Source organism: Kribbella sp. NPDC003505, assembly GCF_040610875.1.
GTDB lineage: Bacteria > Actinomycetota > Actinomycetes > Propionibacteriales > Kribbellaceae > Kribbella.
Window position 1 is genome coordinate 1 of record NZ_JBEXNA010000020.1, and the last position, 113587, is coordinate 113587.

Annotated in this window: 109 protein-coding genes, 1 tRNA gene and 1 other RNA gene (1 of these 111 cut by a window edge); 60 read left to right on the top strand and 51 right to left on the bottom strand. The window is 70.0% G+C overall.

Annotated features, from left to right (window positions below; all coding sequences use genetic code 11):
- Window positions 1-129 precede the first annotated feature (129 nt).
- Window positions 130-945, bottom strand: coding sequence for a TIGR03620 family F420-dependent LLM class oxidoreductase (locus ABZX12_RS41455; RefSeq protein ID WP_355700974.1), 816 nt, complete (start codon window positions 943-945; stop codon window positions 130-132).
- A gap of 176 nt (window positions 946-1121) precedes the next feature.
- Here ABZX12_RS41455 and ffs point away from each other — a divergent pair.
- Both ffs and nadE read left to right on the top strand, forming a co-directional pair.
- An RNA gene (ffs, locus tag ABZX12_RS41460) (signal recognition particle sRNA small type) lies at window positions 1122-1218 on the top strand.
- A gap of 72 nt (window positions 1219-1290) precedes the next feature.
- On the top strand, window positions 1291-2109 hold the full coding sequence (gene nadE, locus ABZX12_RS41465; protein ID WP_355700975.1) for an ammonia-dependent NAD(+) synthetase: 819 nt from the start codon (window positions 1291-1293) through the stop codon (window positions 2107-2109).
- Between the two features lie 32 nt (window positions 2110-2141).
- Here nadE and ABZX12_RS41470 read toward each other — a convergent pair whose 3' ends face one another.
- On the bottom strand, window positions 2142-2546 hold the full coding sequence (locus tag ABZX12_RS41470; RefSeq protein ID WP_355700976.1) for an SRPBCC family protein: 405 nt from the start codon (window positions 2544-2546) through the stop codon (window positions 2142-2144).
- Between the two features lie 2 nt (window positions 2547-2548).
- Complete coding sequence (locus ABZX12_RS41475; protein ID WP_355700977.1) at window positions 2549-3025, bottom strand: MarR family transcriptional regulator; 477 nt, start codon at window positions 3023-3025, stop codon at window positions 2549-2551.
- Between the two features lie 162 nt (window positions 3026-3187).
- Here ABZX12_RS41475 and ABZX12_RS41480 point away from each other — a divergent pair, with 162 nt between their 5' ends.
- Complete coding sequence (locus tag ABZX12_RS41480) at window positions 3188-4813, top strand: long-chain fatty acid--CoA ligase (protein WP_355700978.1); 1626 nt, start codon at window positions 3188-3190, stop codon at window positions 4811-4813.
- A gap of 49 nt (window positions 4814-4862) precedes the next feature.
- Here ABZX12_RS41480 and ABZX12_RS41485 read toward each other — a convergent pair whose 3' ends face one another.
- Window positions 4863-5678 carry a nucleotidyltransferase domain-containing protein gene (locus tag ABZX12_RS41485; protein ID WP_355700979.1) on the bottom strand — a complete coding sequence of 272 codons (816 nt, stop codon included), beginning with the start codon at window positions 5676-5678 and terminating at the stop codon, window positions 4863-4865.
- 71 nt (window positions 5679-5749) lie between these two features.
- On the opposite strand from ABZX12_RS41485, the gene ABZX12_RS41490 reads away from it, so the two are divergent.
- The 6 genes from ABZX12_RS41490 to ABZX12_RS41515 all read left to right on the top strand — a co-directional run bounded on the left by ABZX12_RS41490 (window position 5750) and on the right by ABZX12_RS41515 (window position 13471).
- Window positions 5750-8911, top strand: a complete 3162-nt coding sequence (locus ABZX12_RS41490) for a DNA polymerase III subunit gamma and tau (protein WP_355700980.1) — start codon at window positions 5750-5752, stop codon at window positions 8909-8911.
- A gap of 227 nt (window positions 8912-9138) precedes the next feature.
- Window positions 9139-9720, top strand: coding sequence for a YbaB/EbfC family nucleoid-associated protein (locus ABZX12_RS41495; RefSeq protein ID WP_355700981.1), 582 nt, complete (start codon window positions 9139-9141; stop codon window positions 9718-9720).
- A 1-nt stretch (window position 9721) separates the two neighbouring features.
- Window positions 9722-10321 carry a recombination mediator RecR gene (gene recR, locus ABZX12_RS41500; RefSeq protein WP_355700982.1) on the top strand — a complete coding sequence of 200 codons (600 nt, stop codon included), beginning with the start codon at window positions 9722-9724 and terminating at the stop codon, window positions 10319-10321.
- Entirely contained in the window at window positions 10314-10958 is a 645-nt protein-coding gene (locus ABZX12_RS41505; RefSeq protein WP_355700983.1) for a DUF5063 domain-containing protein, read from the top strand. Before recR ends, ABZX12_RS41505 begins: the two co-directional genes overlap by 8 nt.
- An 80-nt stretch (window positions 10959-11038) precedes the next feature.
- A complete protein-coding gene (locus tag ABZX12_RS41510) occupies window positions 11039-11692 on the top strand; it encodes a hypothetical protein (protein WP_355700984.1) in 654 nt (217 codons plus the stop codon).
- 21 nt (window positions 11693-11713) lie between these two features.
- Window positions 11714-13471 carry a protein kinase gene (locus ABZX12_RS41515; protein ID WP_355700985.1) on the top strand — a complete coding sequence of 586 codons (1758 nt, stop codon included), beginning with the start codon at window positions 11714-11716 and terminating at the stop codon, window positions 13469-13471.
- A gap of 65 nt (window positions 13472-13536) precedes the next feature.
- Here the strand turns inward: ABZX12_RS41515 and dinB are convergent, their stop codons facing one another.
- Window positions 13537-14733 carry a DNA polymerase IV gene (gene dinB, locus ABZX12_RS41520; RefSeq protein WP_355700986.1) on the bottom strand — a complete coding sequence of 399 codons (1197 nt, stop codon included), beginning with the start codon at window positions 14731-14733 and terminating at the stop codon, window positions 13537-13539.
- A gap of 87 nt (window positions 14734-14820) precedes the next feature.
- Here dinB and ABZX12_RS41525 point away from each other — a divergent pair, with 87 nt between their 5' ends.
- A complete protein-coding gene (locus tag ABZX12_RS41525) occupies window positions 14821-16032 on the top strand; it encodes an MFS transporter (RefSeq protein WP_355700987.1) in 1212 nt (403 codons plus the stop codon).
- On the opposite strand, the gene ABZX12_RS41530 is transcribed toward ABZX12_RS41525, so the two are convergent.
- Both ABZX12_RS41530 and ABZX12_RS41535 read right to left on the bottom strand, forming a co-directional pair.
- Entirely contained in the window at window positions 15915-16475 is a 561-nt protein-coding gene (locus ABZX12_RS41530) for a dihydrofolate reductase family protein (RefSeq protein ID WP_355700988.1), read from the bottom strand. The genes ABZX12_RS41525 and ABZX12_RS41530 overlap by 118 nt on opposite strands.
- Window positions 16476-16533: 58 nt before the next feature.
- Window positions 16534-16854, bottom strand: a complete 321-nt coding sequence (locus ABZX12_RS41535) for a metalloregulator ArsR/SmtB family transcription factor (RefSeq protein ID WP_355700989.1) — start codon at window positions 16852-16854, stop codon at window positions 16534-16536.
- Between the two features lie 242 nt (window positions 16855-17096).
- Here ABZX12_RS41535 and ABZX12_RS41540 point away from each other — a divergent pair, with 242 nt between their 5' ends.
- Window positions 17097-18365 (top strand): aspartate kinase, encoded by a 1269-nt coding sequence (locus tag ABZX12_RS41540; RefSeq protein ID WP_355700990.1) that lies wholly within the window; start codon window positions 17097-17099, stop codon window positions 18363-18365.
- Window positions 18366-18370: 5 nt separating this feature from the next.
- Entirely contained in the window at window positions 18371-19468 is a 1098-nt protein-coding gene (locus ABZX12_RS41545) for an aspartate-semialdehyde dehydrogenase (RefSeq protein ID WP_355700991.1), read from the top strand.
- A 137-nt stretch (window positions 19469-19605) separates the two neighbouring features.
- Here the strand turns inward: ABZX12_RS41545 and ABZX12_RS41550 are convergent, their stop codons facing one another.
- Entirely contained in the window at window positions 19606-20595 is a 990-nt protein-coding gene (locus ABZX12_RS41550) for a helix-turn-helix domain-containing protein (protein WP_355700992.1), read from the bottom strand.
- Window positions 20596-21788: 1193 nt separating this feature from the next.
- Here ABZX12_RS41550 and ABZX12_RS41555 point away from each other — a divergent pair.
- The 14 genes from ABZX12_RS41555 to ABZX12_RS41620 are packed head-to-tail and all read left to right on the top strand — an operon-like array spanning window position 21789 to window position 37872.
- A complete protein-coding gene (locus ABZX12_RS41555) occupies window positions 21789-22655 on the top strand; it encodes an ABC transporter permease (protein ID WP_355700993.1) in 867 nt (288 codons plus the stop codon).
- A 16-nt stretch (window positions 22656-22671) separates the two neighbouring features.
- Window positions 22672-23460 (top strand): ABC transporter ATP-binding protein, encoded by a 789-nt coding sequence (locus tag ABZX12_RS41560; RefSeq protein ID WP_355700994.1) that lies wholly within the window; start codon window positions 22672-22674, stop codon window positions 23458-23460.
- A 3-nt stretch (window positions 23461-23463) separates the two neighbouring features.
- The gene (locus ABZX12_RS41565; RefSeq protein WP_355700995.1) at window positions 23464-24558 is read left to right on the top strand and encodes a glycosyltransferase; all 1095 of its coding nucleotides are present in this window, start codon (window positions 23464-23466) and stop codon (window positions 24556-24558) included.
- Complete coding sequence (locus tag ABZX12_RS41570; RefSeq protein WP_355700996.1) at window positions 24555-25877, top strand: glycosyltransferase; 1323 nt, start codon at window positions 24555-24557, stop codon at window positions 25875-25877. Before ABZX12_RS41565 ends, ABZX12_RS41570 begins: the two co-directional genes overlap by 4 nt.
- Window positions 25874-26590 carry a hypothetical protein gene (locus ABZX12_RS41575; RefSeq protein ID WP_355700997.1) on the top strand — a complete coding sequence of 239 codons (717 nt, stop codon included), beginning with the start codon at window positions 25874-25876 and terminating at the stop codon, window positions 26588-26590. Before ABZX12_RS41570 ends, ABZX12_RS41575 begins: the two co-directional genes overlap by 4 nt.
- Before the next feature lie 11 nt (window positions 26591-26601).
- On the top strand, window positions 26602-27789 hold the full coding sequence (locus tag ABZX12_RS41580) for a hypothetical protein (protein WP_355700998.1): 1188 nt from the start codon (window positions 26602-26604) through the stop codon (window positions 27787-27789).
- On the top strand, window positions 27762-28397 hold the full coding sequence (locus ABZX12_RS41585) for an acyltransferase (protein WP_355700999.1): 636 nt from the start codon (window positions 27762-27764) through the stop codon (window positions 28395-28397). Before ABZX12_RS41580 ends, ABZX12_RS41585 begins: the two co-directional genes overlap by 28 nt.
- Entirely contained in the window at window positions 28394-29485 is a 1092-nt protein-coding gene (locus ABZX12_RS41590; RefSeq protein WP_355701085.1) for a DegT/DnrJ/EryC1/StrS family aminotransferase, read from the top strand. Before ABZX12_RS41585 ends, ABZX12_RS41590 begins: the two co-directional genes overlap by 4 nt.
- 2 nt (window positions 29486-29487) lie before the next feature.
- Complete coding sequence (locus ABZX12_RS41595) at window positions 29488-30489, top strand: Gfo/Idh/MocA family oxidoreductase (RefSeq protein WP_131292813.1); 1002 nt, start codon at window positions 29488-29490, stop codon at window positions 30487-30489.
- Between the two features lie 2 nt (window positions 30490-30491).
- Entirely contained in the window at window positions 30492-31544 is a 1053-nt protein-coding gene (wecB, locus tag ABZX12_RS41600; RefSeq protein WP_355701000.1) for a UDP-N-acetylglucosamine 2-epimerase (non-hydrolyzing), read from the top strand.
- 4 nt (window positions 31545-31548) lie between these two features.
- Window positions 31549-32757, top strand: coding sequence for an acyltransferase (locus ABZX12_RS41605; protein WP_355701001.1), 1209 nt, complete (start codon window positions 31549-31551; stop codon window positions 32755-32757).
- A 25-nt stretch (window positions 32758-32782) separates the two neighbouring features.
- Complete coding sequence (locus ABZX12_RS41610) at window positions 32783-34084, top strand: nucleotide sugar dehydrogenase (protein WP_355701002.1); 1302 nt, start codon at window positions 32783-32785, stop codon at window positions 34082-34084.
- Window positions 34081-36714, top strand: coding sequence for a glycosyltransferase (locus tag ABZX12_RS41615; protein WP_355701003.1), 2634 nt, complete (start codon window positions 34081-34083; stop codon window positions 36712-36714). Before ABZX12_RS41610 ends, ABZX12_RS41615 begins: the two co-directional genes overlap by 4 nt.
- Entirely contained in the window at window positions 36715-37872 is a 1158-nt protein-coding gene (locus ABZX12_RS41620; protein ID WP_355701004.1) for a glycosyltransferase, read from the top strand.
- A 126-nt stretch (window positions 37873-37998) separates the two neighbouring features.
- Here ABZX12_RS41620 and ABZX12_RS41625 read toward each other — a convergent pair whose 3' ends face one another.
- A complete protein-coding gene (locus ABZX12_RS41625; RefSeq protein WP_355701005.1) occupies window positions 37999-39891 on the bottom strand; it encodes a CocE/NonD family hydrolase in 1893 nt (630 codons plus the stop codon).
- Window positions 39892-40041: 150 nt separating this feature from the next.
- Here ABZX12_RS41625 and ABZX12_RS41630 point away from each other — a divergent pair, with 150 nt between their 5' ends.
- On the top strand, window positions 40042-41013 hold the full coding sequence (locus ABZX12_RS41630; RefSeq protein WP_355701006.1) for a hypothetical protein: 972 nt from the start codon (window positions 40042-40044) through the stop codon (window positions 41011-41013).
- 16 nt (window positions 41014-41029) lie between these two features.
- On the opposite strand, the gene ABZX12_RS41635 is transcribed toward ABZX12_RS41630, so the two are convergent.
- Window positions 41030-41836: a helix-turn-helix transcriptional regulator gene (locus ABZX12_RS41635; RefSeq protein WP_355701007.1), complete on the bottom strand. Its 807-nt coding sequence runs from the start codon at window positions 41834-41836 to the stop codon at window positions 41030-41032.
- Window positions 41837-41930: 94 nt separating this feature from the next.
- Between ABZX12_RS41635 and ABZX12_RS41640 the strand changes: the two genes are divergently transcribed.
- Window positions 41931-42677, top strand: coding sequence for an SDR family oxidoreductase (locus tag ABZX12_RS41640; RefSeq protein ID WP_355701008.1), 747 nt, complete (start codon window positions 41931-41933; stop codon window positions 42675-42677).
- 7 nt (window positions 42678-42684) lie between these two features.
- Here the strand turns inward: ABZX12_RS41640 and ABZX12_RS41645 are convergent, their stop codons facing one another.
- Window positions 42685-43560: a hypothetical protein gene (locus tag ABZX12_RS41645; protein WP_355701009.1), complete on the bottom strand. Its 876-nt coding sequence runs from the start codon at window positions 43558-43560 to the stop codon at window positions 42685-42687.
- A complete protein-coding gene (locus ABZX12_RS41650) occupies window positions 43557-44549 on the bottom strand; it encodes an SPFH domain-containing protein (protein WP_355701010.1) in 993 nt (330 codons plus the stop codon). Before ABZX12_RS41650 ends, ABZX12_RS41645 begins: the two co-directional genes overlap by 4 nt.
- A gap of 75 nt (window positions 44550-44624) precedes the next feature.
- Between ABZX12_RS41650 and ABZX12_RS41655 the strand changes: the two genes are divergently transcribed.
- Genes ABZX12_RS41655 through ABZX12_RS41665 form a run of 3 tightly spaced genes read left to right on the top strand, consistent with a single transcriptional unit; the run spans window position 44625 to window position 45882 of the window.
- Window positions 44625-45308 (top strand): NUDIX domain-containing protein, encoded by a 684-nt coding sequence (locus tag ABZX12_RS41655; RefSeq protein ID WP_355701011.1) that lies wholly within the window; start codon window positions 44625-44627, stop codon window positions 45306-45308.
- Window positions 45309-45365: 57 nt separating this feature from the next.
- Complete coding sequence (locus tag ABZX12_RS41660; protein ID WP_355701012.1) at window positions 45366-45680, top strand: hypothetical protein; 315 nt, start codon at window positions 45366-45368, stop codon at window positions 45678-45680.
- The gene (locus ABZX12_RS41665) at window positions 45667-45882 is read left to right on the top strand and encodes a hypothetical protein (RefSeq protein WP_355701013.1); all 216 of its coding nucleotides are present in this window, start codon (window positions 45667-45669) and stop codon (window positions 45880-45882) included. Before ABZX12_RS41660 ends, ABZX12_RS41665 begins: the two co-directional genes overlap by 14 nt.
- 114 nt (window positions 45883-45996) lie before the next feature.
- Here the strand turns inward: ABZX12_RS41665 and ABZX12_RS41670 are convergent, their stop codons facing one another.
- A complete protein-coding gene (locus tag ABZX12_RS41670; RefSeq protein WP_355701014.1) occupies window positions 45997-46899 on the bottom strand; it encodes a carbohydrate kinase family protein in 903 nt (300 codons plus the stop codon).
- Window positions 46900-46974: 75 nt separating this feature from the next.
- On the opposite strand from ABZX12_RS41670, the gene ABZX12_RS41675 reads away from it, so the two are divergent.
- Window positions 46975-48201, top strand: a complete 1227-nt coding sequence (locus ABZX12_RS41675; RefSeq protein ID WP_355701015.1) for a hypothetical protein — start codon at window positions 46975-46977, stop codon at window positions 48199-48201.
- Here the strand turns inward: ABZX12_RS41675 and ABZX12_RS41680 are convergent.
- The 10 genes from ABZX12_RS41680 to ABZX12_RS41725 all read right to left on the bottom strand — a co-directional run bounded on the left by ABZX12_RS41680 (window position 48191) and on the right by ABZX12_RS41725 (window position 55013).
- Window positions 48191-48820 carry a CoA transferase subunit B gene (locus ABZX12_RS41680; RefSeq protein WP_355701016.1) on the bottom strand — a complete coding sequence of 210 codons (630 nt, stop codon included), beginning with the start codon at window positions 48818-48820 and terminating at the stop codon, window positions 48191-48193. The genes ABZX12_RS41675 and ABZX12_RS41680 overlap by 11 nt on opposite strands.
- A 1-nt stretch (window position 48821) precedes the next feature.
- Window positions 48822-49610, bottom strand: a complete 789-nt coding sequence (locus ABZX12_RS41685; RefSeq protein WP_355701017.1) for a CoA transferase subunit A — start codon at window positions 49608-49610, stop codon at window positions 48822-48824.
- A gap of 122 nt (window positions 49611-49732) precedes the next feature.
- On the bottom strand, window positions 49733-50656 hold the full coding sequence (locus tag ABZX12_RS41690) for a tetratricopeptide repeat protein (protein WP_355701018.1): 924 nt from the start codon (window positions 50654-50656) through the stop codon (window positions 49733-49735).
- Between the two features lie 53 nt (window positions 50657-50709).
- A complete protein-coding gene (locus ABZX12_RS41695; protein WP_355701019.1) occupies window positions 50710-51408 on the bottom strand; it encodes a carbohydrate-binding family 9-like protein in 699 nt (232 codons plus the stop codon).
- The gene (locus ABZX12_RS41700; protein WP_355701020.1) at window positions 51401-51637 is read right to left on the bottom strand and encodes a hypothetical protein; all 237 of its coding nucleotides are present in this window, start codon (window positions 51635-51637) and stop codon (window positions 51401-51403) included. The genes ABZX12_RS41695 and ABZX12_RS41700 overlap by 8 nt, the downstream gene beginning before the upstream one ends.
- A 69-nt stretch (window positions 51638-51706) precedes the next feature.
- Window positions 51707-51892, bottom strand: a complete 186-nt coding sequence (locus tag ABZX12_RS41705) for a hypothetical protein (protein WP_355701021.1) — start codon at window positions 51890-51892, stop codon at window positions 51707-51709.
- A 9-nt stretch (window positions 51893-51901) separates the two neighbouring features.
- On the bottom strand, window positions 51902-52531 hold the full coding sequence (gene lipB, locus ABZX12_RS41710) for a lipoyl(octanoyl) transferase LipB (RefSeq protein ID WP_355701022.1): 630 nt from the start codon (window positions 52529-52531) through the stop codon (window positions 51902-51904).
- A gap of 4 nt (window positions 52532-52535) precedes the next feature.
- Window positions 52536-53909, bottom strand: a complete 1374-nt coding sequence (locus ABZX12_RS41715) for a J domain-containing protein (protein ID WP_355701023.1) — start codon at window positions 53907-53909, stop codon at window positions 52536-52538.
- A 67-nt stretch (window positions 53910-53976) separates the two neighbouring features.
- A tRNA-Pro gene (locus ABZX12_RS41720) sits at window positions 53977-54053 on the bottom strand.
- A gap of 24 nt (window positions 54054-54077) precedes the next feature.
- Window positions 54078-55013: a metallophosphoesterase gene (locus tag ABZX12_RS41725; RefSeq protein WP_355701024.1), complete on the bottom strand. Its 936-nt coding sequence runs from the start codon at window positions 55011-55013 to the stop codon at window positions 54078-54080.
- Between the two features lie 26 nt (window positions 55014-55039).
- Between ABZX12_RS41725 and ABZX12_RS41730 the strand changes: the two genes are divergently transcribed.
- On the top strand, window positions 55040-55507 hold the full coding sequence (locus ABZX12_RS41730) for a GatB/YqeY domain-containing protein (RefSeq protein WP_355701025.1): 468 nt from the start codon (window positions 55040-55042) through the stop codon (window positions 55505-55507).
- Window positions 55508-55557: 50 nt separating this feature from the next.
- Here the strand turns inward: ABZX12_RS41730 and ABZX12_RS41735 are convergent, their stop codons facing one another.
- The 4 genes from ABZX12_RS41735 to ABZX12_RS41750 all read right to left on the bottom strand — a co-directional run bounded on the left by ABZX12_RS41735 (window position 55558) and on the right by ABZX12_RS41750 (window position 62602).
- Complete coding sequence (locus tag ABZX12_RS41735; RefSeq protein WP_355701026.1) at window positions 55558-57954, bottom strand: transglycosylase domain-containing protein; 2397 nt, start codon at window positions 57952-57954, stop codon at window positions 55558-55560.
- Window positions 57955-58085: 131 nt separating this feature from the next.
- Window positions 58086-60437 carry an endopeptidase La gene (gene lon, locus ABZX12_RS41740; RefSeq protein WP_355701027.1) on the bottom strand — a complete coding sequence of 784 codons (2352 nt, stop codon included), beginning with the start codon at window positions 60435-60437 and terminating at the stop codon, window positions 58086-58088.
- A gap of 96 nt (window positions 60438-60533) precedes the next feature.
- Window positions 60534-61655 carry an ArsA family ATPase gene (locus tag ABZX12_RS41745; RefSeq protein ID WP_355701028.1) on the bottom strand — a complete coding sequence of 374 codons (1122 nt, stop codon included), beginning with the start codon at window positions 61653-61655 and terminating at the stop codon, window positions 60534-60536.
- A complete protein-coding gene (locus ABZX12_RS41750) occupies window positions 61652-62602 on the bottom strand; it encodes an ArsA-related P-loop ATPase (protein ID WP_355701029.1) in 951 nt (316 codons plus the stop codon). The genes ABZX12_RS41745 and ABZX12_RS41750 overlap by 4 nt, the downstream gene beginning before the upstream one ends.
- An 84-nt stretch (window positions 62603-62686) precedes the next feature.
- Here ABZX12_RS41750 and ABZX12_RS41755 point away from each other — a divergent pair, with 84 nt between their 5' ends.
- From ABZX12_RS41755 to ABZX12_RS41775, 5 genes are all read left to right on the top strand, one after another.
- Window positions 62687-62848 (top strand): hypothetical protein, encoded by a 162-nt coding sequence (locus tag ABZX12_RS41755; RefSeq protein WP_166679940.1) that lies wholly within the window; start codon window positions 62687-62689, stop codon window positions 62846-62848.
- Complete coding sequence (locus tag ABZX12_RS41760) at window positions 62845-63306, top strand: RidA family protein (protein ID WP_355701030.1); 462 nt, start codon at window positions 62845-62847, stop codon at window positions 63304-63306. The genes ABZX12_RS41755 and ABZX12_RS41760 overlap by 4 nt, the downstream gene beginning before the upstream one ends.
- Before the next feature lie 118 nt (window positions 63307-63424).
- The gene (locus ABZX12_RS41765; protein WP_355701031.1) at window positions 63425-64255 is read left to right on the top strand and encodes an NUDIX hydrolase; all 831 of its coding nucleotides are present in this window, start codon (window positions 63425-63427) and stop codon (window positions 64253-64255) included.
- On the top strand, window positions 64252-65022 hold the full coding sequence (locus tag ABZX12_RS41770; RefSeq protein WP_355701032.1) for an MBL fold metallo-hydrolase: 771 nt from the start codon (window positions 64252-64254) through the stop codon (window positions 65020-65022). The genes ABZX12_RS41765 and ABZX12_RS41770 overlap by 4 nt, the downstream gene beginning before the upstream one ends.
- A 182-nt stretch (window positions 65023-65204) precedes the next feature.
- Window positions 65205-66155 carry a type IV toxin-antitoxin system AbiEi family antitoxin domain-containing protein gene (locus ABZX12_RS41775; protein WP_355701033.1) on the top strand — a complete coding sequence of 317 codons (951 nt, stop codon included), beginning with the start codon at window positions 65205-65207 and terminating at the stop codon, window positions 66153-66155.
- Window positions 66156-66263: 108 nt separating this feature from the next.
- Here the strand turns inward: ABZX12_RS41775 and ABZX12_RS41780 are convergent, their stop codons facing one another.
- A complete protein-coding gene (locus tag ABZX12_RS41780) occupies window positions 66264-66941 on the bottom strand; it encodes a Crp/Fnr family transcriptional regulator (RefSeq protein WP_167203704.1) in 678 nt (225 codons plus the stop codon).
- A gap of 211 nt (window positions 66942-67152) precedes the next feature.
- Between ABZX12_RS41780 and nth the strand changes: the two genes are divergently transcribed.
- The 6 genes from nth to ABZX12_RS41810 are packed head-to-tail and all read left to right on the top strand — an operon-like array spanning window position 67153 to window position 71671.
- A complete protein-coding gene (gene nth, locus ABZX12_RS41785; protein WP_355701034.1) occupies window positions 67153-67932 on the top strand; it encodes an endonuclease III in 780 nt (259 codons plus the stop codon).
- Complete coding sequence (locus ABZX12_RS41790; RefSeq protein ID WP_355701035.1) at window positions 67929-68540, top strand: TlpA disulfide reductase family protein; 612 nt, start codon at window positions 67929-67931, stop codon at window positions 68538-68540. Before nth ends, ABZX12_RS41790 begins: the two co-directional genes overlap by 4 nt.
- Complete coding sequence (locus tag ABZX12_RS41795; RefSeq protein ID WP_355701036.1) at window positions 68537-69307, top strand: CoA pyrophosphatase; 771 nt, start codon at window positions 68537-68539, stop codon at window positions 69305-69307. Before ABZX12_RS41790 ends, ABZX12_RS41795 begins: the two co-directional genes overlap by 4 nt.
- Complete coding sequence (locus ABZX12_RS41800) at window positions 69304-70482, top strand: MarP family serine protease (protein ID WP_355701037.1); 1179 nt, start codon at window positions 69304-69306, stop codon at window positions 70480-70482. The genes ABZX12_RS41795 and ABZX12_RS41800 overlap by 4 nt, the downstream gene beginning before the upstream one ends.
- 42 nt (window positions 70483-70524) lie before the next feature.
- Window positions 70525-71010, top strand: a complete 486-nt coding sequence (locus tag ABZX12_RS41805) for a SigE family RNA polymerase sigma factor (RefSeq protein ID WP_355701038.1) — start codon at window positions 70525-70527, stop codon at window positions 71008-71010.
- A 1-nt stretch (window position 71011) separates the two neighbouring features.
- The gene (locus ABZX12_RS41810; protein WP_355701039.1) at window positions 71012-71671 is read left to right on the top strand and encodes a hypothetical protein; all 660 of its coding nucleotides are present in this window, start codon (window positions 71012-71014) and stop codon (window positions 71669-71671) included.
- On the opposite strand, the gene ABZX12_RS41815 is transcribed toward ABZX12_RS41810, so the two are convergent.
- From ABZX12_RS41815 to ABZX12_RS41830, 4 genes are all read right to left on the bottom strand, one after another.
- On the bottom strand, window positions 71634-72446 hold the full coding sequence (locus ABZX12_RS41815) for an alpha/beta hydrolase (RefSeq protein WP_355701040.1): 813 nt from the start codon (window positions 72444-72446) through the stop codon (window positions 71634-71636). The genes ABZX12_RS41810 and ABZX12_RS41815 overlap by 38 nt on opposite strands.
- Window positions 72447-72562: 116 nt before the next feature.
- Window positions 72563-73006, bottom strand: coding sequence for a phage holin family protein (locus tag ABZX12_RS41820; RefSeq protein ID WP_355701041.1), 444 nt, complete (start codon window positions 73004-73006; stop codon window positions 72563-72565).
- Window positions 73007-73058: 52 nt separating this feature from the next.
- Window positions 73059-74273: a Na+/H+ antiporter NhaA gene (nhaA, locus tag ABZX12_RS41825; protein WP_355701042.1), complete on the bottom strand. Its 1215-nt coding sequence runs from the start codon at window positions 74271-74273 to the stop codon at window positions 73059-73061.
- Between the two features lie 69 nt (window positions 74274-74342).
- The gene (locus ABZX12_RS41830) at window positions 74343-75005 is read right to left on the bottom strand and encodes a haloacid dehalogenase type II (protein ID WP_355701043.1); all 663 of its coding nucleotides are present in this window, start codon (window positions 75003-75005) and stop codon (window positions 74343-74345) included.
- 50 nt (window positions 75006-75055) lie between these two features.
- Here ABZX12_RS41830 and ABZX12_RS41835 point away from each other — a divergent pair, with 50 nt between their 5' ends.
- The gene (locus ABZX12_RS41835; protein ID WP_355701044.1) at window positions 75056-75637 is read left to right on the top strand and encodes a TetR/AcrR family transcriptional regulator; all 582 of its coding nucleotides are present in this window, start codon (window positions 75056-75058) and stop codon (window positions 75635-75637) included.
- Here the strand turns inward: ABZX12_RS41835 and ABZX12_RS41840 are convergent, their stop codons facing one another.
- Window positions 75638-76585: a glutathione S-transferase C-terminal domain-containing protein gene (locus ABZX12_RS41840; RefSeq protein ID WP_355701045.1), complete on the bottom strand. Its 948-nt coding sequence runs from the start codon at window positions 76583-76585 to the stop codon at window positions 75638-75640.
- Between the two features lie 199 nt (window positions 76586-76784).
- On the opposite strand from ABZX12_RS41840, the gene ABZX12_RS41845 reads away from it, so the two are divergent.
- Window positions 76785-77543, top strand: a complete 759-nt coding sequence (locus tag ABZX12_RS41845) for a GntR family transcriptional regulator (protein ID WP_355701046.1) — start codon at window positions 76785-76787, stop codon at window positions 77541-77543.
- A 70-nt stretch (window positions 77544-77613) separates the two neighbouring features.
- Here ABZX12_RS41845 and ABZX12_RS41850 read toward each other — a convergent pair whose 3' ends face one another.
- Together ABZX12_RS41850 and ABZX12_RS41855 are read right to left on the bottom strand one after the other, a co-directional pair.
- Window positions 77614-78288, bottom strand: coding sequence for an SIS domain-containing protein (locus ABZX12_RS41850; protein WP_355701047.1), 675 nt, complete (start codon window positions 78286-78288; stop codon window positions 77614-77616).
- 169 nt (window positions 78289-78457) lie between these two features.
- A complete protein-coding gene (locus tag ABZX12_RS41855) occupies window positions 78458-79060 on the bottom strand; it encodes an NAD(P)H-binding protein (RefSeq protein ID WP_355701048.1) in 603 nt (200 codons plus the stop codon).
- 71 nt (window positions 79061-79131) lie between these two features.
- Between ABZX12_RS41855 and ABZX12_RS41860 the strand changes: the two genes are divergently transcribed.
- On the top strand, window positions 79132-79476 hold the full coding sequence (locus ABZX12_RS41860; protein WP_355701049.1) for a helix-turn-helix domain-containing protein: 345 nt from the start codon (window positions 79132-79134) through the stop codon (window positions 79474-79476).
- 47 nt (window positions 79477-79523) lie between these two features.
- Complete coding sequence (locus tag ABZX12_RS41865; RefSeq protein ID WP_355701050.1) at window positions 79524-79964, top strand: MarR family transcriptional regulator; 441 nt, start codon at window positions 79524-79526, stop codon at window positions 79962-79964.
- On the opposite strand, the gene ABZX12_RS41870 is transcribed toward ABZX12_RS41865, so the two are convergent.
- Window positions 79961-80104: a hypothetical protein gene (locus ABZX12_RS41870; protein ID WP_355701051.1), complete on the bottom strand. Its 144-nt coding sequence runs from the start codon at window positions 80102-80104 to the stop codon at window positions 79961-79963. The genes ABZX12_RS41865 and ABZX12_RS41870 overlap by 4 nt on opposite strands.
- 252 nt (window positions 80105-80356) lie before the next feature.
- Here ABZX12_RS41870 and acs point away from each other — a divergent pair, with 252 nt between their 5' ends.
- Window positions 80357-82291 (top strand): acetate--CoA ligase, encoded by a 1935-nt coding sequence (gene acs, locus ABZX12_RS41875; protein ID WP_355701086.1) that lies wholly within the window; start codon window positions 80357-80359, stop codon window positions 82289-82291.
- A 50-nt stretch (window positions 82292-82341) separates the two neighbouring features.
- On the opposite strand, the gene ABZX12_RS41880 is transcribed toward acs, so the two are convergent.
- Entirely contained in the window at window positions 82342-82833 is a 492-nt protein-coding gene (locus tag ABZX12_RS41880; RefSeq protein WP_355701052.1) for a DUF402 domain-containing protein, read from the bottom strand.
- The gene (locus ABZX12_RS41885; protein ID WP_355701053.1) at window positions 82830-83546 is read right to left on the bottom strand and encodes a class I SAM-dependent methyltransferase; all 717 of its coding nucleotides are present in this window, start codon (window positions 83544-83546) and stop codon (window positions 82830-82832) included. Before ABZX12_RS41885 ends, ABZX12_RS41880 begins: the two co-directional genes overlap by 4 nt.
- 49 nt (window positions 83547-83595) lie before the next feature.
- Here ABZX12_RS41885 and ABZX12_RS41890 point away from each other — a divergent pair, with 49 nt between their 5' ends.
- From ABZX12_RS41890 to ABZX12_RS41905, 4 genes are all read left to right on the top strand, one after another.
- Window positions 83596-84036 (top strand): hypothetical protein, encoded by a 441-nt coding sequence (locus ABZX12_RS41890; RefSeq protein WP_355701054.1) that lies wholly within the window; start codon window positions 83596-83598, stop codon window positions 84034-84036.
- 56 nt (window positions 84037-84092) lie between these two features.
- Entirely contained in the window at window positions 84093-85328 is a 1236-nt protein-coding gene (locus ABZX12_RS41895; RefSeq protein WP_355701055.1) for an MFS transporter, read from the top strand.
- A 142-nt stretch (window positions 85329-85470) separates the two neighbouring features.
- Window positions 85471-86790 (top strand): GGDEF domain-containing protein, encoded by a 1320-nt coding sequence (locus tag ABZX12_RS41900; protein WP_355701056.1) that lies wholly within the window; start codon window positions 85471-85473, stop codon window positions 86788-86790.
- 88 nt (window positions 86791-86878) lie between these two features.
- A complete protein-coding gene (locus ABZX12_RS41905; RefSeq protein ID WP_355701057.1) occupies window positions 86879-87295 on the top strand; it encodes a MarR family transcriptional regulator in 417 nt (138 codons plus the stop codon).
- Here the strand turns inward: ABZX12_RS41905 and ABZX12_RS41910 are convergent.
- A complete protein-coding gene (locus ABZX12_RS41910; RefSeq protein ID WP_355701058.1) occupies window positions 87292-88209 on the bottom strand; it encodes a superoxide dismutase in 918 nt (305 codons plus the stop codon). The two genes, ABZX12_RS41905 and ABZX12_RS41910, sit on opposite strands and share 4 nt — an antisense overlap.
- A 98-nt stretch (window positions 88210-88307) precedes the next feature.
- Between ABZX12_RS41910 and ABZX12_RS41915 the strand changes: the two genes are divergently transcribed.
- The gene (locus ABZX12_RS41915) at window positions 88308-89309 is read left to right on the top strand and encodes a winged helix-turn-helix domain-containing protein (protein ID WP_355701059.1); all 1002 of its coding nucleotides are present in this window, start codon (window positions 88308-88310) and stop codon (window positions 89307-89309) included.
- Between the two features lie 96 nt (window positions 89310-89405).
- On the opposite strand, the gene ABZX12_RS41920 is transcribed toward ABZX12_RS41915, so the two are convergent.
- The 10 genes from ABZX12_RS41920 to pseB all read right to left on the bottom strand — a co-directional run bounded on the left by ABZX12_RS41920 (window position 89406) and on the right by pseB (window position 102072).
- A complete protein-coding gene (locus ABZX12_RS41920) occupies window positions 89406-89918 on the bottom strand; it encodes a hypothetical protein (RefSeq protein ID WP_355701060.1) in 513 nt (170 codons plus the stop codon).
- Between the two features lie 174 nt (window positions 89919-90092).
- Window positions 90093-93671 carry a discoidin domain-containing protein gene (locus tag ABZX12_RS41925; protein ID WP_355701061.1) on the bottom strand — a complete coding sequence of 1193 codons (3579 nt, stop codon included), beginning with the start codon at window positions 93669-93671 and terminating at the stop codon, window positions 90093-90095.
- Window positions 93672-93860: 189 nt separating this feature from the next.
- Window positions 93861-95513 carry a cation acetate symporter gene (locus ABZX12_RS41930; RefSeq protein ID WP_355701062.1) on the bottom strand — a complete coding sequence of 551 codons (1653 nt, stop codon included), beginning with the start codon at window positions 95511-95513 and terminating at the stop codon, window positions 93861-93863.
- The gene (locus ABZX12_RS41935) at window positions 95510-95854 is read right to left on the bottom strand and encodes a DUF485 domain-containing protein (RefSeq protein WP_355701063.1); all 345 of its coding nucleotides are present in this window, start codon (window positions 95852-95854) and stop codon (window positions 95510-95512) included. Before ABZX12_RS41935 ends, ABZX12_RS41930 begins: the two co-directional genes overlap by 4 nt.
- Before the next feature lie 246 nt (window positions 95855-96100).
- Window positions 96101-96952, bottom strand: a complete 852-nt coding sequence (locus tag ABZX12_RS41940; RefSeq protein WP_355701064.1) for a methyltransferase domain-containing protein — start codon at window positions 96950-96952, stop codon at window positions 96101-96103.
- A gap of 38 nt (window positions 96953-96990) precedes the next feature.
- Window positions 96991-97740, bottom strand: a complete 750-nt coding sequence (locus ABZX12_RS41945; RefSeq protein WP_355701065.1) for a glycosyltransferase family protein — start codon at window positions 97738-97740, stop codon at window positions 96991-96993.
- Window positions 97728-98543: a hypothetical protein gene (locus ABZX12_RS41950; protein ID WP_355701066.1), complete on the bottom strand. Its 816-nt coding sequence runs from the start codon at window positions 98541-98543 to the stop codon at window positions 97728-97730. The genes ABZX12_RS41945 and ABZX12_RS41950 overlap by 13 nt, the downstream gene beginning before the upstream one ends.
- Window positions 98543-99952 (bottom strand): hypothetical protein, encoded by a 1410-nt coding sequence (locus ABZX12_RS41955; RefSeq protein ID WP_355701067.1) that lies wholly within the window; start codon window positions 99950-99952, stop codon window positions 98543-98545. The genes ABZX12_RS41950 and ABZX12_RS41955 overlap by 1 nt, the downstream gene beginning before the upstream one ends.
- Window positions 99953-99962: 10 nt before the next feature.
- Window positions 99963-101087, bottom strand: coding sequence for a UDP-4-amino-4,6-dideoxy-N-acetyl-beta-L-altrosamine transaminase (pseC, locus tag ABZX12_RS41960; RefSeq protein ID WP_355701068.1), 1125 nt, complete (start codon window positions 101085-101087; stop codon window positions 99963-99965).
- Window position 101088: 1 nt separating this feature from the next.
- Entirely contained in the window at window positions 101089-102072 is a 984-nt protein-coding gene (pseB, locus tag ABZX12_RS41965) for a UDP-N-acetylglucosamine 4,6-dehydratase (inverting) (protein ID WP_355701069.1), read from the bottom strand.
- 134 nt (window positions 102073-102206) lie between these two features.
- On the opposite strand from pseB, the gene ABZX12_RS41970 reads away from it, so the two are divergent.
- Window positions 102207-103226 (top strand): spore coat protein, encoded by a 1020-nt coding sequence (locus ABZX12_RS41970; protein WP_355701070.1) that lies wholly within the window; start codon window positions 102207-102209, stop codon window positions 103224-103226.
- On the opposite strand, the gene ABZX12_RS41975 is transcribed toward ABZX12_RS41970, so the two are convergent.
- Window positions 103219-105447 (bottom strand): hypothetical protein, encoded by a 2229-nt coding sequence (locus ABZX12_RS41975; protein ID WP_355701071.1) that lies wholly within the window; start codon window positions 105445-105447, stop codon window positions 103219-103221. The two genes, ABZX12_RS41970 and ABZX12_RS41975, sit on opposite strands and share 8 nt — an antisense overlap.
- A gap of 95 nt (window positions 105448-105542) precedes the next feature.
- On the opposite strand from ABZX12_RS41975, the gene ABZX12_RS41980 reads away from it, so the two are divergent.
- The 5 genes from ABZX12_RS41980 to ABZX12_RS42000 are packed head-to-tail and all read left to right on the top strand — an operon-like array spanning window position 105543 to window position 113253.
- Window positions 105543-106295 (top strand): N-acetyltransferase, encoded by a 753-nt coding sequence (locus tag ABZX12_RS41980; protein WP_355701072.1) that lies wholly within the window; start codon window positions 105543-105545, stop codon window positions 106293-106295.
- A 35-nt stretch (window positions 106296-106330) separates the two neighbouring features.
- Complete coding sequence (locus tag ABZX12_RS41985) at window positions 106331-108613, top strand: glycosyltransferase (protein ID WP_355701073.1); 2283 nt, start codon at window positions 106331-106333, stop codon at window positions 108611-108613.
- A complete protein-coding gene (locus tag ABZX12_RS41990; RefSeq protein WP_355701074.1) occupies window positions 108613-109452 on the top strand; it encodes a hypothetical protein in 840 nt (279 codons plus the stop codon). Before ABZX12_RS41985 ends, ABZX12_RS41990 begins: the two co-directional genes overlap by 1 nt.
- Window positions 109445-111109, top strand: a complete 1665-nt coding sequence (locus ABZX12_RS41995; protein ID WP_355701075.1) for a hypothetical protein — start codon at window positions 109445-109447, stop codon at window positions 111107-111109. The genes ABZX12_RS41990 and ABZX12_RS41995 overlap by 8 nt, the downstream gene beginning before the upstream one ends.
- Complete coding sequence (locus ABZX12_RS42000) at window positions 111106-113253, top strand: glycosyltransferase (RefSeq protein ID WP_355701076.1); 2148 nt, start codon at window positions 111106-111108, stop codon at window positions 113251-113253. Before ABZX12_RS41995 ends, ABZX12_RS42000 begins: the two co-directional genes overlap by 4 nt.
- A gap of 125 nt (window positions 113254-113378) precedes the next feature.
- Here the strand turns inward: ABZX12_RS42000 and ABZX12_RS42005 are convergent, their stop codons facing one another.
- Window positions 113379-113587, bottom strand: partial view of a class I SAM-dependent methyltransferase gene (locus ABZX12_RS42005; RefSeq protein ID WP_355701077.1) — the 3' end only. It continues 1276 nt past the right edge of the window; the window shows 209 of its 1485 coding nt (coding positions 1277-1485); its start codon lies off the right edge, out of view — the gene reads right to left on this strand; the stop codon is at window positions 113379-113381.

The following is a 113587-nucleotide window of genomic DNA, read 5'->3' on the forward strand; positions in this document are numbered from 1 at the left end:
GCTACATCGCCCGCCAGATCTACCGCGACATCATTACCTCCAGACGATCGCCTTCAACAGCCGCCACAGCCGCTTGACATCCATAGGGGCATCAAGCTGGAGTCGAGCGCTCGCCTGTACGAGAAGCAGCTACCCGAGCAGGGCAGGGGCTAACGCCCGCCACTGCTCGATCGGCTGCGGACCCGTGACCCCGGTGATGACGTTGACGGCGACGTGGTCGGCACCGGCATCAAGGTGCTCGGTGAGCTTGGCCCTGATGTCCGCTGGACTGCCCCAAGCTGCGAGGGCATCGACCATATGGTCGGGGAGTGTGGATAGATCGCTCTCGCTGAACCCCTGTCGCTTCAGCGAGTTGGCGTAGCCAGGGATCGTCGTGAAGAAACTGATGGTGTCCCGCGCGATCGCCCTGGCCCGCTCCGCGTCACTCTCCAGTACGACGAGGTGGCTGACAGCCAGGAGTTTGTCAGGGCCGAGCACCTTCCGCGCCTCGGCGGAGTACGCCGCACTGGTCAGGAACGGGTACGCGCCGGACGACCGCTCCGCGGCCAGCTTCAGCATCCTCGGACCGAGCGCCGCGAGCACCCGATGCTCCACCGGCACGTCAAGCTGGTCTAGGTACGCGTTGAGCGTGGCGATCGGCTTGGCGCCGTGCGCTCCCCCCAGACCGACGGTGAACCGTCCCGGCGCGGACGCCTCCAGCGCGGCGTACGTCGTACTCACGTCGACAGCGCTGTACTTCACGACCGCCAGGATCCCGCTGACGAACTTGATCGCCGTCGTCGCGTCCACCAGGTCGGTGATGGTCTGCAGCCCGGGCAGCGGCCCGCCGGACAGCCAGATCGCTGGATAGCCGAGCTCCTCGGCCACCCGCGCCGCCGCGATGGACTCCGCGCTGCTGTCGAGCCCGGTCGTGATCCCGAACGCTCCAAAACGATGATCCGTCACCAAACCAGTCTCGCCCCTGGCCGGCGTCAACGGCCACCCTTGTTCGCTCACAGCGTTCGCAGTGGAGCGCTCTTGATCCGCCCGGACGGCGCCCGCTGGAGGCGGAGCGCGCCGTCCCGCGGATGCGCGAGCTCGGGTGGATTTCGGGCATGCTCTCCCGATCCCGTACACTCATGGCTGGTTCCCCGCGTGGCGGTATCTCGCCCAATCCCCCCAGGGCCGGAAGGCAGCAAGGGTAAGTGAGCTCTTCCGGGTGCGCGGGGAATCCTTATGTCTGGGCCCTGTCTGGTGAGCCAGGACCTAGGCTTGGTCCTCCGAGACGTCGTCCCGAGACCGAGGAGACCGATGAACCCCGAGAGCCGCTACCTGCAGGAACTGATCATCGCGGAGCTCGGCGTGCCCGCGGCGTTCGACGTTGCCAACGAGGCCGAGCAGCGGGTCGAGTTCCTGGCCGACCGGCTCCGGCGGACCGGCGCGACGGCGTACGTGCTCGGGATCAGCGGCGGCGTCGACTCCTCCACGGCGGGCCGGCTGTGCCAGCTCGCGGTGGAGCGGGTGCGGTCGGAGGGTGGTCAGGCGACGTTCGTCGCGATGCGGCTGCCGTACGGCGTGCAGGCCGACGAGGACGACGCCCAGCGCTCACTCGAGTTCATCAGGCCGGACGAGACCCTCGAGGTGGACGTGAAGCCGGCCACCGACGCGATGGTCGAGTCGGTGCGGCATTCCGGGCTCGGTGACCGCGAGGACTTCCACGTCGGCAACATCAAGGCCCGCCAGCGGATGGTCGCGCAGTATCTCGTGGCCGGCGCGCGCGGCGGGCTGGTGGTCGGCACGGACCACGCGGCGGAGGCGGTGATGGGCTTCTTCACCAAGTACGGCGACGGCGCCTGCGACCTGACGCCGCTGTCGGGCCTGACCAAGCGCCGCGTCCGCGCGGTCGGCGAGTGGCTCGGCGCGTCACCGGAGATCACCGGCAAGATCCCGACCGCCGACCTGGAGACGAACAACCCGGGCGTGCCGGACGAGTCGGTGCTGGGCGTGACGTACGACGAGATCGACGACTTCCTCGAGGGCCGCGACGTCGACGAGTCGGCTGCCGCCAAGATCATCGCCACGCACCGCCGCACCGCTCACAAGCGCGCCGTACCGCTCGCCTTCAGCTGACGAACTCGGTCACCAGCGGTGGCGCGCTCGGCTCAGGCCGTGTGGGCCAGTTGGACCTGGCGGATGCGGTTGGCGAGGCGGGCCAGGCGGATGGTGGCAATGTTTCGGTAGGCCGGGCGGAGGACGGTCGCCAGCGGTCCGGACTGCTCGAACGTGTGAGTGACCCGGCCTTCCGCTCCGATCGTCCACGTGCCGACCTCGCGGAAACCAGGGACCTGCCAGACGATCTCGACGCGGTCCGCCTCGACCACTGTGTACTGCAGCTCGCCGGAGAAGCCCGGACGGACGCGGAGCGCGTAACGGGTCCCCGGGTTGGTCTCGCGGGGGCCGTCGATGGCGAGGAACGCCTCGTTCCACTCCGGCAGGCCGAGGGCGTCCAGCAGCACCTGCCGGATCGCTGCCTGGCCGGCGTGGATGGTCTCGGTGGCCTGTTCCATGACTAGTTCTCCTGATGGGCGAGTTCGGGACCCCGGCGGCGGGCCAGGGCGGCCCCGGTCGGGAAGGCGTCGGCGAGCGAGCGAAGGGTGCTGATCGTCTCGTCGAGCGCCTGGCCGGCGAGACGGTCGTCCATGGTGCGATGCAGCCGGTTCTCCGCGGTGATGATGCGGCGGTGCAGTGCGCGGCCTTGTGGCGTCAGGCTCAGCGTGAGGTAACGCCGGTCCACCTTGTCGATGCCGCGTTTCACCAGGCCCTGCGCGACGAGCCGGTCGACCAGCCTGCTCGGGCTGTTGCCGGTCTCGCAGACGAGCAGCCCGCCGAGGGCGTTGAGCGTCATCGGGCCGTGGTCGCGCAGCACGCGCAGAACCTCTGCCTGTGAAGGCGTGATGCCGAGCGGCCGCAGCTCCGCGGCGAGCAGGCGATTGCCCTCGCGCTGGATCGCCAGCACCAGATAGCGAAGCTCCTCGACAACCTTCATGGCAGATATATTACACGACATATATGTCGTGTCATCTATTTGCGGTGACTATTTCGTGGCTGTTGCCGGAGGCGACGATTCCGGCAGGGTTCCGGAAGAGTGCCGGAGAAAGTCCGGTTGAGGTCATGGTCAAGGTGACACCGCGGCTGGCACAGTGTCTTCATGAAGGGTCTGATGCAGAGTTACCAGCTGTCGCTCGACACGATCTTCCGTCGGGCCGAGCAGTTCTACCCGGACAAGACCGTCTACACCGGCGGCCCGGCGCCGACGAAGCTGACATACGGTGAGTGGGCCGACCGCACAAGACGCCTGGGCGGGGTCCTCGACACTCTAGGGATCAGCCCGGACGGCCGCGTCGCGACCTTCGCGTGGAACTCGGGCCGGCACCTCGAGCTGTACTTCGCTGCGCCCTGCACCGGCCGCGTGCTGCACACGCTGAACATCAGACTCTTCCCGGACCAGGTCGTCTACATCGCGAACCACGCCGAGGACGAGGTCGTGTTCGTCGACCGGTCGCTGCTGGGCCTGTTCCTGCCGCTGCTGGAGCGCTTGCCGCAGCTCCGCCACATCGTCGTGATGGACGATCTCCCGGCCGGTGCCCCGGCGGCGGAGATCCCGGACGATCCGAGGTTCCACGACTACGAGGAGTTGCTCGCCGCCGCTCAGCCGGTGGAGTTCCACGTCGAGGACGAGAACCAGGCCGCGGCGATGTGCTACACGAGCGGCACGACGGGGCACCCGAAGGGAGTCGTCTACTCCCACCGCTCGACCTGGCTGCACTCGATCGGTGTCCTGACCAACGCCGGGATCGGACTCGCCGAGACCGACACCGTGATGCCCGTCGTGCCGATGTTCCACGCCAACGCGTGGGGTCTGGCGCACGCGGCGCCGATGGCCGGGGCGTCACTCGTGTTCCCCGGGCCGGACATGAGCCCGCAGGGGATCCTGAAGCTGCTCCAGGAGCAGGAGGTGACGCTGTCTGCCGGCGTGCCGACGATCTGGCAGGGGCTGCTACCGCTGCTGGACGGCGTGGAGTTGCCGAAGCTGCGGCGCATCCCCTGCGGCGGATCCGCGGTGCCGGAGGCGCTGTCGGAGGCGTTCCGCGCCAAGCTCGGCCGGCCCATCCTCCAGGCGTGGGGCATGACGGAGACGAGCCCAGTCGCGACCGCGGCCCACGTCCCTTCACGAAACACGGACCTCCCCGAGGAGGAGCAGGCACACCTGCGGGCGCGGGCCGGCCTGCCGCTGCCCGGTGTCGAGGTGCGGATCGTCGAGCCCGGTTCGATCACCCCGCTGCCCTGGGACGACGAGGTGACCGGCGAGCTGCAGGTGCGCGGCCCGTGGATCGCAGCTGAGTACTACCGGCCCGACGACGGTGCGCAGCTGAACACCGAGGACGGGTGGATGAAGACGGGAGACGTCGCCGCGATCGACCGGTTCGGGTCGGTGCGGATCGTCGACCGGACCAAGGACCTGGTGAAGTCCGGCGGCGAGTGGATCAGCTCGGTGGAGTTGGAGAACCTGCTGATGGCGCATCCGGCGGTGAAGGAGGCCGCGGTGATCGGCGTGCCGCATCCGAAGTGGGACGAGCGACCGCTCGCCTGCGTCGTCCTGCAGGAGGGTACGAGCGCCACCAGCGAGGAGATCCTCGAGTACCTCCAGCCGCTGGTCGCGAAGTGGTGGCTGCCGGACGCCGTCGAGTTCATCGACGAGGTGCCGAAGACCTCGGTCGGCAAGTTCTCGAAGAAGGACCTCCGCACCCGCTTCGCCAACTACCACCTGGAGTAGGCAGTTGTTGCCGTGGGCATGAAGATTTCGCGCCCACGGAGACGGGTGGTCAGTCGAAGCTGCAGCCGAAGTGGTTCTGGAGGTGCTCGAGGGTCGCGTCGACGAAGGCGGTGGGCCAGACGTTGCCGGTGAGCTTGGCCAGCGCCGTGCCGCGGGCGATGAACTGACGGCAGATGTACTGGTTGGCCGCGATGATGTCGGCCGGGTCGGTGCCGGCGGCGGGGACGGATTCCAGGGCGATGCGTTGTTCGTCGGACAGGAGCGCGTTCAAGCGCTTGGCTCCGCTGGTCCGGTGTACGCCGCGCTCGGCGAGCATCAGCGCGATGAGCTGGTCGCGGACGGCGCCAACGCCCTGGTTGGCGACGATCCGCTCGTTCCGCCCGAGAACAGTGACCAGGTTGCCGAGGAAGTAGAAGAACAGGTTGACGGTGCGGTCCGGCCAGTACGGTTCGCCGGGTCGGCCGCCTTGAGGTGCGATGTCGCCCTCCGGGAACAGCCTGCCCTCCCGGTCGAACAGCACCCGCACCCCGTCGTACTGGAACCGGTCGAACGACGCCAGCGGGTGCACGATCAGATCCACGTGCAGCCAGTCCGGCGTGATGCCGAGCCCGCCGATCAGGCCCGGCAACCGATCCGCCAGCACCGTCGGCCCGGCGAGCTCCCGTAGTACGTCGGCCCAGTGCTCCTCGAACCACTCGGTGCTCTCGTCGGTCACCACGAGATGTACGTCGACGTCGCTGAACCGGTCGGCGGCGCCTGTCCCGTAGCTCCCGATCAGGTACACCCCAAGCACCCGCTCGTCGGCACGCAAGACCTCGGCCGCGCGGGCGATCACCGCCTGCTGCTGCTCGTCCCCAGTCGTCACCCGCACCACCGTAGTCGCGCGCCGGGCCCCGTGGGCGGGGAATTGTCCGCGGGCGGCGCTAGGGTTGCCGCGTGGAAGCGCCCCTTGCCTTGTATCGCCGGTACCGCCCGGAGACGTTCGCGGAGGTGATCGGGCAGGACCATGTCACGGCACCGCTACGGAACGCGTTGAGCAACAACCGGGTCAATCACGCCTACCTGTTCTCCGGGCCGCGCGGGTGTGGGAAGACCACCAGCGCGCGGATCCTCGCCCGGGCGATCAACTGTGAGAAGGGCCCGATCGCCGAGCCGTGCGGGGTGTGCAAGTCGTGCACCGACCTGGCGCGCGGCGGCCCGGGCAGCATCGACGTCATCGAGATCGACGCGGCCTCGCACGGTGGTGTGGACGACGCGCGTGACCTGCGCGAGCGGGCGTTCTTCGCGCCGGTCGAGAGCCGCTACAAGATCTACATCATCGACGAGGCGCACATGGTGACCACGCAGGGCTTCAACGCCCTGCTGAAGCTGGTCGAGGAGCCGCCGCCGCACCTCAAGTTCATCTTCGCCACCACCGAGCCCGACAAGGTGATCGGGACGATCCGGTCGCGGACGCACCACTATCCCTTCCGCCTGGTCCCGCCGAAGGTGCTCGCCGACTACATGGCGACCCTGTGCCAGTCCGAGGGCGTGGCGATCGAGCCGGCCGCGTTGCCGCTCGTGGTGCGGGCCGGCGCCGGCTCGGTGCGTGACTCGCTGAGCGTGCTCGACCAGCTGATCGGAGGGGCGGGCCCGGCCGGCGTGACGTATGAGCTGGCGGTCGCGCTGCTCGGGTTCACGCCCGACTCGCTGCTCGACGCGTGTGTTGACGGGTTCGCGGCGCATGACAGCGCGGCAGTGTTCGAGACGGTTGAGAAGGTCATCGAGACCGGCCAGGACCCGAAGCGGTTCGCCGAAGACCTGCTGCGGCGGCTGCGAGACCTCGTAGTGCTGTCCGCCATGCCGACTGCTGTGACCTCAGGTCTGATCGAGGCCGCCGAGGACCAGGCCGAGCGGCTGCAGACCCAGGCCGCCGGGATCGGTCCGGCGGAGCTGACCCGGGCCGCGGACATCGTCGCGGCCGGTCTGCTGGAGATGCGCGGCGCGACCGCGCCGCGCCTGCAACTCGAGCTCATCTGCGCGAAGGTCCTCCTCCCTGGCGCCGACGACTCCACGAACGGTATCCAGGCCCGCCTCGACCGCATGGAACGCCGTCTGGCCATCCCCAGCGGCACGCCGGACTCCGCGACGGGCGCTGTCCAGGGCACTGTCCAGGGCACTGGTACGCCGGGGCCTGGTCAGACGGGCGGCATGTCTGCTTCTGCTCACGCGGGCGGCGCGTCCGGTCTTGCTCAGGCGGGCGGTGTGCCCGGTCCTGGTCAGGCGTCTGGTGGCGTCGCTGGGACGGACTCGTACGGCGACGGGGGCGCGCCTGCTGCGGCCGCGACGAGCAGAGCGGCAGCTCGGGCCGCCGCAGGCGCAGGCAACCGCCCCGCCTCCAGTCCCGACGACACAGCATCTGCTGCCCCCACTGCGGGCTCAAGCGCTCCGGAGGCCTCAGTCGAGACCGCCGGCCCTGCGAGCCCAGCCGCGTCCGCTGGTCCGGGTAGGACTGCGGCTGGGACGGGCGATAGAGCCGGCCAGAGCAGGGACTCAGCTGCGGGCGGACCGGTTGGCGCGTCCGCCGGCGCGCGCACTGGTGCCTGGGGTGATGAACCGGCCGGCGGACCGGAGCAGCCGGGCCAGAGCGCGCAGCCAAGCGAGTCCACGCAGTCGGGTCCGGCAGGCCAGGGTGCTTCGGTGCCCGGTCAGGCGGGTGTGGCAGCCGGTGGGGGTGTCGGGCTGGCTGACATTCGGCGGTTGTGGCCCGAGGTTTTGGAGGCCGTCAAGGCGCAGCGACGGTTCGCCTGGATCATGCTTAGTCAGAACGCTCAGGTCATCGCGATCGACGACCAGACGCTGACACTCGGTCTGGTGAACGCCGGTGCTCGGGAGAGCTTCGCGCGGTCCGGCAGCGACGAGATTCTTCGCCAGGCGATGATCGACTCGATCGGCGTCAATCGTCGAGTCGAGGCGGTTGTCGACCCGTCGGCCGACCCGGGCGCAGGAGGAGGCGGCTCTGCCGGTCGCCCGGGTCCGCAGTCGGGCGGCCCTGGTCAAGCCGGCGGTCCGCAGTCCGGCGGTCGGCAGTCCGGCGGGGCCGTGGGCCTCGGCGGATCCGGCGGCCCAGGTTCGGCGGACGGTTCCGGGAGCGGTGGGGTTTCGGCGGGTGGTTCCGGGGGTGTCGGTGGGCCAGGTGCGAGCGGACCTGGCGGTCCGAGCGCAGGTGGCCCGGCGGCCGCCGCGAGCGCATCGGGCGCAGGAGATCCCGGGACGGGTGCCGGCGGGGCCGGTGGCGCTGGGGCAGATGCCGGCAGATCCGATGCGGCTGGGATGGCTGCCGGAGCGGGCGGTCACGATGGTGCGCCCGATGCCGGCGGCTCAGGTGCGGCTAGCGGGGTAGGCGGAGCGGCGGACCACGCTGCCGGCAGTGCAGCGGGCGCGGCTGGGCCCAGTGCGGGAGGTGGCGACGCAGCGGACGCGCCTGGAGCAGGTGCGCGCAGCGGTGGTGCGGCGGGATCGGCCGGAGCAGGTGCCGGCGGTGGCGCTGCAGCGGGACCGGCTGGGCGTGCTGCGGGCGGCGGCAGTGCAGCGGGCGCGGCGGGGCATGGCGCGGGCGGCGGTGCGGCGGGGCCGGCTGGGCGTGCTGCGGGCGGTGGCGGTGCGGCGGCCTCGCGTGGACGTGGTGCGGCTGGAGCGGGGGCCGCGGGCTCGGGAGCTCCGGGTGTTGGTGGGCGGACTGGGGCCTGGGATGACGGGCCCGGGGCGGCGATTGCCTTGCAGGAGCCGCCGGACGAGTACGACATACCTCCGGAAGACCCGTGGGAAGACGGGCCGATCGCGCGCCAGCAGCCTGCCGCGCAGCAAGCCGCGCCGGCCGCGCCGGCGGGACGTCAGCAGGCGGGCAGCAAGCGCCGGGCAGCGGAGGCTGCCGTCGCGGCTGAGCAGGCGCGGCAGGCGTCGGCGGCTGCGGCCGCTCCCGACGTACCGCTGACGCCTGAGGAGGAGGCCGACTCGATCGGCGAGGACGACATGGTCCTGGAAGAAGACTCGCGCTCCCATACCGACCTGCTCCGCGAAACCCTCGGCGCACAGATCATCACCGAAGAACCCAACTAGGCCCTTCAACGGTCATCCACAGCCACGCGGGCCGTGGTGGAGGTGGGGTCCACAGGATTCACAGGGGTGTGGAAAAGTATGGGGAGACTGGTCGGTTTCTAGGTGTGCGGTGGGTTGTCCGGAGGACCGGCTAGTGTTGAGGCTCCGGTGGTTGGCGGTGGGTTTCGCCGACCGGCCGGGCAGGCAGGCTCGGGGCTCGGGAGAGCGGTTCGGACGAGGAGATCGCGGTGTTCGACGGTGGCGGTGCTGGGGGCTTCGACATGTCCAACCTGCTCGCGCAGGCGCAGGCGATGCAGAACCAGCTGATGGAAGCGCAGGCCGACCTGGAAGGTCAGGAGATCGAGGGATCGGCCGGTGGCGGTCTGGTGACCGCCCTGGTGTCCGGCACGGGCGAGCTGCTCAGCCTGAACATCAAGAAGGAAGCCGTCGACCCGGATGACACCGAGACGCTGGCCGACCTGGTGGTCGCCGCGGTCCGGGACGCCTCGGAGAACGCGAAGCAGGCCGCTGCTGCCGCGATGGGACCGCTGGCCGGTGGGCTGGGCGGCGCGTTCGGTGGCGAGGGCGGCTTCCCCGGGTTCGGCGGCGGTGAGTCGTCGGCTCCCGCCGGCTTCGCTCTGCCTGAGTCGCAGACGCCGCAGATCGGTCGGACCGACGAGGACGAGAGCGCTCCGAAGACCCAAGACCCGGATGAACCAGCCGGGCCGGGCGGGGCAGCGCGGGCGAGCGGTGAGCAGGGCAGTTCGGGTGGCGTCGGGTTCGTGAACCCGGGGAGCGCGGCCGGCGAGCCCGGCCAGAACCCGGCCTGACGTGTACGAGGGGGCCGTTCAGGATCTCATCGACGAGCTGGGGCGGCTGCCCGGTGTGGGGCCGAAGTCCGCGCAGCGGATCGCGTTCCACCTGCTCGCCGCTGACGAGACCGATGTACGGCGGCTCGCGCACGTGCTCGTGCAGGTGAAGGAGAAGGTCAAGTTCTGCGAGATCTGCGGCAATGTCGCGGAGGACGTGCAGTGCCGGATCTGCCGCGACCCGCGCCGCGACCTGAGTCTGATCTGTGTGGTCGAAGAGGCCAAGGACGTGGTCGCGATCGAGCGCACCCGCGAGTTCCGCGGCCGGTACCACGTGCTCGGCGGAGCGATTTCGCCGATCGAGGGCATCGGCCCGGACGAGCTCCGGATCAAGGAGCTCATGCAGCGGCTGGCCAGCGGCGAGGTGACCGAGATCATTCTGGCCACCGACCCGAACCTCGAAGGCGAGGCGACCGCGACCTACCTGAGCCGCCTGCTGCGGCCCATGGGGTTGCGCGTCACCCGATTGGCTAGTGGACTTCCAGTAGGCGGTGACCTCGAGTACGCCGACGAGGTCACTCTCGGACGGGCATTTGAAGGGCGACGATCGATCGATGACTGAACCAACAGATATTGCGGAACGCGCTTTGGGCACCGACAGTGAGGACCTGACCGAGTTCGCCGAGCAGATCGCCGACCAGGTCCGGAGCTTCCTGATCTCGGTGCGCGACATCGCCGCGCAGCCGGACGAGGACGGGGTCGACGAGGGCCTCGCCTCGCTGCCGTACCTGCTGCTCGAGGTGAGCCAGCTGCTGCTCGCCGGCGGCCGGCTGGGCGCGTTCGAGGACTTCGTGCCGGAGGAGCGTTTCGAGAGCGACGCCGGCCCGGACCCGGACCTGGACGCGATGCGGGACCGGCTCGCGGTGCTCTTCGAGGGCCTGGACGAGTACGCCGAGGTCTTCGATCCGTACGCCGCGCCACCGGAGATCACCGTCAACCGGCTCTCCGACGACCTCACCGCGATCGCGACCGACCTGGTGCACGGCCTCGCGCACTACGAGGACGGCCGGATCGTCGAGGCGCTGTGGTGGTGGCAGTTCTCGTACGTGTCGACCTGGGGCGCCGCCGCGAGCGCAGTACTGCGGGCCATCCAGTCGCTGATCGCGCACGACCGGCTCGAGCCGGCACACGACGCGGAGACGGAGGCCACCGACCGCGAGCTGGTCGAGGTCGCCGAAGAGGTCGTGCAGCGCCGCTGACCCGATGTCGCGGGGCTGGTTGTCCACAGCTGTCCCGCAGGCCGTTGGGCGCGACCGGGTAGATCAGGTTGAATGCTGCGGTGTCGGTTTTCGAGGTGATTCGGCGGCTTCCGGAGATCGGTGCGGTCCGGCGGGTGAGCCGGGCGCTCGCGGTGCTCGACCTGGTGCTGAACGATGACCAGGACATCCTCAACTTCTACTCCTTCGACGCGCGGTGGTCGCCGACGGAGGAGGCCGCGTTGATGCGGGACGGGTCGGGGAACGGGTACTCGATCGTGTTCTCGCCGGACGGGGCGTTCGCATACGGGTTCGACCACGAGTCGCCGATGTCGCCGTGGAGCACGGGAAGGCTCTGGCCGGGCTTGGTGGACGGTGTGCCGGAGGTCTTCCACTCGGCGCGGGACGACAAGGCGTTCGCCGAACCGAACGGAGTGCCGCAGGCAACAGTGTGTTTCTGGCGTACGACGGAGGACTTGGCCTGGCGATGCGGCCCGGTGCAGAACGTGGAGTCCGACGGCGCGGACTGGTTGTTCGAGCTCGTCGCGGACGGCCGGCCCGAGGCGTACCTGACCTTCGCCGAGGACTACTACGAGCGCGCGCTGGACCTCGAGGCCGTCCGGCACGTGTATGCCCTGATGCCGCTGACGGAGTACGTCGTCACGTCGCTCAACCGTGAGCGGCGATTGACCGATCTCAAGGAAGGGATCGCCGAGATCGGTTACCCGCGGTCCTGACCCGCGTTAGCGTGACGCCCGATGACAACGCCTGCGCAGGATCCGGCCGCGGTCGGGCCGTTCGCGATCCAGGGCCGACTCGGCCGTGGGGCGATGGGTGCGGTGTACCTCGCGCGTTCGCCCGGCGGGCGGCTGGTCGCGGTGAAGGTGGTGCGCGACGAACTCGCCGACGACGCGGGGTTCCGGGCGCGGTTCGCGCGTGAGATCGACGCGGCGCGGCGGGTCAGCGGTGCGTTCACGGCGGCGGTCGTCGACGCGGATCCGGCGGCGGCGCGGCCCTGGCTGGCGACCGAGTACCTCCCGGGACCCACGCTGCAGAAGGCGATCGAGGACTCCGGGCCGTTGCCGCCGGACGCGGTGCGGTCGCTGGCGAGCGGACTGGCCGAGGCGCTGGCGGCGATCCACGCGAGCGGTCTCGTGCATCGCGATCTCAAACCGTCGAACATCGTACTGAGCGGCAACGGGCCGCGGGTGATCGACTTCGGGATCGCGCGGGCGCTGGAGGAGGCGAGCCTGACCGCGACCGGGATGGTGATCGGCACCCCCGGGTACCTGTCGCCGGAGCAGATCACCGGCGCCGGGGTCGGGCCGGCGAGTGACGTTTTCGCGCTCGGCGCGGTGCTGGTGTTCGCTGCGTCGGGCCGAGGCCCGTTCGCGACCGGAAGTCCGGCGTCGCTGCTCCACCGGATCGTCAACGAGCAACCGCACATCCCACCGCTCCCCGCCCCGCTGCACGACGTCGTACGCCGCTGCCTCACCCGCACCCCCGCCGAACGCCCGACCCCGGCCGACGTCCTACGCACCCTCGGCCCCGCCTCCCCGCCCACCACCCCGCCGCCGCCGACGCTCCCTCTGACGGCCGTCCTCCCGCCGCCGACCAAGCTCCTGCCCCCGACGGGGGCCGCTCCCTCGCCACCCGCCCGAACTCCGTCCGTCCCGCAGTCGTTTGCGCCAACGCCGCCCGCCTCGGAGCCGTTTGCGCCGATGCCGCCCGCTCCGGAGTCGCCCGCTCCGGCGCCATCCGCCCGGCGGCCGTCCGCCTCGGTGCCTTCCGCCCCGGCACCCGCCTCGGAGTCACCCGCCTCGGAGCCGTTTGCGCCGATGCCGTCCGCTCCGATGCCCTCCGCGCCGGCGCCGTCCGCGCCAACGCCGTTTGCGCCGATGCCGTCCGCGCCAACGCCGTTCGCACCGGCGCCGATCGGTCCGGCGCCGATCGGTCCGGCGCCGTTCGGTCCCGCTTCCTTCGCGCCGACGGCGTCCGCTTCGTCGGCGGCTCAGCCGGCGGGTGCGACCTTCGCGACGAGCCGGATGCGGCCGGGTGTCTTCGCCGCACTCGCCACCATCGGCTGGCTCGTGTTCATCCCCGCCGACCCGCAGGTGAAAGCCATCCACCCGGTCCTCTCGACGCTGTCCGCCCTGATCTCCCTCACCTTCCTGTACGTCGCCGTACGGCACTGGATCCTCGTGCTCCGGCCGAAGGTCGTGCTGCGCCTGTCACCGGACGGCCTGTCGGTCACCCGCCGGCGTCGGCACGCCACCGTCCCGTGGTCCGGCATCACCCGGCTGCGCGTCGGCGGTGACATGAAGCGCCCGTGGCTGGACGCCTGGCTCGAGCTGCCGTACCAGCGCCAGCTCCCAGTCGATCGTCGTCACAACGGCGGTCTGCGCATCTACCCGATCGCCCACGGCGCGTCCCAGAACAGCCGCCGAACGCAGGTCAACGAACTCCGCGCCGCCCTCAACTGGTACGCCGCCCGCATCCACGACACGTCCTACTAGGCCCGTCCGGTCATCCATCGCCTACTGCGCGGCACTCGGCACCACCTCACTACGGCGCTGGATCACTAGTCGGGCAGCATCGGCATCTCGAGGCCCTGGGACTTGCCGAGCAGGATGCCGCGGGTGATGGCGTTGGTGCCGAACTTGTCCTTGACCTGATCGAGCGCGTTGTCGAGCTCGTTGTTGGCGGCCTTGTCGAACGGGAGGGCCAGTTGCAGGGCGGCCTCGTTCTCCAGGTTGCCGACCGAGATGCCGATCATGGTGAGGCCCTGCGCCGTGATCAGCGGCTGTGCCGTGCGCAGCAGCGCGCGGGCGGTGACCAGGATCGCCCGCGTCTGATCTGTTGCTTGAGGCAACGTATGTGACCGGGTGGCGCGGGTGAAGTCGTCGAATCGCAGCCGCAACGTCACCGTCCGGCCGGAGCGCCCGGCGGATCGCATCCGCCGGGTGACGCGGTCGACGAGACCCGCGAGCACGGCGTCCAGCGTCGCGGGTGACTTCGGGGAACGGCCCAGCGCCCGTTGGGACCCGATCGAGCGCCGCCGGCGGCCGACCTCGATCGGCCGCGGGTCCCGGTTGTGCGCGAGCGCGTGCAGGTGCCGCCCGGACGCCCGGCCGAGCATCGCGATCAGCGCCGCCTCGGGCAGCATCGCGACGTCGCCGACCTTGGTCAGCCCGCGGTTCCGCAGCTTCTCCGCCGTCACCTCGCCGACACCCCACAGCCGCGAAACGTCCAGCGGATGCAGGAAGTCCAGCTCGCGGTCCGGTGCGACCTCGAGCAGGCCGTTCGGCTTGGCGACGCCGCTCGCGACCTTCGCCAGGAATTTCGTGCGCGCCACGCCGACGGTGATCGGCAGCCCGACCCGCGACAGCACCTCGGCGCGCAACCTCGCCGCGATCTCCACCGGCGTGCCGCGGATCTTGCGCAATCCTCCGACGTCGAGGAACGCCTCGTCGATCGACAGCCCCTCGACCAGCGGCGTGGTGTCCTCGAAGACCTTGAACACGGCCTTGCTGGCCTCGGAGTACGCCGACATCCTCGGCTCGACCACGATCGCGCCCGGGCAGCGGCGCAGGGCCTGCCCGCCGTTCATCGCGGTCCGGACGCCGAAGGCCTTGGCCTCGTAGCTGCAGGCGAGCACGACGCCGGCGCCGACGATCACCGGGCGGCCGCGCAGGCGCGGGTCGTCGCGCTGCTCGACCGACGCGTAGAACGCGTCCAGGTCGGCATGCAGGATGGTGGCCCCGCCGGACGACGACACGAACACATGTTCGCATAGACCGCGGACAAAACAGATAGGGAGAATTCCCGACGCGGCAGACATCGATGTCAGGAAAGAATGAGCCCCATGGACCTGACCGCGTACCGCGACCTCTGGAAGACCCAGGGCGTGATGGCGTTGCTCGCCTCCGCCTTGATCGCGCGGTTGCCGGTGCTGGCGACGATGGTCCCGCTCGCCTTCCTGGCCAAGGACGCCGCCGGCAACTTCGGCTGGGCCGGCGTGGTGGCAGGCGCCTACTCGATCGGTACCGCGGTCGCGAGCGTCGTCTGGTCCCGGATGGCGGACCGCAAGGGCGCGCGCAAGGTCGTGATCGGCACCGGGATGGCCTGGGGCGCGTCGATGGCCGTCGTCGCGTTACTGCCGTACAGCTGGTACCGGCTGCTGCCGGTCGCCGCGGTCGTCGCGGGCGTCTGCGTGGCGCCGGTCACCTCGGCGCTGCGGGCCAACTGGCCGCGGATCGTGCACGGCTCGCGGCTCCGGGCGGTCTACTCGCTGGACGCGACCGCGCAGGAGTTGCTGTTCGTCATCGGCCCGATGTCCGGCGCGGTGATCGTCAGCTTCGCCAGTCCCCGCGCGGGCCTGCTGGCCTGTGCCGTCACAGCGGCCGCGAGTATCTGGTGGTTCGGGCTGAACCAGCGCCCGGGCGTCCACCACGACGAGAACGCCGAGCCGCGGCCGACCGCGCGGCAACTCCTGTTCCACCAGCACCGTACGGCGTTGCTGGTCGCCTGGGCGTGCCTCGTGATGGGGTTCGCCGCGATGTCGCTCGGCATGGTCGCGGTCGCCGACCAGCACGGGAACCGCCTGATCGCGGGCGTCCTCGAGATGGTCGCCGCGATCGGCAGCGTGACCGGCGGCATCGTCAACGGCGCCCTGCCCGGCGGCCGGGAGTCGTACGTCTGGCGGCGGATGCTGTCCCTCACGGTCCTCGTCACGGCCTGTGTCTTCGTGACGTCGTCCGTGGTCGCGCTGGCGATCATGATGTTCGCGGCCGGCTGCCTGATCGCGCCGACGATCGCGGCCGTGTACGAGCGCATCGGTGAGTTGACGCCGAACTCCGCGCACACCGAGATCTTCGGCTGGGCGCAGAGCGGCGGCATGGTCGGCTCCGCGGTCGGCTCGGCCGTCGCGGGGGCCGTGGTGGAGGCGTTCGGCGTGCGCTACGCGTGGGTCCTGGCGGCCGGTCTCGGTGTGCTCGCGACCTTGTCCTTGCTCCGCGTTCCGCCCCACCGGCCGGTGGACACCAGTGCCGTCGAGGGTGCGGCGGTCGCGGCGTAACGCATGCGGTAGTTCACCTCGAGGACGCCGCCGTCGCGGGCGCACATCGAGATCAGGTGCAGGTGCCGCCGGTCGAGGATCATGCCCCGGCCCGCGGCGACCGGGTGGATCAGCAGGGAGATCTCGTCGATCAGGCGCCACCGCAGCAGCGAGCGCACCAGCATCAGGCTGCCGATCAACTGCAGGTCCTCGCCCGGAACGGACTTCAGTGCGGTCAGCACCCGGCGCGTGTCGCCCTGCAGCATCTCGGTGTCCGCGCGGGCGACGACGGGGTGTGATCCGATCACGAGGTTCCGGGTGTGCTCGAGACCGCCGAGCGTACCGGCGTACCGCTCGAAGGTACGGCGGCCGAACAGCAGCGTCCCGCCTGACGGCAACAGCTGTCCCAGGGCCGGTTGTGCCAGCCACTGCTCCGGCCGCTCGACGACGCCGTCCTCGGACATGCACAACCTGGCCACGATGTTTCGCATACCAGGTCAGATGCAGCCGGTGCCGCGAAGGTTATGTCCGGCGGCCGCGCTGCAGCTCGGTCTCGAGCGCGTCGAGCCGGTTGGTCCAGAACCCGCGGTACCGGTCGAGCCAGCTGTCGATCTCGCGCAGCGGCTCGGGGTCCACGGCGTACAGCCTGCGGGTCCCGTCGACGGTCACGGTGGCGAAGCCGTTGTCGCGCAGCACCCGCAGATGCTGTGAGACGGCCGGCTGGCTGATGCCGAACTCGGCGCCGATCGTCCCGGCGATGCTGCCCGCCGGGAGCTCGCCGTCGGCCAGCAGCTCCAGGATCCGGCGCCGGACCGGATCGCCGAGGATGTCGAACGCGTGCACCGGGCAAGTATTTCAGTGATGACTTATATGAACAAGTGGCCGGACGGTTTCCGGCCTTGGCCGACCCCGGCCGGGGAACCTTCCGGCCGGGGTCGCGATCGGCCGGACGGCCGGCCCGGGTGCTGGTCAGGTGCTGGTCAGGCGGTAGGCAACGGTCAGGTCACGGCTAGAATGAGGCGATCGACTACGCCTGGTGCAACGCCGCACGGCGTACCGCAACCAGTGGTTTGAGGAGAAACACTGTGGGACGCGTCGTACACAAGTACGGCGGTTCTTCGGTCGCCGACGCCGATTGCATCAAGCGCGTGGCCCAACGGATCGTCGCGACGAAGAAGGCCGGGAACGACGTGGTGGTCGTCATCTCAGCGATGGGAGACACCACCGACGAACTGATGGACCTGGCCCAGCAGGTCTCTCCGCTGCCGCCGCCGCGCGAGCTCGACATGCTGCTCACCTCGGGTGAGCGGATCTCGGCCGCGCTGCTGGCGATGGCGATCGCGAACCTCGGCTACGAGGCACGCAGCTTCACCGGCTCGCAGGCCGGCGTGATCACCACGTCCGCGCACGGCAACGCGCGGATCATCGACATCACGCCGGGCCGGATCGAGGAGGCGCTCGGCGAGGGCCACATCGCGATCGTGGCCGGGTTCCAGGGCGTCGCGCAGGACACCAAGGACATCACCACGATGGGCCGTGGCGCCTCCGACACCACCGCGGTCGCGCTGGCCGCCGCGTTGCAGGCCGACTACTGCGAGATCTACACCGACGTGGACGGCATCTTCACCGCGGACCCGCGGATCGTGCCGGCCGCCAAGCAGATCTCGAGGATCTCCTACGAGGAGATGCTCGAGATGGCCGCCTGCGGCGCCAAGGTGCTGCACCTGCGCTGCGTCGAGTACGCGCGCCGTTACAACGTCCCCGTCCACGTGCGTTCCTCCTTCTCGCAGAAGGAAGGCACCTGGGTCGTCGATGCGAAGGAACTGGATCAGATGGAACAGGCGATCATCTCCGGCGTGGCCCACGACCGCGGCGAGGCCAAGATCACGGTGGTCGGCGTGCCCGACAAGCCGGGTGAGGCGGCCCGGATCTTCGAGACGGTCGCCGGTGCCGACACGAACATCGACATGATCGTGCAGAACGTGTCGGCGGTCGCCACCAACCGGACCGACATCTCGTTCACGCTGCCGCGCGCCGACGGCGCCCGGGCGATGTCCGCGCTGGCGCGGATGAAGGACGAGGTGGGCTACGAGCAGTTGCTGTACGACGACCAGATCGGAAAGGTCTCCGTCGTCGGAGTCGGAATGCGCTCGCACCCGGGCGTTTCCGCGAAGTTCTTCTCCGCGCTCGCCGACGCCGGCGTGAACATCGAGATGATCTCCACCTCGGAGATCCGGATCTCGGTGGTCGTGGACGAGAACCTGGTGGACGCCGCCGTGACCGCGGCGCACACCGCATTCGATCTGGACGACGAGCACACCCAGGCTGTCGTGTACGGAGGAACTGGACGGTGACCCCTGTGAGCGCTGTGGAGAACACGATCGAGGACCGGAAGGGCCTGCCTTCCCTGGCGGTGGTCGGTGCGACCGGGGCCGTCGGGACGGTGATGCTGACCCTGCTCTCGACCAGGCAGAACGTCTGGGGAGAGATCCGGCTGATCGCCTCCGAGCGCTCCGCGGGCAAGCTGTTGCAGGTCCGCGGCGAGGAGGTCGAGGTGATCGCGCTCAGCGAGGACGCCTTCGACGGGATCGACGTCGCGATGTTCGACGTACCGGACGAGGTGTCGGCGCACTGGGCGCCGATCGCGGCCGCCAAGGGCGCTGTCGTGGTGGACAACTCGGGCGCGTTCCGGATGGACCCGGACGTGCCGCTGGTGGTCCCGGAGGTGAACGCCGAGGCGGCCCGGAACCGGCCGAAGGGCATCATCTCCAACCCGAACTGCACGACGCTGTCGATGATCGTCGCGATGGGCGCGCTGCACCACCGCTACGAGCTCGAACAGCTCGTGGTGGCGTCGTACCAGGCCGCGTCCGGTGCCGGGCAGTCCGGGATCGACGCGCTCTACGACCAGCTCACCAAGGTCGCCGGGAATCGCGAGCTGGGCAGCACGCCTGGTGACGTGCGGCGGCTGGTCGGCAACGACCTCGGTCCGTTCCCGGCTCCGCTGGCGCTGAACGTCGTACCGTGGGCCGGATCGCTCAAGGACGACGGCTGGTCGTCGGAGGAGCTGAAGGTCCGCAACGAGTCCCGCAAGATCCTCGGCCTGCCGGACCTGAAGGTGTCCGCGACCTGTGTGCGGGTCCCGGTCGTCACGACGCACTCGCTGTCGGTGCACGCCCGGTTCGTCCAGGAGGTCGACGCCGACGGCGCCCGTGAGGTCCTGCGGGATGCCCCCGGCGTGCTGCTCTTCGACAACCCGGCCGAGGGCGAGTTCCCGACGCCGGCCGATGTCGTCGGCACCGACCCGACCTGGGTCGGGCGGGTCCGCAAGTCGCTCGACGACCCGAACGCGCTGGAGCTGTTCGTGTGCGGCGACAACCTGCGTAAGGGCGCGGCGCTGAACACCGCCCAGATCGCCGAGGTCGTCGCCAAGGAGTTCATCCCGGCCGAGGCCTGACCGCGCCCGGCCCCTCACGCCTGACGACGTCTCAGGGGTCAACCCCGTAGTTGGTGGGTTCGGCCGCCGGAAACCCGGGGGTCAACCCACGCGCTGCGGGGTTGACCCCTGAGACGGGAACAGCTGCGGGGCTGGGGTTACAGCCAGTTTTCGCGGGCGGCGTGGAGGGCCAGTTGGAAGCGGGTGCTGGCGCCGGTGCGGTTCATGAGGCGCTCCAGGTACCGGAAGAAGGTGCGGCGGCTGATGCCCAGCGTGCGGGCGATCGTGTCGTCCGCGGCGCCGGTGGCCAGCAGGGCGAGCAGGCGGCGCTCGATCGGCTCCAGGCGGTCGTCCTCCGCGCCGACCGACGCGTGCAGCGGCAGCGCGTTGCGCCAGCACAGCTCGAACATGCCGATCAGGGCGGTCAGCAGGCTGCTCGGCCGGATGATCAGCAGCGACCGGTTCACGTCGGTGTCGCGCGCCGACATCGACACGAACGCGATCGAGCCGTCGATGATCGTCAGCTTCGCCGGTACGTCGGGCAGTACCCGCGCCTGCTCACCCGCCTCCACGCACGGGAGGATGTTCTCGGTCAGGTAGCCGGGCACCTCGACCGACTCCGGCGAGTACACGACCCGGTACGAGACGCCCCGCTTGAGCTGGTCGATCTCCTCCTGGTTCGGGCCGCCGATGTAGTACGGCGGGGAGTCGATCGCCAGGATCTCGCGCTGGACGCCGCCCTTGATCTGGTGGATCCGCTCGACGATCGCGCTGCCGGTGACCACCTCGATCAGGTGCGTCGTCGACTCGTTGTGCACGGTCCGGCGGAACTCGTCGTACGCGTTCAGGACCTCGATCCGGGCCTGCTTGAGCTCGGACTCGCGGCGCAGCGTCATCGCCTCCAGACCCGCGTCCGGCGGGACCGGCAGGTACCGGGAGTGGTCCGAGCCGGACCGACGGGCCAGGCCGGCCTGCACGAGTCCGCCGAGGGCGGAGTCGATCGAACGCTCCCGGTCGGGAACCGCGTCGTCCAGCTCGGTGATCGACGACGGGCCGGTCCGCAGCAGATGCTGGTAGACCCTGATCTCGTCGTCGTTGAGCCCGAGCACCCTCAGATGACCGACACGCTCCGTGTCCGCTGCGCTCACAACGCCGCCCTCCCTTCCGACTGCTGTCACCGTCCGCAACCGCCCCTCCAGCGTAGACGGGGCGTTCCAGCGCCGTCGGCACGGTCCGTGTCGACGCGTAAACACGCAGCGATATTTGTTGTCCTGTCAGCATTCTTGTGCCGTGTCACCATCTGGCCACCATTTCCGCGCAGTCGTGAGCGAGAATTGAGGTCCAGCAGCCCGGCGACGGACCACCTGAGCGCCGCCGGGCTGCTGTTCCAATTCTGGCCCGAGTTGGCTGTCCCGTCAGCGGAGCCTGTTTCGGTTGGGTCTCGATCCCGGCGCATCGGTGCCCTCGCACTTCCGTGCCATCACCCGCTGTGCCGGAGGGTGTACAAACTGTGGCATCTCCAATCGTGAGGCCGATGAGGAGGAGTGCCCGATGCGACCGGTTCCGCCGTGTACCGCCGCCCCTCGCGTCGTGGCTGCCGTCCCCAGCGCCCGGGTTTCCCGGCGTGCGCTGTCCTTCTCCGGTCTCCGGTCCGCCCCCACACCTGCTGCGCGCACCTGCCGGCGTACGCAGCAGCTCTGGGGACGGACTGAAGGGCTTCCCTCCCGGCAAGGCCTAGGTGCGATGACCGCCGCCCTGGTCATCGTGCCGATCGATCCGGACGTGTCCGCATCCGCCCACCGCGGGCACCGGACCGGATCGACGGTGGAACCCCGGGAGGTGCCGACGGGAACTCCGTGGATGGTGAGGCTGTCCATGGGGAGGGCGGACGTGCTGTTGCGTGACACGTCCGCCGCCGGAGGGCACTTCCTGGGGTCTCATCGGTGACCTTTCTGTCCTGGTGGGACAGGTCACGCCAACCTGGCGCGGGTGGCTGGCGTCGTACATCGTGAATTGACGGCGATCTGACCAAAGAGGGTCCCGCCGAGACCTCTTGCCTGGAAGGCGTTTTGGTCGTCGCTGGCTGTCAAATGTATATTCCGGATAACGATCGGCGAAGGACGACGCAGGTGTTGTGGACGCAGCGGGGTACGACGTTTGGTAGCCGTCCGTACGTCGTTGCTCACTAAGGAGGACCGCTGTGTCGTCGGCGTCCGTGCCGATCCGCTACTCTGCTTCCCGGTCCGCGTGGCACGTCGCCGTACCCCGGGCGGCAACCGCCGAAACCCAGGTGATCGGCCAGTGTGGATCCAACTTTCCGGCAGAGAGAGGCATCGCCTGAATGAACGCGACTAGCGTCGACGAGGAGTTCAACCCGTCGGTGCACGTGTACGAACCACACAAGGTCGGACTGCCGGCACTGCGCCCGTACTTCAAGGCGCTGTGGCAGCGGCGGGAGTTCGCGGCGGAGATGTCCCGGACGAACATCCGGGCGGCCAACACGAACACCTTCTTCGGACAGGTGTGGCTGGTCCTGAACCCGCTGCTGCTGGCCGCGGTGTACTACCTGCTGGTCGACATCATCGCCGGCGGCAGTGCCAAGGTGGACGCGGCCGAGCGGTTCGCGCACATGTGCGGCGGTCTCTTCGCTTTCTATTACTTCTCCGGTGCGATGACGGCCGGTGCGGCGAGCGTGGTCGGCGGCGGCAAGCTGCTGATGAACATGTCGTTCCCGCGGATGCTGCTGCCGCTGTCGGCGGTCAGGACGGCGTTCTTCCGCTTCCTGCCGACCCTCGCGGTGTACCTGATCATCCACGTCGCGATGCGGCAGCCGCTGAAGTGGCAGATGCTGCTGGCCCCGGCGTTCCTGATCATGCTGACGGTGTTCGCCGCCGGCATGGGCATGATCTTCGCGGCCCTGCAGGTCTACTTCCGCGACACCACCAGCTTCCTGCCGTACTTCGTGCGGATCTGGCTGTACCTGTCGCCGGTGCTGTGGTTCGCCGAGCAGGCCCCGGCGAAGTTCAAGGGCTTCATCCAGTACAACCCGCTCTACTCGCTGATCGGCGGCTGGACCGACCTGCTGGTCCGCGGCGACATCCCGAAGTGGCAGATGTGGGCCGGTGCCGGGTTCTGGGCGCTGCTGGCCTTCGTGGTCGGCTCGTTGTTCTTCATGTCGAGGGAGCGTGAGTTCGTTGTCCGTCTCTGAGACCGAGAAGAAGCCCATGCAGAAGACCCCGACGGGCATTCCGGCCGTCAAGGTGCAGGACGTCTCGATCACCTACCGGACCACGTTCGAGCGGGTGCCGACGTTCAAGAGCGCGATCGTGCGGCTCGGCCGCGGCGAGCGCGCGGTGCGCGAGGTCAAGGCCGTCCAGAACGTGTCCTTCGACGTCGACCACGGCACCACGATCGGCATCATCGGCGCGAACGGCGCCGGCAAGTCGACGCTGATGCGGTCGATCGCCGGCATCCTGCCGCCGACGTCGGGCCGGATCGAGGTGCACGGCCGGGTGTCCACGCTGCTGGCCCTGGGCGTCGGCTTCAACGCCGCACTGTCCGGCCGGGAGAACGTCGTGCTCGGCGGTCTCGCGTCCGGTCTGAGCCGCAAGGAGATCGAGGCGAAGTACGAGGAGATCGCCGACTTCGCCGAGCTCGGCGACTTCATGGAGATGCCGATGCGGACGTACTCGTCCGGCATGTTCAGCCGGCTGGCGTTCTCCGTCGCGGTGCACATGGACCCCGACATCCTGCTGATCGACGAGGCGCTGTCCGCCGGCGACGCGTCGTTCAAGACCAAGGCCGCGGCGAAGATGACCGAGCTGGTCACCAACAGCCGGACCATGTTCCTGGTCAGCCACGCGATGAGCAGCGTCCGCGAGCTGTGCAACGACTGCATCTGGCTGCACAAGGGCAAGCTGATGATGCGCGGCGAGCCCAACGAGGTCATCCAGGCCTACACGAAGTTCCTGCAGGTCGGCGAAGCAGAAGCTGTCTCACTCGAGGACCTCTGACCAATGTCACGCAGCACCGCGCCGGACGTGGGGATCATCACGACCGGCCACGACGTGGCCGATGCGCGCCTGCACAAGATCACCGCGGCCCTGCAGCACCGCGACCTCACGGTCGAGCTGTGGGGCCTCGGTGATGCCGAGGGCGGACCGGCCGGCGCGGTCGTGCACGCCGGGCCGCGCGGCAACATGGTGCAGCGGCTGGCGCGGACCGCCGTACTGCCCTGGCGGACCAAGGCCAAGGTGGTGATGACGGTCGACCCGGACATGATCCCGGTCACCCGCCTGGTCACCACGATGCGGCGGCGCAAGTTCGTCGTCGACGTGCACGAGGACTACGAGCGGCTGCTCGCCGATCGCGCCTGGGCGCAGGGCCCGGCCGGGCTGCCGGCCCGGCTGATCGTCCGCGCCGGGTCGAAGCTCGCCGCGGGCGCCGATCTCACGGTGGTCGCCGACTCGCACCTCGCGCCGCACCAGGCGAAGCACCGCCTGGTGGTGCAGAACCTCCCGGACCACGGCTTCCTGGCCCCGTCCCCGCCGATCGGCACGCCGCGCGCAGTGTACGTCGGGGACCTGCGCGCCAGCCGGGGTCTGTTCGACATGGTCGAGACCGTCGCCGCGGCGCCGGAGTGGTCTCTCGACCTGGTCGGCCCGGTCGCGCAGGCGGACCGGGACCGGCTCGAGGCCCGGATCACGCAGCCCGACCTGGACGGCCGGGTCCGGCTGCACGGGCGCCAGCCGCCCGCCGATGCCTGGCGGATCGCGCACGGCGCCTGGACGGGCCTGGCGATGCTGCAACCGACTCCGGCGTTCGTGGAAGCGATGCCGTCCAAGATCTACGAGTACCTCGCCAGCGGCCTTCCCGTGCTGTCCACCCGGCTGCCCCGGCAGTCGAAGGTGATCGAGGAGTCCGGTGGCGGAGTACTGGTGGACTCGGTGGCGGAGGCGTCCGAGACCCTGCGGCGCTGGTCCGCGGATCCCGGGGAGCTGGAGAAGCTGCGCGACCACGCGCTGCAATGGGCGGCCGACCATCTGCCCACGAACACGCCCTATGACGACCTGGCCGACGCGATTCTCAATCTCTTAAGAGGAACTGCATGACCGACCGCCCACACCTGTTGTACGTCGCCTGGGGCTTCCCGCCCTGCCGTGGCGGCGGTGTCTACCGGGCCCTGGCCACGGCCAACCGGTTCGCCGCGCTCGGCTGGAAGGTGACCGTGCTGACGGCCGACCGCGACACGTTCTTCCGCTTCACCGGCGCGGACCTGACCCTCGAGGAGCGGGTCGACCCGTCCGTCGAGGTCGTCCGGGTCCCGTTCGAATGGCCGATCCTCGAGGCCGACCTGCGCAAGTGGTCCAAGCGCCGGGCGCAGAACCCGAAGCTGTGGAGCAAGTGGCGCACCAAGCAGGACCAGATCCCGTTCCCGGAGAGCGGGTACGGGCCCTGGCGCTCGGTGATCGAGAAGGCCGCCGAGCAGATCCACAAGGCGCACAAGGTCGACCTCACGGTCGCCACCGCGAACCCGCACGTCGCGTTCACCGCGGCGTACCACCTGCACAAGAAGTTCCAGGTGCCGTACGTCATGGACTACCGCGACGCCTGGCTGCTGGACGTCTTCACCGGCGACCGGCTGCACGAGCCGAACAGTCGTGCGGCCAAGTGGGAGAAGAAGCTCGTCGAGTCCGCTCGCGAGGTCTGGTTCGTCAACGACCCGATCAAGGACTGGCACGAGAAGCTCTACCCGGCGCACGCCGGCAAGATGCACACCGTCGCCAACGGCTTCGACCCGGACCTAGTGCCGGACACCCAGGACCGCGGCGCGGTCACCGACCGGCCGCTCGTCTTCGGGTACGTCGGCACGGTGTCGCCGAAGGTGCCGCTCACGGAGTTCGTGCAGGGCTGGCAGCTCGCCAAGGAGCAGTCCGAGGAGCTCGCCGGCGCCAAGGCGAAGATCCACGGCTACCTCGGGTACTACGCGCAGCCGCGGGCCGACATGCTCGCGACGATCAACGGCGCCGCCGACGCCGGTGTCAGCTACGAGGGCCCGGTCGGCAAGGCCGAGATCGCCAAGGCGTACGACGAGTTCGACGTGCAGTTGCTGATGCTGGGCAAGGGGCGGTACGTGACCAGCGGCAAGGTGTTCGAGTACCTCGCGACCGGGCTGCCGGTGGTGTCGGTGCACGACCCGGAGAACGCCGCCTCCGACGTCCTGCGGGGGCACCCGCTGTGGTTCCCGGTCGCGGACGTGACGCCGGAGGCGATCGCGGCGGCGCTGATCGAGGCGGCGCACGCGGCGCGGACCGCGGACGAGGGGATCCGGGCGAAGGCGCGCGAGTTCGGTGCGTCGTACCGGCGGGACCTGCAGCTGGATCCGCGGATCGAGTCGCTCGCCGCGAGTGTGAAGGGAGCAGTCGCATGAGCAACGTCGTCCTGCTGTCGACGCGGCGGCTGCCGCCGACGTACTTCGACCAGGTCCGCGAGGACCTCGGCGACCAGAACATCACCATCGACGTCGTCGGCTGGGTCGCGCCGTCGGCGTGGGTGGCCGACAAGGTCAACACGTTCACGCTGATCGGCCCCGGCCGGATGCCGGCCCAGCCGGCCCCCGAGCCCGAGCCGGCCGCGGAGCCGACCGACGCCGCCCCGGACGCCGTCATCGCGCCGGAAGCAGTCGCAGCCCCCGAGGCCGTCGTCGCCGACGAGGCCGAGGTCGCCCCGGCCGCCGCCGAGGTCGCCGCCGCCGGCGCGGCGTCCACCACGCCTCCGCCTGCTGCGGCGAAGCCGCGGCCGACCGGGGCCAAGCGGGTGGTGAAGGCTGTCGAGTGGCGGGCCCGGAGGGCGCGCAAGGTGGCGGGCCGGATGTTGCCGAAGGCAATCAAGACCTCCGCGCCGGTGAAGTTCCTGAGCGGGAACCGCGCCAACAAGGATCTCGGCAAGACCTACTGGGAGCGGGTGCTCAGCCGTCGCGACGTGCTGGCGACCATCGACCAGGCCGACGTCGTGATCGCACTGGACGCCGGCGCGATCTGGGCCGGCTGGAACCTCGGCCAGCGCAAGGCCAGCACCCCGGTGGTGCTGGGTCTGCCGGCCGCCCGCCGCGAGCTCGACATGATGAAGGCCCCGACTACGTAATGGGTGACACAGTGACGGTGACGCGTGCGATCCGCGAGCACCTGCCGGCGCCGTTGGCCCGGACCGCGGGAGCGGTCCGGCGGCGCCTGCGCGGCTTGCGGTACTCGTACGCGCAGCTGCCGGCGTTCCCGCCGGTGGCCACGACGCCGGTGCGGATGCTGGTCGGACCGACCAACTCCGCCGGTCAGGGGCACGCCTGGTCCCAGGCCGCGAGGACTCTGCCGGACGTCGACGCCGTCTCGTTCGCCCTGCACCGCAAGGGCCAGTTCGCGTTCAAGAGCGACTACGGCGTCCCGCTGGCGTGGTTCGGCCAGCCGCGCTGGCAGCGCGCCCAGCAGAAGTACGTCGTCGAGAACTACACGCATGTGATGGTCGAGTCGCTGCGTCCGCTGTTCGGCGCCCGCGGCTACTCGGACGCGTCCGCCGACATCGAGGCGATGGTCGCGCGCGGCATCAACGTTTCACTGCTGTTCCACGGCTCCGACATCCGGCTGCCGAGCCGGCACGCGAAGCGCGAGCGCTGGTCGCCGTTCACACCTGGCGACGAGCTGACCGAGCGCCTCGAGCCGCAGGCCCGCCGGCACGCCGAGCTGGTCGCGTCGCTGCAACTCCCGGTCTTCGTGTCCACGGTCGACCTGCTGGACGACGTACCTGATGCCACCTGGCTGCCGGTCGCGATCGACCCGGCGCCCTGGCAGCAGGCCGCGCAGCCGCTGTTCGCGGGCGCGAAGCCGGTCGTCGCGCACGTCCCGTCGAACGCGAAACTCAAAGGCACGCAGGAGATCGACGCCGTACTCACCCGGCTGCACGAGAGTGGGCAGATCGAGTACCGGCGGATCACCGGCGTACCGCACGAGCGGATGCCGAGCGTGATCGGCGACGCCGACATCGTGGTCGACCAGCTTCGGATCGGCCTGTACGGCGTGGCGGCCGCGGAGGCCCTGGCCGCCGGGCGCATCGTGGTTTCGTACGTCGGTGACGCCGTGCGCCACCGGGTGCGTAGTCTGGCCGGGCGAGAGGTGCCGATCGTGGAGGCGGATCCCGACACCCTGGGTGACGTCGTCAGCGGTCTGATCGCGGATCGTGACGCCGCCGCCGAGCGGGCGGCCGCCGGCCCGGAGTTCGTGGCGGAGTTGCACGACGGACGCCGCTCGGCCGAAGTACTGAGTAGTTGGCTCACCAAGAAGGAGACCCTGTGACGGCCCGCATCGCGCCATCCGCCGACGTCGACGACAGCGCCCAGATCGGCGACGGTTCGTCGGTGTGGCACCTGGCCCAGATCCGCGAGAACGCGGTCCTCGGCGAGAACTGCATCGTCGGCCGCGGCGCCTACGTCGGGACCGGGGTCCGAATGGGCGACAACTGCAAGATCCAGAACTACGCGCTGGTGTACGAGCCCGCGTCCCTCGAGGACGGCGTGTTCATCGGCCCGGCGGTGGTGCTCACCAACGACTACTTCCCGCGCGCGGTGAACCCGGACGGGTCGCCGAAGAGCGGGCACGACTGGGAACCGGTCGGGGTGACGATGAAGGAAGGCTGCTCGCTCGGAGCGCGCAGCGTGTGCGTGGCGCCGGTCACCATCGGCCGCTGGGCCACGGTCGCCGCGGGTGCGGTGGTGACCAAGGACGTGCCAGACTTCGCGCTGGTCGCCGGGGTCCCGGCGCGCCGGCTCAAGTGGGTCGGCAAGGCCGGGGTGCCGCTGCTCGACGTCGGGAACGGCGAGTGGAAGTGCCCGAACACGGGCGAGATGTACATCGAAACCGACGGACGGCTCCGGCCGGCCGGAGAAAACCAGGAGGAGAACTGATGGTGCAGCCGATTCCGGCCGCGAAGCCGATCATCGGGAAGGAGGAGCGCGAAGCCGTCGACCGGGTCATGCAGTCCGGGATGCTGGCGCAGGGCCCCGAGGTTGCGGCGTTCGAGCAGGAGTTCGGCGCAGCGCTGGTCTCCGGCCGGGCGTGCGTCGCGACCAACTCGGGCACCTCGGGTCTGCACCTGGGCCTGCTGGCCGCGGGTGTCGGTCCGGGCGACGAGGTCATCGTCCCGTCCTTCACCTTCGCCGCGACCGCGAACAGCGTCGCGCTGACCGGCGCCACCCCGGTGTTCGCCGACATCGAGCCGACGTACTTCTGCTTGGACCCGAAGGCCGTCGAGGCCGCGATCACCGAGAAGACCAAGGCCGTCATGCCGGTGCACCTGTTCGGTCACCCGGCGAACATGACCGCCCTGCAGGAGATCGCCGACAAGCACGGCATCCAGATCTACGAGGACGCCGCGCAGGCCCACGGCGCCACCTGGAACGGCGCGCCGGTCGGTACCTTCGGTGAGTTCGCGATGTTCAGCCTGTACCCGACGAAGAACATGACGTCCGGTGAGGGCGGTATGAACTCGGTCGCGAACGCCGACCTCGAGCGCCGGATGCGGCTGTTCCGCAACCAGGGCATGCTCAAGCAGTACGAGAACGAGGTCGTCGGCCTGAACAACCGGATGACCGACCTGCACGCCGCGATCGGCCGCGTGCAGCTCACCAAGGTCGGCGGCTGGACCAAGCAGCGGCAGGAGAACGCGGCCTTCCTGGACGCGAACCTGCAGGGCGTCGGTGTCCCGGCGGTGGCGGCCGAGGCCAGCCACGTGTACCACCAGTACACGATCCGCGTGACCGAGGACCGCGACGGCTTCGCGAACGCGCTGCGGACCGAGTACGGCGTCGGCTGCGGCGTCTACTACCCGATCCCGAACCACCGGCTCCCCTCGTTCCAGCGTGAGCTGGACCTGCCGGAGACCGAGAAGGCCGCGGCCGAGGTGCTCTCGCTGCCGGTCCACCCCTCGCTGTCCGAGGAAGACCTGAACCGGATCGTGGCCGCGGTGAACACCGTGGCGAAGGCGGGTGCGTGAGCATGGCGAACCTGCGTGCGGGCCTGATCGGCCTGGGCATGATGGGGCGGCACCACGCCCGGGTGCTGGCGTCCCTCGAGGGCGTCGACCTGGTCGCGGTCGCCGACCCGGGCGGTGACAAGTTCGGCGTCGCCGGCGGTCGTCCGGTGCACGAGAACATCGAGCAGTTGATCGCCGAGAAGATCGACTACTGCATGGTCGCGGTGCCGACGCAGTACCACGCCGAGATCGCGAAGGCGCTGGCCGAGGCCGGCGTGCACGCGATGATCGAGAAGCCGCTGGCCGGGTCCTCGGCCGAGGCGACCGAGATCGCGAAGGCGTTCGAGGCGGCCGGCCTGGTCGGCGCCGTCGGCCACATCGAGCGGTACAACCCGGCGCTGCAGGCGCTGCGGGTGCGGCTGGAGGCGGGCGAGCTGGGCGACATCTACCAGATCACCACCCGCCGCCAGGGCCCGTTCCCGGCCCGGATCGCCGACGTCGGCGTGGTGCTCGACCTGGCCACCCACGACATCGACCTGACCGCGTGGGTGACGCAGTCTCCGTTCGTGACGGTGGCCGCGCAGAGCGCCCACAAGTCCGGCCGGCAGTATGAGGACCTGATCGCGGTGACCGGCAAGCTGGCCAACGGCACCGTCACCAGCCACCTGGTCAACTGGCTGTCCCCGATGAAGGAGCGGCTCACCGTCGTGACCGGTGAGAAGGGCGCGTTCATCGCCGACACCCTGACCGCCGACCTGACGTTCCACGCCAACGGCACCGTGCAGACCGCGTGGGACGACGTCGCGCACTTCCGCGGCGTCAGCGAGGGCGACATGGTCCGGTACGCGATCAGCAAGCCCGAGCCGCTGAAGACCGAGCACGAGCAGTTCCGCGACGCGGTGCTCGGCAAGGAGGCCGACATCGTCACGCTGCAGCAGGGTCTGACCACCGTTCGGGTGGCCGAGGCCGTTCTGCAGTCGGCGACCGAGGACCGGACTGTCGCTGTCGCCGGGGAGACCCTGTAGTCATGAAGGTTCTGAGCGTTGTCGGTGCCCGCCCGCAGTTCGTGAAGCTGGCGCCGGTCGCGGAGGCGTTTGCCACTACCGACCACCAGCACGTGATCGTGCACACCGGGCAGCACTACGACAAGAACATGTCCGACGTGTTCTTCGCCGACCTGCGGATCCCGGACCCGGACGTCCACCTGGGCGTCGGGTCCGGCAGCCACGGTGTCCAGACCGGCGCGATGCTGGCCGCGATGGACGCCGTCCTGGACGAGCACAAGCCCGACTGGGTGCTGGTGTACGGCGACACCAACTCGACGCTCGCCGGCGCGCTGTCCGCGGTGAAGATGCACCTGCCGGTCGCGCACCTGGAGGCCGGGCTGCGCTCGTTCAACCGGCTGATGCCTGAGGAGCACAACCGGGTGCTCACCGACCACGCCGCGGACCTGCTGCTGGCCCCGACCCAGGTGGCGATGGACCATCTGGCCACCGAAGGTCTGGCGGGCAAGTCGCGGCTGGTCGGCGACGTCATGACGGACGTGTGCTTCCGGGTCCGCGACGCGGTCAAGGACAACGAGCTCGGCGGGCCGTTCAAGCGCGGTGAGTACGTCGTCTCGACGATCCACCGGGCCGAGAACACCGACGACCCGGAGCGGCTGGCCGCGATCGTCGACGGTCTCGCCGCGACCGGTACGCCGGTGCTGCTGCTCGCCCACCCGCGCCTGGTCGCGAAGTGCGCCGAGCACGGCATCAAGCTCGAGCGCCCCGACGGTTCGCTGCACGTCCGCGAGCCGCTGGCCTACCCCGAGATGGTCCAGGCCGTGCTCGGTTCGGCGGGTGTGGTGACCGACTCCGGAGGCCTGCAGAAGGAGGCCTTCCTGCTCGGCCGGGTGTGCACCACGCTGCGCACCGAGACCGAGTGGGTCGAGACGCTGGACGACGGATGGAACGTGTTGACATCCGACGTGAGTAAGCTGCCCCAGTTGGCCGCCCGGCCGGCGCCCACGGGGGACCGCCCGATGCCGTACGGCGACGGGCACGCTGCGGAGCGTGTCGTCGCCACTCTCGCGGAGTAACCACATGACAAAGGCCGCCGAAGAGAACCAGACACCGCCGACCCAGGACGCCCCTGGGTCGGCCGATGTCGGGACCCCACCTCCCGGCGCGCCGGTCAGTGCCTTCCCGGGGGAGGCCGGCGCACCGCCGAGCGACCCCCGCGGAAGGCTGCCACGAGTCGAGTCGCTCACCGGTTTGCGCTGGTGGGCGGCCTTCTTCGTGTTCTGCCACCACATGACCCAGTTGGCGCCGCTGCCGGTCTGGAAATTCCTGAAGTACGGTACGTCCGGCGTCACGTTCTTCTTCGTGCTGTCCGGGTTCGTGCTCACCTGGTCGTCACGGCCGGGCACGAAGATCAGCACGTTCTACCGGCGCCGCTTCGCGCGGATCTTCCCGCTGTACTTCGTCACACTGGTCGCGGCGATCTTCGTCTTCTACCGCTTCGAGCCGCCGGCCGGGATGTCCTGGATCAAGCCGGTCTCGATGACCGTGCTGGTGCTGTCGGCGTTCCTGCTGCAGGGCTGGTCGAACAACCCGACGATCCTGTACGGCGGCAACCCGGCAGGCTGGACGCTGTCGGTGGAGGCGTTCTTCTACGCGTACTTCCCGTTCGTCTGGCGGGCCACGCAGAAGCTGAAGACCGTCGGCGGCCTGCTGTTGTGCGTCACCGTGGTCGTCGCGGGCGGTGCGTACCGGCTGGCGCTGTTCCACTACAAGGACGCCGTACCGGTGCTGCCGCAGCCGGTCCTGCACTCGGTGGCGTTCCTGTTCGGCATCGGCCTGGCGATCGCGCTGCGCTCCGGCTGGAAGCCGCGGATCCCGGTGTGGTTCGCGTTCCTGGTCACCGGCGGCGGCCTGTACCTGCTCTATTACTCCGGCTTGCACCCGGCAAAGGTCCCGGGCGCGATCACCATGGGGCTGTGCCAGAAGGAGTTCCTCACCCTGCTGTACGGCTTCCTGATCCTCGCAGTCGCCGCCCGCGACATGCGCGGCGGCCGGTCGCTGCTGCGCAGCAAGCCGCTCGTCAAGCTCGGCCAGTGGTCGTACGCGTTCTACCTGGTGCACGCCACGATCATGTATGCGATCAAGGAGTACCACGGGATCGCCGGCCCGGTCGGCTGGTCCAACCTGACCTGGTACGCCGGTGTCTGCGCCCTCTCGATCGTCGCCTCGGCGCTGCTCTACGAGTTCGTCGAGCACCCGCTGGAACGGAAGCTCCGAGGCCCCCGATGAAGAATCACTACCTAGTGGAGTTGCTGTGCGTGTCAGTGTAGTTGCCTTAGGCAAGATCGGACTGCCGCTGGCGGTCCAGTTCGCGGCCAAGGGCCATCAGGTCGTCGGCGTCGACATCAACGAGAAGTTCGTCGAGCTGGTGAACGCCGGCCAGGAGCCGTTCCCGGGTGAGGCCCACCTGCAGGAGCTGCTCTCCGAGACCGTGGCCGACGGCCGCCTGCGGGCGACCACGGACTACGCGGACGCGATCCCGAACAGCGACGCGGTCGTCGTGGTCGTGCCGCTGTTCGTGGACGAGCAGACCGGTCAGCCCGAGTTCGGCTGGATGGAGAACGCGACCCGTTCGCTGGCCGAGCACCTCACTCCGGGGACCCTGGTCAGCTACGAGACCACCCTTCCGGTCGGCACCACCCGCGGCCGCTGGAAGCCGATGATCGAGGAGATCTCCGGCCTGACCGAGGGCACCGACTTCCACCTGGTGTTCTCGCCGGAGCGGGTGCTCACCGGCCGGGTCTTCGCGGACCTGCGCAAGTACCCGAAGCTGGTCGGCGGCCTGTCCGAGGAGGGCGCCAAGCGCGCCACTGCGTTCTACGAGGCCGTGCTGGACTTCGACGAGCGCCCGGACCTGGAGCGCGCGAACGGCGTCTGGGACCTGGGCTCGGCCGAGGCGGCCGAGCTGGCGAAGCTGGCCGAGACCACCTACCGCGACGTGAACATCGGCCTGGCGAACCAGTTCGCCCGGTTCGCCGGCCAGAACGGCATCGACGTGCACGCCGTCATCGAGGCGTCGAACTCGCAGCCGTACAGCCACATCCACCGGCCGGGTATCGCAGTCGGCGGGCACTGCATCCCGGTCTACCCGCGGCTGTACCTGTACACCGACCCCGACGCGACCGTCGTCCGGGCCGCCCGCGAGGCCAACGCCGGCATGCCCGACTACACGATCGGTCTGCTCGAAGGCGCGTTCGGCGACCTCAAGGGCGCGAAGGTCGTCGTGCTCGGCGCGTCGTACCGTGGTGGTGTCAAGGAGACGGCGTTCTCCGGGGTCTTCCCGGCCGTGGAGGCGCTGAAGGCGCGCGGCGCGGAGGTGTCCGTGCACGACCCGATGTACACCGACGACGAGCTCAAGGGTCTCGGCTTCACGCCGTACACCCTGGGTGCGCCGGTGGACGCGGCAGTGCTGCAGGCGGACCACGCGGAGTACGCGCAGCTGGGCCCGGCGGACCTGCCGGGTGTCAAGGTGCTCGTCGACGGCCGGGACCGCACCGACGCGGCCAAGTGGGCGGGCGTGCGGAGGATTGTGATCGGAAGGTCGGTCAGCCAGTGACAGATGCCGGCCTGCGGGTCGTGATGATGGTCGCCAACGACGTCACCAACGACAGCCGGGTCCGCAAGGAGGCCGCAGCACTGGCCGAGACCGGAGCAGAGGTGACTGTGCTCGGGGTCTCGGCCAGCGGCCTCCCGTCGAGGGAGATGCTCGACGGTGCGCTGATCGTCCGGGTGGCGGTGCCTTTCGCACTGCGTGAGGAACGGAAACGAAGCCGTACGGCGCGCCGCAACTGGCGGCCGCCGCTGGTGGGGTACCGGTACCGCACGTCCTACGTGGCGCGCAGCCAGCGGATCGCGGCCGAGCTCAAGGAGCTCAAGGCCGACTCCGGGCACGCGATCGCGCGGGCCAAGGCGGGCCAGGGGAATCCGCTCAAGTTCAAGGCCGGCGTCGCCACCCGGCTCGTCCGCCGCGCCCGCTGGAAGGCCGCCGAGCGGGCGACCTGGGTGCGCAAGGGCGTCGGCAACAAGGCCGACATCCCGTTCAAGTTCAGTTGGCGGGCGTACGACGGGGTGCTGCACCGGCTGCCGTGGCCGGCGCCGTGGCGCAAGCTGCACCCGGAGGCGCTCGACCTGGAGATCGCCTTCGGTGACCTGATCGACCGCCTGGAGCCGGACGTCGTGCACGCGCACGACATGCACGTGATCGGCGTCGCGACCCGCGCCGCCGGCCGGGCCAAGCTCCGCGGCCGCTCCCTGAAGGTCGTGTACGACGCGCACGAGTACGTCGCCGGCCTCTCGCAGTACGGCGCCCGCACCCGGCGGTCGATCGCGGCCTGGGCCAACCACGAGCGGGAGTACATCGGTCAGGCGGACCGGGTGATCACCGTCAGCCCGGCGATCGCGACCCGCTTGCAGCGCGAGCACAAGCTGCGCGACGAGCCGACCGTGGTGATGAACACGCCGAACCCTGCCGACGTGTCGGTCGAGGTGTCCGACATTCGCAGCCAGATCGGCCTCGCCTCCGACGTACCGCTTCTCGTCTACAGCGGCGGCGTCACGCGGGCGCGCGGCATCCACACCGCCGTCCAGGCGCTCGTGGACCTGCCGGACGCGCATCTGGCCGTCGTGTGCGTGCCTGGTGTGGCGACGGACGCTGTTCGTGAGCTGCAGGCGCAGGCCGTGCAGCTGGAGGTGCAGGACCGTCTGCACTGCCTGGACCCGGTGAAGCCGGACGAGGTGGTCGCGTTCCTGCGCACCGCGGACGTCGGGCTGATCCCGATCCTGCGCTACCCGAGCCACGAGATGGCGCTGCCGAACAAGCTGTTCGAGTACGCCTTCGCCGGGCTGCCGGTGGTGGTCAGCGACATGCCGAGCATGAAGGAGTTCGTCGATCGCACCCGGATCGGCGAGGTTTTCACCGCGGCCGACGCGCACGACCTGGCGTCGAAGGTCCGGACGGTGCTCGGCGACCTGGATGCCTACCGCGAGCGGGTCGCCGATCCGGCGTACCAGCAGGAGGTGTCCTGGGCCGGGCAGGCGGCCAAGCTGCGCGCGCTGTACGGCGAGCTGACCGGGCGGCAGCTCGAGATCACCCGGCCGGGCGGCAAGATCACGAAGACCGGGCGGCACCTGCTGCTCGGACCGGTCAACAGTGCCGGCCAGGCGTGGTTGTGGGCGACCGCGCTGGAGCGCGAGGTTCCGGACATCAAGGCGGAGTCGCTCACCACGGGCAGCGGGGCGTTCGACTTCCGCGTGCACCGCACGGGCACCTACCGCCAGTACCGGTCGGATCTGCGCTGGCAGCTGGAGCTCACGGCGTACGCGTTGCGCGAGGTCACCCACGTGCTGTTCGAGGCCGGCAGGCCGATGTTCGGTCAGCAGCGCGGGCAGATGTGGACGACCGACGTCCCGATGCTCGATCAGGCCGGCATCAAGCACGGCCTGGTGTTCCACGGGTCGGAGATCCGCGATCCCGCCCAGCACCGCGAGCAGTACCGCTACTCGCCGTTCCGCAACCCGGACGACGAGCTGACGGTGCGTCTGCAGGCCGCGAACAACCTGATGCGGCACCACCTCGAGGGCTACCAGGGGCCGGTCTTCGTCACCACCCCGGACCTGCTCGAGTTCGTCGACAACGGCATCTGGTTGCCGCTGGCCGTCGACGTCGAGGGCTTCGTGTCGACCCAGCCGGTGCTCGAGCGTGAGGTCCCGGTGGTGCTGCACGCGCCGTCGGCGTCCGCGCTGAAGGGCTCGGCGTACGTCGACCCGGTGCTCACCGACCTGGATGCGCGCGGGCTGATCAAGTACAACCGCGTCCAGGGTGTGCCGCATGCGGAGCTCGCCGAGATGGTGAAGAGCGCCGACATCGTGGTCGACCAGTTGCTGCTCGGTTCGTACGGCGTGTTCGCGTGCGAGGCGATGGCGGCCGGCCGGGTCACTGTCGGGCACATCGCGGACCCGGTCCGGGACCTGCTGCCGACCGACCTGCCGATCGCCGAGGCGACGCCGGACGACCTGACGGAGGTGATCGAGCGGCTGGTCGCCGAGCGCGACACCGCCCGCAAGATCGCCGACGCGGGGCCGTCGTTCGTCCGCGACCTGCACGACGGGCGGAAGTCGGTCGAGGTGCTGCTGCCGTTCCTGAACAACGAGCTCACCCTCGACAACGCCGAGCACGAGAGCGAGTAAGTGCGGATTCTGATGATCGCGCAGTCCCCGATCGCCGGGGACTCGCGGATCCTGCGGGAGGCGACGGCGCTCGCCGCGGCCGGTCACACGCTGCACGTGATCGGCCGCGACGTTCCGGAAGGCTTCGAGGTAGGCCCCGGGATCACGGTGGCGTCGGTCTCCCGCTCGTCCGGTCTCCGGACCGGGAACGGCGGGCTGACGGTCGGGCACGGGCACACCGGTCCGAAGGTGCTGGCGAAGCGGTTCGGGCGCTGGTTGCTGCTGCCCGAGCACCGCAACCGCACCGAGAAGCAGTGGCGGACCGCCGCGGCGCCCTTGGTCGCTGCGGCCGGTCCGGTCGACGTGGTGCACGCGCACGACTTCAACACGCTGGAGCTCGCCGCGGAGTATGCCTCGCGATGGTCTGCGGCGCTGGTGTACGACAGCCACGAGCTGTGGTTCGACCGGGCACTACCGGGTCGGCCGACGCCGTTGTGGCGTGCGCGTGGGCGGCGATACGAGGTTGCCTTGGCGTCGCGCGCACGAGTCGTGCTCACCGTGTCGGACGGGATCGCGGCACGGCTGCGGTCGCGGGGCCTGACGGACGTGCGCGTCGTACGGAACACGTTCCCGCGCGCGGACGACGTACCGGCTGCTCCCGCGCAGCCTGAAGGCCTGCTGTACGCCGGACGCGTCGGCGCCGGGCGGGACCTGCCGACCGTTGTCGCGGCCGCCCGCGAGCTGGCGCCCTTCCGCACGGTGCTGATGGGGTCCGTCGATCCCAACTACCGCTTGGACCTGGGCCCTGTCGAGACCGTGCCGGAGCGCTCGATCGACGAGGTCGACGACACGCTGCGCTCGTACGGCATCTCGCTGGTGACGTTGACCAACACCTGCGAGAACCACCGCCTGGCCCTGCCCAACAAACTCTTCCACGCCGTCCGCGCCGGCGTCCCGGTCGTCGCCGCAGACCTCCCCGAGCTCCGCGCCGTCGTCACCCAGTACAAACTCGGCGGCCTCTACGAGCCCGGAAACCCGCAGTCCCTGGCCACCGCCGTCCGCTCGGTCATCGACAACTACACCACCTACACCGACGGCGTCCGCTCGGCCGCCGCAGAACTCAACTGGGAACACGACGCCGCCACCCTGGTCGCCGCCTACACCGACCTCGCCGGCTGACGCCGCCCGCACCCGCACCGTCCACCGTCCGTCTCAGGGGTCAACCCCCAAGATGGACGGTTGCCTCCCGAGAATCTCAGTGGGCAACCGGCCAACTCAGGGGTCAACCCCGCAAACGACCGGTGGCTAGCGGGAGGCTTCGACCATCTGGCGCATCAGGTCCACCGGGTCCTTCTCCGGTTCCGGCTGGGCCAGGCGGGTGGAGGGGACCCGGGCTTGCTCGGCGGTTTGGAGGGACGAGGTGTAGCTCGTCAGCGGGAGGGTGAGCGACGAACGCGACGGGTCGAGGGTGATCGTCGCGCCGGTGAACGGTACGGACGGGTTGTCCGGCTCGACGGTCAGCACCAGGCCGAGGCGGTGCCCGGCCGCGAACACCACGTCGTCGGCGTTCAGTTCGAACGACAGGTCGTACCAACGGTCCGACCGCAGCGATTCCTTGGTGTACAGGGATTTGTAGTGCCCGACATCGGCCAGCGTCCGGACGACGACGGACGTGTCGGAGACCGCGGTGTTGACCTGCGTGTCCGCGTAGCACCCGGTGTCGAGCGCATTCCCGTCACCCCAGCAGACGCGCGTGTCCGGGACGTTCGTGACGTTCACGTACCGGTTCGCGGTACCGTAGTCGACCAGCCGCGCTTTGATGCCTGCGGCAACCTTGTTGACCTTGACCCGCACCGACACCTTCCCGGTGCCGCTGACCCGGACGGCCTTGGTCAGCTCGTCACTGAGGAACACCGCCCGATCGGTCCGCGCGGCCGTCGGGTCGAGGACGACGGTGTCGGCCGACTCCTTGTCCGTCCCGGTGAAGCTGACCGGGCCGCTCGTACCGGACAGCTTGCTGAGCTGCAACGTCGTCGGGCGAGCGCCGACCGCCGGCCAGCGGGCCTCGTCCACGAACGAGCCGTCCTCACGCTGGATCGTGGCCTGCGGCGTGTCCATCACGCCGTTCTTCAGGCCCTGTAGCCAGTAGTCGAACCACGGGTGCAGCTTGTTCACCCACTCGTCGCGGAAGCTGAACCCGTCCAGGTGCACGCCCTGGTGCAGGAAGATCTTCCGCGGCACGTTCCGCTGCGCGAGCTCGTCCCACCACTCGCCGAACTGCCGGGTCTTCACGTTCTCGTCGCCGAGCCCGTGGACGACGTACACGCTCGCCCGGACGTTGGACGCGTCGAGCCGGTAGTTCCGCGGGTCCCACCAGCTGCTGTACGACCCGGTGCGGGTGTCGGAGTCCTGCTCGATCTCGTTGGTCAGCTCGACGCACCGCGGCGACGCGTCGTTGCTGACGTAGTCGTGCAGGAAGCCCATGTACTCGTCGTAGAACGGCACACCGAAGCCGCGCGTGTAGTCGTACCAGCTGGAGATCGCCGCGATCGGCACGATCGTCTCCAACCCGCGAACGCCGGTAGCGGCGACCGAGTTCGCGATCGTCCCGTTCCAGGACACGCCGATCATGCCGGCCTTGCCGGTCGACCAGTCGGCCTTGGCGGCGTTGCCCTCCGGCGTGTGTCCGGTGGTGCGGTTGTTCAGCCAGTCGATGACCGCCTTGGTGCCGAGCACCTCGAGGTCGGCACCGACGTCGCTGCACCCGGTGGACCGGAAGGTGCCGGGCATGTCGACGAACGCGACGGCGTACCCGCGCGGCACGAAGTAGTTGTCCAGCCAGCTCCCGAACACCTGCCGGGTGCCGGTGGCGTCGAAGTAGCTCGCCGGATCGCCGGCGTAGTACGGCGAAGCCTGGACGATCACCGGTACGTCGATGCCGGCCTGGGCCGCCTCGCCCGGCCGGATGATGTCGACGGTGATCTGGTCGGTGACACCGTTCGCGTCCCCGTCGAGCTTGGGTACGTCGACCTGCACGCGCTCGTGGATGGCGTTGTCGTAGTCGTACGCGGGCACCGTCGCGGTGCCCTGGACGAAGGGTTTGGCTGTGGGTTCTGCGGCGGCGGTCAGCGAGGCAGCCGGAGCCACCACCGCTGCGACGACCAGGGCCAGCCCGGCACGTAACCGAGTTCTGCGCATGGGTGGATCTCCCCCTATGGGCGGTAGGTGAGGATCTATTCTGTGCACAGAACTCACTCGCGCGCTCACCATTCGTGAACAAGCACGGGTAATACTTCACCCGCAACTTTCTGTGTCTGCCTCGTATCAAGAGTTCTGAGAGGGGGCGACATGAATCCACGACTGACTGCCCTTGCAGGGAGCGCTGTACTCGCGCTGACCGCCTTGGTGCCGGCTGCCGCGCACGCACAGGGAACGGCCAAGCCCGACCCGACCAAGCCCGGCGCCAAGGTGCCGGGCACGAGCAGGACGATCACCGCCGCGCAGGCCCAGGCCTGTTTCGTCTGGCAGGGTGGCGTCACCGCCGACGGTTCGCACCACTTCAAGGACCCGACCGCCACCGTTCCGCCGCAGGTGCCGAACGACTGGCAGACGCCCAAGGTGTACAAACCCGGTCAGGTTCGGTTGAGCGCCCGGCAGACGATCGAGCCGAACATCTCCGGCACCGACCGCTACGGGTACCTCGTGATCGGCGACGCGCTCTACTTCAGCGGCTACACGGGCTACGAGGACGGGACCACCGACGGTCCGGTCTCGCTGACGCGGGTCGGCGGCGGCTGGAGTACGTTCAGGTTCCTGGAGGCCGCCGAGTACCTGAGCCCGGACAACAAGATCTACCGCAACGCTGCGTACGGGCTGAAGGGCGACGTCCTGTACCGCTGGACCGTCAGCGACAAGGGCGTCTGGCGGTCGACCGGGTCGTTCGCGGGTCTGTCCGCGGTCAAGACGATGACGCTGATCGCGAAGACCCCGACGTACGACACCTTCCTGGCCAATACCCGGGGCGGGGCGCTGTACACGATCCGGCTCACGGTCGGCTCGTCGAAGCCGATCGTCAAGCCTGTCCGCACCCGTAGCTGGCAGGGCTTCGAGACCCTGTCGGCGATGGGCTGCGGTCAGTACGGCACGCTGCTGCTCGGCATCGACAAGGACACCAAGAAGGGCTACCTGTACGCCGTCGGGCACGCGAACGGCCTGTCCACGGTGATCCAGTCGCGCGGCGAGGTCCCCGGAACGTTCGACGACCCGGTCGACTTCCGCTGGGTCCCGATCCCCGTGTACGACGTCGCGAACGGCGACTGACGGCGACGACGTCCCGTCAGCTGTTGGTGTGCTGGGTCAGCCAGGTTGCGGTGGTCTGGTCGGCGGGGGTGTACGTGAGGACGTACTGGTCGTCGTCGCCGGCGAGTTCGAGGGACTCCAGGGTGAAGGTCAGCCGGCCGGCCTCGGGGTGGTTGAGGGTTTTGGGGCAGTGGGAGCGGTTCTGGACGTCCTGTGAGGTCCAGAACCGCTCGAAGTCGGCGTCCGCCGTCCGCAGCTCGTCGACCAGTGCGGCCAGCTCGGTGTCGTCGGCGTATGCGGCGGACGCCCGCCGGAGCAGGGCCACCGCATCCTGGGCGACGGTCTCCCAGTCGGCGTAGTACTGCCGCGACGCGGGATCCAGGAAGTACAGCCGGGCAAGGTTCGGGTCCGCGGAGTCCTCGAAGTCCGCGACCACCTCGCACGCCGCCGCGTTCCACGCGAGGACGTTGCTCAGCCGGTCGACGACGAGCGCCGGCACGCCCTGCATCGCGTCGAGCATCGCCTTCAACTGCGGCCGGACGGCAGCCTTCGGCGGTACGGCGGGTGGCGCGGCGCAGGCGAGCAGCCGCAAGTGGTCGCGCTCAGCCTCGTCCATCCGCAGGGCGTCCGCCACCGCGGTCAGTACGGCCGTCGACGGGTTCCCGGCGCGCCCCTGCTCGAGCCGTACGTAGTAGTCGACGCTCACGTTGGCGAGCAGCGCGACCTCCTCACGGCGCAACCCGGACACCCGCCGGTCGCGGCCGGGGCGCAGCCCCACGTCCTGAGGCTGTACCCGGGCCCGCCGGCTCTGCAGGAACTCTCCCAGCTGCGGTCGCGCGCTCACCCGATCAGTATCCCTGGGTGCGCTGTGTGGTACTGCCGGACCTAGGGTCGAAGCGGATCTCCTGAGCCCGCGCCGGGCGGACGAAGGTGGAGCCATGACAACCTCACGCATCGCACTCGTCACCGGCGCCGCCAGCGGAATCGGCGCCGCCGTCGCCACTCGCCTCGCCGCCGACGGAGCGTCCGTAGCACTGCTCGCGCGGCGCCGTGACCGGCTGGAGAAGGTGGCCGCGGAGATCGCCGAGGCCGGCGGTACGGCGCTCGTCGTACCGGCCGACGTCACCTCCGAGCAGTCCGTCGCCGACGCCGCGGCGTTGGTGCAGGACCGGCTGGGCGACGTCGACCTGCTGGTCAACAACGCGGGGGTGATGGACGTGATCCCGTTCGCGGACGGGCCGGTCGACGCGTGGCGGCGTACGGTCGACGTCAACCTCACCGGCGTCATCAACGTCACCCACGCATTCCTGCCGGCACTGCGCCGGTCCGCTTCGACGCGCACGACCGACCTGATCAACGTGTCGTCGCTGGCCGGCGAGCGGATCAACCCCGGCATGGCGGTGTACGGAGCCTCGAAGGCAGCCGTCAGCCACCTGACCCGGACTCTGCGCGCCGAACTGGCCGGCGACGGCATCCGCGTCACCGATCTCGAACCCGGCATGATCGACGGCACCGAACTCGCCGACAGCTTCCCGCCCGAGCTCCAGTCGATGGTCAACGACCTCCGATCCGCCCTGCCCGCCGTCCCACCCACCGAGGTTGCCGACCTGATCGCCTACGTCACCGGCCGCCCCCGCGAGGTCAACCTCCCGCACCTCGTCATCCAGCCGGCGAGGGAGGTCTAGGCGCGTCTCAGACCACCAGGTGCAGCTTCACCGGGGCGACGCCGACCTCGATCCGCTGACCCCAGCCGATGCTCAAGGTGTCGGACTCCATGCCGTCGCCGAACACGACCAGGTCCGACTCGGCCGTGATCGTCAGCGAATCCGGCGCCTTCAGTAGCCCTTCGGTGTTGGCGGTGCCGGTCGCCGGCGACGGCCAGGCTTCGCGCACGAACCAGCACAGCACCGGATCGGTCGGCGTCGGCAGCGCCAGCGGACTGCGGCGCTCCTGCCAGGCCGATCGGCACCAGCCGGTCGATCCGGTCCCGGTGCCGATCAGGATCCCGGACGACGACTGCCGCTCGGGCAGCGCGTCGGGGGCGCCCAGCCGGTAGCGCGCGGACTGGTGCGTGCGGTGGCCGACGTACACCTCGTTCAACGCGACCAGGTGCTGCCCGTCATCGGTGCTCGCGGCAACCATCGTCCGCTCGGTGACCTGCCGGGACACCAGCAGATCGGTGATCGCCTCGGGTTCGTGCGGGACGAGTACGCCGGGGTTGCGGGCCGGTTCGGGGTTGATCCCGATCACCGGCTGGCCGTCCAGGTACTTCGCCACGTTCGCGACCAGGCCGTCCTGCCCGACGGCGATCACGACGTCCTCCGGCCCGAATCCGAACCGGTCGAGATCGTCGCGCTCGGCGACCGCACGCCGCCAGTCCAGCGGGATCGCCGCCGACACGGTCGCCAGCGCGTCCTGCTGCGCCTGGTGCCGCGCGTCCAGCTCTTCCAGATCCCGTCCGCGCCCGGCCAGGAAGAACCCGGCCTGCTGGCGCGTCCCGTGCCGGGCGACCAGCTCGGTGAGCTCGGTCGCCCGGTGCACGATCACCGCCCTCGGAGGAAGTGTCATCGCTGTTCGGCCAGCTTGCTGAGGATCGGGGTCAGCAGGTCCGGAGTCAGGTTCAGCGTGCCGATCTCCGGCAGGGCGCCCTGCTTGATCGCCATCGCCAGGATCGTCCCCTGGTCCAGCTCGGCGTACGCCGCCAGCATCGCCTGCTCGGCCGCAGCCTCCGCCGCGCCGATCACCCGCTTGGCGTCCGCCTCCGCCTCGGCCAGGGCCCGCTGACGACCGGCCGCCGCGTGCGTCTCGATCTGACCGGCGGCCGCCGCCTCGGTCGCCCGGAGACGCTCGTTCTGACCGCGCTGGTTGACCAGTTGCTCCTCGCGCCGGGCGAGCTCGATCTGGTTCTGCAGTTCGTTCTCGGCGATCGAGCGCTCCCGTTCGACGGCGAGCGCGCGCCGTTCGTACGTCGCCTTGTCCGCGGCCTGCTGCACCATCTCGCGGGTCGGCGTCTGCAGCGCCTTCTCCACGTCCCGCTCGGCCCGCACCGCGACGACGCGGACGTCCTCGACGCCGATCCCGAGACCGGTCAGCCGCTGGTCCTCCCGCAGGCCGGTGCCGACCGCCCGACGCAGCGCGGTCATGCCCTCGGAGAGCGCCTCGGTCAGTGTCATCCTGGCCAGCAGGTCGAGTGCGGTCTGCTGAGCCAGCTCGGTCAGCAGCCCGCCGAGCTGCTCGAGCGGCGTGGACCGCCACAGCCCGGTGCCCGGGTCGATGCCGAAGTCCAGCCGGCCGGCGGCCAGCGCCGGATCCGTCACCCGATAGGTGACGGTGGCCTGCACCGCGACGTCCTGGAAGTCCTGCGTGCGGCCGTGGAACAGCAACGGCTGCTCGCGGTCGTCGATCGGGATCTCGCTCAGCGACGAGTTCAACGCCCGGAACCAGAACGCCTGACCGGCGCCGTCGTGCGCCACCTTGCCGTTGCGCAGGTGCCGCACGTGGGTGGTCGGGTTGGCCCGCAGGTGGCTGATGAAGCGGAACCGGGTGATGTCTGCCATCTCTTACTCCTTGTCGTCACTATGACGATAAGGGGTGAGATGACTTTTCGTCAAGATGACGATTAGAGTGGGGTGATGGACTTCGAGCCGCTCGGCCTGGCCACCGACCTGGTCATCCTGACCGTCCGTGACGGCCGCCTCCAGGTGCTGCTGATCCGCCGTGGCATCCCGCCGTACCAGGGCCGCTGGGCGCTGCCCGGCGGGTTCGTCCGGCCGGCCGAGGACCTCGAGACGACCGCGCGCCGCGAGCTCGCGGAGGAGACCGGGCTGTCCGCGGAGCGGATCCACCTCGAGCAGGTCGCGACGTACGGCGCTCCGGACCGGGACCCGCGCGGCCGGGTGGTCAGCGTCGCGTACCTGGCGCTCGTGCCGGACCTGCCCGCGCCGGTCGCCGGTTCGGACGCGGCGTCGGCGAGTTGGGTCGACGCGACCGACGTCCTGGACGATGCCGGCCGGCTGGCGTTCGACCACCACCGGATCCTGGCCGACGGCGTGGAGCGGGCGCGCGCGAAGCTCGAGTACTCACCGCTGGCCACCGCGTTCTGCCCGCCGGAGTTCACGATCTCCGAACTCCGCGGCGTCTACGAGGCGGTCTGGGGCATCCCGCTCGACCCGCGGAACTTCCACCGCAAAGTCACCAAGACCCCCGACTTCGTCGCCCCCGTGGGCACCACCACGACACGCGACGGCGGCCGCCCGGCCCAACTCTTCCACCGCGGCACCGCCACCACCCTGCACCCGCCGATGACGCGTGGTTGACCTCCAGCCGACTTTCGTGACTTTGCGCTGCCGGAGCACACACTTAGAGTTCACGCCATGCCGGAGCATGTGTTCGTCGACGAGAGCAAGACCAAAGGTCTTCTCATGGCGGCAACTCTGTGCCCTGCAAAGGAAGTGAACGGGCATCGGCGAACGATGGCGAGTCTGCTGATGCCTCGTGAGCGGCGGATTCACTTCACCAAAGAGTCGCCGGCGAGGCGGCGGAAGATTCTTGCGGTGATCGCCGAGTTGGGTCTTGTGGCCCGCTTGTATCAGGCGGACAGGAACGACATCGCAGCTCGGGCGGGCCTGTCTGGCGGCCATGGTCCAGGACATCGCAAGCTCGGCGGAGCGGCTCGTGGTCGAGCGTGATGAGTCCACTGCGACCGTCGACAAGCAGGTGTTGTTCCACGCCGCGCGTCGGCACGAGTGCTCCGACAGTTTGCGGTACGAACTGCTCGCGGCGCACGCGGATCCGATGCTGTGGACGCCCGACGCCGTGGCGTGGTCGTGGGTGAAGGGCGGCGAATGGCGTGAACTCGTCGCGCCCTACTCGACGGTGATCCAGGTCTAGACGCGCGAAACCCGGCTCGCCAACCGTCCGGATGACTGCCGGGTTCACTTCCCGAGGGCTACTGCCCTGAGCTGCAGACAACTATACAGGTCCGGACGTTCACACGGAGATCTGTCACAGCGTTCTGCTGCGAACGGCGAGTTCTTCGGCGGTGATCAGGTTGGTGTGGGTGCCGGGGGAGCCGCAGGCCCAGCTGGCGGCGACGGTGCCGGCGGTGGCGGCGTCCTCCCAGGGGGCTCCGTCGAGGTAGCGGGCCAGGAAGGCGGCCACGTAGGCGTCGCCGGCGCCGTTGGTGTCGACGATCGGGCGGTCGGGGAACGTGATCGCGGGGAAGTGCCGCACCGGCTCACCGCGGACGTGCAGGTAGCTGCCGTCCGCGCCGGCCATCGCGACCACCACGTCGGCGCGGCCGTTGGCGAGGATCCAGTCGACGCCGTCGGCCGGCAGCGCGGCGGCCGAGACGAAGACGATGTCGGAGGCGGTGGCGAAGTCCTTGTGGTGGTCGTTGCGGCCGTCCCAGTCGTGCAGGTCGGTGGAGATCGACCGGTCGGCGGCGATCGCGTCACCGAGGGCGTCGCGGGCGAAGTCCATGATCGAGACGTGGACGTGCTGCGCGCGGCGCAGCACCGGGCGCCACAGGTTCGGGTCGACGCGCAGACCGCGCGGGTGGCGGCCGTCGTACATCGACAACCGGCGGCCGTCCGGGGCGACCAGATTGACCGACCGGCGGGTGCCGCTCGGGTGCAGCACGACGCGCAGCGGGATGCCGAGCTCGTCGTACGCACGGCGGATCCGCGCACCCTCGGGGTCGTCGCCGATCACGTCCACCACTCCGGCCTGCAGCCCGAGCAGGTGGCAGCCGAGCGCGACGCCGTGACCGGTGTGCGCCAGGTACGACTCGATCGGTTCGACCGGGACCGTGTCCACGTCCGCCAACGGCAGGCCGGGCACCCGCACGATCGTGTCGATGCCTACTCCGCCGATCACCAGCACATCCAGCTCCACCTGTCCCGTCATACCCGACTTTCGCCAGGGATCACAGGTGTCTTTCGCAAGCTGAACGGATAGTTGGTGTCCGGGCACAGTCGGGCCATGCTCAATCGCCGAACTCTCATCGCCTCGGCCCTGCTGGCTCCACTCGGCAGCTTCGCCACGCCGGCCCTGATCGCTTCCGCGCATCGTGAGGTGAGTCGTGGGGCGCCGGTGCCGATCCGGCTGCCGCGACCCACTGGCGCCTTTCCCGTCGGCACCACCGAGCTGCACCTCGTCGACCGCGGTCGCGACGATCCGTACGTTCCCGGCCGGCCGCGTGAGCTGATGGTCAGCATCTGGTATCCGGCGCGCCGCCCGGCCGCGCCCGCGCCGTACCTGCCGCCGTTGACCGCGCAGGTGTTCGGCGAAGGGGCGGCGATCGCGCTCCAGCAGCCCGTCGGCACGATCGATTGGATCGGCGCCACGAGTCACGGCGGCCTGCTCGCACCGGTCCTGCCCGGGAAGCGGCCGGTCGTGCTGTTCTCGCCGGGGTTCGGCGTGCCGCGCGGGCTCGCGTCGATCAGCGTCGCGGAGCTCGCCAGTCGCGGGTACGTCGTGGTCACCGTCGACCACACGTACGAGGTCGCGGGCGTCGAGTTCCCGGGGAACCGGATCGAGGTGCAGGCGCTCCCGCCGGCGCCGTACGCGCTGCTCGCCCGCACCGCGCGCTTCGACGATCTGCGCTTCGTCCTCGACGCCCTCGGCCGGCTCGCCCGCGGCGACAACCCGGATGCGGAGCACCGCCGCCTCCCGGCCGGACTCGGCGCCGTCCTCGACCTCGACCGGATCGGGGCGTACGGCCACTCGGCCGGCGGCCTCACCTCGGTCGACCTGCTGGTCGCCGACCCGCGGATCCGCGCCGCGATCGACCTGGACGGCGCACTCGGGTACGGGTACGACGACCCGGCCGACTGCCCGACCGTCGCGCAGGGGACGACGCGCCCGTTCCTGCTGATGGGCTCGGGTGCGATCGGTCCGGGGCCGCACGACCACCGGACCGACCCGTCCTGGGGACTGTTCTGGGATCACTCGTCAGGCTGGAAGCGCGACCTGAACCTGCCGAACGGCCGGCACTACAGCTTCGTCGACTACCAGGCGCTGATCCCGTGGTTCCAGCGGTTCTTCCCGGTCCCGCCGGAACTGATCGCGAACACCGTCGGTACGGCGGACGCGGGCAGCGTGTTGCGCGCGCTGCGCACCTACGTCCCGGCGTTCTTCGACCAGCACCTCCGGCAGCGCCCCTCCGACTGGAGCCACGCGCTGCCGGAGACGAAGTTCATTGCTTGATCGGCGCGCCTGTCTTGGACTGGAGCTCGTCGAAGGTGACGCCTTCGGCGAGCTCGACCAGCCGCAGGCCGTCGTCGGTGACGTCCAGGACGGCCAGGTCGGTGATGATCCGGTTCACGACGCCGCGGCCGGTGTACGGCAAATCGCACTCCTCGAGGATCTTGTGCGAGCCGTCCTTGGCGACGTGCTCCATCAGCACGATCACCTTCTTGGCGCCGTGCACCAGGTCCATCGCGCCACCCATCCCCTTGACCATCTTGCCGGGGATCATCCAGTTCGACAGGTCGCCCTTGGCCGAGACCTGCATGGCGCCGAGAATGGCCGCGTCGATCGCGCCGCCGCGGATCATCCCGAACGACAGCGAGGAGTCGAAGAACGACGCCCCGGGCATCGTCGTGACGGTCTCCTTGCCGGCGTTGATCAGGTCCGGGTCCTCCTCGCCCTCGACCGGGTACGGCCCGACGCCGAGGATGCCGTTCTCCGACTGCAGGACGACGGTGACGCCGTCCGGGATGTAGTTCGGGACCAGCGTCGGCAGGCCGATGCCGAGGTTCACGTACGAGCCGTCCTCGAGCTCGGCGGCGGCCCGGGCGGCCATCTGCTCACGGGTGAGTGGCATCTCAGGCCTCCAGCTTCTCGCGCTGAGCCTCGAAGGACTCCCGTGGTTGCACCGTGCGTTTCTCGATCCGCTTCTCGATGTCCTTGCCGACCGCAACGACACGCTGGACGTAGACGCCCGGCAGGTGGATCGAGTCCGGGTCCAGTTCACCAGGCTGGACGAGCTCCTCGACCTGCGCGATCGTCACCCGGCCGGCCATCGCCGCGAGCGGGTTGAAGTTCCGCGCGCTGCGATCGAAGACCAAGTTGCCGTGTGTGTCGCCCTTCAAAGCATGAACCAGCCCGAAGTCGGTGGTGATCGACTCCTCCAGGACGTACGTCGTCCCGTTGATCTCCCGGGTCTCCTTCGGCTCCGACGCCTTTGCGACCGTGCCGTCGGCGTTGTACTTCTGCGGCAGCCCGCCGTCGGCGACCTGGGTGCCGACGCCGGCCAGTGTGTAGAACGCGGCGATCCCGCAGCCGCCGGCCCGGAGCTTCTCGGCCAGCGTCCCCTGCGGCGTCAGCTCGACCTCCAGCTCACCGGACAGGAACTGCCGGGCGAACTCCTTGTTCTCCCCGACGTACGACGAGGTCATCTTCGCGATCCGCTTGTCCGCGAGCAGGATCCCGAGGCCCCAGTCGTCGACGCCGCAGTTGTTCGACACGACGCTGAGCCCGGACACCCCCTTGTCGTGCAGAGCACTGATCAGCTGCATCGGGTTGCCGCACAACCCGAAGCCGCCGACGGCGAGACTGGCGCCGTCCCCGATGTCCGCCACCGCTTCCTGCGGCGACCCGTACGTCTTGTCCATCAGCTGCTCCGTTGCAGTATGTCGAGGCCGATTCGCTCCGACTCTAACCAGCTGAACGATGTCTCGCGATGTGGGCGGTGCCACAGATGTGGCGGCGTACCACCCGGCTGTGTGGTCGGGTCCTACGCCGATGCCTCGGAGGCGTTCAGCGCGGTGAGTTCGAGGATCGCCTCGTGGTGGGCGACGTCCAGGTCGGGGAGCGCGAGCACGGCGGACAGGTGCGCGCGAGCCGCCGGGAGGTTGCCGGTGCCGCGCGCCGCACGGCTCAGGCCGATCCGCGCCGCGGCGACGCTCTCCGGGAGGTCGGCGTGCTCACCGATCGACAGTGCGTGACTGTAGTCCTCGTGCGCGTCCTCGAGCTTCCCCTGCCGCCGGTAGAGGTCGGCGCGCTCGCACAGCAGCAAGGCGGTCTCCTCGGCGAGGCACAGGTGCTCGGCCAGCCGGATCGCCTCCGTGATGACGTCCAGCGGCTCGTCGACGACCTGCCGGAGCCCGTTCAGCGCCAGGAACATGCCCCAGCGGTCCTCCAGCATCCGGAACCGGCCCAGCGCCGTACGCAACGCCTGTACGGCGTCACCCGGCGCAGCCGTGGTCAGACCCGGGTAACCGCGGCACAGCTCGACGGCTGCGCGCGTCCACGCGTCACCGCCCTCGTTCCGCTCCAGGACGTCCTCGATCACGGCCGCCGGCTCGAACGGCCCGAACACGAGTGACCAGAGCAGCACCGTCACGGAGTACCGGAACGGGCCGGTCGTGGTCAGCACGATCTGCTGGGCCAGCTCCACCTGCTCCTGCTCGGCCGTCGCGGCTCCGTGGACGACCGCCAGCAGGTACTCCTCGTCGAGCCCGACCGGGACGGTCCGGCCGAGCATGCTGAGCACCCGCTCCGCCGCGGCCGCGGCCTCGTCCTGAAGCCCGTTCGACCACCAGTACGCCGAGTAGCGCGCGACCAGCCGCAAGGCCGTCCGCAGATCGCTCTCGCAGGCACGCTCGATCGCGCTGACGACCTGGTCGCCGTCGAGATCGCCGCTGCCCCCCAAGCTCACGTACCTCATTGTCTCTCGGCCGTGTTAACGCCGTGTCACAGGGGTCACGGGGATCAGAAACGGAGCACACCCCAGGTAGCCGGCCGGTGCATGTCCTCGATGCCCTGCGGCGACCACACCCAGAACTCGATCTCCTCGCCCTTCACGTACGCCCCGTCGACGACTTCGTGCGGCCACTCGCAGCGCATCAGGTTCATCCGCCACTCGTCGCCCGGGTTCGGCGGCGTCGCGCGGCCCTGGTTGTACGCAGCCAGGTCGGCCCACGGTACGGCGAGTTCGACCGACCAGCCGGTGTCGGTGTCGGACGGGTCGTTGACCGTGCCGTCCACGTGGACCGCGGTCCGCAGACCGGGCAGATTCGTCGGGTCGATCGGGACGCCGCCGTCGACGTACGGCTTGGGCAGCGTGAGCTCCCAGATCGTGCCGAGCGGGTTGATCTCGAACTCGTAGTAGTTCAGCCCGTCGCCGTCCGGGTCGAGGAACAGCTCGAAGTTGTTCTCGTGGAACAGCTTGCTGTTGTGCTCGGTCATCGTCGACCAGACGTGCGGCTCCTCGAGCAGACCGCCGACGTACAGGTACCGGTCGTCGTACATCAGCTTCGCCCGGGTCCGGAACCGCGGCGCGGGGCCGTCGTGGATCGGGACGAAGTCCGTGGTCCAGGGCGCGGCGTCCCAGGCGGGGTCGGTCAGGGTGCCGTCGAGATTCGGCGTGGTGGCGGTCCGCGGGCACTCGTAGACGGGCAGGTCAGGCATCGGCACGCTCCAGCAGTCGGGCGACGAGATCGGCGAGCAGGAAGGTGATGGCGGTCAGCGCCGGTACGACGGCGAGGATCCACGGCGAGTCCAGGTGGCCGGTCAGGAACGCGACGACCAGCGCGACCATGAACGCGACGCCGAGGAACGGGATCAGCTTCGGGTGCGGCATCGCCAGCCGGCTGAGCGCCAGGCCGCCGAGCACCATCGTGGCCACGACGATCAGCACCAGCAACGGCAGCCCGAGGGCGCCGCAGTTCGTGGTGTCGCGGAACCGCTCGCAACTGCGCTCACTCAGCTACACCAGCGCGATGGTCGCGAAGCCGCACAGCAGCCCGACCACCCCGAGGATCAGCGCGGGCGGCAGCGGCGGAGCGTCGTACCGCCCCCGCTCGGCCTTCTCGGCCTCGTCTGCCTCGTCGGCGGCCTCCAGGACGGCTTCCAGATCTTCCGGCATCCGGTCGCCGTCGTCCTCCTGACCCATTGCCGCAGGTTATCGGGCTCCCAGGCTGCGCGCGACGGCATCGCGCACGTCGGCGTCGGTCGGCACGGCCAGGCCCTGCTCGGCGGCCAGCTCCGCGAGCGACACCATCGTGACGTCGTGCAGCCCGCAACTCGTGAAGGTGTGAAAAACGGTCATGTCCGGGTCCACGTTGATCGAGAACCCGTGGCTGGTCACGCCCCGCCGGATCCGCATCCCGATCGAGCACAGCTTCCGGCCGTCCGCGGTCCAGACCCCGACCAGGCTGCTCGCACCCTTCGGCGTGTCCCGTCGCACCAGCGGGAACCCGAGCGACCCGAGCGCGTCGATCAGCCCGTTCTCCACCCACCGCACGACGTCGACCGGCCCGCGCTGGTGCAGATCGATCACCAGATACCCGACCAGCTGACCCGGCCCGTGGTACGTCGCGAACCCACCCCGATCAACCTCCACCGCCGGAATCCCGGCCGTCTCCGCCGGCAGATCGTCGAGCACAGTCCGCGGCCCGTACGTGATCACCGGCGGATGACTCAGCAAGAACAGCCGATCCCCGGCCTTGCCTTCAACCCGCTCCTCGACCCACTCCCGCATGTCCTTCGCGGCAACGCCGTACTCCACCTCACCGAGATCAACCCGCTGCATACGTTCAGATTAGGCCGTACGGCGCGCGGTGCAGGACGTCGTAGAGGAGGCGGCGGTCGAGGAAGTTGCCTTCCGGTCGGAGCCAGGTGAGGAGTTCGTCGGCGGCGGACCGGGCGGGGAGGCAGGTGACGGCGGTGTCGGTGGTGGGGCGGGTGGTGATGCGGCCGTCGGCGGACGGGTGGACGATCAGGAAGCCGCGGACCTCGGCCGTGCGGAGGCGGCCGCGCCAGGAGGTGACGGCGGCTTCCAGCGCGGCGGCGGGGCTGTCGAGCGGCTGGCCGTTGAGGGCGAGGGATCCGTAGGCGTCGAGGGAGTACACGCCAGGCGGTCCGACCAGCGAGACGATCAGCGCGACGCGGTGGCCGTTGAGCAGCATGTGGTCGACGGCGACCGCGCCGAGTTGCGCGCCATGGACGAGCTTCGCCGCGGGCAGGGCGGTGATCACCGGATCGAGCAGGTTGGCCGTCCGCCGCTGCAGCAGGACGTCGTACGGCGTGATCGGCGCGGCCAGGGCGTCGTCGACGAGAGGCTCGCCGGGACGGCCCCACAGGTTGAACTCGTACGCCGCCGTGCGGTCGATGGCCCGGTCGAGAGCGTGCGCCTTCGACCAACGGCCGGTGAGGACCCGCGTGACCACGAGGCCCGCGAGCAGCGTGCCGACCAGAATCCGGTCCAGTGTCGTCAGGCTGTCCTTCGCGAGGAGCAGCATCGCCAGGTAGAGGACAGCTGTGAGGATGCCGAGTCCCTTGAGCAGGGCGCCGATCGGAACCCGCCTGCTCCAGTGCGGCGGAAGCGCGACGACGATCATGCCGACCAGGCCGACGCCGAGGGCGAAGTCCCAGAATCCGTGGTACTCGGTGGTGACCGCGAACCACACGATCAGTGCGGTGAGGCCCGTCAGCGCCACGAGGGCGGGAACCCGCCAGCGGCCGAAGGCCGGGCGGACCTGAACCACCCCCGCATCGACCGGTCGAGCCGAGTCGCCGGACAAGGGCTGCTCACTCGACCACGGCTGCTCGTCCGCCTGCTCCGTCGTCCACGGCTGGTCGGTCGACCAGGTCCACGTCGGCTCGGGTTCAGGCTCCGGATCAGGGTCGCGGCCAGGCCCACGGTCGTGCCAGGCGCCGGGATCGTGCCGGGAGTCGGGTCCGGGCGAGCGCAGTGGTTCGGCGGGGCGGTCGAGGCCGCGGTCGTACGCGGCGCGCTTGGCCGGGTCGGACAAGGTGTTCCAGGCGTCCTGGACGAGGCGGAAGAGCGCCGCGTTGCCGCCCTGGTCCGGATGCACCTGCCGGACGAGTTTCCGGTACGCGGACTTGATCTCGGCGGTGCTGGCCGTGCGCTCGACGTTGAGCACCTCGTAGTGATCGGCCCCGCCCACCCAAGCACCTCCGCGACACGTCCTAACGCACTGAGGGCCAGTCACCGCAGTGACTGACCCTCAATGGTGGTCGGGCTGACAGGATTTGAACCTGCGACCTCTTCGTCCCGAACGAAGCGCGCTACCAAGCTGCGCCACAGCCCGAAGTCGCGAGTAGCTTACATGGGCTCAGCGTCCGGACGAAATCGGGTTATTCCGAGGGACGAGAGTCAGCAGTGTCGCCTCCGGCCGGCAGGCGAATCTGACCGGCGCGTACGGCGACGTACCGAGGCCCGCGGACACGTGCAGCGCCGCCTGGCGACCGCCGTACCCCCAGGTGGTCAGGCCCTTCACACGGGACGTGTCGAGGTCGCAGTTCGTCACCAGGGCGCCGTAGAACGGGACGGCGAGCTGGCCGCCGTGCGTGTGGCCGGCGAGCACCAGCGGATAGCCGTCGCCGACGAAACCGTTCAGGACCCGCTGGTACGGCGCGTGCGTGACGCCGATCGACAGGTCCGCGGCCGGGTCGATCTCACCCGCGACGTCGTCGTACCGGTCGCGCTTGATGTGCGGGTCGTCGGTGCCGGCGAAGTCGAGGCGCAGGCCGTTCACCTTGAGGGTGGCCTTGGCGTTGTTCAGGTCCGTCCAGCCGGCGCCGGTGAACGCGCGGCGCATCTCCTCGTACGGCAGGTCGGGGCCGTGCGGCTTGTGCCGCTGCTTGTTCGCGGGCAGCAGGTACTTGCCCGGGTTCTTGAAATGCGGCTTCCAGTAGTCGTTGGAGCCGAACACGAACACCCCGGGCAGGTCGAGCAGGTCGCCGTACGCGCGGAGCAGCGGAGGTACCGAGTGCTCGCTCGCGAGGTTGTCGCCGGTGTTGACGATCAGGTCGGGCTCGAGCGCCGCCAGGTCGTTGACCCAGCGGATCTTCTTCTCCTGCGTGGGCATCAGGTGCAGGTCGGACAGGTGCAGCACCCGCAGCGGGGTCGACCCCTCGGGCAGCACCGGCACGGTGACTTTGCGCAGTGTGAACCAGCGCACCTCGATCCCGGCCGCGTACCCGACACACGCGGCGCCGACAGCCGTGACCGCCGCGGCGGTCTTCAGGGCGGTCCTCGCGATACTCATTTCACCAGCCTGCCACAATCTCAGGTATGTCCAACTCCGGAATGAAGCAGCGCCTGCACGACGACATGACCGCCGCCCTCAAGGCGCGCGACGAGATCCGCAAGTCGACGCTGCGGATGGCGCTCACCGCGATCACCAAGGCGGAGGTGGCCGGCAAGGAGGCCCGCGAACTCAGCGACACCGAGATCGTCGACGTGCTGAGTTCGGAGGCGAAGAAGCGCCGCGAGTCCGTCGTCGCGTACCGCGAGGCCGGCCGCGCCGAGCTCGCCGACAAGGAACAGGCCGAGGCGGACATCCTCGCCGAGTACCTGCCCGAGCAGCTCACCGAGGACGAGATCAAGGCTCTGGTGACCGAGACCATCGCCGCCACCGGCGCCGCCGAGCTCGGCCCGCGCGGCATCGGCAAGGTCATGGGAGCCCTGCAGCCCAAGGTCAAGGGCAAGGCCGACGGCGCCGTCGTCTCCGCCGAGGTCAAGCGCCAGCTCGGCGCCTGATCACACAAGACTGAGGGCCTCGTCCGTGGTGGACGAGGCCCTCAGTGCTGTCAGCCGTGGCCGCGGCCGCCGCAGTTCGGGTACTTCGGGTTCCAGGGCGGGCAGTTCGGGTTGATCGTTGTCGGCGGTGGTTTCGGGGTGTTGGTGGTCGTCCCCGGCTTCGGCTGGTTCTTCTGGCTGCCGTTGGAGACGTAGATCGTCACCAGCGAGCCGGCGGGGGCGCCGTCACGCTGTCGCGGGTCGGTGTACGCGACGGTGCCGGCGGTCTCCTCGGAGTTCACCGTGCCGGAGGCGATCGCGACCTCAAAGCCCGCCTGGCGCAGCTTGTTCGCGGCGTCCTCCGGGTTCATGCCGTTCACGAACGGCAGGTCCTTCACGTTGCCGCGCTCGATCAGGCTGGACGGCGCGACGAACTTCGTCGTCGGGTAGCCCTGCAGGGCCGCCTTCATCGCGGCCTCCCAGATCGGTCCCGCGGTCCCCGAACCGGACGCGTCGTGGATCGGCTTGCCGTTGAGGGTCTGGCCCTGCAGTTCGGTGTACGGCGGGGAGGCGTCGGCCACGGTGGCGGCAGCTGCGAGCTTGCTCGAGTAACCGGCGTACCAGACGGCCTTGGCCTCGTTGATGGTTCCGGTCTTGCCGGCCAGGTCGCTCTTGCCGAACTTCAGCTTGCTGCCCGTACCGCCGGTCTCCATGACCTGGTGGAGTACGGCATTGACGCCGTCGGCGACCTCCTGCGAGATGGCCTGCTTGCATTGCGCGCCGGGGATGCTCACCGACTTGCCCGCCGAGTCCTTCACCGAGGTGATCAGCCACGGCTGGCAGTACATGCCGCGGGCGGCGAAGGCGGCGTACGCGTTGGCCAGCTGCAGCGGCGAGATCTGGTCGATGCCGAGCGTCATCGAGGGAACCTGCCGGAGCGGTTCGCCGGACTGGGCCTGGTACATCCCCAGGGCGCCGGCGATCTTGGCGATCGAGCACAGACCCGTTCGCTGCGAGAGCTGCAGGAAGTAGGTGTTGGTCGACTTCTGCGCCGCCTCGATCATGGTCGGGATCGGCACGTTGGTCGTCGAGTTCTTCGGGTCGTAGGCCTCGAGAATCTTGTACGGGCCGCTGCAGGTGCTGAACGTCTGGCCGCCGAGGTGGATCGGGCTCGGCGAGTTGATCTTGTAGTTGAGCGGGATGCCCTTCTGGATCGCCGCCGCGATCGTGAACGCCTTCATCGTCGAGCCGTTCTGCCAACCGCCGAACCCGCCCGGGTAGGTCTTCGGGACGTTGTAGTTGTACGACGTCTGGCCGCGCTTGCTGCCGTAACCACGGCTCTGCGCCATCGCCTTCACCAGACCCGTGCCCGGCTCGACGATCGTGATCGCCGCGACCGCTCGGTCGGTGGTCTGGGAGTGCGTGTCGATCGAGCGCTGCGCGTCGGCCTGGATCTTCGGGTCGAGCGACGTCCTGATGGTCAGGCCCGCGGTCTTGATGTAGTTCGCGCGGTCCGCCGTCGTCTTGCCGAAGGCCGGGTTGTCCTCGAGCAGCGAGACGACGTACTCGCAGTAGAACGGGTACGCGCCGTTCGCGCAGCCCAGCTTGTTCGGGCGGACCTTGGCCGGGTCGATGACCGGGGTCTTCAGGGCCGAGTTGGCCTGGGCGACCGAGATGACGTGCAGCTCGAGCATCCGGCGGATCACCACGTCGCGGCGGTCCTTGGCGCGCTTGGCGTTGTTGGTCGGGTCGTAGCCGGTCGGGTTCTTCACCAGACCGGCCAGCATCGCGGCCTGCGGCAGGGTCAGCTGGGACGCGTTCACCGAGAAGTAGTGCTGGGCGGCGGCCTGGATGCCCCAGGCGCCGTCGCCGAAGTTGGCGAGGTTGAGGTACTTCTCCAGGATCTCGTTCTTCGAGTACTGCTTCTCGACCGCGATCGCGTACCGCAGCTCGGCGACCTTGCGCTGGTAGGTGTCGGCGGTCGCGGCGGCCACCTCGGCCGGCGTCTTCGCCTTCTCGACCAGGCTGATCTTCACGTACTGCTGGGTGATGCTCGAACCGCCCTGCTGCACCGAGCCCGACGACTGGTTCTGCAGCAGCGCGCGCAACGTGCCCTTCGCGTCCAGGGCGCCGTGCTCGTAGAACCGGTCGTCCTCGATCGCGACGATCGCCTTCTGCATGATCGGCGCGACGTCCTTGAGCTTGACCGGGACCCGGTTCTGCTCGGCGAGGGTGGCGATGACCGACCCGTCGGCGGCCAGGATGGTGCTCTTCTGCTTCAGCGGCACCTCGTCGAACTGCTGCGGCAGGTCCTGCAATGTGTCGGAAGTCTTCTCCGTGGTGAACCCGGCCAGCCCGGCCAGGGGGATCGCGAGACCGGCGGCCAAGGCCCCCGACAGCACGCTCACCCCGAGGAACAGAACCACAGATTGGACGACTCCCCGGTCGCCCTTCTCCCTGACGCGCATGGTTGTAAAGACTACGGGATCAGCTTTTCGGGTTACCGCTGCGCGTGTGATTTCGGTCACGCACGCTGGACAAAGTTCATCCGAAAGGACGAGGGCCCGGGCAGCTGCCCGGGCCCTCGTTCGGTACGGCGTTACGCGGCGTACTGGTGGCTCTGCACCTCGGCCGGCTCCAGCGCCAGATCCAGCACCTCGCGGACGTCGCTCACCGGGTGCACGGTCAGCTCCGCGAGCACGGACGCCGGCACATCCTCCAGGTCCGGCTCGTTCCGCTTCGGGATCAGGATCGTGGTCAGCCCGGCCCGGTGCGCGGCGAGCAGCTTCTGCTTCACGCCGCCGATCGGGAGCACCCGTCCGGTCAGCGACACCTCACCGGTCATCGCGACCTCCGAGCGGACCGGCCGCCCGGACAGCAGCGACGCCAGCGCCGTCGTCATCGTCACACCCGCCGACGGTCCGTCCTTCGGGACCGCACCGGCCGGCACGTGGATGTGGGCGTTCCGCTCGGCCAGGTCGCCGACCGGCAGCCCCAGCTCCGCGCCGTGCGAGCGCAGGTACGACAGGGCGATCTGCGCCGACTCCTTCATCACGTCACCGAGCTGTCCGGTCAGCGTGACCCCGGTCGGGCCGGTCTCCTTGTCGGCCAGCGACGCCTCGACGAAGAGCACGTCACCACCCGCACCGGTCACCGCCAGCCCGGTCGCCACGCCCGGAAGCGCCGTCCGCTCGGCCGACTCCGGGGTGAACTTCGGCGAACCCAAGTACTCCTTCAGGTCGGTCGAACCGATCGTCAGTCTGCCCAGATCCTCGCCCAGGGCGAGCTTGGCCGTCACCTTCCGCAGCACCCGCGAGATCGAGCGCTCGAGCTGCCGTACGCCGGCCTCCCGGGTGTACTCACCCGCGAGCACCCGCAGCGCCGAGTCCTCGATCGTCACTTCGTCCGCCGTCAGGCCCGCCCGCTCCAGCTGACGCGGGAGCAGGTGGTCACGGGCGATCGTGACCTTCTCGTCCTCGGTGTACCCGTCCAGCTGCACCAGCTCCATCCGGTCCAGCAGCGGCGCCGGGATGGAGTCCAGCACGTTCGCCGTGGCCAGGAACACCACGTCGGACAGGTCCAGCTCGACCTCCAGGTAGTGGTCCCGGAAGGTGTGGTTCTGCGCCGGGTCCAGGACCTCCAGCAGCGCGGCCGTCGGGTCTCCCCGGTAGTCCGCACCGACCTTGTCGATCTCGTCCAGCAGCACGACGGGGTTCATCGAACCCGCCTCGGTGATCGCGCGCACGATCCGGCCCGGCAGCGCACCGACGTACGTCCGCCGGTGACCGCGGATCTCGGCCTCGTCGCGGACACCGCCCAGCGCGACCCGGACGAACTTCCGCCCCATCGCCCGCGCCACGGACTCACCCAGCGAGGTCTTGCCCACGCCAGGCGGACCGACGAGTGCCAGGACGGCGCCACTGCGGCGGCCGCCGACGACACCGAGACCACGGTCCGCACGACGACGCCGTACGGCCAGGTACTCCGTGATGCGCTGCTTCACGTCGTCCAGACCGGCGTGGTCCGCGTCCAGCACGGCCCGCGCCTCGCGGATGTCGTAGCTGTCCTCGGTCCGCTCGTTCCACGGCAGCTCGAGGACGGTGTCCAGCCAGGTCCGGATCCAGCCGACCTCGGGGGACTGCTCCGCGGTCCGCTCCAGCTTGTCGACCTCGGCGAGCGCCGCCTTCTTGACGTGCTCGGGCAGGTCGGCAGCCTCGACGCGGGCCCGGTAGTCCTCTTCCTCGGACTCGGCCTTGCCGTCCAGCTCGGCCAGCTCCTTGCGGATCGCGGCCATCTGCTGGCGCAGCAGGAACTCCCGCTGCTGCTTCTCCATACCCTCCTGGACGTCCTTCTGGATCGTCTCGGAGACCTCGAGCTCGGCGAGGTGGTCCTTCACCCAGCCGATCAGCTTCTCCAGCCGCTCGGAGACGTTCGCGTTCTCCACCAGCCAGGACTTCTGCTCGGTGCTCAGGTACGACGCGTAGCCGGCCAGGTCGGACAACTCCGCCGGGTCGTCGACGCCCTTGATGGAGTCGATGACCTGGTAGGCGCCGCGACGCTGCAGCACCGAGGTGGTCAGGGTCTTGTACTCGCGGGCCAGCTCGGCGGAGCGGTCGTCGGTGATCTCGTGCATCACCGTCGCGCCCACCCAGAGCGCGGCACCCGGACCGGTGGTCCCGGCGCCGATCCGGACCCGCTGGGCCCCACGGATCACGGCCGCCTGGGCACCGCCCGGCAGCCGGCCGATCTGCTCGATCTCACCGAGCGTCCCGGCCTTGGCATATTTCCCGTCCAGCCGCGGCACCAGCAGCACCTGGTCCTGCCCAGCGGCCTGCGCGGCATCGATCGCCGCCCGGGCCTCGCTGTCGGCGAGTCGGACCGGCACGACCATCCCCGGTAGGACCACCACGTCGTCCAGCGGCAGAACAGGAAGATTCAACGTATCGGTCACGCTGTCACACCCTTTTCAAGATTGAGTCTGACAGGCTCAACCACAGGTGTAAGCAAGTAATTCCCGGGATCCTGCGCGTTCGCTGTGAGTGAAAATTCAAGCAGTCAGCAGGTCGCCGATCTGGCGTAGGCCGGTGAGGTCGTGGACGTCGTCGGCGAGAGCGGGGACCTCGACGGTGCGGATCGCGCGGTGGCCGCGGCGGAAGCGGTCGGCGCGCTTGTGGTCGCCGACGACCTGCTGCATCTTGTCCGCGTGCAGCCGCAGGACGGCGGCCGTCAGCGGCGACTTGTCCGCTTCTTCCAGCTTCTCGGCTGCGGCGAGTGACCGCTCGGTCGACAGTTCCGGCGCCTGCGTGTTCGTCACCCGGTTCAGCACGACGCCGGCCAGCGGCATTCCCTCGGCGCGCAGCCGCTCGGCGAAGTACGACGCCTCGCGCAGCGCGTCGTTCTGCGGTGAGGCCACGACCAGGAACGCCGTGTGCGGCTCCCGGAGCAGCGCGACCGTCTGCTCGGCCCGCTGCCGGAACCCGCCGAACAACGTGTCGAAGGCGGCCACGAACGTCTGTACGTCGGTCAGCACCTGGGCGCCGAGCACTTTGTTCAGCACCGACATCGCCATGTTCACCCCGGCCGACATCAGCCGGAACGGACCTTTCGCCGGCGCCAGCAGCAGCCGGAGGAATCGGCCCTCCAGGAGTGACGCCAACCGCTCCGGCGCGTCCAGGAAGTCCAGCGCCGACCGCGACGGGGGAGTGTCCACGACGATCAGGTCCCAGTCGCCGGTCCGCTCGGCCTGCTTGTGCAGCTGCCCGAGCTTCTCCATCGCCATGTACTCCTGGGTGCCCGCGAACGACGAGGAAAGCGCTTGGTAGAAGGGATTCGCGAGGATCTGCTCGGCCTTCTCCGGCGTCGCGTGCTGCAGCACGACGTCGTCGAACGTCCGCTTCATGTCCAGCATCATCGCGTCCAGCCGGCCGCCGTTCGCGGCGTCGACCTCGGCCACCGCCCGCGGGGTGTTGTCGAGCTCGGTCAGCCCGAGCGACTGCGCCAGTCGGCGCGCCGGGTCGATCGTCAGCACGACGACTTTCCGCCCGCGTTCCGCGGCCCGCAGCCCGAGCGCGGCCGCCGTGGTCGTCTTCCCGACCCCGCCGGCGCCGCAGGTGACGACTATCCGGGTCGTGGGGTCGTCGATCAACGCGTCCAGGTCGAGCTCGGTCATGCCCGGAACTCCTCTGCCAGATCGAGCAGCGTGCCCTGGTCGATGCCCTCCGGCTGCAGCATCAGCTCCGTCACTTTCTTGCCCAGGGCATCGACCCGGTCCCGGTTCTCGCGTTCGAGCCCGACCCGGATGGCATGGTCGTGGGCCTCCGCGGCCAGCGTCCGCACCAGGTCGGCGCCGATCGTGATCCCGGCCGCCTTCAGGCCCCGGGTGAGTTCGGCGGTGGGCAGCTTCTCCTTCACCGCCAGGGCGAGCGCGTCGTCGTCGAGCGGGCTGTGCCGGACCATGTTCACCACGACCGACCCGATCCGCAGGCCCAGCGCCTCCAGTTGCTCGAACGCGTCGAGGGTCTCCTGGACCGGCATCTCCTCGAGCAGCGTGACCAGGTGGATCCGGGTCACGTCCGAGCGCAGCATGCCCATGATCGCGTCCGCCTGATTGCGGATCGGCCCCACCTTGGCGAGTCCGGCGACCTCGGTGTTCACGTTCAGGAACGGAGCGATCCGCCCGGTCGGCGGCGCGTCCAGCACCACGGCGTCGTACGCGAGCCGCCCGTGCACCTTGCGGCGGGTCGCCTCGTAGACCTTGCCGGTCAGCAGGACGTCGCGGAGCCCGGGCGCGATCGTGGTGACGAAGTCGATCGCGCCGACCTTCTCCAGTGCCTTCCCGGCGCGGCCGAGGTGGTAGTACATGTCGAGGTACTCCAGCAGCGCGGCCTCGGCGTCCACGGCCAGCGCGAACACCTCTCCACCGCCGGGCCCCTGCGCGATCCGGCGCTCGACGTACGGCAGGGGCGGTACGTCGAAGAGCTGCGCGAGGCCCTGGCGCCCCTCGACCTCGACGAGCAGGACGCGCTTGCCTTCCTCGGCCAGCGCGAGTGCCATGGCGGCCGCGACCGTGGTCTTCCCGGTGCCGCCCTTGCCGGTCACCACGTGCAGTCGCGCCATACGTCCCAGGGTAGGGCGTGGTGCAGGACACACCGTTCCTGACCGGGGCGATGGGGCGGGGAAGGTCTCGGTACAGTCCCCTTCATGAAGAAGTTCGAGTACTTCACCGCGCCGCTGCTGGTCCACTCGACCAAGGAGATCCTGGACAACTTCGGCCAGGACGGCTGGGAGCTGGTCCAGGTGATCCCGGGCCTCAACCCGGAGAACCTGGTCGCGTACTTCAAGCGGGAGATCGAGGACAAATGAGCCACCCCGAGGAGAAGCTCGCCGAGCTCGGCCTGAAGCTGCCCGAGGTGGCCAAGCCGGTCGCGGCGTACGTCCCGGCGGTCCGGACCGGTGACCTGGTCTACACGTCCGGCCAGCTGCCGCTGCGCGAGGGCACGCTGATCGCCACCGGCAAGGTCGGCGACGCCGTCACGCCCGAGGTGGCCAGCGAGTGCGCCCAGCAGTGCGCGCTGAACGCGCTGGCCGCGGTCAAGGCGGAGATCGGCGACCTGGGAGGAGTGAAGCGGATCGTGAAGGCGGTCGCGTTCATCGCCTCCACGCCCGACTTCACCGGCCAGCCGCAGGTCGCGAACGGCGCGTCCGAGCTGTTCGGCCAGGTCTTCGGCGAGGCCGGCCAGCACGCCCGCAGCGCCGTCGGCGTCCCGGTCCTGCCACTCGACGCCCCGGTCGAGGTCGAGCTGATCGTCGAGGTCAACTGATCCACCGCCACACACGCAAGGCGAGGCGACCGGCCCGAGCCGGTCGCCTCCGCAGCCTGCCGTCCGAGCGCTCAGCCAAGCCGTGCGACGCCCTCCGCGTGCCGTTCCGGGAGCCGCGGTGCGTGATCTGAAGTCGCAGCTGATGACCGGCCGGATGGCCGAGGTGGCGCTCGACTACGCCCGCGGCGACCGAACACCGGTAGCACCCCGCCCCGCCTCCACCGTCATCCTCCTCCGCGACGCGCTCAGCGGTGGGCCGGAGGTCTATCTGCTGCGGCGGCAGCGGACGATGGCTTTTGCCGCCGGGATGACGGTGTTTCCCGGCGGGCGGGTCGACGCGACCGACTCCACCGTGGCGGACTCGTGGTCCGGCCCCTCGCCTGCCTGGTTCGCGGAGCGGCTCGGGTGTTCGGCGGAGACCGCGGCGGCGTACGTCGCGGCGGCGGTGCGGGAGACGTTCGAGGAGTCCGGCGTACTGCTGGCCGGCCCTTCGGCGGACTCGGTCGTCGGCGACACCACCGGCGCCGGCTGGGAGGCCGACCGGGTCGCGCTGGAGTCCCGGGAGCTGGGATTCTCGGAGTTCCTGCACCGGCGCGGTCTCGTGCTTCGGGCAGACCTGCTCGGCCCGTGGGCGCACTGGATCACGCCGGAGTTCGAGCCGAAGCGGTACGACACTGCGTTCTTCGTCGCCGCCCTCCCGTCCGGGCAGGTCACGCGGGACGTGACGAGCGAGTCCGACCAGGTCACCTGGATCCGCCCGGCGGACGCGGTCGCGGCCGTCGATGCGGGCGAGGTCCTGATGCTGCCCCCGACGTACGTCTGCTGCCACGAACTCTCGCAGTACGACGACGTGGCCGCGATCCTGGACGCGGCCGGCGAGCGGGCGATCCGGGCGATCATGCCCACCGTTCGTGTCGACGGCGACCAGGCCTATCTGGAGACCACATGAACGTCACCGAGTACGCCAGCCTGGTGCGGGCCGACAACCCCGGCCCGATGACGCTGGACGGCACCAACACCTGGATCCTGCGCGCCCCGGACGGGGAGCGCTCGGTGGTGGTCGACCCCGGCCCGCTGCTCGAGGACCACCTGCGCGCGGTCCTGGACGAGTCCGGCCAGGTCGCCGTCGTCCTGCTGACGCACAAGCACCCGGACCACTCCGAGGGCGCCGCGTGGTTCGCCAACCAGGCCAGCTGCGGCGTCCGCGCGGTCGACCCGGCGTTCCGCATCCCGACCGACCACGCGCACGGCCTGGCCGAGGGCGACGTGATCACGGTCGACGGCCTCCGCGTCGAGGTGCTCCCGACGCCGGGCCACACCCTGGACTCGGTGTGCTTCTGGCTCCCGCAGGACGGCTCGCTGCTCACCGGCGACACGGTCCTCGGCCGCGGTACGTCGGTGGTCGCGCACCCGGACGGTGCCCTGGGCCCGTACCTCGACTCCCTCGAACGCCTCCGGGCCTTCGCCAACACCCCGGCCGGCGTCCTGCGCCTGCTCCCCGGCCACGGCCCCGTCGTGGACGACCCCACCGGCGTCCTCACCTATTACCTGGACCACCGCCGGGAACGCCTCGACCAGGTCCGCACCGCGATCGCCGAGGGCCACACCACCCCCGAGTCCATCGTCGAACACGTCTACGCCGACGTGGACAAAACCCTCTGGCCCGCCGCCGAACGCTCGGTGCGGGCCCAGCTGGACTACCTCACCCAACCCTGACCCCAAACTGCCATTTGGCTGGCAGACCCATCAATTTCGCTGGCTGACCCAGGAGCTTTGGGGTTCTGCACCCTGATTGCGGGTGGAGAACCCCCAACCTCGCTGGCCAACCACTCAAATCGGTTATCCACAGGACGGCTGAGGGGAGCCCGCGCGGGGGCGACAGCGGCGATGCTGGGAGGGTGAAGTCAACGCTCCAGTCCGTTGCGGCCCGGCAGGGCGGCGTGTTCAGTCGGCGGCAAGCCCTCGATGCCGGCTGGACGCCTGAGCAGATCCACGAGCGGCTCCGCACCGGTCATTGGGAACGAGTCCGCCACGGACAGTACGCCGAGCGGACCGATCTTCTGCACCTGCAGCCATGGGACCGTCACATCTACCTGCACCGGCGTCTGGTCCACGCAGCCATGAATTCGATGCGTCCAGGGACAGCGGTGGTCAGTCATCACTCCGCGCTCGTCATGCACGGCCTGCCGGTCTGGGGCGCCGACCTCGCCGAGGTGCAGCTGACCAGATCGGCCGGCTGGCGGAGCGGGCGGATGGCAGGAGTCAGGCACCACCGCGGGCAGTTGACCGGTGCGGATCTCGACGAGGTCGACGGCTTGGCCGTCACCGCGGTCGCGCGGGCCTTGGCCGAGACCGCCGGTACGTCGTCGTTCGAGGCGGCTGTGGTGAGTGCGGACGCCGTACTGCGCAGCGGGCGCGTTTCCCCCGACGACCTGCATCGCGTGCGCGAGTTCACCGAGTTCTGGCCGGGCGGGCCGAACATCCGGTCCGCGCTGGCGTTCGCCGATCCGCTGGCCGAATCGGTCGCCGAGTCTCGGCTGCGGGTGTTGATGCACCTCGAAGGGCTGCCCGAACCGGTCCTCCAAGCCGTGTTCCATGACGCCGCCGGCTTCGTCGGTCGGGTCGACTTCTATTTTCCCGAGTTTCGGACGGTCGTCGAGTTCGACGGCCTGACGAAGTACACGGACCGCGACGTGCTGATCGACGAGAAACGCCGCGAGGACCGGTTGCGGGCTCTAGGGCTCCAGGTGATCCGGCTGACGTGGGCCGACCTGGAGCAGCCGGCCCGCACCGCGGCAACTATCCGCGAGGCGTTCGCTCGAGCACGCCGTACGTCGCTCGCTGGTTGACCACCCAAGTAACGGGTTCTCCACCCTGAACCCGGGTGCAGAACCCACCAGCTCGCTGGTTAGCCAGCCAAATGCGGTGGTTAGCCAGCCAAATGCGGGCGGGGTCGGTCAGCGGGCGCGGCGCTGGAGGCGGTCGACGTCGAGGAGGACGACGGAGCGGGGCTCCAGGCGGACCCAGCCGCGGGAGGCGAAGTCGGCGAGGGCCTTGTTGACGGTCTCGCGGGAGGCGCCGACCAGTTGGGCGAGCTCCTCCTGGGTGAGGTCGTGGTGGACGTGGACGCCGTCGTCGGCGGTGCGGCCGAAGCGGCTGGCGAGGTCCAGGAGGGCCTTCGCGACCCGGCCCGGTACGTCGGAGAAGACCAGGTCGGCGACCACGTCGGAGACCTTGCGGAGCCGGGAGGCCAGCTGCAGGAGCAGGCCGCGGGCGACCGCCGGGCGGCCGTCGAGCCAGCGGAGCAGCTCGTCGTGGGTCAGCGACATCAGCGAGGCGTCGGTGACGGCGGTGACGGTCGCGGACCGCGGTCCCGGGTCGAACAGCGACAGCTCACCGAACATCTGTCCCGGCCCGAGCACGGCGATCAGGTTCTCCCGGCCGTCGGCGGAGGTGCGGCCCAGCTTGACCTTGCCCTCGACCACGATGAACAGCCGGTCACCGGAATCACCCTCGTGGAACAGCACCTGGCCGCGGCGCAGCCGGCTCTCGGTCATCGAGGCTGCCAGCGCGTCGGCCGCCTCGTCGTCGAGCTGACTGAACAGCGGTGCCTGTCGGAGCACTGCGGCATCCACTTCTGGGCCTCCTAGGACCTTCGACCACGACTCCGGACGTGGGATCGGCCACGTCCGTCGACCGATATGTGTACACCCGGTCGCCACAAAACCGTAGCCCCTCGGGTGTCGGCACCGCCACGTAGGCCCGTCCGGACTCGCCGGAGCACTCTCCAGGACGCCTCCCGGATCCGCCCGGCGCCTGTCGGTGGCCGGACGTAGGCTGGCCTCCATGCCGACCCAGCGTGTCGAGGCTCCCGCCTCTGCCGAATCAGCCGTCCTGGTCCCGCTGAAACTCCCCCGCAAGGCCCCGGTGTTCGTCGAGGAGACCCACACCCAACTGGTCCGCCGGGCGCGGAAGATGCACAAGGTGCTGACCGAGACCTACCCGGACGCGCACTGCGAGCTGGACTTCACCACCCCGCTCGAGCTGCTGGTGGCCACCATCCTGTCCGCCCAGACCACCGACGTCACGGTGAACAAGGTGACCCCGGCCCTGTTCGCCAAGTACCCGACCGCCCAGGCGTACGCCGAGGCGGACCGGGACGAGATGGAGGCGATCCTCAAGCCGACCGGCTTCTTCCGGGCGAAGACCAACAGTGTGATCAAGCTCGGCCAGGCCCTGGTCGACGACTACGACGGCGTCGTGCCGAACAAGCTGGACGAGCTGGTGAAGCTCCCCGGCACCGGCCGGAAGACCGCCAACGTCGTCCTCGGCAACGCGTTCGGTGTCCCTGGGATCACCGTCGACACCCACTTCGGCCGCCTGGTCCGCCGGTTCGGCTGGACCGCAGAGGAGGACCCGGTCAAGGTCGAGCACATCGTCGGCGACCTGTTCCCGAAGAAGGACTGGACGATGCTGTCGCACCGGCTGATCTTCCACGGCCGCCGCCGCTGCCACGCCAAGAAGCCGGCCTGCGGCGCCTGCCCGATCGCCCAGTGGTGCCCGTCGTACGGCGCCGGCCCCACCGACCCCGAGACCGCCGCGAAGCTGGTGAAGACCCCAGCATGAGATCCGGTACGCCGCTCCGCAGCCCGCGGCCGTCCCTCGTCGGGGCGGTCGCGTTGGTGCTGTCGGTGACACTGGCGGCGTGTGGATCGGAGCGAGCCGATGACAGCGGTACGCCGTCGTCCGGGCGGACCGCGGTGGCGGGTGCGGACAAGCTCGAGGCGTGCCCGGCCGCGCCCTCGAAGCCGCCGGTCGGCAACGGACTGCCGGACGTCAGCCTGCCGTGCCTCGGTTCCGGTCCCGATGTCCGGCTCGCCGACCTACGGGGGCCGCTGGTGATCAACGTATGGGCGCAGTGGTGCGGACCGTGCCGCGACGAGGCGCCGTACCTGGCCGCGCTCGCGAAGTCGGGCAAGGTGTCGATGCTCGGGATCGACTACGACGACCCGCGGCCGGAGCTCGCGGTCACGTTCGCGAGCGAGGAAGGCCTGGCGTACCCGCACGTGGTCGACCGGGACAAGGCGATCCAGCGCGCGCTGAAGGTCGGCGGTCCGCCGTTGACGGTCTTCGTCGACGGCGACGGCGCGGTCGCGTACGTGCACCGCGGCGTACTCACCTCCCAGCAGCAGCTCGACCAGCTCGTCGAAGACAAGCTGGAAGTGACCCCATGATCTTCTCCGACGTGGGGATCCCGGACTGGCTGCGGCCGTTGGCCAAGGCGTCCGAGGATGTGGATCCGAACGTGCTGTCCCGGTTCCTGCCGCCGGACGACCCGTCGGTGCGCAAGTCCGCCGTGCTGATTCTGCTTGCCGAGGGCAACGACGGTCCGGAGGTGCTGCTCACCGAGCGGGCCTGGACGCTGCGCAAGCACGCCGGGCAGATGGCGTTCCCGGGCGGCGGCGCGGACCCGGAGGACGGCACCGGCGACAGCGGTCTGGTCCGGACGGCGTTGCGGGAGGCCGAGGAGGAGACCGGCCTCGACCCGGACGGTGTGGTGCCGTTCGGGATCTGGCCGGCGCTGTGGGTTCCGGTGAGCAACTTCGGTGTATCGCCGGTGCTGGCCTGGTGGCGGGAGCCGTCGCCGGTCGCGGTCGTGGACCCGGCCGAGGTCGCGTCCGTGCACGAGGTGCCGATCAGCGCGCTCGCCGACCCGGCGAATCGGATCAGTTGCCTGCACCCGAGCGGCTTCACCGGCCCGGCGTTCACGATCGGCAACCTCTACATCTGGGGCTTCACGGCCGGTCTGCTCGACAAATTGCTGCAGCTCGGCGGTTGGTACCGCGACTGGGACCCCTCGCACGTCGTACCGTTGCCCGACCGGCTGGTCGAGGCGGCCTGGCGGAGCGAGGGGCGACGGCCGGCGGACGTTCGCCGGATGACAGCGATCGAGCACGACCTCGGCCATACGCAGGGTCCCGAGCCGGAAGGTGTGGAGTGAGCAAGCTCGACTGGGCGTTGCTGATCGTCACAGCGCTGGTGGCGATCTCGGGATACGTCGAGGGATTCGTACTGGGCGCCTGCGCCACGATCGGCCTGCTCGGCGGCGCCGCGCTCGGCGTCTGGGGCGTGCCGAAGGTCCTGGACAACTTCTCCCCGAGCGTGACGGTCTCGTTCGTGGCGCTGGTGCTCGTCGTCCTGCTCGCCTCGATCGGGCGAACACTCGGGGCCCTGGTCGGCTCCCGGGTCCGGAACAAGCTGTCCTGGAAGCCGATCCGGTTCCTGGACGCGCTCGGCGGCGCCGCGCTGGCGGCCGCGTCGGTGCTGATCGTCGCCTGGGTGCTCGGTGTCGCGGTGAGCGGCGCGCGGATCCCGAGCGTGACGTCGGCGGTCCGCGGTTCGCAGGTGCTGGCCAAGACCGACGAAGTCCTGCCGGACAGCGCCGACCGCGCACTGCAGTCGTTCAACGACGTGGTGAACACGGACCTGTTCCCCCGGTTCCTGGACCCGTTCGTCCCGGAGCGGATCCGGGAGACGCAGCCACCGGACAGCGCGATCGCGCGGCAGCAGTCCGTCCGGGACGCGTACAGCCGGATCGCCAAGGTCACCGGCGTCGCCAGCTGCTCGCGTGGACTCGAGGGCAGCGGTTTCGTGTACGCGCCCAAGCGCGTGATGACGAACGCGCACGTGGTCGCCGGGGTCAGCTCGCCGCGGGTCGAGGTGGGCGGCAAGAAGTACGACGCCAAGGTCGTGGTGTTCGACCCCGAGACCGACATCGCCGTGCTGTATGTGAAGGACCTGAGCGAGTCGGTGAAGCCGCTGGCGTTCGACCTCACCGGCAAGGCCGACGACCCGGCGGTCGTGCTCGGCTACCCGGAGAACGGTCCGTTCGACTCCGAGCCGGCCAGGATCCGCTCGGAGGAACGGCTCCGCGGCCCGGACATCTACGGTGACAAGACGGTCACCCGCGAGGCGTTCTCGATCTGGGCCTCGGTCCGGCCGGGCAATTCCGGCGGCCCGCTGCTGTCCGCCAAGGGCGTCGTGTACGGCGTGGTGTTCGCGGCCTCGGTCGAGGACAACCGCACCGGCTACGTCCTCACCGCGCAACAGGTCGCGGCCGACGCCCGCGCCGGAGCCGGGGCCACGCAAGAGGTCTCCACCCAATCCTGCACGTGATGCAGCACCTTCCGCCGGTCGCCGCATTGAAGAGGTGTGACGGTGACTTCGCTGGACGACGTGGTGCGCTCGACGGAGCATCGGCTGCTGCGCCTGGCGCTGATGTTGTCCGGGAGCAGACACAACGCTGAGGACCTGGTCCAGAGTGTGCTGGCCCGGGCCCACCGGCAGTGGGAGCGGATCGGCGGCCTCGAGCGTCCCGAGGCGTACCTGCGGACCATGGTGGTCAACGAGTACCTCGGGTGGCGGCGGCTGCTGAAGAACCGCGAAGTGCCGCTCGCCGAGCCGATCGAGCGTCCGGCGGACTTCGACCTCGGCGCCCGGCAGGCGCAACGCGACGCCACCTGGCGGCTGCTCACCCGGTTGCCGCGCAAGCAGCGCGCGGTCCTGGTCCTGCGGTACTACGAGGACCTTGCGGACTCCGACATCGCCGAGATCCTCGGCGTGAGCCCCGCCACCGTCCGCTCGAACGCCGCCCGCGCCCTGGCGACCCTGCGCGACCACCTGTCCGCCGAGGAGGCGAACTGACATGCCCAAGCTGACCGACGACGAACTCGGCGACCTGCTCCGCGAAACCTTCGCCGACCACGAGCACCTCGCCGACTACCTGCCCGAGGTAGCGGAGCCGCCGCGACACCGTGGTCCGCTCCCGGTCCTGCTGGCCGCGGCCGCCGTACTGGCGATCCTCGTCGGGGCCCTCTACGGCGTCAGCCGGGTCGGGGCCGTCGACTCAGCGCCACCGGCAGCAACCCCGGCGCCGACGCGGACCGCCTATGACGACTCGCTGATCTGGAGCGCCTCTCTCGAGACCTTGCTGCGCAGCGTGAAGCCGAATCCCGGCGCCTGGCAGTCGGTGATCCTGCTGGACGGGGCCGAGGTCGGGACGGCGCGCGCCCGCAAGGGACCGCCGATCTCCGCGGACCAACGGGAGATGATCACCTCCTCGCTGCGCAAGATCGCACCGCTCCGGTTCGGCGGGGACATGCAGCCGGCGCCACCGACGTGCCGGGACAACCGGGTCGGAGTGGTGGAGATCGCCGATGTGGTCGACAAGGGAGACCACGTCGAGGCCTGGGTGAGTCTGAACCACGACTGCAACCACTGGAAGGCCGCGACGTACCGCGTGGAGCACCGGGGCCCAAGCTGGGTGGTCACTGCGACTGTGTCGTCGACTTCGGCGAGCTGGTAGCGCGCAGCCAGTCGAGCAACACGCGGTTGAAGGTGTCGGGCGTCTCTTCGTGCGGGAAATGGCCGGCGGTGGTGATGAGTTCGTGGCGGAGCGGTGCGCTGACCAGGTCCGGGGGTGTGGTCGCGGTCGGGGACACCGCGGCGTCCTGAGCGCCTTGGAGTTGCAGGACGGGTACGGCGACCGGTGTGCGCATCTTCGCGGAGTACTTCCGCCCGTCCGGCCGCAAGCGGGACCGGGCGAACCAGCGGTGGTACTCGAGCGCGCAGTGCGGCGCCGGCCAGACCTGCAGCGCGGCCCGGTAGCGGCGCGACGCTTCCGCGTCGGGGAACGTCCCGCCCGGTGCGGCCCAGGCGCGGAGCAGGCGCTCGATGTGGATCCCGTCGTGCGCGAGCAGCCGGCGCTCGGGAAGGATCGGCAGCTGGAACCACGCGCTCCGCGTCAACGCCTTCGTCTGCCCGGACCGGGTCAGCAGCAAGGGGTGCGGCGCCGACACGGCGGCCAGTCCACGGACCTGTCGCGGCGTCAGGACGGCGGCCGACCACCCGATGAACCCGCCCCATCCGTGCCCGACCAGCACGGCATCCGTCGCGCCGAGCGAGCGGATCACCCCGGACACGTCCGCCGCCGCGGTGTACGGGTCGTAGCCGCGCGGCGTCTTGTCGCTGGCGCCGTATCCCCGCAGGTCCATCGCCACCGCGCGGAACCCGGCTGCCGCGACGACGGGCAGCTGATGCCGCCAGGCCCACCAGAATTCGGGGAAGCCGTGCAGGAACACGACGAGCGGATCGTCCGCCGCACCACATTCCGCGACGTGGAACCGGGCCCCGTTGGCCGCGACCAGCGAGTGCGACCAGGGGCCGTCGACCAGCAGGTCGACGACTCCAGCCGGGCTCAGCGCCGTACGCCTGGCTCGGGCAGGGCCGGGTGCTCCTCGGTGCCCTTGCCGATCGCCTTCAGGACCTCGACCGACTCCTTCGCGCTGTCGATCGTGCGCTGCGGACCCTTCGCGCTCTTCAGCGCGCGCATCCCGACCAGCACCAGGATCACGCCGATCAGCAGGTACGCGCCGGCCACGATCAGGAACGCGATGGCCGGGTGCAAGCCGGCCGCGGTGAGCCCGTACGCCGCGGCGATGCTCAGCAGGATGATCGCGAGCAGCGCGAGGAACCCGGCCGCCGCGAACATCCCGGCTCCGGTCCCGGCCGCTGCCGCAGTCTTCTTCAGCTCGGTCTTCGCCAGCTCCACTTCGCTGCGAACCAGGCTGGACAGATCCTTGCTGACGTTCGCGACCAGCTGACCGACCGTGGGCTCGTCCCCGTTCTGTCCCATCGACATCGCAACTCCTTCCCGCACGTCCGTGCCCCGACACTACAGTCCGTGCCGCCGGTCAATCGGCGTACGCGCGGTTTCGGCGAGCCAGCAACAGCGACGCGATCAGTGCGGCGGCCACCGAGGCGATCAGGACGGCGGCCTTCGCGCGCTCGACCTGGCCAGCGTCCGACCCGAACGCGAGCTGCGCGATCAGCAGCGCGACCGTGAAGCCGATACCGGCCAGCACCGACACCGCGCCGACGTCGCGCCAGGCCAGATCGGAGTTCAGCTCGGCCCGGGTGAAGCGGGCGGTCAGCCACGATCCGCCGAACACCCCGATCGACTTCCCGGCCAGCAGCCCGGCGGCCACGCCGATCGCGACCGGGTCGGTCAGCAGCTGCCGTACGGCGCTGCCGCTCAAGGTCACCCCGGCGGCGAACAGCGCGAACAGCGGTACGGCGACGCCCGCGGACCACGGCCGCAGCCGGTGCTCGATCCGCTCGGCCGGCGCGTGCTCCTCACCGGGATCGGCGACCACGCGGGTGACCAGGCCGAGCGCGACGCCGGCGATCGTGGCGTGGATGCCCGACTCGTGCATGAACCACCAGGCCGCGACCGCGATCGGCACGTACAGGAACGGCGTCCGGACGCGGCGGCGCTGGAGCAGGTACCAGAGGGCGATCAGGGCGATCGCGGCGAGCAGCGGGAGCAGGTGGAATCCGTGCGAGAAGAACACGGCGATCACCAGGATCGCGCCGAAGTCGTCGACCACCGCCAGCGTCAGCAGGAACGCCCGCAGCGCGCTCGGCAGCGACGAGCCGACGATCGCCAGGACGGCGAGCGCGAAAGCGATGTCTGTCGCCGTCGGCACTGCCCAGCCCTGCGGTCTGCCGTCGTCCGCGACCAGGTTGACGGCCAGGTAGATGATTGCCGGAAGCACCATTCCGGCGATCGCCGCGACCACCGGCACGACCGCCTCGTTGAGCTTCGACAGCGTGCCGACCACCAGTTCGCGCTTGAGCTCGACGCCGGCCAGGTAGAAGAACAGCGTCAGTGCTCCGTCGGACGCCCACGCCTCGACGCTCAGCGGGCCGAGCTCGGCGTCGCTCAGGTGGTGGTACGCGTCCTGCCAGGGGGAGTTCGCCCAGACCAGCGCGACCACCGTGGCCGCGAGCAACAACAGGCCGCCGGTCGTCTCGGCGCGCAACGTCTCGGCGAGGAACGCCCGCTCGCGCCCGAGGATGCGGGGAAAGGCGCGCTTCTTCTGCCGGATCCGAGGGTGCTGGCTCATCTCGGCCCTTCGTTTCGGGGTCGGTCGGACGGACGCCGACCAGACTTCCCGGCACACCTGCCGAGGATTTTACCCGGTGATCCGCGCGGCCAGCGCCTCGAAATCCGGAACGACGTGATCCGGCGTGCTGAACACCGTCGGGTACGGCGTTTTCCGCCGGTCGACGTAGAAGCCCTGGAGGCCGGCCCGCTGAGCGCCGTCGATGTCCCACGGGTGGACCGCGGCGAGGCCCATGCGGTCGACGGGTACGCCGCAGACCTCGGCGGCGTGTCGGTAGGCGTCCGGGTGCGGTTTCCATCGCTGCGGCGCCGACACGTCGAGCCGGTGCTCGAGGAACGGCAGGATTCCGCCGTTTCTGAACACGTTTTCCGACATCGCCGCCGCGCCGTTGGTGAGCGTGACGATCCGGACGCCCGCGTCGTGGATCCGCCGCAGCCCCGGTGCGACGTCCGCATGCAGCGGCAGCCGGGTGAACCCGGACAGCACGTTCTGGACCGTTTCCGCGCTCGGTTCGATCCCCGCGGCGACGAGTTGGTCCGTCAGCAGGTCGGCGGCCACGTCGCGGAAAGCGGCGTAGGCGTCGACCGCGGTCAGCGCGAACCCGTCCCGCAGGGTCGCCGCGAACCACGCATCGAGGCCGTGCCGCGGCAGCCCGGCCGCCGCGAACCCGTCCCGCAGCGGCTCCATGTCGGTCAGGGTCTCGTTGACGTCGAGCACCAGCACGTCGATCATCACGGCTCCTCGCTATCTTGGATCGGTCGTTCCAAGATATGATGCCGGGTATGCCGGATGTCAAACATTTCGACGAGGCGGAAGCGCTGGCCGCGGTCGAGCAGCTGTTCTGGCGCCGCGGGAGCGCGGCGACCGGGATCCAGGACGTGGTCGCCGCGACCGGGCTGAGCCGGTCGAGTCTGTACAACGCGTTCGGCGGCAAGGACGACCTGTATGCGGCGGCCGCGCGCCGGTACCTGGAGCACCGGTCCCGGCCGATGTTCGACCGGCTGGCCGCCGACGGTCGTGGTCTCGCGGCCGTGCGGGCGTTCTTCGACCAGCTGCTGCGGTTGCGGTGCGCGGGTGAGTACGCCGGCTGGGGCTGCATGATGGCGAACGCGAACGCCGAGAACCCGCCGGACGCAGTACGGGCGGTGCTGTCCGAGCACCACGCCGTGCTGCGCGATGCGCTGGCCGCCGGGCTGAAGGTTGCTCAAAGCAACGGGGAGTTGCGCTCCGGGGTCGAGCCCGCAGGCGCGGCCGAGATGCTGACGCTGCTCGCGTACGCGGTGAACCTGCGCTCCCGGTCCGGTGCGACGCGGGCGCAACTGCGGTCCGCGGTCACCGCGGCACTGACCGCGCTCGCCGCCTGATCAGGCGGTCCAGACGCGCGGGTCCGGCCCCTTCGGGACGATGCCGGTCGGGTTGATGCTGTCGTGGGTGACGTAGTAGTGCCGCTTGATCTGGTCGAAGTCGACGGTCTCGCCGAAGCCGGGCAACCCGTACAGGCGGCGCGCGTACGCCCACAGGTTCGGGAACTCGGTGAGCTTCTGGCGGTTGCACTTGAAATGCCCGTGGTACACCGCGTCGAAGCGGACCAGCGTGGTGAACAGCCGCACGTCCACCTCGCGGAGCGTGTCGCCGAGCAGATACTCGCGGTCCTTCAGGCGATCCTCGAGAACGTCGAGCCTCGCGAACAGCGCGTCGTACGCCGCCTCGTACGCCTCCTGGCTGGTCGTGAAACCGCAGCGGTACACGCCGTTGTTCACGTCCCGGTAGATCTCGTCGATCAGCTGGTCCATCTCGGCCCGGTCGTCGGGGATCAGCCGCGGCGCGCCGGCCCGGTGGAAGTCGGTCCACTCCGTGGAGAGGTCGAGCGTGATCTGCGGGTAGTCGTTGGTGACGACCACGCCCGTCGTCGTGTCGACGATCGCGGGCACGGTCACGCGGCCGTCGTACGACGGATCGGTGCGCAGATACGCCTCGGACAGGTACTCGATGCCCAGCACCGGGTCGCGACCGTCCGCGTCGAGCGTGAACCGCCAGCCGCGCTCGTCGCGGATCGGGTCCACGACCGCGAGGCTGATCGCGTCCTCGAGGCCGAGCAGCCGGCGCACGATGATCGAACGATGCGCCCACGGGCAGGCCAGGCTGACGACCAGCCGGTACCGCCCCGGCTCGACCGGCCAGCGGCCCTGGTCGTCCGGTCCTTCGCCGCGCGCCGCGGTGGAGTCGCGGGTGATGCGGCCGGTGAATCTGTTGCCCTGGCGTTTCCATTCGCCGGTCGCCGACGTCTCCTGTACGAACTGTCCCGGGGTCATAGCGTTAAAACTACCCCCGCTGTGAATTGCCTGGGCCTGTGAGCCGTCACTGGCCGTGAGGCGGCACCGGACGTTACAGTCGGGCTGACAAGGTCGTCCGCGACAACGCGGTCACGGGCGGCCTGCGCGGTACGACCCCACCGCGGCCCGTGTCCCCGGCAACCGGTTTGCCGGGCAGATTCCCAGGGATACTGACCTCATGGCCCGCCCACGGAACAACCCCGGCGACCTTGCCGAGCTCCCCACCGAGCTGCGGCCCGATCGCCCGAAGGGTGACCAGATCCGCGAGATTCTGGAGAACCTCACCCGCTCGCTGGCCGTCGGCACCGTGCTGCCGTCCGAACGCGTTCTCGCCGAGCGCTTCGGCGTCGCCCGGATGACCGTGCGGCAGGAGGTCGACCGCGTCGTGGCCGAAGGCCTGGCCAACCGCCGCCCCGGCGGCGGCACCTTCGTCGCCGAGCCGCGCCCGTCCCGGATGCTCGCGTCGTCATTCAGCCAGGACATGATCAACCGCGGCATCAAGCCCGGCGCCAAGGTCCTCGAACACCGCGTCGGCGCCGCCGACGAGCACCTCGCCCGCGAGCTCGAGGAACCGATCGGCACACCGGTCCTGCACCTGGTCCGGCTGCGCACCGCCGACGGCGACCCGATGGCGATCGAGCGCACCGCCCTGTCCCTGCACCGCTACCCCGGCCTCGACGAGATCGACTTCGCCGAGAAGTCCCTCTACACCGAGCTCTCCACCCGGTACGGCGTGACGCTCGGCATGGTCTCCGCCTCCATCGTCGCCGCCCCACCCGAACCGGGCGACGCCGAACTCCTCGAGATCGACAGCTCCACCCCCTGCCTGATCATCACCTCGGCCCCGCGCACCGCTGCCGACCAGGTCATCGAATTCGGCCGCTCCGTCTACCGCTCCGACCGCTACGACATCACCGTCGCCTACCGCGCCACCTGAGGAGTGATCGGGCGCAGGTGACAAGCCGCGGCGCCCGGCTCAGCGCTGGACTTCTACTTGCTGTCCCGCTCTAGATGTTCAGGCTGCGGAGGATGTTGGGGGGTTGGCCGCGGTCCGTCAGGCGGGTTACTACTTCTACTGTCAGGGCCTGGAGGAGCAGGGCGCCTACCAGGGTTGAGGTAGCGCCGGTGGGTTCTGGGGTGCCGGGGACCTCGATGAGGGCGTCACCTGGTTCGCCGCAGTTGTCGAGGACGACGTCGGCGGTCTCGAAGAGGCGTTGGCCGCCGGGGGCGCGGGAGGTGACCGCGTTCGAGTGGGCCAGGGAGGTCAGCGCGATCACCTGGACGCCGCGCGCACGGGCACCCAGGGCGAACTCGACGGGTACGGCGTTCCGGCCTGAGTTGGACGCGACCAGCAGCACGTCGCCGGCGGTGAGCGGGTTGATCTCGAGCAGGACGTCGGCGAGGCCGGGGAGGCGTTCGAGGAGCGAGCTCTTCTGCAACCCCTCGTGCAGCATCAGCCCCGGCTCGAGGATCGCCCGTATGTCGGCCAGCCCGCCGGCCCGCCCGTACAACTCCTCGGCCAGCGCGTGGCTGTGCCCGGTCCCGAACACCCAGAACGTCCTCCCGCCGGCAAGCGCGTCGGCGACCAGCCCGGCCGCCACCCGGATCGCGCCCAGTTGCGTGTCGGCGGCCCGCTGCGCGATCGCCAACGCCTTGCCCAAGTACTCCTCGGCCCCAGCCATGCCCCGAACCTATCGTCCGCACGCCGCTCGACACCAGGCACCCGTCTAGACCACTACGCCCGATCGGCAGCTCGACAGTACGTATCGGCCCACCGGCGCCGCCCGCACGCCTGACGCGGCGGCCACCATCGGGGCAGTGGGCGTATACGTACTGTCGAGCTGCAAAGAGCTAGACGGTCACGCCGATCGCCGTGCGGTGGTGTGTCGGGTTGTCCGCCTCGTCGACGAGGGCGATGGCCAGGTCGGCGTACGAGATCAGGTCGTGGGCATTCGCCGAGGCCACGCGGTAGCCGCCCTTCCGGGACGGGTTGGCGTGGTCGAAGTCGCCGGTCGGTGCCACTGACACCCAATCCAGCGGCGAGGCGGTGAAGACGTCGAGCGCCGCCTGGTGGGCGAGGAAGAACGAGCGGTACTCGGTCGGATACCCCGCACTGTCCATCAGCAACGTCCCGTCGGCGGTCGGCAGGATCGACGCCAGCCCGACCCACACCAGCCGAGCGACCCCGGCCTTCTCCAGGCCTTCGACGAGAGCCCGCGCCGCGCGGGGGAAGAACTCGGCCGGGTCACTCCCGCCGTCGTAGACCCCGGCGATCACCGCGTCGTACCCGGCGGCCAGATCGGCGATCCGCCCGGCGTCCGTCACGTCACCGGAGACCAGCCCGGCATCCGCCGTACGGGCCACCGCGACCACCTCATGACCGCGGCCCCGCGCCTCCTCCACCGCGGCGCGGCCGGCTCGTCCACGCGCACCGATGACCAGAATCTTGCTCACTGCAACCTCCTCTGAACGGGTACGGCGACCGTAGAAGGGGGCATGGTTACCGATTGGATACCTTGGGAGGCATGGAGGCGCTGCGAGCGGACATGTTCGAGGAGATCTGCCCGTCGACCCTGCTCCCGTTCCGGGTCGGCACCGACAAGTGGGCCGGCATGGTGCTGCGCTGCCTGGAGGACGGCCCCCGCCGGTACTCCGAGCTGCGGGTCCCGCTGGCCCGGATCAGCCCGAAGATGCTCACTCAGTCGCTCCGCAACCTCGAGCGCGACGGGTTCGTCAGCAGGGCGCAGGACGAGCGCCGGGTCACCTACGAGCTCACCGCTCTGGGGCGCAGCGTGCTCGGTCCGCTGCGCGCGTTCTGCGACTGGGCCGAGGAGCACTGGGACGAGCTTCTGGACGCCCGCGAATCGTAGGTCGCGCCAACGCTGGCGACGAACCGGTCAGCGCTTAGACTGCGCGGGTGGATGAGCAGACTCCGACCGCCCTGACCCAACTGCCGAGCTGGTTGCTGACCCAGAGTGCGGCCCAGGCGCACCGGGTCGTCACCGAGTCGTTCGCGGCCGGCGGCGCGCGGGCGTACCACTTCCGCCTGCTCGCGACGCTGGTCGAGTTCGGACCGGCCAGTCAGGCCGAGCTCGGCCGGCGCAGCTCGATCGACCGCAGCGATGTGGTTGCCGCGCTCAACGAACTGGAGGCGGACGGGTACGTCGAGCGCAGCCCGGACCCGGAGGACGGCCGCCGCAACGTCATCACGATCACGACGGCCGGCAAGCGCCAGTACCGCCGGCTGACGAATCTGGTCGGCAAGGCGCAGGAGGAGATCTTCGCGCCGCTGTCGGCCACGGACCGTACCCGGCTGACCACGATCCTCGGCAAGCTCCTGGCCTACCACCAGGGTTAGTACGTCGGCAGCTGCGCGCGGACGGCCTTCTGGGTCCGGCGGACGCGCAGCTCGCGGGCGTGCACCCGGCGGCGCGCGGCCCAGGAGATCTTCCGGCGTTCCTCGGTGGCGAGAGTCGGCGTCTGGGCGTTCGGCTGCATCGGGTTCACATCAACTCCGATGCACAGCCGGGCGGTTCGGTTCCGCCGTACGCCGGAATTCCCGGGCCGCCTGTCCTGCGGCGGCGCCTGTTCGGCGCAGATTCGGACCGGCTCGGCGATACGCCGGTTCCCGTGGCGGGGTCGGCGTTGGTAGAAAGGTAACCGGGCGCTCCAGCGCGCCGAAGCCAGCGATGAGGAGTCGTCGACGTGACGAATGCAGAGCCACCCCAGTCCGAGGCACTGTCGAACCTGATGCACGAGGAGCGCCGATTCGACCCGCCCGCCGAGCTGGCCGCCAACGCGAACCTGAAGGCCGACGCCTACGACCGGGCCGCGGCCGACTTCGAGGGGTTCTGGGCCGAGCAGGCCAAGCGGCTGACCTGGGCAACCGAGCCGACCGAGACGCTGGACTGGAGCAACCCGCCGTTCGCCAAGTGGTATGCCGACGGCAAGCTGAACGCGGCGTACAACTGCGTCGACCGGCACGTCGAGAACGGTCTCGGCGACAAGATCGCCTACTACTTCGAGGGCGAGCCCGGTGACACCCGGGAGATCACCTACGCGCAGCTGAAGGACGAGGTCAGCAAGGCCGCGAACGCGCTGCTCGAGCTGAACGTGCGGGCCGGTGACCGGGTCGCGATCTACATGCCGATGATCCCGGAGACGGTCGTCGCGATGCTCGCCTGCGCCCGGATCGGCGCCCCGCACACCGTCGTGTTCGGCGGCTTCTCCGCGGACGCCCTGAAGGGCCGTATCCAGGACTGCGACGCCCGCGTCGTGATCACCTCCGACGGAGGCTACCGCCGGGGCGCCCCGGCCGCGCTCAAGCCGGCCGTCGACACGGCGCTCGAGGAGTGCCCGGACGTGCGGAACGTGCTGGTCGTGCGCCGTACCGGCCAGGACACGGACATCGTCGAGGGCCGTGACCTGTGGTGGCACGAGTTCGTCGAGAAGCAGTCGGCCGAGCACACGCCGGAGGCCTTCGACGCCGAGCACCCGCTGTACGTGATGTACACCTCGGGGACGACGGGCAAGCCGAAGGGCATCCTGCATACCACGGGCGGCTACCTGGTGGGTACGTCGTACACGCAGTGGGGTGTGTTCGACCTGAAGCCGGACACCGACGTCTACTGGACCGCGGCCGACATCGGCTGGGTCACCGGCCACAGTTACATCGTGTACGGCGCCCTGGCGAACGCGACCACCTCAGTGCTGTACGAAGGCACGCCGGACACGCCGCACCAGGGCCGCTGGTGGGAGATCGTCCAGAAGTACAAGGTCTCGATCCTGTACTGCGCGCCGACGGCGATCCGGACGTTCATGAAGTGGGGCGCCGAGATCCCGGCGAAGTTCGACCTGTCCTCGCTGCGCGTGATCGGGTCGGTCGGCGAGCCGATCAACCCGGAGGCGTACGTCTGGTACCGCGAGCACATCGGCGGGAGCAAGGCGCCGGTCGTCGACACCTGGTGGCAGACCGAGACCGGCATGCACATGATCTCGCCGCTGCCGGGCGTGACCGCCGGCAAGCCGGGCGCCGCGATGACGGCGATCCCGGGCGTGAACGTCGACGTCGTCGACGACTCCGGCAACCCGGTCCCGAACGGCTCCGGTGGCTACCTCGTCATCACCAAGCCGTGGCCGGCGATGCTGCGCACGCTCTGGGGCGACGACCAGCGGTTCGTCGACACGTACTGGTCGCGTTGGGAGGGCATGTACTTCGCCGGTGACGGCGCGAAGAAGGACGAGGACGGCGACCTCTGGCTGCTCGGCCGGGTCGACGACGTGATGAACGTCTCCGGCCACCGGTTGTCGACGACCGAGATCGAGTCCGCGCTGGTCTCGCACCCGAAGGTCGCCGAGGCCGCCGTGGTCGGCGCGTCCGACCCGACGACCGGGCAGGCGATCGCCGCGTTCGTCATCCTGCGCTCGGAGGCCGGCGACGGCGGTCCGGACGTGGTGCAGGAGCTCCGCAACCACGTCGCCAAGGAGATCGGCCCGATCGCGAAGCCGCGGCAGATCATGGTCGTCTCGGAGCTGCCGAAGACGCGCTCCGGCAAGATCATGCGCCGGCTGCTGCGCGACGTGGCCGAGAACCGCGAGGTCGGCGACGTGACGACGCTCGCCGACTCCACGGTGATGGACCTGATCAAGTCCAACCTCGAGTCCGGCAAGTCCGACGAGGACTGACCCCGAGCCGTACAGCGACGGGCCCCGGTTAGCCGGGGCCCGTCGTTGCGTCAGAGGAAGGACGGGAGCTGCTCGAGGGCGGTGACGTCCGGCGGGGGGAACGCGGCGGAGGGGCCGTTCGGTCCCTCCTCGGGGCGGCGCAGGTAGCGATCGACGAAGCGCTGGGTCGCGGTGAGCACCCCGGCGCACTGGGCGGTGGTGAGCTTTCCGTCCTGGACGGCCTCGCCCAGTTCGTCGAGGTCGAGGATCTGGTAGCGATCCAGCGCAGGCGGGATCAGGAAGTCCACGTACAGGTCGTGCACGATCAGCCCGTCGTCGGCGCGCTCGATCTCCACCAGGTCGACGTACCACCAGCCCTCGACCGGCCCCTCGAAGACGGCCGGCTTGGTCAGCTGCACCCCTTCGCCGAGCAGCAGATAACTCCGATCGACGGCCGGCCGGCCCGGCACCTGGTACCGCGGGAGGATCCGCACGTCGTACGCGACGACCTCTCCGAGCTGCCGGGCCGGACACCATTGCCCGGACCGGTGCAGGACCCTCATGCCGGCCGGGCGCGGAAAATGATGATTCCGACGTGCTCCGAGAGCCATTCCTGCTTGTGCGGAAAACGTTGTTTGTTCTCGTCGGACAGCTGCGGTTCGAGCACGTGCTCGACCCGGAAACCGTTGTCGGTCAGCGCATTGTGGATGCTGGAGAACGTGTCCGTCGTGTGCGTGATGGTGATGTCCGGATTCCACCGCGACGGGTACGAGTACGGGCCGACCGTGTGATACGCGTCGCCCAGCGCGATCCCGTCCCGTGCGGAGCGCTCCACCGCCCAACGGATCGGGTGCGCCATCGACACGACCAGGACGCCGTCGTCGGCGATCAGGGACCGCACGGCGCGAAGGGTTCTGCCGCGGTTGCGGGCGTAGGCGAGCGACTGCAGGAACAGGACGACGTCGAAGCGCCGGCCGTTCAGTGCGTCGATCTCGTCGAGGGTCGACAGGTCGCCGGGGACCAGGGTCACGTCGGTGCCCTCAGGTGGGGTCAGGAACTGGGCGCCGACGTCCACCCCGACGGCGGAGGCGGCACCATGTTCGTGAACGAGTTCGATGGTCTTCTCGCCGTTGCCGCAGCCGATGTCCAGCACGGTGCGGCCCTCGACGGGGCCGATCAGGGAGCGTTGCGCGTCCCATTCCATCAGCTGGTCGAGTGAGTCGTCGCGGGCCCGGGATTGCTCGTAGTCGGTGGTCAACGTCTGCCAGGGGTCCATGACCGCGAGGCTATAGAGGTCTGGCCCTGGCGGGGACTATTTTCGGGGCATGACGGCCGTGCTTGCGATCATCCATGCCGGGTTGGCTGCGGCCTGGGTCGGCGGAATGGCGTACTCGTTGTTCGTGGTGCAGCCGAAGCTGAAGAAATACTTCGGACCCGACCAGGACGGTCGCGAGACGCTGACCGCGGTGATTGCCTCGGGCAACAGGTGGAAGGTGATCGGCCTGATCGCCGTGATCGCGCTCACCGGTGGCGGCCTGCTCCTGATCAACCGGGACGACTGGCAGCTGCACGCCGTCAAGGGACTGCTCCTGCTGATCGCCACCGGGATCTTCTGGTACGTCTCCTGGCGGCACTGGCCACAGCGCGTCTTCGCGACCACGGCCGAGCTGCCGAAGCTGCAGTCACGGTTGGTGACACTGGCGACCGCGATGCTCGGACTCGCCGGTACCGCATTCGCGCTCGGAGTGCTCGCGGCGCAGCTGTGAGCAGCGGCGCACCGTAGCGTGCGCATTTCGTCGCGGATCGTGGGTAGTTTGACCACGTGACCCGCCCTGTTCATCCTTCGACCGACCCCGCCGAGCAGCCTGCGACGTACGGCGAGGTCTTCGGTGTGGCCGAGTTCCGCTGGCTGTGGCTGGCGCAGCTGGGCTCGGTGATCGGGGACCAGCTGGCCCGGGTCGCCCTCGCCGTGCTCGTCTTCGACCGGACCGGCTCGGCCGGGCTGTCGGCGGTCACCTACGCGTTGACCTTCCTGCCCGACATCGTCGGCGGCCCGCTGCTGTCCGGCCTGGCCGACCGGTATCCGCGCCGCCGGGTGATGATCTGCTGCGACATCCTGCGGGCGTTGCTGCTCGCCGCGATGGCGATCCCCGGCACCTCGTTGTGGATCCTGTGCGTCCTGCTGGTCGCGGTGCAGCTGCTCGCCTCACCCTTCCAGTCCGCTCGGGCGGCTCTGCTGCCGTCGATCCTGACCGGCGACAAGTTCGTCCTGGCCAGTTCGGTGACCAACATCACCGCGCAGGCGGCCCAGCTGGCCGGTTTCGTGACCGGCGGCACGCTGGTGGCGGCCTTCGGCGTCGAGAAAGCGCTGCTGGCCGACGCGGCCACGTTCGCGTTGTCCGTGCTGCTGCTGAAACTCGGCGTCCGGGAGCGCCCGCTGCCACAGTCGGACGACGCGCGTCCGGGATGGTGGGAGTCGTTGTCGGCGGGCGCGGGGCTCGTCTGGAGCGACCGGCGGCTGCGCTACCTCGTCGCGCTGGCCTGTGTTGCGGGTTTCTACGTGAGCATCGAGGGACTTGCCGCGCCGTACGCCGCGGCGGTCGGCGGCGGACCGGTCGCCGTCGGGATCCTGCTGGCCGCGAATCCGGCCGGCCAGATGGTCGGCATGCTGCTGCTGACGCGTGCCGCACCGGCGCGGCGGCTCACGCTGATGGGACCGCTGGCGATCGGGTCCTGTGCACCGCTGATCGGCTGCGTCGTCCAGCCCGGGCTGTGGGTGACCGTCGGGTTGTGGATGCTCTCCGGACTGTGTGCGTCGTACCAGCTCGCCGCGAGCGCGGCCTTCGTGCTGAACGTCCCCGACGCACAGCGCGGCCAGGCGTTCGGCCTGGCGCGCACTGCGCTGATCGTCTCCCAGGGGGTGGGAGTGCTCGTTGCCGGGGCGGCGGCAGATCGGTGGTCGCCGGGTCTGGTGGTGGCGACCGCCGGTATTGTCGGTGTGCTCGTCGCAGCGGGTGCGGCGTACGGGTACGCCGGCGCTACGCGACAACCGGCATGAGTGGTCACCAGTCGTTGTTCTGCATGGCGGCGGCCTCCTCTCGCGGGATCCGGGCGAGGTAAATAACGGAGAAGCCATGACAATGCGTGCATGTCGCGGCTACTCTGTGACAAGGACCGACTGTGAGGCGGGGGTCTTTTTCATGAGTATCCGGCATCGGCTGGCGCACCGTCGCCTGCGCCGGCGTCAGGACGCGGCGTGGAGCCCGACCAAATGGGCGCTGTGGTCGCTGCCGCGCACGGTGCTGGGTTACGTTCTGGCGGTCGAGATCATCACCGCGGTCGTCGTCGCGTCGACGTTCGACCTGGTCGCGATCACGTCCAGTGACTGGATCCGGCTGCTGGTGCTGGCCGCCGGATCGGCGATCCATATCGAGGCCGCCCGCGACATCGAGCGGCTGCGCAAGGTCGGCGCCGAAGGCATTCCGTACACGAACCTGAAGGGGATGTGGACGTTCGCCGGCGTGCTCATCCTGCCTCCGCCGCTGGCCGCCGCGCTGATCATCAGCACGTACGTCCACTCCTGGCTGCGGGTTCGTCGCGTCGCGCCGTACCGCTCGGTGTTCACCGCGAGCACCGTGCTGCTGGCCGGAGCCGCCGGCGCGGTCGCGCTGGCCACGATCCGCCCCGGCGTCTATCCCGGCTATCCGTCCGGCCCGCTCGGCCTCGCCGCGGTCGTGGCGGCCGGTCTGGCGTACTGGTTCGTGAACTTCGCGCTGGTCGCGGGCGCGATCATGCTGTCCAACCCGGACTCCCCGGGGCGCAACGCCATCGGCAAGCTCTCGGAGCAGCTGATCGTGGCCGGCTCGCTCGGCCTCGGTGTCGCCACCGCCGCCTTGCTGCTCAGCCAGCCGTGGGCCGTCGCGGTCCTGCTGCTGACCATCCTCGGCCTGCACCGGGCGCTGCTGGTCGAGCAGTTCCAGGCGGCGTCGCGCACCGATCCCAAGACCGGCCTGGCGAACGCCGCGTTCTGGCACGAGATCGCCCGCCGCGAGTTCGCCGGCGCCGAACGCACCAGCTCCCGGCTCGGCGTGCTGTATCTCGACCTCGACCACTTCAAGGCCATCAACGACACCTTCGGCCACATGGCCGGTGACGAGGCCCTGAAGGCGGTCGCCGCCGAGCTGCGCCAGGAGGTCCGCGACAACGACCTGGTCGGGCGACTCGGTGGCGAGGAGTTCGTGATCCTGCTGCCGCAGACGTCCGCGGCCGACACCGCGCTGGCCGCCGAGCGGATCCGGCGCCGGGTGGCCGGCCTGGCGGTCACGATCCCGACCCCGAACGGGCCGGTCCTGTGCGAGACGATCACGTGTTCGATCGGCGCCGCGACGTACCCGGAGTCCGGCGCCAGCCTCGACGAGCTCCAGATGGCGGCCGATCTGGCCATGTACCAGGCCAAGGACGCCGGGCGGAACTGCGTGGTCTCGGCACCGGCCAACGGCGGCGACCTGCCCGCGTCCTGACTCTCCGGGCTCCAGGCCGCGGGCCGCCGTGGTAGGTGATGTTTGGATGCCTGTGCCAGGATTGCGCTTCCCCACGGAGGTGATCACGATGGCGCAGGAAGCATTGCAGCTGCTGGTCAGCATGCACCGGATCGTCAGGCACCTGCGCCGCAGCAGGACCACCACGCTGCTGCATCCGACGCAGTTCCTGGCGTTGATGCTGATCGCCGACGAGCAGCCCATCCGGATCGGTGAGATCGCCGCGCGCGTCCCGTGCTCCCAGCCGACCGCGACCACCACGGTCGCGGCGCTGGAGGAGTCCGGCCTCGTCCGGCGCGAACCGGACCCGGTCGACGGCCGGGCGACCGCGGTGGTGCTCACCGAGGCGGGCGGCCAGACCGTCGAGGCGTCCGGCCGTCAGGCCGCGGACGAGCTCGCCAAGCTCCTCGACCGTCTGGACGAGGCCGATCGAGCGCTCGTCCTGCAGGCGGGCGCGGTCCTGGCTCGCGTCACCGACGGCCTCTAACGCAGCCCGGGTACGACGGTCACCGTGTACGGCGGTGTGCCCGGCGCGACGTCCAGCTGGCTGTTCACCCACAGGAGCCGGCCTCGGTCGCGGGCGATCGTCGTCGGGGTCGCACCGGCCGCGCCGGGCCCCGAGTCCGCGACCAGCGTCGCCTGGGTGAGGTCGTCGTTCAGCAGCGCGAGCCGGGTCACGTACTTCCCGCCGCCGGCGTTGTGGACGGCGTACAGCCGGTGTCCTTCGAGCAGGTAGCCGTCGCCGGACAGGATGCCGTTCGGGACGTCCAGGACCGTCACCTGCCCGCTACGCAGGTCGATCCGGTAGGTGACGTCCTGCCCCTGCTCGCCGACCAGGAGGACGCGGCCGTCGGTGACGATCCCGTTCAGGAAGTACGGCGTCGGCTGGATCCGGTCGCGGGTGATCCACGGTTCGAGCTCGCCGAGACCGTCGCGGGTCAGCGGCGCCCTCCAGATCTGGTTGTGCGCCGAGTCGGTCACGTAGACGGCGTCGCCGGCGATCGTGAAATCGTTGAGGAACGAGCCGTCCGCGGCCTTCCGGACACCGAGCAGCCGGCCGCGGGCGTCGTACAGGAAGAGTTTCGACGTGCTTGCCCCGGCGACCAGGACCCGGCCCCAGCGGTCCAGGTGGATGCCGGTGGCCGACGTCCGCCCGTCGTCGCCGGCCTCGAGGAACAGGCTGAGGCGGGACGAGCGGGTGGTGCCGCGGTACACGGCGCCGGTGGCGACGCTGGTCACGTACATCGTGCCGCCGGGCGTGACCGCGATTCCCTCGAGGTTCTCGCCGGGCGTGGTCGAGACGACGTACTCGGTCGGGCGATGGACGGGACTGGCCTGCGCGGTGACCGACGGGGTGGTCGCGGCCAGGGCCAGGACGGTGAGGACTGCGAGACGTTTCATCGGGTCAGCGTGGGATCGTACGGCGGCCGGCGGCGACCGGATTCGGCCAGGGCCGAAGAGGTCTGGGCGGGAGACCCGGCGGCCGTCACAATCGGGGAATGATCCGGGTCCATTTCACCGCGACGGACCTCGGACGGGTCACGTTCCCGGCCGAGCCGCACCCGCTGTGGGAGACGGCGCTCGCGGCCCGGGCACTCGGGGCCGGGTCGATCTCACCGGTCGCGCGCCGGTGGCGGCGTACGGCGGCGCCGCGGGTGCAGGGGTCGATGCGCCCGCTGTTCAAGCTGATCTCGCCCGGTGGGCTGTTCCCGGACTTCCTGGTCCCGGACGTGCCGGGGCCCGATCTGGACCCGGCGGTCGAGGCGTTGACGGACACGCCGGCCGACGTGATCCGGGGTGAGCTGGAGCCGTGGCTGCCGCCGGACATCGACCGGTACATGCGGGGGTTGCTGGACGGGCGCGCCGGCTCGCGGCGGGCGCTGGGGGCGGCGGTCCGGGACTTCTACCAGCAGGTGGTGGCGCCGTCGTCGGGTGAGCTGCACCGGCGGTACGGCGCCGATCTCGGGGTCCGGTCGCGCGCGGTCCTGCATGGCGGCACCGACGCGTTGCTGTCCTCGCTGCATCCGGATGTCGAGTGGTCGACGCCGATCCTGACGACGTACGGCCCGGAGGACGGCTGGACCGCGGACATCCACCTGGAGGGCCGCGGGCTGGAGCTGTACCCGTCGCCGCTGGTGTCGAGCTGCCTCGCGATGGACGCGCCCGGCCGGCGCCCCGTCCTCGTCTACCCCTGCGCCGAACTGACCGAGCCGACCCTCGACGCCACCGACGCCCTGGCAGACCTCCTGGGCCGCACCCGAGCCGCCGTACTCCGCTCCCTCACCCACCCCGCCACCACCACCCAACTGTCCCGCCGCGTCGGCATCTCCCTCGCCTCCACGTCAGAACACACCCGGGTCCTTCGCACCGCCGGCCTGATCACCACCCACCGAACCCAAGGCACCGCGCTCCACGCCTTGACTCCCACAGCCCACAACCTCCTCACCGGGGCATCCCAGGGCATCCAGGGGCAGATAGCAAAATCCACCCCGAACAGCTGAATCCAGCGCTACAGTTGATCTTGCTCGTGGACAGAAGAGTCCCTTGAAGTGGACCCGGCAGCCTACCGGACGGTGGGTGAGCCGGGTCGGCGCATGTTAGAGCTCTCTTTCCTGGCTGTAGGGCGCGACTAGCCGGCGCCAGTGCCCGCCTCGAGCCCACGCTGCGGCGACGGCATCCGGCACCCAGAGCAGCGCGTCCAACTTCGGAGCCAGGAGTTCCCAGCGCAGGTCGAAGCACCCGAATCGGTGACATGCCGCATGCAGCGTTGTGTGGTCTTTGTCGTAGGTCGAGTCGTCTCGCTCGATCACCAGCCGCTCGGCGTCTCCGGCGTTGTCGCGCACGATGGCTTCAAGACATCGCCTTCTGTTCGCGGGAGTCTCGCGATCTACGTGGTACACGTCGACCAGCAGATGGAAGTCGCCGATCATCTTCAGGATCTGCTTGCGTCTGCTGTCGGTTTCGTTGTTGAAGTGAAGGCGCTCCTGGCCGGGCAGCAGAAACGACCGAAGAGCTTTCCGGTTGACCGTCACCTCGTCTGCTGGACATCGAGCCGCGGCCATGAGCAGACCTCGGGATTTACTCTCGTCGACGAACACGTGGATCGGCATTTCCCCGCCCTGTTGAGTGGCAAGGCATGAGCTTCACACGTGGAACGGCGGTGGCCCGGGTGTGACACCGGGGCATCCCGGGGCAGTGTGGGGCAGATCGGCGAGGGCCTCGGACGCACGCGAAACAAGGGGGAAGCCGCCGGAGGGCGTGAGACCTCCGGCGGCTTCTGAGCGTCAGTTGCGGTGGATGGTGAAGGTTGTGGTGGTGTTCTGGATGTCTGTCGCGTTGTTGGTGAGGGTCAGGTTGTTGAAGGTGACTTCGCCGCGGGCGGGGCCTTCGCCCGGTTCGGGGAGTTCGTTGGCCCAGACGGCGTAGCCGGACTTGGCGTCGAACGCGTCACCGGACTTGCGGGCGCCGGAGACCGTGGTGTTGGTGAAGACGGTGTCCGCGACCGGGAACAGCGGGCTGCCGCCGGCGTAGTCGGTCTGGAACATGATCCCGGAGTAGGTCGGGTCGACGACGTCCAGGTCGGAGACCCGGATGCCCTGGAACACCTTGGTCGCCGAGTAGATCCACACCGCGGGGAACGTCTGGTTGCCCCAGAAGTGACCGCCGGACCGGACGACCGAGGCGTTCTGGAACTGCGTCGGCGGCGTGGCCCCGAACCCGTTCATCGGGATCCCGAAGTCCAGCGAGCTGATCGTGATCCCCGGATAGGTGAGCATGTCGGCGGCGTACAGGTTCCGGAAAACGTTGTTCGTGCCGCCGTACACGGCGAACCCGGCGGCCCGCCAGGTGAGCATCGCCGACAGGTTCTCGAACACGTTGTCCCGGACCTCGCCGCCACCGTTGTCGGTGGCGTTGAACAGCGCGAAGCTGTCGTCACCGGTCGAACGCGCCTCGTTGTTGCTGACGGTGTTTCCGGACGACCCGTTCGTCATGTTGATGCCGTCGGCGAACGTGTCCCGGATGCGCGAGTTCTTGATCACCGAGTTGTCGGTGTTCGCGCCCCAGTACAGGCACATCTGGTGCTCGATCCAGATGTTGTCGATCGTCATGTTCGACGTGCCCGCGAAGTTGAACACCTTGCCCGGGCCGTCGTTGCGGCTGTCGTAGTTCCCGAAGTACGAGAACCCGCGGAACGTCGACCCGTTCGCCGACGGCTGCGCGTCGAACCCGACATCGGTGTTCGCCTGGTTCTGCGGCGCCACGAACCGTGTGAACCACGGCCCGGCGCCGACGACCTGTACGGCCCGCCCGGACACGGTGAACTTCGAGGACGTCTGGTACTCGCCCGCCGGCAGGTACACGCCCTGCAGCGTGGTGTCCTGCCGGACCCGGTCGAGCGCGTTCTGCACGTCCTGCTGGGTGAACCCGTTCGGCGTCACGAAGCCCGCGCCGGGGTTCGGGACCGCGGTCACCGCCTCGGTGTCGAGGAAGTCGATCGAGTACGTCGTACCGTTCGCCGGATCCTTCTGCAGCCGGATCTTGGTACCTGCCGGGTAGGTCTGGTCGAGCATCAGGTTCGCTTCGTCGTAGATGTGCCGCGCCGGTCCCGCGCCGGGTGAGTTGTTCGGCGACGCCTCCGCGCCGTACAGCCAGGAGTACTTCGAGGTGAGCGGCAGCGACTTCGCGAAGGTCCCGTTCACGTAGACGCTCAGTGCCGAGGACTGGCCTCCGCCACCGGCGGAGTCCGGGATCGAGAAGCGCGTGACGAGGGTGTTCGTCGCGGCCCGCGTGGTGAACTCGACGTACGCGCCGGTCGAGTTCAGCGTCACCGCGCGCCGCCCGGACGCCTCGCCGGCCAGATCGCCGATCGTCCGGTTCGGCCCGATCACGGCCGCGCCGCCGCCGACCGAGGCGTCCTCGGCCTCGAGGTGGTCGTACGGCAGGTTGGCGCCGCGACCGACGAACAGCGGTCGTTCACTGGTGTTGTTGGTCCGCTTCACCGGCAGTTCGTTCGCGTCGTCGGCCAGCACGACACGCACGGTGTAGCGGCCGTTCGCCGCCGTCCAGTTGCCGAGAGCAACAGCGGGAGTGGTCGCACCGGCCGGGATCGACCCGGTGTAGGCGCCGGTCAGCGTCGTCACCACGGACGACCCGTTCAGCACCGTCAGTGTGATCCCGTGCGCACCGGACGCGGAAGCCACACTGCCCTGGTTCCGCAACGCCACGGAAAACGCGACGGAATTTCCGGCCGACGGATTTCCGGGCGTCCAGTTCACCGCGGCCGCCACCAGGTCCGAACTCGCCACCGGCGTCACGACCAACGGCCCGGAGGCCTGGGCGGTGTTGTTCCCGTCGTTCTGCTCGATCACCGCGTCGGCCTCGTCGACCTTCGCGCTGAGCGTGTACGAGCCGGCGTCCCGCGTCCCGATCGACGCGCTCACCGTCGTCGACGCACCGGCCGCGAGAGCGCCGACCGCCGCCGTGCCGACCTTGGTCGCGCCGAGGTAGAAGTCGACGTCCGTCGCCGCGGATCCGCCGGTGCCGCCGTTGTCGACGGTCGCGCCGACGGTGATCACGTCGGTCTCGACCGGCGAGGTCGGTGTCCAGGTGACGTTGGAGAGCGTGAGATCCGGGTTCGGCGCCGGGACGCCGAGCACCTGCAGCTCGGCCACCTGCCCGGCCGGAGCGCCGGTGTTCCCGGTGAAGTTCAGCCGTACGTCGGCGACGCGCGCGCTGACCGGGATCGTCACCGCGTTGCCGTTCGCCGGGTTGAAGTCGTAGGCGCCCGACCCGACGATCGTGGTGAAGGTCGAGGAGCTCTGCTCGCGGCCGAGGATCGAGAACGTCTGCGTCCGCGGTCCCCAGGCCGGATCGGGATTCAGCCGGATCACGACCGAGCTGAGGTCCGCGTTCGCGCCGAGCTGCGTGGTGAGCGTCGCCGGGTTCGCGTTGCCCTCCCAGTACGTCGTGACGTTGTCGTCGTTGGCGTTCGTCGCGACGTAGGTGTGCACGAAGCCGGATGCGGTGATCGGCTTGTTCAGCGCCAGGTTGCTGCCCGGCCCGCCGCTGCCGTTCCGGGTGACCGTGTTGCTGTTCGCGGACTGGTTGCCAGCGGCATCTTTCGCGCGGACGTAGTACGCGATCGACACGTTGGCGGGCTGGTTGTCGGTGTAGGTCAGTACGTTGCCGGCCACGGTGGTCCGCAGTTGGCCGTTCGCGTAGACGTCGTACCCGGTCACGCCGACGTTGTCGGTCGACGCGTTCCAGGTGAGCTTGATCTGCCCCGTGCCGGGCTCGGTGAAGGCCAGGCTGCCCGGGGCGGTAGGAGCCTGGGTATCACCGGTCGCCGGTCCGTAGACCTCGAGTTCGGACAGCTGGCCGGCCGGCCAGCCGGTGTTGGCGGTGACGCGGATCCGGACGTACCGCGTGGTGGCGGTGCCGTAGTCGACGGTCACCGTGTTGTTCGGCGGGCTGAACGTGCGCGCCGCGGACGCGGACAGATCGGTGAAGTTCTGCCCGTCGGTGCTGCCCTGGACCGCGAGCGACTGGTCCCGGGCGCCCCAGTTCGCGGTCGGCAGTTTGAGCACGACCTGGTTGGTCGCGACCGAGGACCCGAGGTCGACCTGGACCCATTGCGGGAACGCGTTGTTCGCGCTCTCCCAGTAGCTGCTCTGGTTGCCGTCGGTGACGTTCGACGCGACGTAGTCCTGGGTGCTGCTGCTGGCCGACGCGGTCTTGCCGGCGGCGAGGTTGGGACCGGCGAGAACGGCAGCCTGCGCGGCCGGCGCCGGACGGACGAGGGGTGCGGCCGCGAGACTCGCGGCCAGCAAGGCGGTCAGCAACCGCCAGGTCGGATTTCGCATGGGCCTCTCCTGGTGGGGCGGGACAGGGAAGAGCCACCGCGTTGAGAGTTCAAAACTTTCGCTGACTTTGCTCAGTTTTTGCGCGGCGATGGCTCATTGTTACGGCAGCATCAACCGGGCGTCAACGGTTCGTGAACGACGAAAGGGCCGGCTCGCAGCATCTGCGAGCCGGCCCTTCGAGGTACTGCGTCAGTGCTTGGCGGGACCCTCCGCACCGGCGCCGGTCATCGCGCGGACCGAGAGTTCGTTGTAGCGGGTCTCGCTGGTCCGGTCCTTGCCGAGGTAGGTGCCGAGCACGCCGAACAGGAAGCCCAGCGGGATCGAGACGATGCCCGGGTTCGACAGCGGGAACCACTGGAAGTCGGCGCCGGTGATCATCGACTTGTCGCCGTTGCCGGACACCACCGGCGAGAAGATCACCAGCACGACGGCCGAGATCAGGCCGCCGTAGATGCTCCAGGTCGCGCCCGCGGTGTTGAACCGCTTCCAGAACAGGTTGAACAGCAGCGCGGGCAGGTTCGCCGAGGCCGCGACCGCGAATGCCAGCGCCACCAGGAACGCGATGTTCAGCTTCTGCGCCGGGATCGCCAGCCCGATCGACACCGCGCCGATCCCGATCGCCGCGAACCGCGCCACCCGCAGCTCCTGCTTCTCGGTCGGCTTCTTCTTGGCGATCACGTTCGCGTAGAGGTCGTGCGCGAACGACGACGACGAGGTCAGCGTCAGCCCGGCCACCACCGCGAGGATGGTGGCGAACGCGACCGCCGCGATCAGGGCGAGCAGGATCGCACCGCCGGTCGAGCCGGCGCCGCCGCCGACGGACTCTGCCAGCAGCGGCGACGCGACGTTGCCCTTCGACGCCGCGACAGCGGAGCCCTTCCCGGTGTCCAGCAGCGCCGCGGCGCCGAAGCCGAGGGCCAGCGTCATCAGGTAGAACGCGCCGATCAGACCGATCGCCCACTGCACCGAGCGACGCGCGGACCGCGAGTCCGGCACGGTGTAGAAGCGGATCAGGATGTGCGGCAGACCCGCCGTACCGAGAACCAGCGCGAGGCCCAGCGACAGGAAGTCGATCTGGCCGGTGAGGTCCTTGCCGTAGAGCAGGCCCGGCTGCAGGAACGCCTCGCCCTTCCCGGACTTCTCGGCGGCCGTGCCGAGCAGGTCGGAGAGGTTGAAATGGAACTTCACCAGCACCAGGAAGGTGATCAGCACCGTGCCGGCCATCAGCAGCACGGCCTTCACGATCTGCACCCAGGTGGTGCCCTTCATGCCGCCGATCGTCACGTAGATGATCATCAGCGCGCCGACCAGGACGATCACGCCGGCCTTCAGACCCTCGCTCTTGACCCCGAGCAGCAGGCCGACGAGCGAGCCCGCACCGACCATCTGGGCCAGCAGGTAGAAGATCGACACCACGATCGTGGAGGTCGCGGCCGCGGTCCGGACCGGCCGCTGCCGCATCCGGAACGCCAACTGGTCGGCCATCGTGAACCGGCCGGAGTTCCGCAGCAGTTCGGCGATCAGGAGCAGCGCCACCAGCCAGGCCACCAGGAACCCGATCGAGTACAGGAAGCCGTCGTACCCGTAGAGCGCGATCGAGCCGGAGATGCCGAGGAACGACGCCGCGGACATGTAGTCACCGGAGATCGCGAGGCCATTCTGCGCGCCGCTGAACGAGCGCCCGCCGGCGTAGTAGTCGGCCGCGGTCTTGTTCTGCCGGGACGCCCACCAGGTGATGTACAGCGTCACGGCGACGATCGCGGTGAACAGCGAGATGGTCAGCGTACGGTTGCCCGGCTCAGCGGCCAACGGGAGGGCGAGCGGGACGAGCAGCGCGTTCACCGGCGACGCTCCCTCTTGTACTTGGCGTTCAGGCCGTGGGCGAGCGGGTCGAGCTTGCGGTTGGCGAACCGCCCGTACAGGGCCGCGATGAAGAACGTCGACACGAACTGCAGCAGGCCGAAGACCAGCGCGACGTTGATGTGCGAACCGCCGATCTGGTGGCTCATGAAGTCCCGCGCCCAGTTGTTGCAGGCGACGTAGGCCAGGTACCACGCCATGAAGGCGATCGTCCACGGCACCACGAAGTTCCGGTAGCGCCGCTTCAGCTCCTTGAAGTCGGCCGCGTCGTGCACCGCTTCGTACGCGCGGGCGTCCCGCTCGTGCACCACTTTCTCGTCCATGAGTTCCCCTTCACTGGACCGAACAGGTGCACGTTAGCCGCAAGTCGCGCATTTGTGACCTCTAGGGCGTGTCCGACACTCCATCGCCTACTGCGGGGCACTCGGCACGGCACCTCGCCGCACGGGTGCAAAGGCCACGATGCTCCGCATCGAGACCTTCGCCCCCGCACGCCGATGCACCGCACCGAGCACCTCCTCGCTACGGCGCTGGAGCGTCGGACACGCCCTACTGCAACCAAAAAGTTCTCAGAGGTGCGGGGCCACCGGGCCGTCGAGCGTTCGGCGGTAGTTCGCGAACTCGCTCGGGTGGGTGCGGAAGCAGCCGGTGAAGTACGGCATCCGCAGCGGCTCCGGCGGCCGGGCGGTGTGCTCGTAGATCAGGTCGACCTGGTCCAGGACCTGCTCGCGCCTGGTCTCCTTCAGGACGGCGACCCGCGAGTGCGAGCGGGCGAGCTGCCGCAGGCCGTTGCGGTCCAGGTCGTGCCAGTGCCGGAACCGGGCCTGCTCGATCATCGTGAACAGGTTCGACTGCTCCAGGATCGGCGCCGGGTCGAACCGGTCGCTGCCGCCGCTGTGCTCCCCTAGGTGGCCATCGCCCTGCATCACCTGGAAGAGCCGGCGGACCCACGGCACCACGGTGTCGGCGTTGTTCCAGAGCAGGCCGAGGACGCCGTTCGGGCGCAGCACCCGGGCGATCTCCGGCAGCGCGCGGGTGTGGTCGAACCAGTGGAAGGCCTGTCCGACGATCACCGCGTCCACCGACGCGTGCGCGAGCGGGATCGACTCCGCGGCGCCGACCATCGTGTCGATGCCGGTCCGCCGGCGGCAGACCTCGAGCATCTCCTGGGACGGGTCGACGGCGATCACGTCGTGACCCAGCCCGGCGGCGACCGCGGCCAGCTTGCCGGTGCCGGCGCCCAGGTCGAGCACCTGCAGGCCGCGGCCCGGGCCCAGGATCCAGATCAGCGCCTCGACCGGGAACGTCGGCCGGCCGGCGTCGTACGCGTCCGCGACGGCGCCGAACGACGTGGCCCGCGCGGCGTGCGCGCCGGTGTCCGGGACTGCGGCGGAGTCCCCGGCCGGATCATTGGTGGTCATCACCGTAAATCATGCCGTAGCTCCGGGCACGAAGCCTGCTACTCGCCGAGTTTCTTCTGTTCGATGTGCGCGTTCAGCGCGGCCAGCTCCGGATGCTCGTCCAGGATCGCGACCAGCTCGGCGCAGCCCAGCCGGGTCGCGTCGAAGTCCTCGATGAGGGCGTCGAGCAACTTCCAGTCGTCCGCGGTGTCCAGCGTCAGCCGGTACTGCGCTGCTTTGGACGACGGGCTGCCCGACCAGGGCAGGTTCAGCAGCCGCATCTCGCCGGAACGGTTCTGGTGCAGGTACGGCGTGACGTGCTCGCGGTCGGCCTTGAGCGTCGCCTTCGCCTCCGCGTCGTACAAGCGGGCCGCGGAGAAGATCTCGAAGTCCATGCCGCGCGGGTAGGTGCGCTCGAGGCAGTTCGAGATGTAGAGGTCGGGGTCGTTCTCGGCGCGCCACCGATCGACGCCCGCGGCAACGATCTCCGGATCGATCAACGGGCAGTCGGACGTGACCCGGACGAGGCCGTCGAGGGCGTGCTCGCGGGCGGCGCCGGCGAAGCGGCTGAGGACGTCGTCCTCGCTGCCGCGGAACACCGGGATACCGGCCTCGTCGCACAGTTGGGCGACGAGGTCGTCGTTGAAGTTCGTCGTGGTCGCGACGATCACCGGCAGGCCGGTGCGGCCCAGCCGGTCGAGGTGGTGCTCGAGGTACGAGCGGCCGGCGACGGCCAGCAGGACCTTGGCCGGCAGCCGTGTACTGGTCACGCGGACCTGCGTGACGATGCCGATCTTCAGCTGTTCCATCGGAACATCTCCCGGATTTCTGCGGGTCCGGCGACGTGGTCGACGCCCAGTTCGGTGTCGGTGAACTCGGCCGCGACCGCCGCCGGTACGTACGGCTGGTCCATCTCCGGCCACAGCCGCTTGATCCGCGCCTGACCGCCGAACGACGGGTGCTCGTTCTCCAGCACCATGGGATCACCGTAGACCCCGGCGCCCAGGCCGAGCGAGGCGCCGTACAGAACGGCGGAGCTGAGCCGGTTGGAGGCGACCCGCTCGTGCCGGCGCAGCTCGCGCAGCTGCTTGACCAGGAACTTGGCGTCGGTCCGGCGCCAGTGCAGGCCTCGGTAGCCGTGCGTGATCACCCGGAAGCCGGCGTCCTTGTAGACGTTGCGGATCGCGGGCTTCTCGTACTCGTTCCAGTACAGGCAGACGGTCACCGGGCCGGTCTCGTGCTCGTTGATCGAGGCAACGATGCGGCCGTGGTCGCCGAGCACGTGCTGGCCCTCCCAGCCGTGGAACGGGTAGAAGATGGTGCCCTTGGCCCGCTTGTCCGGCGTCGCCAGCTCGGGGTGGATCCGCAGCAGGTACAGCCAGACCGAGCCGATCACCGAGTAGTTGCGCAGGCCGAGCGCGTGGCCGCGGCGGCGGACGCTGTCCGACCAGACGAACTTCGGCATCCCGGGCGCGAAGCTCGTGCCGTGCGCGAAACCGTCCAGGATGTTCCAGCCGTGCTGCAGGTAGCCCCAGATCCGCGGTGGTTCCGGGAGTCCGGCGTACGACGCCATGATGTTGGCGTGCCCGTAGAAGTGGTTGGCGTGGTGCATCAGCGGCGCCGAACCTTCCGCAGGACCCGCTTGAGCCGGCGGCGGATCACCCGGGCGGGGTTCAGCACCGCGTGGCCGACGCGGTAGGGCCGCGAGCGGCGGATACCGCTGACCGTGCCCTCGAACAGGATCGCCCGGGCACTGGCGTGCGCGAGCTCGTCGGCAAGCCGGGCGACCGTGGCGAGCTGCTCGGCGCTGCCCCGCGGGCGGACCACCTCGTCCGGGCTGAACTCCTGCTCCGGCACCGTGATCCCGGCCATCGCCGCGAGCCGCGCCGTCAACGCGTGCGGATCGGCCGCAGCGGGCCATGGTTGCCGCGAGCCGCTGTCCAGCGCGCGCTGCGCGAACCGCCGCAGGTGCCCGACGACATCCAGCTCCTGCGCGTCCCCGAACAGCCGGTACGCCGACCCGTCGAGGATCACGTTGTCCGGCGACCCCGCGCCGCCCGTTCCCAGCCAAGCCACATAACTGGGAATCGTCCTGCGCAGGGTGGCCTGATCGTCGGATCGCAAGGCCGTCAGGAGGTGCTCCTCCAGCAGAACGCCTTCGCCCTCGGGGACGACGCCTTCGGGCAGCGTGGCGGGTGCCGCGGCGCCGACCACGAAGTACCAGGCAGGGGCCAGCTCGAACGCCAGCCCGGCCGCAGCCGCGTCCAGCACCACGCGATACGGGTCCATCAACACGGGACCTTCGTTGCGCGCAGCAACAGCTCGCGCCGCGACCACGGCGGCGAATCCTTCGACCGAGGTGACCGCAACCTCCGCCTGGACAAGCGACGGGAAGACCGCGTACGCGACCTCGTTGTCGAAGCCGGCCGTACGAAGGGCTGTCACGAGTGGTTTGAAGCCGGCCGGCGCGCGGTCTGCGACGTCGCGGCCCCAGTCCTCGTCACGGGGGAGTGCCGCGGTGATGTCCGGCTGCACCAGCCGCTCGAAGCCGAACGCGTTCGTGGCGCCGAGCAGCAACCGGCCGCCAGGCTTCAGCAGGCCGGTGAGTCGCGCGAGACCGTCCGCCCAGCTGAACCCGGCGGTGTCCGGCCCGACGAGCCGCTCGAGACCGTCCAAGGCGACGAGCACGTCGTACCCGTCACCCACACCGCTCTTGTCGTCGGCCGCGAACCGGTCGACGGAGCCGCAGAAGACCTGGCCCTTGACGTCGTCCAGCAACTCGGCGAGTTCCTCCGCGTCCGGCGCCGACCGGACCAGCAGATCGACGGATGCGACCTGGGCAGCGACGGCCGAGACCAGCTCGACAGCATGCGGACCGGCGAGCAGGACGGTGTCATCGGCGGTCAGAGTGGCGGCCAGGAGTGCTCCGGCCGCGGGTCCGGCAGCCGCGGGACGGGCGTCGCCCGGGCGCAGATCCGACCAGTTCAGCATCTCCCCGCCGATCAGGTTCGATCGGGTCACATCGGTCACGTTAGCCAACCAGGGTCAGAAGGGTCTCGATCACCCGGTCGACGTCACTGTCGGTGAGGTCCGGGAAGAGCGGGAGGGAGAGTTCCTCGGCGTAGTAGCGCTCGGCGTTCGGGCACAGGCCGCGCCGGTATCCCTGGCGGGCGAAGACCGGGTGCCAGTAGACCGGGATGTAGTTCACCTGAACACCGATCCCCGCGGCGCGCATCGCCTCGAACACCTCGCGGCGGCGTCCGCCGAGGACGCGGACCGGGTACAAGTGCCACATCGGATCGACTCCGGGCCGCTGCACCGGCGTCCGCAGGCCCTCGGCGGCGGCGAAGGCCGCGTTGTACCGGGCGGTGATCTCCGCGCGGCGGCGCTTGAACTCGGCGAGCCGGCGAAGCTGGGACAGCCCGAGGGCGGCGCCGAGGTCGGTCAGGCGGTAGTTCACGCCGTACTCGTGGACCTCCTGGTGCCACGGGCCCTCGTCGGTGATCTCGAAGCGGGACGGGTCGCGGACGAGGCCGATGAAGTGGAACTCGTGGGCTCGCTGGGCGATCGCCGGGTCTTTGCAGACGACTGCGCCGCCTTCGCCGGTGGTCAGGTTCTTCGTCGGGAAGAAGGACATCGTGGTGACGTCGGCGAGGTCGCCGACCGGGCGGCCGTACGCCGACCCGCCGACGGAATGTGCCGCGTCGGCGAGGGTCTTCGCACCCACCCGATCGGCCAGGGACTGCAGCGCTGCGTAGTCGGCGGCTTGGCCGGCATAGTCGACCGCTGCGATGACCCTGGAACGTTCCGTCAGAGCGGCGTCGACAGCCGCCGGGTCGAGGAGGCCGGTGTCGTAGTCGACGTCGGCGAAGACCACCCGAGCGCCGAGCATGCCCGCGCAGGACGCGGTGGCGACGAAGGTCATGGGGGTGGTGACGACCTCGTCGCCGGGGCCGACGCCGAGGGCGGCGTAGGCGATGTGGAGGGCCGCGGTGCCCGAGGTGCAGCTCACCGCCCGGTGTCCCCCGGCCAGCTCCGAGATCGCGTTCTCGAAGGCGGTGACCGCGGGGCCGGTGGTCAGCCAGTCACCGCGCAGTACGGCGGTGACCGCCTCGATGTCCTCCTCCGCGATCGACTGGCGCCCGTAGGGGAGCACGTCAGACGTCGCTTTCGAGGATCTTGCGGATCTCCTCGATCGAGTACCACTGGTCGTTGGTGTCGGAGGCGTAGTGGAAGCCGTCCGGCACCGGTGTGCCGTCGGCGGGCGGCTGGTAGCCCCAGGTGGCGAGGTCCGGCTGGAGCACGAAACGGTTGCCGAGGGCGAGCGCGCGGCGGCCTTCCTCCGGGCTGATCATCTCCTCGTGCAGCTTCTCGCCGGGGCGCAGGCCGACGTCGTGCATGGCCGCGCCGGGCGCGATCGCCTCCGCCAGGTCGGTCACCTTCATCGACGGGATCCGCGGCACGTACAGCTCGCCGCCGGTCATCAGGTCGAACGAGTCGACCACGAACTCGACCGCCTCCGGCAGCGTGATCAGGAACCGGGTGCAGCGCAGGTCGGTGATCGGCAGCGGCTGGCCGCTCAGGTGCAGCGCGCGGAACTTCGGGATGATCGAGCCCCGGCTGCCCATCACGTTGCCGTACCGGACGACGCTGAAGCGGGTGTCGTACGCCGCGGCGTAGTGGTTGCCGTTGATGAACAGCTTGTCCGCGGTGAGCTTGGTCGCGCCGTACAGGTTGATCGGGCTGGACGCCTTGTCCGTGGACAGCGCCACGACCCGCTTCACGCCGGAGTCGATGGCCGCCTCGATGACGTTCTGCGAACCGACCACGTTGGTCTGGACGAACTCCCACGGGTTGTACTCACCGCTGTCCACCTGCTTCAGCGCGGCCGCATGGACGACGTGGTCGACCTTGTGCATCGCACGGTTCAGCCGGGCGCGGTCGCGGATGTCGCCGATGAAGAACCGCAGCCGCGGGTCGTCGCCGAACGACTGCCGGACCTCCCACTGCTTCAGCTCGTCACGGCTGAACACGATGATCCGCCGCGGGTTCAGGTGGGTCAGCGCGTGCCGTACGAAGCTCCGGCCGAACGACCCGGTACCTCCGGTGACCAGGATGTCGGAGCCGGTGAGGATTGACACGCGAGCGGGACCCTTCTGACGGACAGTTCCGAACCGCACACACGCGGTACGGATCTCGAAACAATAGCTGCCCCGTTCAGTACCTCCTCAATCCACTGTCTCAGCACCGCGACATCAAACGTACGCTGGGCCGAGTGAAACGCGTCGGGGTGCGGTGTGATGTGGGGCCGGGCCGGGGGATCGGGCACGTGATGCGCTGCCTGGCAATCGCGGAGGAGGTACGGCGGCGTGGGGTCGAGCTGGTGTTCGTGTGCGACGCGTACACCGTGCCGTGGGCGGCGGAGCAGATCGCCTCGCGCGGGATGGCGGTCGAACGAGCGGTGTGGAGCCCCGACGAACACGTGCAGCTCTTCAAGCGGCTGCAGCTCGACGCGGTCGTCTTCGACTCCTACGACCTCGACGCATCGGTCTACTCCGCGGTCCGGGCGAGCCTCCCGACGCTCGCGATAGTCGACGGCGACTTCCGCGGCGCCGAGGCGGACGTGCTGGTCGACCAGAACCTGGCCGCCGAGCTCGACCACCCGGACTTGCCGCGGGATGCCATCCGTCTCGCCGGCCTGCGGTACGTGATGGTCCGCGACGAGATCCTCGACCACCGGCCCGCCGCTGCGCCGGAGGACCGCACGAGCGCCGTACCGCGGGTGTTCGCGTTCTTCGGCGGCACCGACGCGTTCGGCGCCGGGCCGTACGTCGCCCACGCCCTGGCGGCGACCGGTCTGCCCTTCGAGGCCACCGTGGTCGCGCCGGCACCGGATCTCGCCGCGCGGATCGCCGCGGTCGAGCTGCAACCGCACCAGCGGCTCGACGTGATCGGCCCGACGGCACAGCTGGCGGCCCGCGTCCGCGACGCGGATCTGACCGTCAGCGCCTCCGGTACGTCGACGTGGGAGCTGCTCTGCCTCGGAGCGACCGCGGCGCTGGTGTGCGTGGTCGACAACCAGGTGATGGGCTACGAGCGCGCTGTCGGCACCGGCGCCGCCGCCGGCCTCGGCTTGTTGAGCGCTTTGCAGCAGGACAGATCGTCGGCGGATCAGGTGCTCGAGGGGCTGCTCGGCGATCCGGCCGAGCGTGGCCGCCTGGCGAGAGCGGGGTGGGAGCTGGTCGACGGCCGCGGGCGGGAACGAGTCGCCGACGCCCTGCTGCGCCTTATCTGAGCTCGTAGATCGTCGCGTCCAGCGTGGCGTGCCGCAGGCGGACGTAGTTGCGGAGCGCGGGTGACACTGTGCCGGCCCGGTGGTCGGCGTACAGCCAGCGCACGCCGGCCTGGCGCAGTCGCTCGATCGCGGCGGGCGTGGGCGCCTTGAACACGATGTCGTTGGCGACCAGCTCCTCGCGGTTCCAGTACGGGATGAGGCTCGGGTTGCCGTCGTTCTCGAGGGCGATCCGGTTCGCCTGGTTGGAGTACGACCAGCCCTCGATCAGGACCGGGCGCTCGGACAGCGCGGCGAGCCAGAAGTGCCGGCTGTCGCAGAGGCCGTCGCGCTCGATGATGCAGTGCGCGTTCGTCGCGACCAGGTCGCCCGGCGCGCTGTTCCGGCGCAGCCACTGCGCGGCGCCGGCCTCCGCCGCTGTCGCGCCGCCGCGGAACGGATGGGCGAAAACGAGGTTCGACGCCTTGTCCGACACGAACCCCTGCAGCGGCACGAGTGTCGCGCCGATCATGCAGGCCGCGACCGCGGCACCGATCAGCGCGACGAAGAAGCTGCCCGGCCGCCGGGACAGCTTCCAGCCGACGGCCACCACCACCGCGACGCCGGCTACGGCCGCGAAGGTCCACACCCACGGGCCCTTGATGCCGTGCAGGCCGGCCGATCGCGAGCGTGCGACCGCGAGCGCGACGAGGCCGAGGAGCCCGGCCGCGCCGACGAGCACCACGGCGCGCCGGTCCCCGAGCCGGCCGACCAGATTCGCGAGGCCGACGGCCGCGAGGACGGCGACGACCGGGAAGGCCGTCCGCAGGAAGTACAACTGACTGACGCCGGACTGGGTCGTCAGCACCGTGCCCAGCAGCCCGGCCACCGCGACACCCGCGAGGAACACGGCACCGGTGTCGCGCCATCGCCGGCCGAGGAAGAACAACCCCGACGCGGCCAGCGCCCAGCTTAGCAGAGTCGTTGCCCCGGACAACAACTGGGCGTGCGGGTTCGACACCAGCATCGGGTACGGCGCCAGCTGGACGAACGTCTCGAACGGCTTGATCCGCGTCCCCCACGTGCTCCCGCCGAAGATCGCGATCAACGCCGCCACGAACACCGTCAACGACAGCAACCCGCCGAGGAACGCCGGCCGCGTGCTCCGTCGTACCAGCCCCAGCTGCAGGAACGCGAAGGCGAACCCGGTGCCCACCAGCGGCAGGATCGTCGACTTCGACCCGGCCGCGATCAACGCGAGCAGGACGAGCAGCACCCACCGGCTCCGCGGCCTGCCGTCGGCCCGCAGCAGATCCACTGCCACCACGCAGAACGCGAGCGCGATCAGGACCCCGAGGTTCTGCGTCGGGCTCAGGTACGCCGCCACCGCGGTCGAGATCCCGCCCAAACCGGTGCTCGCGAGCGGCTGCACAGCTCCGCCGAGCCCGGCAACCAAGACCGCGAGCGGCCCGGCCCACGTGGCGCCTGACTCGGCGGTCGGCGCCAACCGGCCGGCCAGCGCGAACACGAGCCCGCACCCGGCGAGGAACAGCGGCAGCCAGCTCAGCGAATGGATCAGATCGGTCAGATCGATCCGCGTCCCCCACTGGGTCGCGGCGGTCGCCTGGTGGAAGAACGTGTGGTACTTCATCGGCTCGCCGCCGAGCCACAGCGTCGAGATCGGTACGTCGTACTTCGCGCTCGCTGCCAGGGCCTGCTGGAAGGCCAGGTCGGGGTAGGCGCGCAGCGGATCGGTGTACGCCGGCAGGAACTGCGCCGGGCCGCGCCGGTACACGATCAGCAGCACGACCGCGGTCGACGCCGCGAGCAGCCAGGCCTGCAGCGGGCGCACGGGTCGCTCGACCCGCCGCCAGACCCGGGCGCGGGCGTCACCGTCCACGAAGGTGATCACCAGGACGACCGGCGCCCAGACCCACGACCACGCCTGCAGCCCGACGGACGCGCTCGCCAGGTAGACCAGAACCTGCCCCGCCGTACCGACCGCGAATCCGGCCGAGAAGTCCTCCACCAGGTTGCGCCCGTACCCGCCGATCAGCCGCCACAGCGCGAACCCGGGCAGCGCGACCGCCACCACGGTGAACAGCACGAATCGGGCGACCTCGAAGACCGTCGCGTGCAGCACGAGCAGGACGATCGCCAGCACCACGACCGAGAGCCCGGCGACCAGACCGGACAGCGAAGGCCCCGCGGTCCGCGGCCCCCGCCGCCTCGCTTTCGCGCGCATGCCGTAACACTAATGTGAAATCAGTCGCACCACGAATGCAACGTGTCACTCCCTGTGAGACCCGGACGGCCCGGATGGCCTAAGCTCGACGGCCTATGAGTTGGTACGACGCGCTCGAAGCCGGCGAGCTGACCGTGCGGCCGTCCGTGGACGCCGCGAAGCGGTTCGGCGTCTCCATCGACCGGATGTCGGTGTCCGCCTCGGCCGGGACGCCGCTCGCCGACGTGCTGTCCGCGGTCGAGAAGTCGACCGCCGACGTGATCGTGCTGCGCTACCCGGCGCGCGAGACCACCTGGTTCGCGGCGCTCGCCGACGGTCCGCGCCGGGCGCTGCTGGCCGACACCGTCACCGCGTGGGCGCTGCCCGTTGGCAAGGGCCGCCGCCCGGCGCCACTGGCCGGTTTCACCGCGCAGGTCGAGCCCGACGTCGACGACGACCTGGTGGACGACGTGGTCGCGGACGTCTTCGGCGACTCCGGCAACCACTACTGCGCCGACCCGGCGTTCGACCGGGCGCTCGCACTGGCCGGCCGGCAGGAATGGGCCCGGCGGCGGATCGGTGCGGCGGGTGCCGTCGTACTGCGCGGACCGGACCGGCGGGTGCTGGCGCTGGCGGCCGTCGACGAGCAGCGGTCGTGGACCGAGATCCAGCTGGCCGGCGTCGTGCCGGCCGAGCAGGGCCGCGGCCGGTACGGTCACCTGCTCGCGGCGGTCGAGGACGCCTGTACGACACGACGCCTGGTCGTCACCACGCAAGCCCACCAGATCGGCATCCAGCGCATCTGGTCCCGGTACGGCTTCGAACCTGTGCATAACCTCCTGACGGTCCACCTCGTTGCCGCTACGTAGATCTTCGTAGCGACCGCGAGGGAGGGCCCACCGGAGTGACGCCGCGGTTGAGCGTTGTGGTGCCCTTCTACGGCGTCGGCGAGTATCTCGGTGACTGCCTGGACTCGATCGCGCGGCAGGCCTGGGCCGACTTCGAGGCGATCCTGGTCGACGACGGCTCGCCCGACGACAGTGCGGTCGTCGCGAAGGAGTTCTGCACCCGCGACCCGCGGTTCCGGCTGATCCAGCAGGACAACGCCGGCCCTGGTCCGGCCCGGGACGCCGGGATCCGCGAGGCCACCGGCGAGTACCTGGCGTTCGTCGACGGCGACGACCTGGTCTCGCGGTACGGCTTCGCCGCCCTGGTCCGGACCCTCGACCGCACCGGCTCGGACTTCGCCGGCGGCAACGCGCGGCGGTTCAACAACAGCTTCGGGGTCCGGCCGTCGTGGCTGCACAAGCAGCCGTTCGCGCGGGTCCGGCACGCCACGCACGTCACCGAGTTCCCCGACCTGGTCCTGGACCGGATGCTCTGGAACAAGGTCTACCGGCGGTCGTTCTGGGCCGAGCACGGCTACACGTTCCCCCCGATCCGGTACGAGGACTACCCGGTCGCGCTCGCGGCGCATCTGGACGCGGTGACCGTGGACACGATCACGCAGGCGGTCTACTACTGGCGCGAGCGGGAGTCGGGCGAGTCGATCACCCAGCAGAAGTTCCAGCTCGGCAACATCCGGGACCGGGTGACGTCGGCCGGGATGGTGATCGACCTGGTCGCGGACGCCGCGCCGGTGGTCCGCCGGCGGACGCACGCGCACCTCGCGCAGATCGACGTCCTCACGCTGATGTCCGCGTTCGGCGCGGTCCCGCCCGAGGACGAGCAGGCGCTCGTCGACCTGTCCCGCGAGCTGCTCGGCCGGCTCGACGAGGACGTTCTCGCAGCCACGCACCGGTACGACCGGATCCAGCACGCCGCGCTCCGGTCCGGCGACGTCGAGCTGCTCCGGCGACTCGCCGTCTTCCGGAATTCGGGCGGCCTCCGCGGCGGCGCGCGGGCCGTGTCGCGGCCGCGCCGGCAACGCCAGCTCGAGTACAACTACCCCGGCCTGGGCGAGTCCGCTGTGCCGCGGGCGCTGTACAAGCTCCGTGAGCAGGACCTGACCCTCGCGACGGGCGTGCGCGAGGTCAGCTGGGTCGACGGCAGGCTGTCGGTCAAGGGCACCGCGGAGATCCGGCACCTGGAGACGATGCGGACCTCGACCCTGCAGATCGCGCTGGCTGTCGGCGACACGTCGTACCCGCTGGACGTACGGCGGTATGCCGCGCTGGACCTGCACGGTGACCAGACGCTCGTCGGATTCGAGGTCCTGCTGGACCAGGAGCTGCTCAGCAAGTGCACCGGGTCGCCCGCACATTTCGAGGTGCGGATGCGGTCGGGCGGGCGGGAGCGGAAGGGCATGCTCGGCGGTCAGGGCCCGGGCAGTCCCGGGTGGCCGCCCGGCGCGTGGATCGACGCGACGAACTGGATCCAGCCCGGCCCGGGCAAGTACGGCTGGTTCTCGGTGCGGCGGCTGACGGACCCGAGCCGGTTGACCGCGGTCGAGCAGACCGGGGACGAGCTGGTGCTGCACGGCACGGCGTCGTTCGACGAGCCGCAGCTGTGCCTGAGCCGGCCGGTCGTCGGCGGCGAGGAAGAGGTCCCGTTGGAGATCGACGGGCGAGACTTCGTCGCGCGCGTGCCGGTCCGGGACATTCTCGCCGCGGCGAACCACGACGACCCCTTCGGTCAGCGGACGACCCGGGTGTTCCGCGTCCGCGGGCCCGAGGGCCAGCAGCGCGTGCTGCTGTGGACCGCGGGCGACGCAGCCGTCTCGTGCGTCGTGGACGATCGCGTGGTCACGCTGACCCGGTCGACCGGCGGTTACGTGAACCTGCACGAGGCACCGATCCGGACGACCGCCGTGGCTGCTGTCACCGACGGCGAGCAGTTGGTGGTGCGCGGTGCGGAGCGTGGCGACGTGACGTTCGCCTGGCGGCGGTACCTGGCCGATTCCGACGAGCATCTCGATGTCCCGTGCCGTCACACCCGCACCGCCGAGGGGTGGTCCGCGGCGGTCGACGTCGAGGCGCTGATCCCGGTGACCGCGGTGCAGGTCTCGGTCGATCCACTGGCCGCGCTGGCCGACTGGATCCTGTTCGCCACCGCTCCCGACGGTACGGCGCACGCCGTCCAGTGCGAGCCGTTCCTGTGCAGCAGGTTGCCCCTGGCAATCACGCGCGGGACGCACGCGCTCGCCGTCCGACCCCATGCCGGCACTCTGCACGTCGAGGTGCGCTGATGCATCATCACAACCATTACTACGGTCAGGCGCACATCCTCTCGCGGTACGCCGGCTTCGACTTCGACCACCCGCCGCGGCTGCGCGGATACCTGCAGCACGGGTGGAACATCGGCTGCGGCTGGAACCCGGTGCACGAGTTCTACGACGGCGCCTGGCGGTTCACCTGGAGCGATGCGCCGAAGCGCCGCGGGCACGCGCTGGGCCGGCGGAACTACCACAGCATCGGCGCCCCGTTCCTGTACCTGATGGACCTGGAGCCGGAGCCCGCTGTGTCGGACCAGGATGGGCCGGTCGAGCGCGAGGGCACGCTGTGGTTCCTCTTCCACGGGTGGGAGGGCGGCAAGATCCACGGCGATCACCAGCGGCTGATCGACGAGATCCGCGAGACCGAGCCCGGCCCGGTGACGTTCAGCCTGTACTACACCGAGTACGACCGGCCCGAGGTGCGCGGGTTCTACGAGGACGCGGGCTTCCGGGTGGTCTCGTTCGGGCGCCGCGGGTTCTCGTACGAGGGGACCGATCGGCGGTTCCTGTTCAAGCAGCTGGCCGAGCTGCGCAAGCACAAGCGGGTGGCCGCGAACCGGCTGTCGACGGCGATCTTCTACGGCGTCGCCGCCGGCTGCGAACCGGCGGTGTACGGCGATCCGATGGAGATGGACGGCGAGAACCCGCTGTTCGGCGGGCAGGGCCGGATCGAGCGGCTCTGGCCGGAAATGCTCGGAAAGACCGTCGACCTCGAAGCCGCCAGGGCCACCACCGACGTGGAACTCGGCAGGCCCTGGATGATGCCGGCCGCGGAACTGCGGAGCCTGTTCGATTGGAGAGAGCGTGTCTGAGGTTCAGGTGGTCCGCGGTGAGATGCAGCCGTTGACCGATCACACGACGCCGCGGCCGGCGCTCGCCGCGCTGCTCACCGACGTCGTGCCCGCCAACCGGCGGACGCTGATCCTCGGGCCGCATGCCCCGCAGCTGATCGAATCGGTGCTCGCGCATTCGGCGGACGTGTCGATCCTGGTCCGCTCGGTCGCCGACGCGCAGCAGTTGGCCGAGAACTTCGGCCCGTGCCTGCAGGTGATCGCGGGCGCGCTGGACGGACTCCAGGCCGAGCCGTACGACGTGATCATCGCGTCGGACGGTCTGGACCGGGTGCTGGGCTACGACAGCGCGGACCTGTCGTGGACCGCACGTCTGGAGGCGGTGCGCGCGCTGGCCGGTCCGGGCGCGGTCGTCGTCCTCGGGCTGGACAACGAGTTCTCGCTGGTCAATCTGCTGGACAGCAGGCCCGCGCACGAGCGGCACGGCGACGACGAGTGGCGTCCGCTTCACGACGACCCGACCCGGCCGGTGTCCGTCGACCAGTTCCGGGCCGCGCTCCCGTGGACCGCCGAGGTGTACGCCGACTTCGCGTCGCGCACCTTCGTCCGCGCCGATGTCGCCGCGGCGGCCCGGCCGGGCGAGCTGCCCACCCGGCTGGCGGTCGCCGCGGTGGAAACGGTCGACGTGCCGCTCCTGTCTCCCGCCCACGAAGGCATCGACACCGCCGCCCGCGCGGGCCTCCTCCCGGCCGTCCCGACCGGCTGGCTGGCCGTCGTCGGTGTCCGGACCCCGCACGACCTCTACGCCCAAACCGCCGACGCCGTTCTGACCGCCGGCCGGACGCTGACAGGCTGGGACATCGCTGTGACCGGCGATCCCGGTCCCTCGGCGGAGCTCCTGTCCTTCGACCCTGCGGTCGTGCCTGCGACGGTGCCGGCGGAGGTGTCGGTCGAGAGTGTGTTGTTCCGGCTCGCGGCCGCGGAGGATGTGCCGGCGTTCCGGAAGCTGGCGGCGGAGCTCGGCGAGTGGGTGACCGCCTCGCGGGTGATCGTGCGGTGGGACGACGTGATCTACGACGGCGAGTCCTTCGCACACGGTGTTTCGGGGTGGGTGACCGAGGAGGCCGTGCAGAAGGAGGATCTTCTCGCAGCAGCTTGGGTGCGGTTCCACGACCGGTTGGTCGGGCAGCATCGGCGGCATCCGTGGCCGCCGTGGATGGTCGGCGACGACCTGGTCTCCGCTTGGCTCGGCATGTCCGGGGTCGAGCCGCCCGAGCCGACGCAGGCCACGTCCCCCGACACCGTCCCGGCCACCGGCGAACAAGTTGCTCACGGCAAAGAGCTGGCCGACGCCCTGGCCGCCGTACTCGGGAAACCCGCCACGGCCGACGTCCGCACCAGCCTCGCCGAGGCCGAGGACGCCAAGCGCGAGCTGTTCGAACTGAAAGGCCACGTCTACGGCCTCGAGCGCACCCTCGGCTTCCGCAACAAGGCGATGAAGACCCGCGAGAACCGCATCCGCGAGCTCCGTGGTCAGCTCCAGCGGCTGACCACGGCCCACGACCGGATCCGCGGATCCCGCACGTACGCCGTCTCGCGGGTGATCTTCCACGCGGCCCAGGTCCGCAAGCCGAAGGTCGTCGCCCGCAAGCTGGCGCGCCGGATCCGGAAGCGGTGAGCGGGCCGCGCCTGAGCGTGGTAGTGCCGTTCTACGACGTGGGGGCTTACATCGGGGACTGCCTGGACTCGATCGCGCGGCAGACCTTCGGCGACTTCGAGGCGATCCTGGTCGACGACGGGTCGCCGGACGACAGTGCCGTGATCGCGAAGGAGTTCTGCGTCCGCGACTCCCGGTTCCGGATCGTCGAGCAGCAGAACGCCGGCCTGGGACCGGCGCGCAACACCGGCGTCGAGCACGCCACGGGGGAGTACGTCACGTTCGTCGACAGCGACGACCTGGTCACCCGGCACGGCTTCGGGATGCTGATCCGCGCACTGGACCGGACCGGCTCGGATTTCGCCGGCGGGAACGCGCGACGGTTCAACAACAGTTACGGCGTACGGCCGTCGTGGCTGCACGCGCAGGCTTTCACGGCCGACCGGCTGGCCACGCACGTGTCCGAGACGCCGCAGCTCGTGCTGGACCGGATGGTGTGGAACAAGGTGTACCGGCGGTCGTTCTGGGAGGAGTACGGCTACCGCTTCCCGGCGATCCGGTACGAGGACTATCCGGTGACGCTCAAGGCGCACCTCGACGCGGTCACCGTCGACACGCTCGCGGCGCCGGTGTACTTCTGGCGCGAGCGGGAGTCCGGCGACTCGATCACGCAGCAGAAGTTCCAGCTCGCGAACATCCGCGACCGGGTGGTCTCGGCCGGCCTGGTGCTGGACGAGGTCGAGGACGCGCAGCCGGAGATCCGGCGGCGGGTGCACGCGCACTTCCGGCAGATCGACCTGCACGCGATCCTCTCGGCCTTCGGCACGGTCCCGGCGGAGGAGGAGCAGCATCTGGTCGAGCTCACCATCGAGCTTCTCGACCGGCTGGACGCGGACGTGCTGGTGAACTCGCCCCGCGTCGCGCAACTCCAGTTCGACGCGTTGCGCGCCGGCGACCTCGGGCTGCTGCGCAAGGTCGCGCTCGACCCGGCCGCGGCGCAGGATCACCTGCAACTTGCGAAGACCGACCTGACGATGGCGACCGGCGTGCGCGAGGTGACCTGGATCGACGGCGACCTGTCGATCCGCGGCACCGCCGAGATCCGGCACCTCCAGTCGAAGCCGTCGAGCCTCCGGATCGACCTGGTGATCGCGGGCCGCAGCCACCGGCTCCCGGTCCGGCGCTACCCGGCGACGGACCTTCGCGGCGCGGAAAGCCTGGTGGGGTTCGAGGTTCGCGTCAGCCGGGAGCTGCTGGCCAGGTGTACGGCGGGCCCGTCGCACTTCGACGTCCGGCTGCGGGCCGGCGGGATCCGACGGCGGGACCTGCTGCGCGGGCAGAAGGCCGGCAGCCCGGGGTGGCCGCCGGGCGCGTGGATCGACGCGACGAACTGGATCCAGCCCGGTCCGGGCAAGGACGGCGCGTTCGCGGTCCGGCGGCTGGCGGATCCGTGCCGGTTGACGTCGGTCGAGCAGACGCCGGACGCACTGATCCTGCACGGCCGGTCGGCGTTCGACGAGCCGTCGTTGTTCCTCAGCCGGCCACTGTCCGGCGGCGAGGAGGAGTTGCCGCTCGAGGTGGACGGGCGGGACTTCACGGCGCGGTTGCCGATCGGGCCGATCCTCGCCGAGGTCAACCCGGACGACCCGTTCAGTCAGCGGACGACGCGCGCGTTCCGCGTCCGCGGGCCGCAGGGGCGCGAGCAGGTGCTGCTGTGGACGGCGGGCGACCGGCTGGTGTCGCATGCCGAGGGCGGTCGCGCGGTGATGCTGACCCGGTCGACCGGCGGGTACGTGAACCTGCACGAGTCGCCGATCCGGATGACCGCCACCGCCGCTGTTGCCGCAGGCACCATGTTGGTGGTGCGCGGGCCGGACTGGGGCGACGTCGACTTCAGCTGGCGACGGTACTTGCCGGACTCCGACGACCACGTCGACGTCCCGTGCCGCCGTACGGTCTCCGACGACGGCTGGGCCGCCGTGGTGGAGATGGCCGCCCTGGAGCCGGCCGAGTGGATCCTCTTCGCCACCCTCCCCGACGACACCGCCCACGCCGTCCAGTGCGAGCCGTTCCTGTCCAGCCGCCTCCCCCTCACCCTCAACCGCCCACCACACACCCTCACCGTCCGCCCCCTCGCCGGCACCCTCCACCTCGAAGTCACCTAGCACACCGCCCACCCCCAATTTGCCTGGTGAGCCAGGCAAATTGGGGGTTCTGCACTGATTATCAGGGTGCAGGACCCGGCATTTGCCTGGTCCACCAGGCAAATGTGGAGGCGGCGGCGGGCGGGTCAGCGGCGGGCGATGAGTAGTTGGTGGGTGACGGGCCAGTTGACGGGGTCGCCGCCGGGGGTGGTGATGGTGGCGACGGGGGCGATGCGGTTCGCGATCACCCAGTCGTTGCGCCAGGCGTTCGAGGCCGGGTCGATGATGAAGCCGGCGCGTTCGGCGATCGCGGACCAGCCGGCGAAGGTCAGGCCGCAGAACTGCTCGTGGGTCT

Bases quoted from the DNA above. Each gene is read 5' to 3' on its own strand.
- ABZX12_RS41935 (WP_355701063.1), bottom strand. From the start codon at position 95,854: ATGGACGAGAAAGTGGTGCACGAGCGGGACGCCCGCGCGTACGAAGCG.
- ABZX12_RS41755 (WP_166679940.1), top strand. From the start codon at position 62,687: ATGAAGAAGTTCGAGTACTTCACCGCGCCGCTGCTGGTCCACTCGACC.
- ABZX12_RS41870 (WP_355701051.1), bottom strand. From the start codon at position 80,104: ATGCAGCCGAACGCCCAGACGCCGACTCTCGCCACCGAGGAACGCCGG.
- ABZX12_RS41595 (WP_131292813.1), top strand. From the start codon at position 29,488: ATGGCGAACCTGCGTGCGGGCCTGATCGGCCTGGGCATGATGGGGCGG.
- ABZX12_RS41950 (WP_355701066.1), bottom strand. From the start codon at position 98,543: ATGCACCACGCCAACCACTTCTACGGGCACGCCAACATCATGGCGTCG.
- ABZX12_RS41560 (WP_355700994.1), top strand. From the start codon at position 22,672: ATGCAGAAGACCCCGACGGGCATTCCGGCCGTCAAGGTGCAGGACGTC.
- ABZX12_RS41655 (WP_355701011.1), top strand. From the start codon at position 44,625: ATGGACTTCGAGCCGCTCGGCCTGGCCACCGACCTGGTCATCCTGACC.
- ABZX12_RS41845 (WP_355701046.1), top strand. From the start codon at position 76,785: ATGGCCCGCCCACGGAACAACCCCGGCGACCTTGCCGAGCTCCCCACC.
- ABZX12_RS41840 (WP_355701045.1), bottom strand. From the start codon at position 76,585: ATGACCCCGGGACAGTTCGTACAGGAGACGTCGGCGACCGGCGAATGG.
- ABZX12_RS41915 (WP_355701059.1), top strand. From the start codon at position 88,308: ATGATCCGGGTCCATTTCACCGCGACGGACCTCGGACGGGTCACGTTC.
- ABZX12_RS41760 (WP_355701030.1), top strand. From the start codon at position 62,845: ATGAGCCACCCCGAGGAGAAGCTCGCCGAGCTCGGCCTGAAGCTGCCC.
- nhaA (WP_355701042.1), bottom strand. From the start codon at position 74,273: ATGAGCCAGCACCCTCGGATCCGGCAGAAGAAGCGCGCCTTTCCCCGC.
- lipB (WP_355701022.1), bottom strand. From the start codon at position 52,531: ATGCAGCGGGTTGATCTCGGTGAGGTGGAGTACGGCGTTGCCGCGAAG.
- ABZX12_RS41475 (WP_355700977.1), bottom strand. From the start codon at position 3,025: ATGAAGGTTGTCGAGGAGCTTCGCTATCTGGTGCTGGCGATCCAGCGC.
- ABZX12_RS41735 (WP_355701026.1), bottom strand. From the start codon at position 57,954: ATGCGCGTCAGGGAGAAGGGCGACCGGGGAGTCGTCCAATCTGTGGTT.
- ABZX12_RS41660 (WP_355701012.1), top strand. From the start codon at position 45,366: ATGCCGGAGCATGTGTTCGTCGACGAGAGCAAGACCAAAGGTCTTCTC.
- ABZX12_RS41885 (WP_355701053.1), bottom strand. From the start codon at position 83,546: ATGGACCCCTGGCAGACGTTGACCACCGACTACGAGCAATCCCGGGCC.
- ABZX12_RS41900 (WP_355701056.1), top strand. From the start codon at position 85,471: ATGAGTATCCGGCATCGGCTGGCGCACCGTCGCCTGCGCCGGCGTCAG.
- ABZX12_RS41625 (WP_355701005.1), bottom strand. From the start codon at position 39,891: ATGCGCAGAACTCGGTTACGTGCCGGGCTGGCCCTGGTCGTCGCAGCG.
- ABZX12_RS41810 (WP_355701039.1), top strand. From the start codon at position 71,012: ATGCCCAAGCTGACCGACGACGAACTCGGCGACCTGCTCCGCGAAACC.
- ABZX12_RS41530 (WP_355700988.1), bottom strand. From the start codon at position 16,475: ATGTCCGAGGACGGCGTCGTCGAGCGGCCGGAGCAGTGGCTGGCACAA.
- ABZX12_RS41770 (WP_355701032.1), top strand. From the start codon at position 64,252: ATGAACGTCACCGAGTACGCCAGCCTGGTGCGGGCCGACAACCCCGGC.
- ABZX12_RS41940 (WP_355701064.1), bottom strand. From the start codon at position 96,952: ATGACCACCAATGATCCGGCCGGGGACTCCGCCGCAGTCCCGGACACC.
- ABZX12_RS41640 (WP_355701008.1), top strand. From the start codon at position 41,931: ATGACAACCTCACGCATCGCACTCGTCACCGGCGCCGCCAGCGGAATC.
- ABZX12_RS41905 (WP_355701057.1), top strand. From the start codon at position 86,879: ATGGCGCAGGAAGCATTGCAGCTGCTGGTCAGCATGCACCGGATCGTC.
- ABZX12_RS41945 (WP_355701065.1), bottom strand. From the start codon at position 97,740: ATGGAACAGCTGAAGATCGGCATCGTCACGCAGGTCCGCGTGACCAGT.
- ABZX12_RS41695 (WP_355701019.1), bottom strand. From the start codon at position 51,408: ATGCCTGACCTGCCCGTCTACGAGTGCCCGCGGACCGCCACCACGCCG.
- ABZX12_RS41480 (WP_355700978.1), top strand. From the start codon at position 3,188: ATGAAGGGTCTGATGCAGAGTTACCAGCTGTCGCTCGACACGATCTTC.
- ABZX12_RS41860 (WP_355701049.1), top strand. From the start codon at position 79,132: ATGGAGGCGCTGCGAGCGGACATGTTCGAGGAGATCTGCCCGTCGACC.
- ABZX12_RS41685 (WP_355701017.1), bottom strand. From the start codon at position 49,610: ATGGACAAGACGTACGGGTCGCCGCAGGAAGCGGTGGCGGACATCGGG.
- nadE (WP_355700975.1), top strand. From the start codon at position 1,291: ATGAACCCCGAGAGCCGCTACCTGCAGGAACTGATCATCGCGGAGCTC.
- ABZX12_RS41570 (WP_355700996.1), top strand. From the start codon at position 24,555: ATGACCGACCGCCCACACCTGTTGTACGTCGCCTGGGGCTTCCCGCCC.
- ABZX12_RS41975 (WP_355701071.1), bottom strand. From the start codon at position 105,447: ATGCGCGCGAAAGCGAGGCGGCGGGGGCCGCGGACCGCGGGGCCTTCG.
- ABZX12_RS41980 (WP_355701072.1), top strand. From the start codon at position 105,543: ATGAGTTGGTACGACGCGCTCGAAGCCGGCGAGCTGACCGTGCGGCCG.
- ABZX12_RS41680 (WP_355701016.1), bottom strand. From the start codon at position 48,820: ATGCCACTCACCCGTGAGCAGATGGCCGCCCGGGCCGCCGCCGAGCTC.
- ABZX12_RS41920 (WP_355701060.1), bottom strand. From the start codon at position 89,918: ATGCCGATCCACGTGTTCGTCGACGAGAGTAAATCCCGAGGTCTGCTC.
- ABZX12_RS41555 (WP_355700993.1), top strand. From the start codon at position 21,789: ATGAACGCGACTAGCGTCGACGAGGAGTTCAACCCGTCGGTGCACGTG.
- ABZX12_RS41630 (WP_355701006.1), top strand. From the start codon at position 40,042: ATGAATCCACGACTGACTGCCCTTGCAGGGAGCGCTGTACTCGCGCTG.
- acs (WP_355701086.1), top strand. From the start codon at position 80,357: ATGCACGAGGAGCGCCGATTCGACCCGCCCGCCGAGCTGGCCGCCAAC.
- ABZX12_RS41830 (WP_355701043.1), bottom strand. From the start codon at position 75,005: ATGATCGACGTGCTGGTGCTCGACGTCAACGAGACCCTGACCGACATG.
- ABZX12_RS41505 (WP_355700983.1), top strand. From the start codon at position 10,314: ATGACTGAACCAACAGATATTGCGGAACGCGCTTTGGGCACCGACAGT.
- ABZX12_RS41745 (WP_355701028.1), bottom strand. From the start codon at position 61,655: ATGACCGAGCTCGACCTGGACGCGTTGATCGACGACCCCACGACCCGG.
- ABZX12_RS41470 (WP_355700976.1), bottom strand. From the start codon at position 2,546: ATGGAACAGGCCACCGAGACCATCCACGCCGGCCAGGCAGCGATCCGG.
- ABZX12_RS41790 (WP_355701035.1), top strand. From the start codon at position 67,929: ATGAGATCCGGTACGCCGCTCCGCAGCCCGCGGCCGTCCCTCGTCGGG.
- ABZX12_RS41525 (WP_355700987.1), top strand. From the start codon at position 14,821: ATGGACCTGACCGCGTACCGCGACCTCTGGAAGACCCAGGGCGTGATG.
- ABZX12_RS41820 (WP_355701041.1), bottom strand. From the start codon at position 73,006: ATGTCGATGGGACAGAACGGGGACGAGCCCACGGTCGGTCAGCTGGTC.
- wecB (WP_355701000.1), top strand. From the start codon at position 30,492: ATGAAGGTTCTGAGCGTTGTCGGTGCCCGCCCGCAGTTCGTGAAGCTG.
- ABZX12_RS41910 (WP_355701058.1), bottom strand. From the start codon at position 88,209: ATGAAACGTCTCGCAGTCCTCACCGTCCTGGCCCTGGCCGCGACCACC.
- ABZX12_RS41795 (WP_355701036.1), top strand. From the start codon at position 68,537: ATGATCTTCTCCGACGTGGGGATCCCGGACTGGCTGCGGCCGTTGGCC.
- ABZX12_RS41575 (WP_355700997.1), top strand. From the start codon at position 25,874: ATGAGCAACGTCGTCCTGCTGTCGACGCGGCGGCTGCCGCCGACGTAC.
- ABZX12_RS41750 (WP_355701029.1), bottom strand. From the start codon at position 62,602: ATGGCGCGACTGCACGTGGTGACCGGCAAGGGCGGCACCGGGAAGACC.
- nth (WP_355701034.1), top strand. From the start codon at position 67,153: ATGCCGACCCAGCGTGTCGAGGCTCCCGCCTCTGCCGAATCAGCCGTC.
- ABZX12_RS41835 (WP_355701044.1), top strand. From the start codon at position 75,056: ATGCCGGATGTCAAACATTTCGACGAGGCGGAAGCGCTGGCCGCGGTC.
- ABZX12_RS41670 (WP_355701014.1), bottom strand. From the start codon at position 46,899: ATGACGGGACAGGTGGAGCTGGATGTGCTGGTGATCGGCGGAGTAGGC.
- ABZX12_RS41925 (WP_355701061.1), bottom strand. From the start codon at position 93,671: ATGCGAAATCCGACCTGGCGGTTGCTGACCGCCTTGCTGGCCGCGAGT.
- ABZX12_RS41515 (WP_355700985.1), top strand. From the start codon at position 11,714: ATGACAACGCCTGCGCAGGATCCGGCCGCGGTCGGGCCGTTCGCGATC.
- ABZX12_RS41890 (WP_355701054.1), top strand. From the start codon at position 83,596: ATGACGGCCGTGCTTGCGATCATCCATGCCGGGTTGGCTGCGGCCTGG.
- ABZX12_RS41565 (WP_355700995.1), top strand. From the start codon at position 23,464: ATGTCACGCAGCACCGCGCCGGACGTGGGGATCATCACGACCGGCCAC.
- ABZX12_RS41850 (WP_355701047.1), bottom strand. From the start codon at position 78,288: ATGGCTGGGGCCGAGGAGTACTTGGGCAAGGCGTTGGCGATCGCGCAG.
- ABZX12_RS41675 (WP_355701015.1), top strand. From the start codon at position 46,975: ATGCTCAATCGCCGAACTCTCATCGCCTCGGCCCTGCTGGCTCCACTC.
- ABZX12_RS41730 (WP_355701025.1), top strand. From the start codon at position 55,040: ATGTCCAACTCCGGAATGAAGCAGCGCCTGCACGACGACATGACCGCC.
- ABZX12_RS41645 (WP_355701009.1), bottom strand. From the start codon at position 43,560: ATGACACTTCCTCCGAGGGCGGTGATCGTGCACCGGGCGACCGAGCTC.
- ABZX12_RS41990 (WP_355701074.1), top strand. From the start codon at position 108,613: ATGCATCATCACAACCATTACTACGGTCAGGCGCACATCCTCTCGCGG.
- ABZX12_RS41650 (WP_355701010.1), bottom strand. From the start codon at position 44,549: ATGGCAGACATCACCCGGTTCCGCTTCATCAGCCACCTGCGGGCCAAC.
- ABZX12_RS41705 (WP_355701021.1), bottom strand. From the start codon at position 51,892: ATGGGTCAGGAGGACGACGGCGACCGGATGCCGGAAGATCTGGAAGCC.
- ABZX12_RS41605 (WP_355701001.1), top strand. From the start codon at position 31,549: ATGACAAAGGCCGCCGAAGAGAACCAGACACCGCCGACCCAGGACGCC.
- ABZX12_RS41880 (WP_355701052.1), bottom strand. From the start codon at position 82,833: ATGAGGGTCCTGCACCGGTCCGGGCAATGGTGTCCGGCCCGGCAGCTC.
- ABZX12_RS41725 (WP_355701024.1), bottom strand. From the start codon at position 55,013: ATGAGTATCGCGAGGACCGCCCTGAAGACCGCCGCGGCGGTCACGGCT.